This is a genomic window from Marinobacter sp. DUT-3, assembly GCF_050379435.1.
GTDB lineage: Bacteria > Pseudomonadota > Gammaproteobacteria > Pseudomonadales > Oleiphilaceae > Marinobacter.
This window is the reverse complement of record NZ_JBNRMG010000006.1, coordinates 1-113,191: the sequence shown is the minus strand read 5'-3', so window position 1 is coordinate 113,191 and position 113,191 is coordinate 1. Positions and strand designations below refer to the sequence as shown.

The window sequence follows — 113,191 nt, the reverse complement described above, 5'->3', positions numbered from 1 at the left end:
GCCTATTACACCAGTGGCCGCGATGTTGTAGGGCTTCTTTCGGGACTAGTAAAAGTATGGGAAAGTCTAGTGCCAACTGTCATTGCCAGCTCTAAAAATATCTCCCACGTCACTCAACTGGTCTCGAACCTACCAGAAACCTCGCTCAAAACGCTCGCAAGGAATTTTGATGAGTTACCGGAATTTGTTTCAACGAACCTTCAAGAGATTCTGGTGAATTCACCCGAACTAGAGCCGGAGCGACTCGCATGCCTGGACTTTGAGGTCAAAGACCTTGCTGCAATCAAAGAGCACCCTGAAATTGTACGCACCATGTTCGAGGAGGGGCTTTTCGAACTCACGATCCCGAACCTGGAGTACGTCTACCAAGCGATCTTGGGAGAGAACGATGTTAAGCCACTTCGTGAGAAGAATTTCACGACTATACGTTCAACGAATAATGCACCCTTGATTAATCGAGTCGAACGCGATTTAAATCGATACCTTCATGAGATTCTTTTAGGGCTTCAGGAAAACTCAAACGAGGATGCCCCCGCCATTCTTGACTTGATTCGCCACGATGATATTGATCACGATGATCTTCGAGAGTTTCTTGAGCGGCAGACGACTCAGCTGTCATCTCTGGAGGACGTACCTGAAAGATTGCACGCGATGCTGTTCAACCAAAGCGTGATCCAGCCAACTTGGGAGAATTGTTTAGCCTTCATGGAAAATGAAGGATTCGAGGCGGATAGCCTGATTGGTTATCTTGACCAAGAGATGGTCCGTACGGCTATCTTGGAACACCCGATACCAAACGATACGGATTCACAGCAACTTCGTTTATTCCTATTTAAAGCGGGCTCTCTATCTGACGCCGCCTATCAAGACTACGTTCGCGCCTTGCCGAGGCCAATCAAGACACTACCGGAAGCACTCGAGCCGGCAAAAATTCGAACCCTCATAGATGAAAGAAAAGTCTCACTTACTCAGGAAAACTTTGAATGGCTCGCCGATATGGGGCCCTTACAAACGCGATTCGTAGCGACCAACGTGGATGAATATCTGGCCAATCCAGAAAAGCTTGTGATCGATGATGACCTTCGAGAGGAGTTGCTTCGATCTGAAATTGATAATGCAGCCAAGCTAAGGATAATCGGGTTGATGGACCTGGAAGCGCTAGTGGACCTTCCCGAGCGTTCAGCACTTATCGGCTCGATTCTTGACAATACCGACGCCAACATATCCAACCTAAATAGGGGGGTTGCGCAATCCCTGATAACGTATTCCACGCCAATAGCAACGCAAATTTCACTCTTTAACAAATATCACTCTCTCATGACAGACGACGAAGTGCGTCATGTCTTGGCCAATCTCCCGAAACCATTTTCTGAAATAAAAACTGGTCGCAATACGCCGAAACTGAAAAATACTCGCGAGAATAATGATTTGGTAAGATGGCTTGATTCAAGAAACATTATTTCGTCTTGGAGTGAGGGTGGTGTCTTCACTGACTATATAAGAGTGAATCTCTACAGGCGCGGATAAGCAGCTTGCAAAATTTCTTACCGCTCGGCGTCAGCGGTACTATCCTCCGCCCGGAGCCTCATGCATCGAACGACAGCTTTGGGCTAATTCCTGCAATGCTGACCGCAATTCCTCAATTGAAGGAGCGCCTAGCCGCTCGACAGACATACTTTGTAAATGCCTTGGAGAAACTCGGCTACTAGCGCTGACCCATAGGCTTGGGAGAAACCGGAGCAGATATATTCTTCACTACCGTTTTGAACGAGACCTTAGGATGAGCCTCAGACCAATTCAAGGGCTCTAAAATACTCCACGCAACCCGCGTCTGTTTTGAGGTTGATTTCTTTAAAAAGGCTCCGGAACTCGGTAATCCAGCTGTTGAAGTGGTGTTTTGCCGTATCCCATTCTTTCTGGACCCTTTTCCGATCTTGTTCACTAATCTCGCTAGAGTCCACAATAGACTGAACATCCCGTTCTGCCCGTTCTGCAGCTTTGGTCAGTTCACTTATTGCTAGGGAAAGTGAGTCTATAATCGATATCGGTTTGACTTTCCTTTCTTCAATCTTGGCTTTTAAACTAAATACCCAGGCTCTCATGGCTTGCAAATGCAGTGGGTCCAATGATGGTTCGGAAATCGGTTGCTGGTTAGCGCGTAGAGCGACGTAAAAGGGGCTATATACACACAAGTCACTCAATATATTTGAGGATTCGTTTAACAAAGACTCGAGTTTCAATGCTTGATTATTGGTAAGCTTCGGGGGGTGAATTCGTGCTCGAAACCAAATTTTTAGGTGGGCGACCTCGGCAAACAGTATAGATAATCCCGCGATTATCGTTATCGCCACAGCAATGATAGGCGACCAAGCAGGCATGCCAGGCGCAAACGCCGTAATTGCAGCAAGGCCAATAGCGCTTAGATGAGTAATATGGTTCTGGAAAGTTTTTTTTGATGTGCTCACGCCGTCAATGACCCATTGATTAATGAAAGGTACGGTTAACCGGAACGTCCCTTAATGTCGTGATTTACCGAAATTTTAAGGATGAAAGCCTAGCTCGCTATCTTATTCTTTCCATTAAGCTTTGTCAGGGAAAACGAGGACAGATTTATTTTCGCAGGAATTCTCCTGCGTGACGATGGACACTTGCACCCGCTTACGGGTCCATAAAAGATCCTCGCCGTCTGAACAGCACGCCGCTGGGCAGCTTTCCAGCTCCGGTGGGGCCACTCGATCCTGTTTGCGAGCTCTCACCCTATTAGCGCGGTTGCCAACATACCAGTCCTTCGACACCTATCGGAATAACCGGGACGCCCACTAGCCAGCCGGAGTCAATAGGCCACACTAAACCCTGGCAGTTATCTGCCTTTCAATCTCAGCGACTTACTGTGCGCACCCATTGCTTTCGGTTGGTGGATACGGACTGATCCGCTCCAGACACCCCTCAGGATCAAGGTAGGGCGAGTACCACGTTTGCTCCTCCCCCTGGCATTACAGTTTCAGAAAATCGTTGGTTCTCGGCCGTGTCCATGCGTTACAGAATCAGTAGTTCACCTATTGGTGCCAGTATCGTGTGGTTCGCGGCCAGGGTGCGTCAGTAACATCGTTGATGATGGGGAAGTGTAGGCGCCATTCAGATTTCTGATTTTCACCATCCCGTTTGAGGGCTGCACCACGCATTTAAACCGTTAACCAAACATACGCTCTGTTCTTTATATTTGGTTACAGAGCAATAGCCTCGCAGTTATCTGGGAGTTTTCCGCGCTCAAGGTGTTGAAAGCGTTGTTGCCACATTTCGTCATTTTGTAGAGGGCGGTTCTGCACTTTTAGGTAATAGCATGTGAATTGACGGGAGTCCTGAAGCGGATGAGGGGATTTATCATGTGCAATGCTTGGAATCATGGTGTTGGCTGTGACTGTGGTTGGGGTGGCGACGGCTGGCCCGGAGGTAGTAAGGCAAGACGCTACATAACAGCTCGGGAAATAAGGCCCTATAGAGGGAGCCACCAATCTCACTCAAGCTATGTGAATCCGAATGCCTCATGCCCTGTGTGTGGTGCTCGAGTGTTTTTCTATCAATCGCCGTATGGAGGACGCGTTTTTTTCGAAGAGCTGGGGCCGCCCTGGCATAAGCACCCATGTACGGATAAAGGCGGATCTCGCAATGCCGGCTTTACTGGAACCATCTCCAACGCACGCTATACGCCATCATGGAAGGCAGAAGGTTGGCGCCCTATTTTTCTGACCAACATAATTGAGATTGATCGTTATTTCCTGAAGCTCAAAGGCCTTTGGAAGGGGGAGCGATTACAGCTTTTCCTTTTCAAGGAGAACTGTCGCAACATCGCTGGAGTACAGGTTGTCGGACCTCATGACCTTGCGTTCTTACGGAGTATCCGTCCCGGCGAATACGAGCTTTCGTGCCTGGATAAAGGCTGCAGGGCGATTCAAGTAAAGTGCTTTAGTTCGCAGATTGATGCTCGATTAGCTGCGCCCATGCGGCATTAGGAGATAAATAGCGGCCTGAAGGGGACAGAGAGCGCAAAAGGTGTCAGAGCGCATGTTTATTGACCAACTCGGACGCCATAGCCTCAGTGCGTTAGAATCCGCGAGGCCAAAGGTTTTCGGTCCTCTGGGATCTGGACCTGGACATCCCCCAGGGTAAGTGCACCTGCGTAATGGGTCGCGACGGCGCGGGCAAAACCACCCTGCTGAAATGCATCACGAGTGAGGAAACCACCAACAGCGGCACCATTCACTTTGCTGGGGACTTGGAACTGACCAAAAAGAAGATCGAAGACCGCTCAAGACTGGGCATTGGCTATGTGCTCCAGAGGCGGCAGATCTTCCCGCTGCTGACCGTGGAAGAAAACCTGCGCACCGGCCTGGCTGTGCGCAAGGACGGCAGCAAGAAGATTCCCGAGCGAGTGTATGAGCTGTTTCCGGTGCTGAAGGAAATGCGTCACCGCAGAGGCGGCGACCTGTCTGGTGGGCAGCAAAAGCAATTGGCGATTGGCTGGGCGCTGGTGATTGAACCCAGGCTGCTGATTCTGGATGAACCGGGTGGGGGATTCAGCCGAATATTGTGGCGCAGATTGGGGAGGTTATTCGGAGGCTTATTGAGGAGGATGGGCTGACCGTTCTTCTCGTTGAGCAGAAGTTGCCGTTTGCGCGGAAGTATGCGGATCGGTTTGCCATCCTCGACCGTGGACGGCGGGTTGCTGAAGACGAGATTGCGGGTCTGACGGATGAGCTGATCAAGAAACACCTGATTGTGTAATCGGTTACCGCAAGCCAACAACGAACAATCAACACAGAGCCGCCGGGAAACCGCGCGGCTTTTTATGCATTGTATTTACTAAATTTTACGTCGGCGTTATGGGAAGTATGCTGACAATTAGGTTAGTGTGTAGTTTTAAGGAACGGATCTATGCCCTGTTAAGGATGACGGATGGACTACGCTCAGATTTTACACCACCTCATAAACACCCTCTGGTACCTGATCTCGCTGGCGCTTCTCGCGGCTGTCATCAAATCTGCCTGCTCCAAAGAGAAAGCCGGGGGAACCCTCGACAATCTCGCTGCGGGGTTGTTTTTCGGCAAAACTCGATGCTACCTCAACAGTGGCCTCATCCTCAAAATGGAAGGTGGAATCTCACTAACTGAGTGCTCATCTGCTAACGAATATCTCGCCCAGACATCAAGAATGGCGAAGGATCAAAGAGATAGCTTTAAAAGGTGTGAGAAAGTATTAAGTATTGCTTTTAGATATTGGTGTTAAATATTTCTCAATTCTAATTATCAAGATAATTCAGATTTTTGTATGTTAGGTTTTGTGTTGTTGATTTAGATAAGGATTGTTATGGCTAATCAATATAAATTAAATATGCAATTTGAAGAAGAGGTTCGGTTTATTGCAGAAGCCGTATGGGGGCTAGAGTCGGGTGCTTGTCAGCCAACCCACTATCCAGATGATCCCGTTGTAAGGGAGCTTGATGGGATTGCAAGATTGCGTGATGTAACGCATTTGGTAATGGTAACGACAAGTACTAAGCTTGAAAAGCTAAAAAGTGATGTTAGGAAGCTGAATGCAGCTGAAGCTGTCGAAAAGAAATCTGTGGCGGCTGTTTCAAAGTGGCTGATTACAAAGAAACAAGTTGATGCTCAACATATTGAACACGCTCGTCAGAATAACGTCACTGTTTTAACTAGTGAGCAATTCAAGAATAGGTTCTTCGATGGAAGAAGGTATATGTCGTTAAGAGAAGTATCTACCTTCGGATCTGCAAGAAATCCAGCTGATAACTCAGTGACAATCGATGACGATGTGTATGTTCCGCTTCCCATGGCTAAAGTAGAGCGCGTGAAGCAGCGGTCAAGGTTGGGTGCTGCTTATGAAGAGAAGCTTGTCGGAACAAATATAAGAGAAATTTGTGATTTTATTGAGGATGGTAAAATAGTGGTTCTGCTCGCTCCATTCGGTGCGGGAAAGAGCTTAACCACTAGAGAAGTTTTTGCAACTCTTTCAAAGAAATATAGAAGTAGTAATGGCGCGTTGGTTCCAGTCTGTCTCAACTTGAGAGAGCATTGGGGGCAAGAGTACTTCGATGAAATGCTAGAGAGGCATGCCAGATCGATTGGGTTTAAGCCAAAAGAAGATCTTGTTGTTGCTTGGCGTGCTGGTCTGGGATGTATTCTTTTAGACGGATTTGATGAGGTTGCGTCGCAAACTATTGTCCGAAAAGATGATAAGAATTTCATGAGAGAGGCACGAAGAGTTGCCTTGTCAGGTGTGCGAGATTTCCTAACTAAGGTTCCTGTCCATTTAGGTGCTTTTATTTGTGGAAGAGATCACTACTTTGATAACTTTTCAGAAATGAGCCATGCCCTTGGTGTGGGAAGCGAACGGTGTGTACTGGTAAAGCTTGATGAGTTCACAGAAGAAGGAGCCAATCAATTTCTAAAGAAAAATGGCGTTGATAGCTATCTTCCTGATTGGCTACCTAAGAAGCCGCTAATACTATCTTATTTGATTCAAAATAAACTGCTCGACGATATATTGGATATCGACGCATCTGAAGGGTATGGTTACGCTTGGGATGCCTTTATATCTAGAATCACAGAGCGTGAATCAGAGCTAGAAAAAGCAGTTATGGATAGCCATACGTTAAGAAATGTTATGGAAAGGCTTGCCTATTTTGTCCGAAGCCTTTCATCAGGAAGCGGCCCTATAACTGGCAACGATTTGGCGACGAGTTACAATGTTGAAACAGGGCAGTCTGCTGGTGAAGGGGTTCTCGCTCAGCTCCAAAGGCTGCCCGGTTTGACTCAGCGTGAACAAGATAGTGGGTCAAGGTCATTTGTTGATCCTGATATGTTGGCTGCCCTTCAGGGGGGCGCGCTTGCAAGAATTATTTCCGGGCAATATGAACACCTAGGAGAAGCACCTCTAGCAGCAATATCCGAAAGAGCTGCGAGTGTAGCTGCTTTCTTGCTGCGTCGCGACGGCGTCACTAGCTCTACGCCGATATCGATAATAGATAGATTGTCAAAGGAGCCAAGAAGTTCAGTTGATAAGCAATTGGCAGCTGATTCTTTTTTTGTTTCTATGATTATGTCTAATGATGAGGAGCAAGTTTTAGATTTTAGGAATTCGTTAATTGAATCAGCATATTTGGGGGTCGTTGACCTCGAGGATAATAAAATAGAAAACATTAGCTTTAAAGACTGCATTATAGAAAAGGTAATTGTTAGTAAGGATAGTGTAAACTCAGGAATTGTTTTTAGAGGCTGCTTAATTGGGAAGGTTGGCGGTGTTGCTAATGAATCTGGGTTGCCTTATAACGTGATTGATAGTTCATGTGAAGTCGAAGCATTTGATGATATAGGGACTAATAATGCGGTTTTGCAGTCAGATTTGGATTACAGAGTGAAAGCTTTGTTGACTATTTTTAGAAAGCTATATCAGCAGTCCGGTGCAGGTAGAAAAATTTCAGCGCTAACAAGGGGTATTACAAGTAAGGATGTTTCAGATGTCATTCCAGATGTCCTATCAGTCTTAGAAAAACATGAATTTGTCAGGAGATTTAACCAAGTTGTTCATCCGGTTAGAAAGAAGTCTGCTCGAGTTGAAAAAATCCTAAACGCGCCTTCAATTTCCGCCGATGAGATTATCATAGCAGTTAAGAATATATAGGGTTAGTTCTGCTTCCTTATCCGGAAAATCATGCTAGATTTCTATTTTTTGGTTTTAAGGGGACGCAAATGCGTAACTGTAAAGCTAGGGAGACTGGCATCTGAAAAATAGATCTAAACAGAATAGACCTGCCTCGGTTTTCACTATTGGCAATCAGGATCCGAGCCTTCCCAGAGATAGGGACAAGGTTTGAGCCCGAGAGAAGACTTGCAGGAAGTGAATGCCGGGCCAGATCTTTTTTCTAGTCTTAATATGCCCCGGAAAGCTGGAACTGGAAAACCGGGACAGATTTATTTTCGCGGCTTCTTTGAAGACTCAGAGTTAATCTGAGTCACTACCAACCCTCTCCGCACGTCGGTTAATATCGGTTGCCGGCCCACAGAACGGATTCTGTGGTTTAAAAGCAAGGAGGTGCTTTTGCCAAGACATGCCAAGGCGATTGTGCCCGGTTTTCCCCATGATATTGTTCAGCGCGGTCATAATCGCCAACCAGGATCTGAAAAACAGATCTGTCCCAGTTCCGCCGTCCCTCAGTCAGCGTTTTTTAGAGCCTGGCCGTTGCCACTGGCAACACCATGCTCAACCAGATTGTGCCTGAAGCGCTCCACGCGCCGCCGGTTAACTCCCAGATCATAAAATCCGACCAGCGACTGGGATCGGACATCCAGACTGCGTCGGTCCGGGCTCACCAGAACCTCGAAGTAGTCGGGAAAGCGGAGCAGGTCGCTATGAAAGGTCATGTCCAGATAGCCAAAGCGCGAGTCATTGAGCCTGGCGCCCGGCATTTCAGTGGCGACAGCTATAACGGTGTCCCATGTCGGCTTATCCAGGGGCGCAGGCAGCTGAATGGGTTTCACGTGATAGAGGCCCACTGATGAGGTGCTGGAGACACAGTTCAGGAAGGGCGTACAGCCATCAAGAGCGAACTCGGTACCGGAGGAAGGTACATTGCTGGTCGAAGTGCAGCCTGTTAGCAGGAGTACTGTCAGTAGAGCAAAACATCGCATGTTTGATTCCGGATGAGCCATTGTCGGGTGGGAATCCAGTGTAGCTCCCTGCTGATGGTCGGTGTAGCGGAAACCGGGACAGATTTATTTTCCCGGACCGGCGGTAACAAATTCATGGATGAAACTGGAAAAATAGACCTGTCCCGGTTTTGCTAAGATTATGACTCCAGGTTCCTGAGTGAACAGTGCAGTCACGGAGGCAGCATGAAGTATTTTGCTTACGGATCGAATATGTCACTCCTCAGATTAAGAGCGAGGGTTCCAAACGCGGAGCGAATCGGTATGTTCACGCTCGTTGAGCATTCCCTTCGGTTTCATAAGTGGAGCAGGAAAGACAAATCCGCAAAATGCGACGCACTGTTCACCGGAAATCCGGAGGACTTCGTCATTGGCGCACTGTTTTGGATACCGCGTGACGAGAAAGGCCCGCTGGACAAGGCTGAGGGGTTGGGCTTCGGTTACGATGAAAAGCGGGTCACGGTTACGGATGCTCTCGGGAATTCCCTTGACGCTTTTACCTACTGTGCAACGTCAACGGATCCGTCTTTGCTGCCTCACTCCTGGTATTTGAATCACGTCATCGTTGGTGCGAAAGAAACAGGCGTTCCCGCTGACTACCTCGGTGTCATTTCAGCCACGCGAAGCCAGGAAGACCCTGATCGAAAACGAGATGCGAGAGAGCGGGCAATCTACGATTAAAAGCGGCTCGCTATGGTTTAAAAAATGGGATCGCCCGTTGCTTTGACTGCATAGAACAGGCAATCGCTCTTCGCAATCACCGGGTTGGTGGTGATCATGAAGGCCTTGAGGGCCTGGGCAGGGTAGATTCGCCCATCCTTGATTCGAAGCACCTGTTCCATGTTCTCGGCCCGGTTGTGGCTGATTGCCGTGAGAACGTCCAGGCCTTTTTGCCCAACCCATCCAAGAGGCTCATCCGGCGACACAATCCCGAAATTGCGGTGTTCGATGTCGGGCGGAAACGTGAGGTCTGCCTGTCCACTGGGCGTTAATCGGTACTCGATAGTCGCATCGGGTGCCAACTCCACTCGAATCGGATTGCGCAGAACAGCAACGTTCCATTCCGCTTTTTCCTGCGATAGCACGTCTGGCTGTGAGGCATACCGAACAAGCCCTTCGTACGCCAGTTGGTGCGCGTGATCATCCTGAGACCCGCCACACTCGATGGTCACGGTGGGAACCTCCTGCTCGGAATATTCCATCAGTGCACCCAGGCGAAGATCCGTCATGATCAGCCGGTCAGTAAAGAGCGACGCCAGCGCTTGGTGGGCGGCGTCGTTGGTGATGGTCACAGCGAAGGCAGGGCCGGTGCCTGAGGTGTTGTGCACGTCCAGCAGGCACTCGGGGTTGGCTGTCTGAAGCTCGGCCAGCATGGCCTCGGCAATTGCGCCTTCCTCTCCTTCAAACGGTTCTTTGAAGCACCGGTTCAGATCACGTCCGCCTGGCAGTTGGCGCAGCGACAATATCGGCGGGATTTTCGCGGGATGGACGCCGCCCAGAAGGAACAGCAGGTTGACCTCGGGGGTGTGCTGCTCCAGTAGCCATCGGTGAATCGCGAACAGCCCTGAGGGTTCGTTGCCGTGAAGCAGCGTTGCCATGGCCCGGGTCCTGGAGGGATCGCGGCCAGCAACGCGAACCACCGTGGGCCGTTGCAGCCGGTTCAGCCACTCCAGAGGCGAGCGGCCCAGGGTCTGGGGTGACGGGTTGTTGAGATAATCCAGGGTGTTCGAGCGGCTCATGGCGACAAGGTCCATTCGTGTAGCGGTGTGTTGGTCTTCTGATTGGCCATGTAAAGCGACAGCATACTCGTGAACGCCTCGTCGGGAGTCTGGGTCCTGAAAAAAGACTCGGTGATCTGGCGCTGCCATCGGGCGCCCGTCATTCGGGTTTGAATGCGGCCTTCGATGATGCCCAGCAGGCGGTGGATCTCCGCCTCGTCCACTGCGGTTCGTTGCAAGGCTTCCCGGGCGCGCGGCAGCAGGTCACGGGCAACAGTCAACAGCGGGGTATCCTGTAACTGTACCTGGTCTTTGTGGGGCCAGATAATGTCGGCACCGATGCCGTATTTGGCGGCACGATAGAAATTGTGTTCGGTGTAATGAAAGGGAAGTATCGACGTCAGGTGACGGATATCGTCGAGAACCGCCAACGCCGCTCCGATCACGAACAGTCCGTTCGCGCACATATCCACGGCCGTTGGTCCGGCCGGCATGGAACGAATCTCGATGCGCAGATGGCCGCCTTCTTTGTGATCAAAAATGGCCCGGTTCCAGGGCCACGTAGTCCCATGGTGCAGTCGCAGTTCGGTCAGTTCCGGTACGTCTCCCCGATCAATAACAGCCATCGGATCTTCTTCCGACATCATTGGAAGGATGGGGGGATACAAGGAGGCCGAAGCTGCAAACAGCTCCCAGGCGCTGCGTACCCAGCCGTTGCCGTAATAGACCCGTGGCGGGTGTTTCCAGGTTCTGTGGTTGGGCGAGCGGCTGTCGACGCACTGTTTGAACAGGGCGATACGGGTTTCGTCCCAGAGGTGGTGGCCGAACAGGCTGGGCGAATTGCTGGCCAGAGCCAGCGCAATGGGCGTCACCAGCTGCACTGCGTTGAAATAGTCTGCAAAGCGGTGGGCAGGAACGCGCCAGTGCAGTTGGAACGCGGTGTTCGCCCCTTCCATGGTGACGTCGTCCGCTTCCAGGTTGATGACGTCATTGCCACCGATATGGATGCTGAATGGCTCGCCCCGTTGCTGGATCAATGCGTTGGATAGCGCATGGTAGCGGGGTTCGTCTGTCATCACCTTCGCGCCCATATCGGACTGGCGCAACGTGGGTAGAATGCCGATGGGGACCAGTTCGCCATTCAATGGGGCGGCGTGCTGGTTGATTCGCTGCACGGCCTCGAGCAGTTCCTGCTCGGTTCTGGCAAAGGGGGCTCCCTTGAAGGCCTGGGGGCTGAGGTTGTATTCAAGATTGAAGCGGTTGAGCTCAACCGTCAGTTGTGGATCTTGAACGCTGGCGGCTATTTCTGTGTTGATCGGCTGAACACGCAGGTCCGGGTTTACGATGTAGAACTCGACCTCGGCACCAATGGAAGATTCTCCCTCACCAAAGCCGGGCCGGTTTAGCAGGCGGGTGAGGGCGGTAAGGTCCGTTCGCACCTTGGCAGCAAAACGGTCAAACTCTTCCGTCGTAAACTCCGATTGCTTTATCGACAGTCCCATAGCGGCTGTGCCTCTGACACCGACTTATCTTGATAGTAGCGGAAATGAGGTGTACACGTGTGCCGGCACCCAGTAGATTACCTTCAATCCGGAGTTTGAGTGTTACCCATGAGAATCATTATTCGTTATTTTTTCCGCGCCCTGCGCCTTGTCCTGACGCCGTTCATGCTGCTCAGCGAAAAGCTCAGCACGCCCAAGGGCGTTACCCGCAGCGCTGAACAGCAGGCCCGCGTCGACGAGGCCAGCAAGGATCTCGCCCTATACCAGTTCAGGGCCTGCCCATTCTGCATCAAGGTACGCAAGGAGATCGCCCGTCTGGGTCTGAACATTGAAACCCGCGATGCCCAGCATGACCCGCAGCACCGTGCCGCGCTGGAGGCCGGTGGTGGTCAGATCAAGGTGCCTTGCCTGAAGATGCGTCAGGATGATGGCAGTGAGCGGTGGCTGTACGAGTCTGACGACATCAGGGCATGGCTGCGGGAACGATTCGAGTCGGGGATTGGAGACCGGGCATATTAGTAGAAGTAAGCAAAGCTTGGTTAGGAGGGCGTAAGAAAACCGGGACAGACTTATTTTGTGCACACTGTTTTTTTGTCTTGGGCTGGCTTTGTCGAAATTGGTCTTCAGTAATCTGTAGGGCTTCTGTTTTTTGGCGTTTTCAGCCCATTTCGAAAAATATCTATCAAACAAGAGCTATCAAACTCCCATGACGAGAAAGACATTAGGTTTAACCCGGAAACCAATTAAAGACGCCAAGCCAGTGGCTGAGAAAGCCGAAGCTATGGTTGAGGTTGAGACTGACCCACAAAAACGTTTTTTAAACGGTGTGGCTATCAATCCAGCGCCGGGGATTCGTTTGGAGTCAGGTTCAGAAAAGCTCACAGTGCGTGCGATGGATTTGATCACGCCGATTGGAATGGGGCAGCGGGGTTTGATAGTTGCACCGCCGGGGTCTGGAAAATCGACGATTTTAAAAGATATTTGCCAGGCGGTGGGAAAGGCGTATCCCGAGATTAAACTTTACGCGCTATTGATCGATGAGCGACCCGAAGAGGTCACTGATTTCAGGCGCAGCGTCCCGGCTGAGGTCCACGCTTCTTCTTCGGATGAAAGCTATGCTCATCACGTTCGCGTTGCCGATGAGCTTCTTGATATCGCCCGCCAACAAGCAGGCGAGGGTCACAACGTGATGATTGTGATTGATTCTCTCACGAGGCTTTCGCGTGTGCATAATGCTGAGCGAAAGAGCAGCGGTCGCACTATGTCTGGCGGGGTTGATGCTCGAGCGATGGAGATCCCGCGGAGGTTGTTTGGCGCTGCACGAAACCTTGAAAATGGCGGCTCGCTTACCATTTTAGCAACCGTTCTGGTTGATACCGGCAGCCGTATGGACCAGGTTATATTTGAGGAATTTAAGGGCACGGGGAACATGGAGCTGGTTTTATCAAGAGACGTTGCGAATCAGCGAATCTTCCCCGCGCTGGACATTTCGAAAAGCAGTACCCGTCGTGAAGAGCTGCTGTTAGATCCGAAATATTTAGACAAAATTAGAGCGTTGCGCCGGGCACTTAGCGGTCTCAAACCGCTAGAGGGCACAAGAAAGCTGGTTGAGCTGCTTGAGAAGTACCCCACAAATGCTGAGCTTCTGAACAGCATCCCCGGGACGTCCATCGATTGAATCCGCGTTACGGGGTCTGCCCCGGGGAAACCGGGACAGACTTATTTTTGCTTGGGCTGAGGGACGAGCCCCACGAAGCTTATTGAGGGAGGACGGAAAACGCCCCCTCGGCCAAAAGCTCTCCTTTCTCTGTCACCACCTCAACTCGCCAGTCTCCCAACATGTGCCGGTCGATATACTTGGCTGAGGATGCTCGCATGGGGTCAACCGACGGCCTGATTTCTACCCGTGCAATCCGTTCGTCCTCCAGGTACCAGTCGTGGAAGTGCAGCTGGCCTTCCATGCCCTGGATTTCGGTAAACAGGTAAATTCGAATCAGTCCGTCACTGTCCATCCTTAAAACGTTCGGGATTTCGTCGATTGGCTCTTTTTCCTCCAGGCCCGTACTCAATTGCGCCCGGATCAAGTGATCAGAAAGTAGCTTGATGGACGTAGCATCTTCCGGGGACGGTTCGGATTCTCCTGCAGGCGGCTCGGCAACTTCCGGTTTTTCTCGTGCTGCGGTGTTCGGTAACTGGATAGATGCAGGCTCGGACGCGGGCTGGTCGATATATACCGACGGGAGAGAGGGCGCCTCAACGCTCTGATGCTCTACCAGCGCTTCCTTTTGTTCCCCGGTGCCAAAGATCTCAAAGGCTCCCCATATTATGCCCCCCACCACCAGAAACAATACGAAGAGAGCAGCAAAGATGCGCCCCCAGTGATACACAACAATCTCTTGGGGTTCTGCGGGCTCGGGTAGGCGGGAGGACTGAGCTGAAAAAGGTCGCTCTTTCGGTATCGCTGTTTTCACTGGTCGTTCTTCCTTGAAACGGGCAAAGGATGATTGGCATGTGCACAACAGCTTCACACTGCGAAGGTGTTAGACGAAAAAAAGGGGCAACTTGCAACTACGGCAGACAAAATTATTAAAAATTCACTATAGCAAACTGGTGGAAGTACGAGGTTACGGTGCCGTTAATTCATTCTCGACATCAAAACCGTGGTAAACCGGGACAGATCTATTTTTGATGAATTGAACGGCATAGAATTGGCGAACGGTATCAACTGGATGTTCATGTGGCACCCAGATATAAAGCGCAGCGAAAGGCCTTATTATGCATTTGGATAAAGCAAAAAAGCGTATTGCAAAGCAGGTTAAGAAGGGCTTTCATGGCTATCCGTTGGTTTCGCTGGAGTACTTTGGTAAAGCGAACGTTGGTAAAGCGCCGGATTCAGCCACCGAGGTCGTTGTGTCATTTACTGAGGAAGAGGGCGCCGAGCCCCAGAAGCAAACGTTTGTAAGTGGCGGTGATGCCCGGGACGATGAAGCGATTCAATCCACCCTCGTGAAAATTATTGAGCGGGCGGATGCGAAAACGGTGACCGAGATCGACGGTATTTCCACGATATGAACTCCGCTTCAGCAGCCTATCCAATCGGTACGCCCGGCACTCCCTGGGGCGACGCGGAACGTGCTGAGTGGCTGTCACGGCAGACCCGTCAACGCAGTTACGAGTCCGACGTGTTGAGCGTGGTCGAGCGGCTGCGTTCGCGCTTTAACGTGCAAGAGTATGGCCGTCTGGAATATGGCCCGGACGTTTATCCGCTGATGGCAATCCGCAGCCGCGACTGGCGTGCCGATCGGCCGGTGGTGCTGATTACCGGCGGAGTGCATGGCTATGAAACCAGTGGTGTCCATGGGGCGCTGCAGTTCGTTGAACAGTGCGCAGCGGATTATGCCGGTCGTGTAAACCTGCTGGTCGCGCCTTGCGTCAGCCCCTGGGCTTACGAACGCATCCATCGATGGAACGCGAACGCGATTGATCCAAACCGCTCGTTTCGTGATGACGGCCAGGCCGGGGAGTCAGCGGCGCTCATGCAGCTGGTCGCTTCGACAGAAGAGCCAATACTGCTGCACATCGACCTGCACGAGACCACCGATACCGACGAAACCGAGTTCCGCCCGGCGCTTGCGGCCCGTGATGGCAAACCTTTTGAGCCGGGTGAGATTCCGGACGGCTTCTACCTGGTGGATGACACCGAGAGCCCGCACCCGGAATTCCAGCAGGCGTTGATCAAGGCAGTGGAAAGGATCACCCATATCGCGCCGGCGGATGACAACGGCGAGATCCTCGGCTCACCGGCGGCCGGTCGGGGCGTTATTCAGTATCCGCTGGCGCAGCTTGGCCTATGCACCAGCATGACTAACGCCCGCTACAGGACCACCACCGAGGTCTACCCGGACAGCGACCGGGTGACCCCCGAGCAATGCAACGCCGCGCAGGTTGCCGCGGTGTGTGCGGCGATCGACTATGCGCTGTCAGGATAAGTGAGGAAACCGGGACAGATTTATTTTCGGAGTGTCTCGGGTCCCACAAACCTTACGAACTGGCCATCACGCTGGGGCTTTTGCAGTCTTACTGAATGATTTAGTTGCTTACAGTCAGCTTCATGGATTGCGCTATGGCTTTGGCATCGGCCTGACTGCCATCACGATGTGTCACGCCCTCCAGCCACGCTTCCACTGCATCCGGGTTTTGATTCATCCAATGGCGAGCCGCCCGGTCTTGAGGAACAAACTGGTTCATAATCATGTCCATAACCTCACCTTCCATCGCCAATGAGAATTCCAGGTTTTCCAGAAGTTGGGCCACATTCGCACATTCTTCGGAGAACCCGGCGCGGGTATTGGTGTAAACCGTTGCATCACCCTTGTTAGGACCAAAGTAATCATCGCCACCCTCCAGATACGCGATATCAAATCGCTCGTTCATTGGGTGAGGTGCCCAAGCCAGGAACACGATCCACTTTTGATCACGAATTTTGCCATTTACTTGAGCCAACATGATGCGTTCCGATGTCTCAACCAAATTGAACTGGCCTAAACCAAAGGCGTTGGTATCGATCATGTCGAGAACTAGCTGATTACCATCATTGCCTTTCTCCAGACCGTACACGCTGTTGTCAAACTTATCTTTGAACTTGGCGATATCCGAAAAGCTTTTGATCCCGGCGTCATAGACATATTGCGGTACAGCCAGGGTGTATTTTGCGCCTTTGAGGTTGGGGCGTAGCCGCTCTACCTTCTGGTCATTTATCAGCGGATCTGCCACGGGTTCCATACTCGGCATCCAGTTGCCCAGAAAGACGTCGATTTCGCCATTCGCCATAGCGTCGTACGTATCCACTACGGATTGGTTGGAAATACCCACTTCGTAGCCAAGCGCCTGCAACAGCTCAGAAGCCACGGCGGTGGTCGCCTTAACATCCGTCCAATCCACAATACCGAATCGTACCTGGTCACACTGCTCGGCTGCATGGGCCGTATGTCCAACCACAACTGACGCAAAAATCGCCAAGAGGAATATCGTTCGCATGTCGCACCTTTTAATTGAACGTTCAATTAATAAAAATTAGCGCGGGATAGTACCTAAAACTGAATCAAATTGATATTAGGATGCCTATTCAGGTCCGATTCATAAGGAATTCGCATCTCTTAAACTTTGTTAACCTGTTGAAATGTAAATAAAATTTAACAGGTGGCTTCACGTGTATTTCTGATATTCTCGAATGGTTCAAAAAACTGACACGTGCCTGATGGGACGATGGAGATAATGGTTTCCTTCCCGTCATAGTGGGTAGGTCAGACCACCTGAACAATGGGAATTACATCAATGAAAATGAAATCACTGCTCGTATTTTTATCTCTGAGTGCCACCTCATTGGGTGCCGTTGCGGATGACACAGCCGACGCCGCGCTGGGTGGCGGTATTGGTGGAGCAATTGGGGCTGCCATCGGCAACGAGGTAGGTGGCAGAGATGGTGCTATTCTCGGTGGTGCCGTCGGTGCGGCAACCGGAACAGCCATTACCACCAAAGATCATAGAGATTACGATCGCGACCATGATCGCCGTCGTCATGACTACGATGATCGCCGGTCTTACCGGAAGTCTGGTGGCCATTTCTGCCCACCGGGCCAGGCGAAAAAGGGCAACTGCTGAAACGCGACAAGCCTGCAATTTGATCCGTGCGCTTCAAAAAGCCTTTCTCCAGCGGAAAGGTTTTTTTATTTTCGACCCTGAACCACCTACTGAAATAGTTTTTTTTGGAAAATAGATCTGTCCCGGTTTTCCTATAACGCTCTCGCCAAGGCCGGAGCCCTGGCGATTCACACCCACGGCAATAAAAGTTGCGCCTTAAATGTGCCGCGTTCCAGTTGCCTCCGACGGTTGATCTCTACCTCTAACCAAGGAGCGGCTCAGATGAATGTCCAGGCCAATACCCTCGTAATCTTGTTTCCCTGCTTCATCTCTATTTCCCGACTATCAACTGCACCGAGCTTACGAATTAACTTCTTTGCAGGCTTAACATTGTCGGCTTTTGAAACCAGGCTGGTAAACCAGCGGCATTGAGTTGAATAGGTCTGGCTTTCTCTGATCATCTTTTTCAGAAACAGCTGTTCACCTCCCTTACACCAAAGCTCTGCGCCCAGCCCGCCAAAATTCAGAGTGGGGGAGTCGGTTTCTGCTTTTTGTTCACCGCGCTGTTTACCGCGACTACGAGCAAGGTTATTGCGTTTAAGCTGGTTACCTTTAAGTGCTTCATCGAGTGAGGCATGGAAGGGTGGGTTGCACACGCTGACGTCAAAGAACTCTCCGGCTTGAATGATTCCTTCAAAGATATGGTTTTTATCGTGCTGCGTGCGCAGCGTGAAGCGGTCTTTGAGTGTGGGGTTGTTGGCGATAATCGTGGCGACGTTCTCGAGCGACTGGGTGTTAATGTCGCTGCCGACACACTGCCAGCCATAAATCTGGCAGGCCAGTAGCGGGTAGATTCCGTTCGCTCCAGTGCCTATATCGAGCAGCTTGATACCGGGCTGCTCAAGCCCAGCTCCACCAAGCCCAAGCAGGTCTGCCATGTAATGGATATAGTCGGCTCTGCCGGGGATCGGAGGGCAAAGCGCGCCCTCCGGGATATCCCAATCGACAATGTTGTAGTATCGCTTTAATAACGCGGCGTTGAGCGTTTTTACCGCCAATGGGTCTGCGAAATCGATGGAAAGGTCGCCATGAGCGTTCGGTTTCACATGAGGGGCGAGTGCCGGGTGGCTCTTTACGAGAGCAGGGAAGTCATAGCCCTGGTTGTGTAGGTTCCTCGGGTGTAGACCTTTGCGAACAGGCTTGGCTTGGCTTTTTTGACGTCGATGGAGGGTGCTCACAGAAATAGGCCCGAGGCTTGGAGTTTGAAAGTAGAGTGGGTCTGGCTTGGTGCGTGATTATAATCTTAATGTATGTGATGCATGAAAACATGATGCGCTGTTGTTTTACCCGGAGCCCGAGATGTTTAAGCCAAGTTGTTATAGCTGTCGGAAAAAGTTTGAGCCATCGGCGCTCAGGGTTCATTACTCAAAAAACTATTGTGAGGACTGCGGCGTTGGGCTGTTTGGTGAGGATTACTTCCGTTTCGCCAGAAAGCCCGCTCCAACTACCCGGAAGAACCTGGCTATCCATTTTGCAGTGCTTCTTTTTGGGGTTGCTGGCTTGTTGTTATGGTTTTCGATTGGCAGGTCGTGATGGCTCAGAAAACCGGAACAGATCTATTTTCTCTCGCTCACGATGGCCGAGTGCTCCACTGGCGAGGAGTTACAAAAATCCTAAGGCGTCGAATCAAAGACTGATTTATGTTTCACCTCTGATTGATTGAAGGAAGCAAAACAAGGATGTCTGACAAATGGATTTGAGCCTGGCCCATTCCTCGTCAACCGGAAAGCGAACCAAAATAGATTCGAAGACAGTGGAGCCCGAGCCTTTCTCAGGCACCGATGTTCAGCGTGTCCATCAACCTCCCTCGGAGTTGTTTCTAGAACGGCAGGAATGTAATTCCCTGATCGCTGCCGCTATTGGCAATCAGGATCCGCGCTTTCTCAGAGACAGGGACAAGGCGTGTGCTCGGTATAAGGTTCTGCAAGGGGAAGTACATTGAATCAAAAAGGCTCACTCACCTCATGGAACGACGCCAAGGGCTTCGGCTTTATCACCCCGGAAAACGGGGGTGACCGTCTATTTGCCCATATCAGCGCCTATCAGGGGCGGGGCAGGCCTTCAGCCAGCCGCAAGGTGGTTTACGCGCAAACAAAAGACGAGAAGGGCCGGTTAAGGGCAGCTAGTTTCCAGTACGCTGGCGTTGCACGACACCGCGCAGCGGTAGCGACGGGTGTCTGGGTCGCTCTGTTGATTGCAGCCGCAGTGGGAGGTGCGGTCTCTGTGTTGTATCTTCAGGGGTATGTGCCGCTGCTTTTGCCGGTCGCCTATGGGGGGATGAGCCTGATTACTTTCTTGATGTACGCGGTCGACAAAGGGGCCGCCGAGCGCGGCAACCGGCGGGTACCTGAGGGGCGGTTGCACCTGTTCGAACTTCTGTGTGGCTGGCCGGGGGCGCTGGTGGGCCAGCAATTCTTTCGCCACAAAACCCGCAAGACCTCGTTTCAGGTGGCCTTCTGGTTCTATGTGATTCTCAATCTTGCGGTTCTCGGCTGGTTGTTGGTGTGGCCGGATGCGGAGTTTGCCCGGCAGGCGCTGGAGATTAAACCGGTCATGCTTATCAGGATCTAGCTGTGCAAAAAATCTGCTCACAGGCCCGTGGTAGATAGATCTGTCCCGGTTTCCCGTTAACACCAGCCCCTGGCGATGACAGCTTCTTCAATTCGCTTGAGTGCGTTAATCCAGGCCCCCAGGCGAACCGATTTGAGCTGGTGACGTTCGGCGCACTCGGTGGCCTGTTGGTAACTGTGAACCAGCCGCTGTCGACGTTGCTCGCTGATGGTTTCCGCCCCCCAATAGTCGTCGGCAAGGCCTTGTGTCCGTTCCATCTGGCAAAGGTGAACGCTGCCAGCGTTCGCCAGGACGTCCGGTACGATGGTGACACCGCGATCCAGCAACAGTTCGTCCGCTTCCAGTGTAGTGGGGGCGTTGGCGGCTTCAACGAGGATTCTTGCCTTCACGTTTTCTGCGACTTCTTTGGTGATCACTCCCTGCAGGGCTGCCGGTACCAGCACATCACAGTCACAGGAAAACAGCTCTTCGTTGGTGATCGGCTGGGTGTTCGGGAAGTTTTTCAGGCTGCCTTCCTTCTCGCGGTGTTTCAGAAGCTCGTCAATGTCCAGGCCTTCTTCAGCGTAGACGCCACTGTCGATTTCGCGGATGGCAATGACCTTGCAGCCTGCGTTGTGAAACGCCTGGGCAGCGACTGAGCCCACCTGTCCGAAGCCTTGAATCGCCACGCGCGCGCCCTCGAGTTTGAAATCGATCTGCTCTGCTGCCGCCTGAAAGACTTCGAAAACCCCGAGACCTGTGGCCTCGTAACCGCCCAGAACACCACCCAGAATCGGCGGCTTGTCGTTCACCGCCACTGGTGAGTGGCGGCCGGTAATCTGCTCGTACTCATCGAGCATCCAGGCCATGCTTTGCATGTCGGTGCCTACGTCAGCGCCGGGGACATCACAGTCCGGGCCGGAGGGCCTGAGATAGCGGATATAGGCTCTGCACAGCCGTTCGAGTTCGTGCTTGCTGAGCTTGCCGGGGTCAGCGGCAATGCCACCCTTACCACCACCAGCGGGAATTCGCCCTGCGGCATGCTTGATCGACATAACCAGCGCTAGCGCCTTGCACTCGTCGAGGTTGAGGTCCGGGGAGATGCGGGTGCCATCCCGGGTAGGGCCGAGAGCGTCTGTATGACAGACCCGGTAGGCGTCGAATACACGACTGCTGCCGTCGTCCATTTTTAGTGGGATGCGAAAGCTGGTGGCCCGACCGGGGGCGGACAGCAGTTCCACAACATCGGGATTGATCTTGCCGATCTCTGCGGCCTGGTGCATCAGGCGGGTGCTTTGCTCAAGGAAGTCTTCCATGGTGGTTCCTCCCCTGTGGCTGCGCTGATTGACTACTTTAAGCTTGGTAGATTATCCCTCCCGCTGCAAATCCTTGGCCGTGGGTTATCAGGCAGCTGGTTTCCCTCCGCTGTAGTCAGAGCCGCCACCGGTTATAATGGCGTCCCTTTAACCGTCGCAGAGAACCCTATGCCAATCGAAAAGAATCAGGTGGTCTTGTTTCACTACAGCGTCAGTGATGAACAGGGCAACGTTGTTGAAAACTCCCGTGGTGGCGAGCCGAACGCCTACCTGCACGGCCACGGCGGCATTATCAAAGGGCTGGAAGAAGCCCTGGAAGGTCGCGAGGCCGGCGATACGTTCAGCGTCACCGTCACTCCGGATAAAGCCTATGGCCCGCGCAAGGCCGACGCCGTGCAGCGCGTGCCGATCAAGCATTTGATGGGTGCCAAGCGCTGGAAGGCCGGCATGATTGCCCAGGTGCAAACCGAGCAGGGCCCACGCCATGTGGTCGTCGCCAAGGTCGGGCACAAGTTTGCCGATGTCGACACCAACCATCCGATGGCCGGTAAAACCCTGACCTTTGATATCGAAATCCTTGAAGTACGCGCTGCCGATGCGGAAGAGTTAGCGCACGGCCATGCGCATGGGCCGGGTGGGCATCATTGATCGATTAAGCCCTGCAACATGAATGCGCCTTTCACGCTGCGGCCTTACCAGCAGGAAGCGGTCGAGGCCACACTGAACCATTTCCGCCAGTCCGATGAGTCTGCCGTCATCGTGCTGCCAACCGGTGCCGGTAAAAGTCTGGTTATTGCAGAGTTGGCGCGTCTTGCCCGCCGCAAGATTCTGGTGCTGACCCACGTCAAAGAGCTGGTGGAGCAGAATCACGCCAAATACCAGAGTTATGGGCTAATGGGCGGCGTTTTCTCCGCCGGGCTGAAACGTAAGGAAAACCGGCATCAGGTGACCTTTGCCAGTGTGCAGTCGGTATCGGCGAACCTGGATCAGTTCAGGGATGAATATTCGTTGGTCATCATCGATGAGTGCCATCGGGTCAGCGGTGAGGAAACCAGTCAGTATCAGAGGATCATTGAGCTGCTGCGGCAACAGAACAACGCCCTCAAAGTGCTTGGGTTAACCGCTACTCCCTATCGTTTGGCCATGGGCTGGATCTATCGCTATCACTACCGGGGCTTTGTCCGAGGCGATCGGGATAAGCCCTTTCAGCACTGCATCTTTGAACTGCCGTTGAGCTACATGATCAATCGGGGGTATCTCACCAGGCCGGAGTTGGTGAACGCGGCTGTGGCGCAATACGATTTCTCCGCGCTTCCTCAGGATCGCTTTGGTGAATACGCAGAGAAGGACGTCAACGAGCTGCTGAGCAAACATAAGCGTGTGACCCGTGCCATCATTGAGCAGGTGATGGAGCTGGCCGCTGAGCGCCAGGGGGTGATGATCTTTGCTGCCACGGTGGATCATGCGCGGGAGATCACCGGCTATCTGCCGGAACACCAGACCGCCCTGGTAACCGGCGCGACCGATCTGAATGAACGGGCGTTGCTGATCCAGCGCTTCAAACAGCGGCAGTTAAAGTATCTGGTGAATGTCTCCGTGCTCACCACGGGCTTTGATGCGCCCCATGTGGACTTTATTGCCATTCTTCGTCCTACCCAGTCGGTCAGCCTGTATCAGCAGATTGTGGGCCGCGGGCTTCGTCTGGACGAAGGCAAACAGGATTGCCTGGTGATTGATTACGCGGGCAACCATGTAAACCTGCATCACCCGGAAGTAGGGGAGCCGAAACCAAACCCAGATAGTGAGCCGGTGCAGGTATTCTGTCCGGACTGTGGTTTTGCCAATATCTTTTGGGGCAAAACCGACGATGACGGCGGTGTTGTCGAGCACTACGGCCGCCGTTGTCAGGGGCTGCTGGAGCCTGCTGAAGGGGATAACCCTGCTGTGCAGAACAGGCGCCTGCAACAGTGCGATTACCGTTTTCGTTTCAAGGAGTGCCCGCACTGCGGCAGCGAGAATGATATTGCCGCCCGCAACTGCCACGAGTGCCAAAAAGCCATCATCGACCCGGATGATCAGCTAAGAGATGCGCTGAAACTCAAGGATGCCATGGTGATCCGTTGTGCCGGGATCACGTTAAGTGGCGGTGAGAGCAAGCTGAGGCTCACCTATCACGGTGAAGATGGGGAGGAACTTAGCGAGTCGTTTGATTTCAGCAAGCCGGCTCAGCGAACCGTTTTTAACAAGCTGTTCGGGCGTCGTTTCGCGAATGGGGAGGCTCCGAAAGCGTTCAGCAGAGTTGGTGAGGTGCTTGAGAGTCAGGCCCTGTTGCCGGCACCGGATTTTGTGATTGCCCGTAAGCAGAAGCACTATTGGCAGGTGCAGGAGCGGATTTTTGATTATCAGGGTAGATATCGTAAGGCGAATGAAGCGTGAGACCTTTGAAGGGGGAGGCCGCTTCGACCGCCTGTGTGGCTGGCGGGAAACGCACAGCCACACGCGATCAGCTCGGAGGCTGAATCCTTATCCGAACGCAGGCTGGTGCGGCTTACTGCCAGCAACCCGTTTCATCCATGCCATGTCCAGCGGAACCAGCACGTTCAGGGCGAACAGCACCCAGCCCAGGGGCTGCAAACTTTCCGCAAACCACACCATCAGGGCAAGAGATAGCAGGCTCCAGGTAACATCGGCAGCAATCATCAGGTTCAGGTACTTCTCCTGCCACCGTTCATTGATGGCCATGGCGGCCATGTCCACACACCACAGCAGCATCACAATGCCGACCACCAGGTAAAAGGTCGCGCCGGGGCCGCCTGCCCACTGGGCGATCGGCCCAGCGGCCAGAATGAGAGCCAATGCCAGGGGTGTGGAGAGGAAGACATCGCTCAGGAGGATTTGCTTCACACTGAATCGACGGACTAGGTTTTTCATGGGATCACCTCAATCGGGTTTCGCAATGTGTTTGACTACGCTACAAAGCTTCTACCCGGGCGGTGATAGACTCAATTACCTGTGAGGTAATGGTGCAGACTACCCTCGAGGACGATAATCGCTGAACACTCGGACATTCACAGGAAATACGATGAGCGCCTTCGGTACGCTATTCAGAGAAATGCGGCAGGGTAAACGGTTGAGCCAAATGGATTTCGCCCTTGAATGCGAGGTGTCGGCAAAGCACATCAGCTTTCTGGAAACAGGCCGAAGCAAGCCCAGCAAAGGCATGGTTCTGCATTTAGCGCAGATGCTGCAAGCGGACCTGGCCGGGACCAACCGGCTGTTGTCGGCGGCGGGTTACAGCCAGGTCTACTCCGATCAGGATTTGAGCGCGCCCGGCATGGCCATGATCAAGGAGGCGCTTGAGCACCTGTTGCAGGGGCACCTGCCGTACCCGGCGGTGGTATTCGACCACGAGTATTATCTGGTGATGGCCAACCAGGCCATGCAGGAGATGATGGTAAGAATGGTGGAGCTCGGTGCTCAGTTTCCGGCCCGGCCAAACTTTCTGCTGTCGCTGCTGGATGACCACGGCATGAAACCCTTCGTGGGCGATTGGGAGAATATCGCCTGCCACATGCTGCAACGTGTCTACCATGAGCATCTTGCCGGTCCCTTTCGGGATCAGCCCAATCGATTGCTGGAACAGGCCCTGACTGTGCCCGGCGTGCCGCAAAACTGGAAAAGCCACGTGGTGGAACACCTGGATTACCCGGCGATTCCTTTTTCCCTGAACCTGGGGGACCAACAGCTCAGAATCTTTTCCACCATCGCAACCATCGGCACGCCTTTGGATGTCACCGCTCAGAATTTGCGGATTGAGCATTTCTTTCCGATGGATGAGAGCAGCAAGGCTTATTGGCGAGGCTGAAGCACGCAAATCGGCGACCACACTTCCCCGTGTTGCATCACCCGGAAGGCCGCTTCACTTATGCCTTGCCTCTCCAACGCCAGCCGTAGTCGCCTCGGTGGCTCGTCCATGGGTTCATCGGTGAGCACGAACGTGCCCCAGTGCATGGCAACAGACTGGCGGGCGCCAATATCCTGGTGAATCCTGACCGCCTCTTCGGGTGCCACGTGCACTGGGGCCATGAACCAGCGCGGGTCGTAGGCGCCTATGGGGAGTAGCGCCAGATCAATGGGCGCAAACAGTTCGCCAATGTCCCGGAAGACCTGACCATAACCGGTATCACCGCCGAAATAGAACCGAAAGCCATCCATTTCCAGAAGCCAGCTACACCACAGCGAGGTGTTGGTGTCGGTGGCGGTTCGTCCGCTGAAATGCTGGGTTGGCAGGCAGAACACTTCGTTTTTGTCGGCCAGGGGCGTTGATTGCCACCAGTCGAGCTCCACCAGGTTGTGGATGCCGCGCTTCTCGAACCAGCGTCGCAGCCCCATGGGAATGCAGAAGCACAGGTTATCCCCGAAACGTCGGTGCAGCTGGCGCACCGTTGCTTCGTCGAGATGGTCGTAGTGATTGTGGGAAATCAGTACCAGGTGAATCGGCGGCATGTCCGCCACCGTCAGGGCGGGTGGCGTGAACCGCTTCGGCCCGATTAACCGGAAGGGACTGGCGCGGTCCGACAACACCGGGTCGGTCAGTACGTTCAGGCCCCGATACTGGAACAGGAAGGACGCATGCCCCAGCCAGGTCAGCTGCGGTGCTGTCGGCGGATTCATCAGCAAGTGGGCATCCGGACGCAGCAGCGTGTAGCGCTTACCCGGTGGGAAACGGCGGCCGGGGGCCAGTTGCCAGCGCAGGAAATCCCCCAGGCCATGCTGCTCTACGCGCTCCAGATTGCGATACCTGCCCCGATGGAAATGGGGTTTTGCGGCAAGGGCTGCAAGGCGTTCACGGTCGATGGTCATGACTCGAACTAGCCCCTTTCTAGCGCCCCGAGGCCCAACTTTCTTTCGCCAACTGCATGGCCCGGTTCACTTCATCGGCTGGGACATCGCCCGGCTCGCCCTTTTCGAGCGGGTCGTAGTGAAAGACATACAGGCGGGAGACGAACTCGGCCACCGGTAACGAGGCTTCACCATAACGCTCGTTGTGGCCGTGGGTTGAGGTGACGATGCCCTGGCCCCAGTTCTGCCCACTGTCGTTGTTGGGGTTAAAAAAGTAGACGCGCATGGTCTTGTCCGCATCCAGCGCAAGCCGCTGGATGGTGATGGCGTGCCAGCCAAGAAAGCGCGTGGCGCTGTCGGTCACCGCAATACCGGCCGGTTGTGGATTGATGACCGGGATGTCGCCGTTGTAGAAAGGGTGATAGGCGGCATAAAAATCGCGAACAAACCCGTCGAAGTCTTTAAGGCTACCCGTGAAAACGTCGACGGCAATGCGAAATCCGTGGCCGACCTGGTCGCCATGGAATTCTGCGTTGACCCATTTGTGTGGATCTTCTCCGCGCCCGACACTGCGTCGACCCATTTCAAAATAGATGCGATCCAGGTGCGGCACGGTCAGCAGGGATACTGCATCCACATCCACCGGCGGCTCGGTCGCCAGCCCGGCGCCGAGTTCCCGCGAGGATATGCTGTTACCTTCAAAGCGCATCACGATTTCATCGTCGCGCGCTGCCCAGGCAAGGATCCGAAGCAGCTCTGCCGGCATGTTGTAGGCCCACATGGAGAGGGCGCGCGTAGACTGACAGGTGGGATAATTCCCCTGTCCGATGCCGAGTGGGCGCCCAAGCACATTGAGCACGTCGGCGAGTAAAAAACATTCGGGGGAACGGCTGTTCCCGAAGACCGCCTCAATCTTCTCGGCCGCCGCGTCGCAGAGCGGCAGGCGTATCTGGCGCCACAGAGACGGCGCCACGGGAGGTGCGTAGAGAATGCCGCGCTCGAGCATCATGGCCAGGCCATAGGCACACTGGCTGGTCTCTGGATACAGGGCTTCGTCAATCAGGCGATGAATCAGCGCGGGGTAGCAGTGAAACGCGTCGGCACCTGTGTTGCTCAGCCCCAGGGCCGTGGGAATCAGTTCGTTCCAGCGGTTTCGCAGGTAGCGTATGAATACCGGCATGTAGGCTGACACCAGGCCGGTTGAGTGCATGGCCTGGGCGAAGGCGATGGCCTCCTGTAGCAGGGTGGCGTCGTCCATTTCCGCCAGTCGTTCAGCGTAGACATCAAAGCCGGGATCTTCCCGGCATCCCTCGGTGGGGCTGAATACGGCGTTGATCAGTTGCACCGCGTCGTCGCTGACTTCGCCATCCAGCGCGTCCGGTTTTTCCAGGCAGACCGCTATCTGGGTCACCATGTGTTTAACGCCCGCGACCTGGACAGGGCGTTGCGCCAGAATCCGCCAGACTTCGGCCACCAGATGTTCCAGGAGGTTTTCGTAGCCCAGATGCTGCAGCAGGTAGTGGTACAGGGTCTGAACGGCGTGGCCGAGCTGATCGGGCCTCAGCCGGTCGCTCTCATTAAGATCGCCCACCACCAGGTCGAGGTTCATCGCCAGTACCTGGGCTAGAAAGTGATGGGCGTGTTCCGCCGAGATAGAAGCGTGGGTGTAATCGCTTTTGACCACCGCCAGAAGGCGAATCTGGCTCAGGCTTTCAACCAGTGTTGCCGCCGGCTCCCCGTGGCGGACCGTGCGTGCGGCCAGGGAGGGTACCAGTGTCTGGGGATAGTCCCAGTCGCTGCCCCTAAAGAATCCGGCCGACTCAATATCCGGTACGCGTTCGTAAAGCGCTTCCAGACCTTCCGGGCTGAACATCAGGGGTTTTGCCGCATCGATCACCTCGAATACCGGCGAGACGCCCTCAGTGGCATTGGTTTCGGCAAGGCGGCTGATGGCCTCGTCAAGTGCCTTCAGGAGCTCGTCTGACACGCCATTATTCCGGTTTTTGGATCCGTCGTTGGCTCTGGTCATACCTCCCTATCCTTCAGTGAACCTCAGGACATGTCAACTGTGCTTGCTGGGTATTTCGCCCCTGTTTCGAGTGCCGGAAATGATGACGGTAGCGGGCGAGGGCAGTCTGCCGATGGACGTACTGATTCGCAGTCGGGCCCAGAACCTGCAATCCGCCCCTAGCCGATGCCATGTTCGGTAACGCTCTTCATACTCAGTAACTGCCCTTCCTTCACGGTTTCCATCACGATGTAGCTGCGGGAGTCGTTCACCCCCGGTAACGCCAGAATGGTTTCCCCCAGAAGCGAGCGATAGTGGGCGACATCCGCCACCCGGGCCTTGATCAGGTAGTCAAAGTTGCCAGACACCAGATGGCACTCCTGCACCTCCGGAACGTCGATGGCCGCTTCCTTGAATTGGGCGAACACATCCGGACCGGTACGGGTCAGGCTGATCTCGACAAAAACCGTGAGTCCGATGCCCAGCTTGCGGGCGTTGAGAATGGCCCGGAAGTTCCGGATATATCCATCCCGTTCCAGCTTGCGGACCCTTTCGAGGCAGGGGGTTGGGCTCAGGTTCACCCGGCTCGACAAATCGTGGTTGGTGATCCGGGCATTGTTCTGCAGTTCGTCCAGGATGGACAGGTCTATTCGATCGAGTTTTCGCACGCGTTTTGCTCCTTTTACCAGTGAAATTGTTGAAAGTAGTTGAGAATACTGTATGTGAGAAAATTAAAGATTGAAACAGCTAATAAATAGCAAAATTCAGCATTTTCTTCTGTCCGGCCTATTTAGACTTTGATGCGTCACCGTGACCGTTGTGTCGCGTTAACTCATTACCTGACAGGAGCAAAACCCTATGATTGTGGGTGTACCCAAAGAGATTAAGAACAATGAATTCCGGGTTGGACTGACCCCAGAGGCGGTCCACGAGCTGGTTGCACATGGCCATCAGGTGGTTGTGCAGGCTGGTGCCGGAGCGGGTATCGAGCTTACTGATGATCAGTTCCAGGCTGCAGGCGCCAAACTCGCCGCCACTGCGGAATCGGTTTTCGAACAGGCGGAAATGATCGTCAAGGTCAAGGAACCGCAGGCCGTCGAGCGAGCCCTGCTACGACCTCATCACACCCTGTTTACCTACCTTCACCTGGCCCCGGATGTGCCCCAAACCAACGAGCTGCTGGCCAGCGGCGCGACCTGTATCGCCTATGAGACCGTCACCGACAGCAACGGAGCGCTGCCGCTGTTGGCGCCCATGTCGGAAGTGGCAGGTCGTATGAGTATTCAGGCCGGTGCCCACTGCCTGGAGAAATCCCAAGGGGGGCGGGGCCAGCTGCTGGGCGGGGTGCCCGGCGTAGACGCCGTCACCGTGGTGGTGATTGGTGGTGGCGTGGTGGGCTTCAATGCCACCCAGATGGCGGTGGGTATGGGAGCCCGCGTCATCGTGCTGGACAAGTCCATTGCCGTCCTGCGCCGTTTCGATGCGGTGTTCGGCAACCGGGTCCAGACCCTGTTCTCGTCGTCAAAGGCGGTCGAGGAAGTGCTTTTACAGGCGGACCTGGTGATCGGTGGCGTGCTGATCCCCGGGGCTGCGGCACCCAAACTGGTCAACCGTGACTTGATTTCCCGGATGAAGCCGGGGGCGGCGGTGGTTGATGTGGCGATCGATCAGGGCGGCTGTTTCGAGACGTCGACGCCGACCACCCATGCCGAGCCCACTTACATGGTTGACGGTGTGGTTCACTACTGCGTGGCAAACATGCCCGGCGCGGTTGCCCGGACCTCCAGTTATGCCCTGAACAACGCCACCTTGCCCTATGTTCTGCAGATCGCAAACAAAGGCCCGCGTCAGGCGCTGGAGGACAGCTCGGGGCTGCTGCAGGGCCTGAATGTGTTCAACGGAGTGCTGACCTGTCCGTCCGTGGGCGTCGCCCAGGGCATCGAATCCATCACCCCCGAACAGGGGTTGGCGCTGATGAACTGACCGTGCCACTTCTGCGGGCGGATGCTGCCCGCAGAACGGTTCTACCCGAGTTCGTTATCGGCAAGGTCGATAACGCTCCCTGCATTACACGACAACAACAAGAGGTATTGATCCCATGGATTTACTGAGTTCTGTATTGGGAACCATCAACGGAATCGTCTGGGGTTGGCCCATGCTCATTCTTATATTGGGCGTGGGCCTGTTTATGAGTCTTGGCCTGAAGCTGATGCCCATCCTCCGGATTGGCGCTGGCTTTAAGCTGCTGTTCAGTCGCGAACCGGTCCGCCATGGTGACGAACAGGCTGGCGAAGTATCGCCTTTCCAGGCGCTGATGACGGCGATGGCAGCAACGGTTGGCACCGGCAATATTGCGGGTGTGGCCACTGCGGTGTTCCTGGGCGGCCCCGGCGCCCTGTTCTGGATGTGGGTGACTGCCCTGGTGGGCATGGCCACTAAATACTCCGAGGCGGTGCTGGCGGTCCGATTCCGTGAGGTGGATGACGAGGGCAACCACGTTGGGGGCCCGATGTACTACCTGAAGAATGGCCTGGGTCGGAAATGGGCCTGGTTGGGCACCGCCTTCGCCATCTTTGGCGCGGTGGCGGGGTTCGGCATTGGCAATACCGTTCAGTCCAACTCCATCGCCCAGGTAATTGACGCCAATTTTGGTGTACCGGTGATAGTAACCGGACTTGTGGCGATGGTGCTGGTGGGGGCTGTGTTGATGGGAGGAATACGGCGTATCGGAGCGGTAGCCGGAAAGCTGGTGCCCTTTATGGCGGTTGCCTACATGCTGGCCGGGCTGGTGGTGCTGGCGATCAATGCTGACCAGATTGGCCCGGCTCTGGCCCTTATTCTCGATAGTGCCTTCTCCGGCCATGCCGCGCAAGGGGGCTTTGCGGGAGCGGCCGTTTGGGCCGCCATTCGTTTCGGGGTGGCCCGTGGCGTCTTCTCCAATGAGGCCGGGTTGGGCTCCGCTCCCATTGCGCATGCTGCTGCCAAGACCAACGACCCAGTTCGCCAGGGCTTGATCGCCATGCTGGGCACCTTGATCGATACCCTGATCGTCTGTTCCATCACCGGCCTGGTGATCATTACCTCTGGCGCCTGGGATTCCGGAGAGTCTGGGGCTGCATTGACCTCGACAGCCTTTGGCCTGGCTTTGCCAGGGGTGGGCAATTACCTGGTCGCGATTTCACTGGCGCTGTTTGCCTTCAGCACCATTCTGGGCTGGTCATTCTATGGCGAAAAATGCGTGGAATACCTGTTTGGCACCAGGGCTATCAAGCCGTTCCGGGTGCTGTGGGTGCTCGCTGTCCCCCTGGGGGCCGTTCTCAACCTGGATTTCGTCTGGTTGGTGGCCGACACACTCAATGCGTTGATGGCTCTTCCCAACCTCATCGCCATTGTCGCGCTCAGCCCGGTGGTGTTCCGGCTGACCCGGGACTACTTTGATCGCCAGAGGCTGGCGCTGGCGGCTGAATCCTCGGGCACTGGTTCCTGAGGTCAGTGGCTTTCCCCTGGCCTGGAGCTCCTGGATACTGGGGCTCCAGGCCTATCTGGCCGACCTTCAGGAGTGGAAACTGGTTGCACCTCACGGGTGAGAGGTCAGTGTGGTTTCCTGACAGTGAGTACGAATCTCAGCCAACTGGCGAGGCCATGTTCCATGAGGCCTGTGACAGCATGGGCTTGGCGCCGGCGTATCCGACGATATCGCCGCCGTGGTGTCACACTGGCTCTGAGGAGAGATGAGGCTTATGCTCTTCACACACATTTTTCATTCGGGAATCGCTTTATGAGTCTGGCTGTTGCACTGCATGTTCTTTCTGCCGTGATCTGGGTTGGCGGTATGTTTTTCGCCTACATGGCCATGCGGCCGGCGGTGGTTGAGGTGATTGATGCGTCGCAGCGGGGCGTGCTCTGGTGTCACACCCTGTCCCGGTTTTTCCGGTGGGTATGGGTGGCCGTGATCCTGTTGCTGGTGACCGGTTACTGGATGATCTTCAGCGTGTTCGGTGGCATGGCGGGTGCCGGCTGGCATATCCACGTCATGCAGGGGCTGGGGATTGTGATGATCCTGATTTATTTTCACGTTTATTTCGCCCCTTTTCGGCGGCTGAAGCAGGCCGTTGCCAACCAGGATCCCCAGGAAGGTGGGCGCCAGGTGGGGCAGATCCGTAAGCTGGTGGGCATCAACCTGATTTTTGGGCTGATCGTGGTGGCGGTCGGTGCCGGCGGCCGGTATCTGTAAGTCCATCGGAATCCCGGGATGTTGAATGACAGGTAAAGAGGCAGCTTAGATGGCGACAGAAAAACCGGACGGCCAGGGAATCAAAACGCGCCTGTTTCAAATCATTTTCGAATCAGACACCCGCTTGGCCAAAGGCTTTGATGTTTGTTTGGCTTTGCTGATATTTCTCAGCGTCGGGATTATTCTTCTGGACAGTGTTCCGGAATATCATGCCCGCTTCGGTGAGCTCTTTTATGTGCTGGAATGGGGTGTAACGCTGCTGTTCACGCTTGAACTCGGCCTGCGTATTTATTGCCTGGAGAAACCGAAGCTCTATCTGAAAAGCTTTTACGGAGTTATTGATGTTCTGGCGGTCATGCCGACCTGGCTGGCACTGTTGTTCCCGGGTACGCAGACTCTCGTCGTATTGCGCTTGCTGCGTACCTTGCGCCTGTTCCGGGTGCTGGAAATGATGACGGTAGTGGGCGAGGGCCGGCTGCTGCTGGACGCACTGCTTCGCAGTCGGGCCCAGATCCTGCTTTTTCTGTTCACAGTGCTGATGCTCGTGACCATCTTCTCTTCGCTTCTCTATCTCATTGAGCCGGCCGAAGCAGGCTTTACCAGTATTCCTATATCCATTTACTGGGGAATCGTGACACTGACGACGGTGGGCTATGGCGATATAACGCCGGTTACGCCCTGGGGGCAGTTTATTTCCATGATGATCATGTTGACGGGCTACTCGATTATCGCGCTTCCCGTCGGCGTTTTTTCCGCGGAAGTTATTCGCACCCTGCGTGCGGAACGTTACTCCGATGAAGCCTGTCCGGGGTGCGGTAAACATCGACATGAAACCGACGCCAACTACTGTAAATACTGCGGTACCTGGCTTGATGAGGAGAAGTCCGAGCCGGGCGGCTCCGGGTGAAGCGCAATGTTTAAAAAGTTACGAAAAGCCGTACATCCGGTCCTTGTGTTTTCGCTCTTTATGATCGCTGCAAACATGGGTTATGCAAAGATTTATAAATGGGTTGATGAAGACGGGAAGGTTCATTTCAGTGACCGGGAAGATCGCAGCGTTGAGCAAGAAGTGGTCAACGTAAAGCCTGGCGCGTCGAAATGGTCGCGTTTTGATATCCGGATTAATGCAGTCGATGTGGAGCTGAGCGACGAGGAAAACCAGCAGATTGTTGACGGCGTGAACAATGTCTATGAGTTTTTTAATCGTGTGATGTCCTTTGACATGTACCGGACGGTGCCCGTCAATATATTGATTTTGAAGGATAGAACGGAATACCAGAACTACCTTGTTCGCAAGGAAAAAGGCATGGCGGTTGCGTCGTACGGCGTGTACATATCGTCAGAACATCAGATCGTCGTTTATGTACAGGAAAACAGGAGCCGTACCTTCAAAACAATCAAGCACGAGGTGAGTCACGCGGTGGTCGATACCATTGTTCCCTATGCGCCTGCCTGGTTGAATGAAGGGCTTGCCGAGCAGATGGAGGTGCTGGAGCATGATCAAGCGGGTTTGTATTTTGAGCGTCACGAGGACAACCGGCGGGTTGTCGCTCAGGCCCGTGAACAGGGCCGTTTGGCGGGCATCGAACAGTTTTTGAAACTACCCAGTAATAAGTGGCGACATTCAGATATGTCGGGAGCTAGCAGCCTGCGGGCCCAGGCCGGCCAGTTCGTTGGTTTCCTGCTTTCCAAACCGACCCGCCGTAACTTTGTGGTGCGGCTGATGCACAACTTTAACCGGGGTGATCGTACCCTTGCGTATTACCTGGTGGATGATAATTACATTGGCGGGGTCAGTATGCTGGATTTGGACTGGAGACGTTGGTTGCTCCAGCAGGGTAAAGGGATCAACAGGCTTTAGCCTACTGTCTTTGTTCTTGATCGGGTATCGTTTCCTAAGAGGACTGGAATTTTCAATTTTTATTCAGAAGAGGTATCAGATAGTGCGATTCCCATTGCGATTACAGGCCAGTGCCCTGCTGCTGGCCATGGTGATGCCACTGGCACAGGCCGCGGAGGATGACAGCGAGGCGACCGTAGAATCATTGCGGCAGGAGGTTCAGAGCCTCAATCAGGAGCTGTCGAATTTCACCGCCGAGCGGCGTGAACGGTTAATGACGGACATCGAGGACGTGCTTGGCGCCATGGATGACCGTATCGCAACCCTGGAGAATCGCCTGAAAGGGGGGCGGAAGGAGGCCGACAAGATAGCCGGGGCCCAGGCGCAGACTGCGCTGGCGTCTCTGCACCGGGAGCGGGCGCGGGTGACGGAATGGCACCTGCGTATGCAGGACAGCGCTGATTTTACCTGGGAGTCCATGAAGGAAGGCTTCACCGACGCCTTCGAAAAATTCTCTGAGGCCTGGCAGAACGCAGAGCAGAGTGTCGGTCAGGCCCTCGAGGAGAACTGATCAACAATTTTTTCCTGTTTCGGATATGATGGTTGTTTGATGTTGGCGAAAAAGCCAAATTTAACCTGGGGAATATGATGAGCAAGAAACCCGTAAAAGCTACATTAACGACTGCCACGATTGAGGAACAGACGGCTGCTTTTTTAAAGTCCGGCGGGGTCGTTGAGTATGTGGGCAAAGGGAAAAGTGGACAATTCGCCTCTACAGGTTCAAAGCAGATCAACCTGAAAAGTGGCTAATGAGTGGTCCGGTTTTCGGTATTCAATAAAAAAGGCAGCCTGAGGCTGCCTTTTTTCATCACGTATTGGCTGTTATTTACAGGCCAATAACGTTCTCTGCCTGTGGACCTTTCTGGCCCTGGGTCACGCTGAATTCAACTTCCTGGCCTTCGGCCAGAGTTTTGAAACCGCTACCCTGAATAGAGCTGTAGTGAACAAAAACGTCCGCGTCGCCTTCACGAGTAATAAAGCCAAAACCTTTTGCTTCATTGAAAAACTTAACGTTGCCTTTAACTGTAGACATAATAAATATCCTGAGATTAATCAATAATGTGCCGTCAAGAGATCGTTGTGATCCTTGATCAGCGGTATGCGGGAAACAAAAAAACGTGCGGAATCAAAAACAGGACAAAAGGTGTGACAACACAGAAGGTCTTATTCGTGAAATGCTTTGCTAAATCTTTCCAACAAGAGAGACGGTACGCTAATTAAGAGGCATTGCATAGCCTAGTTTTCAATTATTCACTCAGCCCCATCCAGCCTGGGGTAACCGGTATTGGTCGAGCGCCGTGAGCTAGAGTAAACCCGATCTGATCATGTCGAACGTGTCCAGAATCCGCGCTACAAACTGGTCTTTCGGGCGAAAGCTGCTTTGAGTGCTGAGTGTCACGTCCCTCTGCAGGTGATCCAGTAGCTTGTGCAGGCGCCGGCGATGCAAACCGACCGCCGCCTGTACGGGATCGAAGATAACACCGGACAAGGCCGCAAACGCCGCCAATGCGGCCATCACAGCGACCATAACGATGGCCGTCGTCGCCAGCGAAGGCTCCGGTGGGAATACGCTGTAGTACCACCCGCCGATGGTTTCACCCAGGATAAAGTCCCTGGCGGCCAGGGTCTTTGCGACCATGGACGCAAGCACCACTCCGAGCCCGATACCACCCGGGGTAAACTTCTGGAACGCAAACGCGCCCAACACCGTGCATGAAATACTGTTGGTGATATCGGCAGACGCCGTGCGGGTTACCCGGTACTGGCTGAGCGCGTCCGCGACCAGCGGCTCGATCAGCCTGCTGAACCGCTGGTGATTGACCGGCTCACAGGTATGGCGCTCATAAACCGCCTCCAGCGCCTCTATCAGATAGCTCTCCAGCAGCGGGTCTTCCTGACCATTGTTCAACAGGTCCACCAGGATCAGGTGCGAGATGTGTTGTTGTACCCGGGTGGTGAAGCCGGCGGGTACACGATCTACCAGACCGTGCAGCCACATCAGGCCTGTTCGTTTGGGAGTCAGAATTTTTACCAGGCAGGCCAGGGCGTACACCGGCGCCCACAGTAGATTGATGGGCGCCCGCAACATGTCCCATCCCAGCGCCCTCCGGTTGGTCGCGATGGCGCCGGGGTAATGGAAATGACGATCAATAAACGCCGGTACCCGCGCCCGGCAGTCGTCAAAGTAGCGCTCAATGCCTGTGCGGATTGCCAGGTCTATCTCAGCTTCGGAGACGTTTTGTTCGGGCGATGTGACCGTGTGCATAGTGGCAGGCGTGTCTGCAGGCGAGTGAGTGTCTGGCGCATTAAACCGCAATTGAGCAAGCTGGGCCACTCTTGGAAGTATTTATGGGACTGATCCAGCGTACCCAGGGGGGCATCGGGCTCTCCCGCCCTTCTTCGGTTACACAGCTTGTCATCTTTCCGCCGCATTTGAGTCCGTTTTTAGCCTTTTTGGGCATTAAAAACAATTGCAGCATAAGGCAATAAAAGGAGCTGAAAATGCAAATGAATTATTCGTGGATTGACTCTCCCTTGGTAATTGATGTCATTGGTGATGACCTTTGGAGCCTGTTAAGAAGCACTGCTCAAGATGAGGCTATTCTGGGTTTTAGCGATGAAGCAGATAGCGCTGCCAAATCGGTTTATCTAAATAATCTAAAGCACATCTTAAAAGGCCGTGGGCACTTACTCGTTGGCAGCATCGAAGGTCAGATTATTGTGACCTGCTTGCTTATCCAACAATCGCTGCAAACGACGAACCATATCGCGGAGTTACAGAAAGGCGTGATTGCAAACGCTTATCGAGGAAAGGGGTATTTAGAGGAGGCTCTCCAACGCATTGTAATTAAGTCAAAGGAAATTGGCGTCAGTCGACTAACGCTTGATGTTCGAGAGGGAACGGTCGCACACAAGCTCTGGTCGTATTGGGGGTTCGAATCTTTTGGCGTACTGGATGACTACGCTCGCCACAATGGCAAATCGTATCGTGGCCATTTCATGCACCAATCTGTTGATGATCTTGAGAGAAAGCTGAGCTGTCCAAAATACTCGAAAGAGAAAACATTCAGCAATGTGAAATCAAGCTAATACTGTGAGGAATCTAATATGCTGAAAACCCGAGATGAATTTCGAAATGAACTTGAAGAAAAGCTACATCAAAAGCTCACCCTTAGCCATCCTTTATTTTCTCTATTGTTGGATGAGAATAGCGCAGATAAAGAGCTCCTGAAAAGGGTTTCTCTCCAGGGCTATCAGCTTACAAAACACTTCTTGACCTACATTGAACATCTTTTCTTCTATTGTCCGATGGAAAAACACAAGCGGCGCCTTCTTTTTAACATGTTCGAAGAGGAGACGGGCAGGTTGTCGAGGACAAAAAACCACGTTGAGCTAATGCAGGATTTCATTAAAGCATTAGGTATCAGTAATCAGGAACGGGACGCTGTGGTTGCCCTTCCCGCTACTCAAGAGCTAATAGATTTCAGAATGGAAGCTTGTACCAATACTGACCGGTACCACATTGGCGCAGCAGCGGTGTTGATCGCCAGTGAAGGCCAGAATCTTGAGACCCTGGGCGAGGAAGCGAGACACACAATCCTCGGTCGAGTGTTTGGGCTGAAAGAGTCGGACATGCTGTTTTTCTCTGTCCACCAGAAGGAGGATGTTGGGCATGTGCAGCAAGGGCTCGATCTCGTGGCGGATCTATGTACAACCGAAAAAATGCAGCAAGAAGCTCTGGAGTCCGTGAACCACACCTGCAACCTTTTCTACGGCATGTATCAAGGCATCTACGACACGATCGAGACAGAGGAACCCTCGTATGCCTGAATCAAGCAAGGTGAACACTGCTGGCGTAATGTGGGGTGTCGCACTGATTGGCTTCATCGTTATGTTTCTAAGCTCCTCTATTAAAGGAACTTACCAAATATACTTTCGCGATTTGGCCGATTTTTTTGGCGTTGGCAGAGGTGCTTTTGCCTTGTCCGGGGCTCTGTTTGGGCTGAGCCTTGGACTTTTTTCTCCAGTTGCAGGTGCGGTGTGTGACCGATATGGCCCGTACTTGTGTTTGCTCTCAGGGGGGGCGGTAGCCTCACTAGCGTTTTTCCTTCTCGGCAATGCCAGCGAGTACGGAGTATTCCTCTTTGCATACGGCGTTCTTGCCGCATATGCATTAGCGGCATTAAGTTTTGTCCCTGTGGGGATACTGATTGATAGGGTTTTCACCCGGCGTCACAAGGGATTGATCTTTGCAGCCGTTAGCAATGGTGTGGCAATAGGATTCATTGTCCTTTCTCCATTATGGGTATGGTTGAATAACTGGATGACTTGGAACAGTCTTTCAAACTACCTCGCCATCGCTTTCGCATTGCTCATAACCATACCTGTTCTTCTCGTAAGCCGAGTCTTCCCGGTCCCCGGTGACACAAGCGCAATTGAGCAGAATAAAAATTCCGACAAGGTCCGCGCACACCTGAGGAAACCTTTGTTTTTGCTACTCGCCATGAGTTTCGCTGGATGTGGTTCTTCAATGGCGTTCATTGATATCCATCTGGTGCCACTCGTCCAGGAACGAACGCTTTCGCTGGGTGGGGGAGGAACATCCACGGTTGCGCTGATGCTCAGTGTTTTGGGTCTATTCGAGCTGGTAGGTGCGGTAGTCGTCGGTTATATCGCCGGCAAACTCAATGTTTCCCGGTTGCTCGCGATTCTCTACGGTGCGCGCGCCTTATCCCTGGGAATGCTCTCTGTTACACATTCCCCGGCTCTCTTCATCCTCTTTGCCGTACTGTTCGGGCTGACGTACATGGGAACAGTCATCCTGACCTCCATGATTTGCTTGAATTGTTATGGTCCAAAGATAAAAGGAAAAATGTTTGGATTGCTATTCAGTGTTCACCAAGTAGCCGTCTTCCTAACCGCTTGGCTTGGAGGTTTTGCTCGAGATGTAACGGGTGATTACACACTGACGACGCTAGCTGTAACGACTGTGTGCCTCCTGTCAGTGTTTGCAGCACTGTCTCTCAAGGGTATCAAGACAAGCCAGAGCAATCTTGCTGTAGAGCCGGAACCTAACCGCATTGCTGAACGGGCCGTAACTGAAAATCAGTGATGATATTTCATCCGAAAAATGGACAGGATTTACTATGACCCATTCCCATGAGACTACAGAAGCTTTACACCGGTCGCTCGCCTACGGGCAAGATGCTCACTCTGAACCACTCTATATAACATCTGCGTACGACTTCGAGTCTGCCGAGGAGGCGAGTGATCGCTTTAACAATCGCGCTCCGGGCAACGTATATTCACGGTTTACCAACCCATCGGTGACGAATTTCGAACGTCGGCTGGCCATAATGGAAAAAGCAGAGGAAGCCGTAGCAACCAGTTCGGGCATGGGAGCGTACCTTGCGCTTGCAATGGCTTACCTGAAACAAGGTGACCACGTCTTAATGGGAAATGGGATTTTTGGTTCAACCGCCCACTTGTTTAGGCACTACTTCTCGCAGTTCGGCATCACCTGCCAACCGCTCCCATTAACGGCAACCGCCGCATGGCGCGAGGCTATCCGTCCTTCCACACGGATGATGATATTAGAGACTCCGGGCAATCCGACCATGGAAGTCGCGGACATCATGGCGTTGTCCGAGATTGCGACGAGTGCCGGCATATTATTGGTTATCGACAACACGATACTCTCGCCGATTTATCAAAAGCCTTTAACGCTGGGCGCTGATCTCGTTATTCAGTCGGCAGGGAAATTCATTGATGGTCAAGGCCGTTGCGTTGGTGGTGCAGTCGCTGGAAGCAGCAAATTAATTGCGCCGATAAAAACTGCGCTTCGCAGTGGCGGTATGAGTTTGGGTGCGTTTGATGGATGGCTACTTTCAAAAAGTCTTGAGACGTTACATGCTCGAATGCTGATGCATGAAACCAACGCATTGCATGTAGCGCGATATTTGCAGGAGCATCCTGAAGTCAATCAAGTCCATTACACAGGTTTGCCCGATCGCGTCGATAAGGCGCTCGTGAATCGGCAACAGACCGGTCATGGGGGGGTGCTCAGCGCAGAAGTAAAAGGAGGGCAAAGAGCTGCATGGCAATTTATCAATCACCTTTCGAAGGTTTCACGCTGTACTAATATTGGCGATGCGAAAACAATGATTACGCATCCGTGGTCTACAACTCATTGCCGGTATAGCCATGCTGAGAAGCTAGAGGCAGGTATTACGCCAGGCTTAATACGCCTATCGATCGGCCTGGAGTTTCCAGACGACATTATCACTGACCTGGACAGTGCATTTTCGAAAACCTACCTGCAAGAGAGGGATTCAGCATGAAGCGTCTTGTGAGGTCACGGGGCCACCTCGTCTTGATTGTCATTACGACTGGACGTGCGTCGTCGACTGGGGGGGTAGTCAAACTTTCTGCCCCATGCGTCTCTAAAAGTCTTGGTGCTTTGAAAACCAGCGAGCTCTGCCACCCATTCGATCGAGTGATTTGTGGATTTTAGTAGCTGATCGGCCTTCTGAATTCGCTGCTCGTTCACGTACTGCTTGAATGTCACGCCCGTTGCCTGACGAAACAACCGCTGGAAGTGGCGGGCTGAAATATTGAGTTGGCGCGCGACCGACTCTGCAGTTAACGGCCGATTAAGTTTGCTGGCAATAATATCCTGGGCCTCGTGAATCGTCGGGTGGACGTGATCGCGATAAAGAAATTGCGGTGCAATCTGAGGATCATCCCCCATTCGTCGGCTACACACGACCATTTCTCTGGCAACAGCAACGCCAGCATCAGGGCCGACGATTTCGGTGATGAGGTGCAGGGTTAGATCGATGCCGGCACTGACACCTGCCGAGGTATATAAACCCTGATCCTCGACAAACATACGCTCCTGAAGGACCTCAGCATTCGGGAATTCTTCGGCCAGCCGCCTTAGCTGCCGATGATGCGTTGTGCATTTTCGGCCATCTAATAGCCCGGCTGCACCGAGTATGAAAGATCCGGTACAAACGCCAATCAGCCGTGCGTTCTGCCTATCCATTTCTTGAAGCCAATCAAGAACTTCTTGATTCAGCCCTGGATCTATTTTTCCAGCGCTAAGTTTCATGCCCGGAATAAAAATTAGACTTCCCGGTTGGACTACCTCCGGAAGTGCCGACATTGTGGAAAGGGCCAAACCTTGCCAGCTAGAGACCGTTTGTTGGTGGCTGATGTAGTGGCAGCGAAATTGTTCTCCCTGTAGCTCGTTGCAGTCTGCCAGTGCTTGGGCCGGGCCTGATAAATCCATCAGATGAATGTTGGGCAAAATCAGGAAGTAAACGTCCATTTACGTCGCTCGCGTCAGAAAAGTAGTGCAGTACAGCCCTTCGGAACTTGTTTAGCCGCTTCGTCGTTGGCTTGCTGGGTAGTCAAACTTTCTGCCCTATAGACAGGCCTGTACGTTGTCACCAAGTACCACCTCACCTCCTTCAACCACCCGCGTAGTAATCCCCCCATGCCCGCGCATGGCGTTGTAACCGCCCGGCCCGAGTGCGGTCTCCATTTTACTGCAGGGGTGGCAAAGGCCCGTGTATTCCAGCACCACACCCCCGATGCGGAAGGTTTTGCCTTTCAGGGCCAGCAGGTTCAGGCCAGAAACCACGATGTTGCGTCGGAACATCTCGGGGCCAATGGCTTCCCGATGCAAGCAGGAGGCAATGGCATGCAGGTGCTCTTTCTGGATGAGGGTGACCTGTCGTTTGCTGGTCTCGCGGCCCTTGAAGCGATCGCCTTCCAGGCCCTTACCCGGGGTGACCGTCACGCTGTCGAGCGCTTTCATGGCCTCACCACGGGCAGGGCGGATACCAATCCATTCCACCCGGCCGCATTGGGGGAGGGTGTCGAGTAGGGTTTGAAGTGGGGTTGGTTCAGGCATAGACGGCTCAGTCGCTCAGGTTCAATCCCATGTCCCAGAAGTCGATTTCCAGACGGGTTGCGTCCCGGAAGATTCGGGTCAGTTGCTCGAACCGGGCGGGGGACACGTCGGCCAGTCGTTCATCCAGCCAGCGAATCTCCGCCTGCATGGCGTCCTGAAACTCGTCGCTTTCATACATGGCGATCCATGCATCATACGGGTTGGCTTCGCCCCGAATGGTTTCCGCGCGGTGGTTCAGCCAGTTCGCAATCTCGCCATAGCCCACCATGCAGGGGGACAGGGCCACGTGCAGGTCCAGCAGGTCGCCGCGGTTGCCGGTGTCGAGCACATAGCGGGTGTAGGCGAGGGTGGCGCGTGCTTCCGGCAGGTTGGCCAGTTCGTCCTCTGAAATTCCCCACTCGTTGCAGTATTGGATGTGCAGGTCCAGCTCGGTATCCAGGATGGCCTGCAACCCGTCTTTGGCTTGCCGAAGGTCCGACAGGGTCGGGCTTTTGTAGGCGGCCAGGGCAAAGGCGCGGGCAAACTGGATCAGGAACAGGTAGTCCTGCTTGAGGTAATGCTGGAACGCCTCCGGGGTCAGTGAGGCATCGCCCAGCTGCCGAACAAAGCTGTGCTCAATGTAGTCGCGCCATTCGGTTGGGCAGTTTTTTTTGAGGTCTTCAAACTGATAGGGCATGGAGTTGCTCTTCTGATGCATTTAACCGCATTATTCCAAAACTCAATCGGTTGCTGGTGTTGCCAGGATCTCAGTTTGCCCGGCGGGGTTTGAGTATGGAAGCGTTGTTCAATTGACGGAAACAAGGAATAAGGTAGGTATTGTGCATGGTTTCGATGCTGGAAACGAACGGCCTGCTGCAGATTGTTCTGCTGACGCTCATGGCGGGGCTGGCGATGCCCCTGGGGGCTGCGATTGCCTCTGTTGAGAGGATTCACCCGCGCTGGCTGGAAACGGAGGTTCGTCACAGTGTGATCGCTTTCGGCGGAGGCGCGTTGCTGGCAGCCGTCGCCTTGGTTCTGGTGCCCGAGGGCACCAGCAATCTGCCTTTGCCCGCGATTGTTGCATGTTTTGCCGCTGGCGGAATCACGTTCATGGGTCTGGATATGTGGTTGTCGGCAAACGATACCCCGGCAAGCCAACTGGTGGCGATGCTCTCTGATTTTGTGCCGGAGGCCATGGCGTTGGGCGCAACGTTTTCGGTCTCCAGTGAGGGCGGCGTTCTGCTCGCAGGCATCATTGCCCTCCAGAACCTTCCGGAGGGTTTCAATTCCTATCGCGAGTTGGCGCGAGCGACCCATTACCGCAGCCTGCAAATCGTTGGTGGGTTTGCCCTTATGGCGCTGTTAGGGCCGGCGGCGGGTGCTGTCGGGTACTTTCTGCTGTCGGATGCCCCACAGGTTGTGTCCGGTATTATGCTGTTTGCGGCGGGGGGCATTCTGTACATCATCTTTCAGGATATTGCGCCACAGGCAAAGCTCAAGAGGCATTGGGCGCCGTCACTGGGTGCGCTGGCGGGTTTTCTGCTCGGCGTTGTGGGAAAAGTTGCGGTATAGGGTGCTGAAAGGTGGTGCTGTTGTGCTGGTGTTTTTCGCTGTTCTGGCAAACCTGGGTTGGCTGCTTGTTGCCCCAGAGGCAATGAGTTTGCGGCAGCAATTGGGATTTGATTTGTCGAAATCTTTGCAGCCTCTTATCTGGTAATGGCGAATACACCGCGCCCAAGTCCAGGCCCCGGCTATGATGATAAGAGGCCACATCGGCCTGGACCGGGAGGCTTATTATGCGTATCACGAGTGTGGAGGTGTATACCGCAGACCTGGAATACGCCGGCAAGGCGTATGCCTTTGCGGGTGGGCGATCGCATAAAAGGTTTACCAGTACCGTGGTCGTGCTGACCACGGATAGGGGCGTTGCTGGCTATGGCGAGGTTTGTCCCTGCGGTCCCAACTACATGGCCGCTTTCGCCGAGGGGCTTCCCTCGTGCTTGTCATTGCTGGCGCCCGTTGTCATCGGAGAAGATCCACGCCAGACTTCTTTCATCCATGAGCGCATGGATCAGGCGCTGACCGGGCACGCTGTTGCCAAGGCTGCCATTGATATCGCCTGCTGGGACATACTGGGAAAAACGGCCGGACTGCCCGTCTACACTTTACTGGGCGGGCTCCAGGTGCCTTCCATGCCTTTGCACAGGATTATTCCTCTGGGGGAGCTGGAAGAGATGGAAGCGTCTTTGCAACGCTATCGTTCTGAAGGGTTCCGGCACATTCAGATCAAACTGGGGCATCGGGTTGAGGAGGACATCGATCTCATCCGGGTTCTGAGCAAGCTCAAGCAGTCCGATGAGCTCTGGGTTGGAGACATTAATGGAGCCTGGCGGCGGGATGAGGCCGTACGCTTTTCACAGGCGATCGGCGGGGTGGACCTTTATCTGGAGCAGCCCTGCCGGGGCTATGAGGAATGCCTGTTGGTCCGGCGTCGGATAAGGCATTCAGTCAAGCTGGATGAGAGCCTCAACTCCCTGGCAGATGTACAACGGGCGCTCCGCGACGACGCCATGGATGCGATGGCCCTGAAGGTCAGCAAGTTCGGTGGTCTGACACCCTCCCGAATCATAAGGGATGTGTGCGTGGATGCCGGAATACCCATGACAATCGAAGATGCGTGGGGCAGCGGCATAGCCACGGCAGCCTATGCCCATCTGGCAGCGAGTACACCGGCCAGGGCTTTGCTGAATACAACGGATCTTCACAATTACAACACCGATCAGCTTGCCACCGGTGCCCCCGAAGTGTCCGGTGGTCGAATGACGCTGAGTGATCGCCCCGGGCTGGGCGTGGTTCCGGATTTCAGCATGCTGACTCTGCGCGACGTCTACGAGGCATAAACAGAATCAGGAGCGGGCATCCTGGTTATTGGTCGATCATGTCCAGCGCCAGCAGCTCCTGCAACATGCTATAACTCAGCCCCCAGATGCAGTAATCCTGATATCGGCAACAGGGGAATTTCAAGGTGCCGATGGGCGTGCGCCAGGGCAGTCTGCTCTGGTTTTCCTTGGCTGCGAGGTAGTCGAGGGGAACCCACACCACTCGCTCGACTTCATGGTTCAGCGTGACACTCTGTTTTCCCTGCCATTCGTAAACGTAGGGCGTGACGACCATCGGTCGCCAGCGGCTGTGATGGCGGGTAATCAGGTCAGAGAGCCGGGCCTGGAAGCGGCCATGGCGTATCAGGTCGACACCGGTTTCCTCGAGGGTTTCCCGTTCGGCGGCCGCTCGGGGAGTGGCATCCTCCGGTTGCATGCGGCCGCCGGGAAAGGCCATATCCCCGGACCAGGGATCGCCTTCCCGGCGGGCCCGCTGGATAAACAGCAACTCCACTCCGCCATCCTTCGTGCGCCGATAGATTAAAGCGACGGATGCCCGGGTCAGGCGACGCCGGAAAGGCAGCTTTTGAGGGCGCAGGGAAAACGAAAACTCAGGCAAAGTCGTATTCTCCCCCCTTTTCGAGCGCCTTCTGGTAGGCCGGTCTGGCGTGTACTCGTTTCACCCAGGCGTTGATATGGGGGCGGTTCTTGCCGACGATACCCCGTGCCACGGAGGCTTCCAACGGAAAGCTCATCTGAATATCCGCCGCGCTGAGGTTATCCCCGAGAAACCAGGTGTTTTTCGCCAGGTGTGATTCGATAAAATCCAGGTGCGTTTTGATCATCGGCCCGATGAACGTTTCATTGGTCTTGTCGACAATGCCTTTTGCCACGGGCTTGACAAAAAACGGCATCGGTCTGGTTTTTACCTTTTGAAATACCAGGCGCATAACCAGCGGCGGCATCAAAGAGCCCTCGGCGTAATGCAACCAGTAGGTGTAATCCAGCCATGCCTGGCCGCCGGCCTCCGGCAGCATGCTGTCTTTGCCATAGGTGTGGGCAAGGTATTCGATAATGGCGCCGGACTCCGCCACCACCAGATCGCCGTCGGTGATCACCGGTGATTTTCCCAGAGGGTGTATTTTCTTGAGGCTTGCCGGCGCCAGCATGGTTTGGGGATCTCGCTCGTAACGCTGGATCTCGTAGGGCACGCCCAGCTCTTCCAGCATCCAGAGAACGCGTTGTGAGCGGGAATTGTTGAGGTGGTGAACTGTAATCATGCAGAAACTCCGTTCGCATCAAAAGAATGAGAAGATTAGCAGAGTACTTTGCTAATGGCTTTTTGGTTCACCGCCATCGTGCTTTGAGTCGCTTTTTTGGGAAAAGTCGTGACTTTGCTCCACATCTCGCCGGTGCGCATTGTGGTGCGTTACGACTCGGATGGGGTGTCCCGCAATGATGGTCAGCGAGGTGGTTGTGCAGTGATCTCTATTGTCAAGCCAATGATTAAATTGCAATTTTTTGTAAATCGGGTGAGACTTTTAGTGCTTGTATGGCCTGGGTTTCGGTACCCTATACAGCTTGGAAGTGAGTGATCGTGCTCGCGTTGTTAAAAACATGGAGGATACATGACAGAGAAGCGATTTACGGAATACAAGATGGTTCATATTGCGGAAGGCGGGTGTGGCACGCTACTTCTTGGATCTTCCGGGCTGCCCCTTAAGAAAATCGAAGCGGAGTTAAACCGTTACGCTTCTGAAGGCTGGCAGGTTGTTTTCCAGGTACTTGAAATGAAACGCTTCTGGTTATTCTGGCAGCGTGAAGCCGTCATCGTTACTTTGGGGCGGTAATTTGTGCTGAAGGCGATCGCACTCAAAGGGATCCGTTTTTACCGAAAGACCGGGGGCGGAACCCGATGGTTCGGAATCGACTGCAATTTTGAGCCGAGTTGTTCAGCCTATTCCGAAGAGGCCATTGTACGCTTTGGCCTCTTCCCTGGACTGAAACTGACGTGGAGCCGTCTTCGCAGATGCAACAGGCCTGATGCCATTTGCAAATGTCTGGAGCCCGTTCCACGGGATATTGAGTATGTTGAGACAAGCAGACGTTGATTCCGAAGAGGAATCTCTTCGCCGGGCCATCCGCGAACTGTCGGACGAACAAAAGAGTGAGTTCTATCAGCGTGCCAGGACAGCGATCAAAGATCCGGACACTTACGCTGTATTAAACTGGTTTTTTGTCGTTGGGTTGCACCACTTCTATTTACGTCGCTGGGGAAGAGGGATGATCAATCTCTGTTCCCTGCTGATCGCCGTGGGGCTCTTCATGTCCGGTTGGGTTTTGATTGGGGTATGCCTGCTCTCCATCGTCTATGCCTGGGAACTGTGGGAGCTTTTCAGATCTCAGATCATTGTTCAGGACTGGAATAATCGTCTGTACCGGGATTTGTTACGCCGATATTGAGGAGCGGGGACAGATCTTTTCCACAACAATCAAAAGAGTTTGATGCTGGCAATAACAACTCCTATTCTGGAATGACGGGTTTTCAGCGCGCTACCGTTGGAGAACGTATTGTGAAGTCCGTCTCGAGTACAGGGTTTGCTCTTTTCGGCGCATTGCTGATTGCGATCAGTTACGGGCTTGCGCGTTTTGCTTTTGGTCTGTTTGTACCGCCCATCCGCGCAGAGCTTGGCCTGACACCCTATCTGGTCGGTATCATCGGTGCACTGCCGCTCATCAGTTTCCTGCTGGCTACGTCGGTTGCACCGGTGGCTGCTGTGCGCCTTGGTGCCCGCAACACGGCGGTGCTGTCCGGTGTATTCGGAGCGGTGGGTCTGGCATTGATCAGCCAGTCCTCTGGTGCCCTGTCGCTCGGGGTGGGGGTGTTTGCTTGCGGCATCTGTACCGGCCTGATGATGCCGGCGCTTACGTCTGCCATGCAGGTGTTGGTCGATCGTTCCGTACATGGCCGCGTCAGCTCTGTAATGAATGCCGGTACGAGTATCGGTGTCATGGTCGCGGTACCTGCCGTTCTGTTTATGGCCGGTATCTGGCGCTACGCGTACATGTCTTTTGCCGTTCTCGCGGTTATCGGGGTGTTCGCCGCCTGGTATGTTATTCCCTCGGTGTCCCGGGTCACTCCGTCGAACGCGGCGCCGCCGCCTCCCATCAGCGCGCTGCAGTGGTGGCGTCTGTTCAGGCTCTCGCTGTTTGCCTTTGTGATGGGTTTCGTTTCTTCTGCGTACTGGATCTTTGCGCCCGATCTTGTGGTCACTCTCGGCGAGCTGCCTCCCGCGGCAACCGGGTGGCTTTGGCTGGCGGTGGGTGCCGCCGGGCTCGGGGGGGCTGTGGTGGCGGACCTGGCCGATCGAAACAACCCGCCCATCACTCAGGCACTGATGCTGATGATGCTGGCCGCGAGCCTGGCATTGTTGGCGGCCAGTCCCGGGCAATTGGTGCTTGCGGCGTTTTCCGGACTGGTCTTTGGCCTGGCCTACATGAGTCTGACGGGGCTCTATTTGATGACAGGTATCCGGCTGTTGCCGGGCCGGCTTTCTATGGGGCCGGTACTGCCATTCATGGCGGTCTCGCTCGGTCAGGCAGCCGGTTCACCCGTCGTCGGCATGTTGGTGGACAGCTTTGGCTACAGTAATGCGTTTTCCATGTTCTCCGCGATCGGCATCGTGGTGGCACTCCTGTCGCCACTGTACCCGCGCAACATTGAACAAGGGTCCGACGAAGAGGCAGGGAAAGACTCCGGCCTCCAGGCCGCGTACGATCATCAGCTTCAGGATGAGGCGGGCGAGCCGTTTACTTATGACACGGAAGAAAACGCTTCGACAAAAGGTATTAACTCTAATTAGCTAACCAGGAGAGCCGCCATGCATGTGTTCATTGCAGGAGCCAACGGGCAGATCGGGCAACACTTGTTGCGGGAAATGGCAGACAGCGATCACGAGGCGCGGGCCCTGATTCGGCACCCGGGTCAGGGGCCGGAGTTGCAGCAGCTGGGCGCTACGGAAACCGTGCTGGGCGATCTGGAACAGGACTGCAGCGAGGCCATGAGAGGCTGCGACGCGGTCATTTTTACCGCTGGCTCAGGCCCTCATACCGGGCCGGATAAAACCATCGATGTGGATCAGGACGGTGCTATCCGGCTGGTGGATACCGCCAGGGCCATGGGTATAAAGCGCTTTATCATGGTGAGCAGTATGCGGGCTGAAGAGCCGGAAAAGGGGCCGGAAAAACTCCGCCATTATCTTCGTGCCAAACGCAACGCCGATGAGCACCTGAAGAACAGCGGCCTGAATTACACCATTGTTCGTCCGGGTCAGCTGACCGATGATGACGGTACGGGCGAGGTTGCGGTGAGTGCGAGGCTTGAGGATTTCGGTAAGATTCCACGGCAGGATGTTGCCCGCGTACTGCTGGCGGTGCTGGATTCGGATACAACCACTAACCGCGTCTTTGATGTGGTGTCCGGCGATACGCCGGTGCCTGAAGCACTGGCAAAGCTGTAAGGTCTACCAGCCGAGCCTTACACTCCCAAAAAGGGAATCGCCCAGACGTAGATCCAGGGTGCCTGCGTCCTGATCCCTGTATCGGACACGGGTGTCCACGCTCGCGCCAATGCCCAGAACGAGCGCTGGCCATAACCTGTCACCCGAGCCGATCCTGTACGTCAGCTCCGTTCGCCACTCGCGCAGATAGAGCGCGCTTTTGACCTCCCGAGCCGGATCAAGCGTGGCCCAGCGATCTCCCTCGCGTTCCAGTCGGAGTTCCCAGCGTTCATCGGGGCTTTGCCATCGCAGCATGACCGGCAGGTCCATCAGCCAGTGGCCGTTATCCCCCGCGTGCTCCCAACGCACCCTGGGAAGCCAGCGGAAAGAACCGAAGCGATGATCGCCGCCGACCCCAAGGCTCAGGGGCGAGTCCTCACTTACTGCCCGGAACATCGCCACACGGCCATTCACCACATCACTATGAAATGCTTGATGCTTGAACATATTGGATGTACCGGCAAGGCCAGCCCGCGCTTCCACGCGGTAAAGCGGATGCTGCCAGTGACCCCCGAAGGTCAGCCGGTGCAAGTGGCCGTTGTGCGCGGGTTCACCGGTGCGTATGCGCAGAGGCTGATAGTCGTAATCAACGCCGAACGCGCCTGCAGCACCCTGGCGACGCCAGCCCAGTCCACGCTGGGAACGGCTCACCTCGGTGGCCGACGGCACATCGTCCGGCCAGTCGTAGGGCTGCCACTGGCGGTACAGCAGGTAGACATCACTTGAGGCCTGAACGGTGCGCGGCAGGGCCTGGGCGGCTACCAGAAGAACCACCAGAGGGAATAACCACGATGTCGCACGACCTATGGTTTTGACACAACGGCCCTTGAACACCATGCTGCTCCCAGTCATCAGAGGTATTCAGACTTGCTTACCCACAATATCGTTGGCAACGCCATGCACACGACTAGCGTCCGTCCCGGGTGTCGGGGATCACTTCCAGTATAGCTTCGCATTTTTTCGGGCTTCCGCTTTTGACTGCGTTGTGTACAGGTCGCACTGCTATAATCGATTAACGATCCCGCCGGCAAGGTTGAGATAGCGCTATGGTAGGAGAACGCAGCGGCCCGAAGAGCGATTCAAACCGGAGAACAAGTCCGGCGGCTTTCTTCCGTGGATTCTTGCGGGAACCGCGTCAGGTGGGATCGGTGATCCCCAGTTCGCGATTCCTGGAGCAGCGAATCGTCGAGGCGTCGAACCTGTCTGCCGCCAGGCGGGTCGTGGAACTGGGGCCCGGTACCGGCGGTACCACGCGAACGTTTCTGCGGCACCTTGCTCAGGATGCGCAGCTGCTCTCAATCGAATTAAGTCCTTACTTTCATGAGCTGCTTGGTGAGATCGCAGACCCGCGCTTTACCAACCACCTGGGCAGGGCTGAGGATATGGCAGAGATTCTGGCGTTGCACAGTATGGGGAAGCCGGATGTGGTGATCTCTGGCATTCCCTTCTCGAAAATGCCGGAATCCGTTGCTACCCGGGTGGCGCAGGCGGTGAAGGACAATTTGGCCGAAGACGGGCGGTTCATTGCCTATCAGTTCCGCCGGGATGTGGCCTGGATTACCGATCCGATCATGGGGGCGCCTGCCAGCTGTACGTTGGAACTGCTGAATATCCCTCCGATGTGGGTTTATAGTTGGTTTAAGGCTGCGAATGGTTGAGCCAGCCCAGGTGGTTTTAAGAAGCTTATGTCTGATAAAGAGTTACGCACCAAATCCGATAAACAGTCTATCGACCAGTTTATCCACCAGGTCCGCACGCTGCCAAAGCAGGGGGGCGGGCAGGGCCGGTTGATTTTCGCCCTGGACGCTACCGCAAGCCGGGAGGCAACCTGGGATCAAGCATGCCACTTGCAGAGTGAACTGTTCATGGCAACCCGGGATTTGGGCGGCCTGGCCATTCAGCTTTGCTACTACCGTGGCTTTGGCGAATTCAAGGCCACAGGATTTGTTACCGAGACCGGTCAGTTGCTGAACCTGATGAACGGCGTTTCCTGCCTGGGTGGCCACACCCAGATCAGCCGGGTGCTGGCCCACGCCGTGAAAGAAACCCGCGCAGAGGCCGTCAAAGCCGTGGTGTTTATCGGGGATTGTTGCGAGGAGCCGGTGGACGAACTCTGCCATACCGCCGGCGAATTGGGCATGCTGCGAACGCCGGTGTTCATGTTCCATGAGGGCGCCGATGCCCATGCCCGGGCGGTGTTCCAGCAGGTGAGTAAGCTGTCCGGAGGCGCCTACGCCCCGTTTGATCGTAACAGCCCGCAGGTTCTCAAGGATCTTATGGCCGCTGTTGCGGTCTATGCTTCCGGGGGAGCCAAGGCTTTGCAGGACTTTTCCAGCCACAGCTCCCCGGAAGTGAAGCGCCTGACCCGGCAGATCCGATAGCGCTTGTTTCAATTATCTTCAATCCATCAATGGGCCGGTGAGCCCGGAGTATCTGAGTGCCACTAGTAACACTGCTGGTTATCGTATTGTCGGTTGTCGCGTGGGTCTGGCTGCGCAACCAGCCGCCCAGCCAACGCAAACCGGCCATTATCAAGCTGGCGTTGATTGCCGGTATCGGGATGGTGGTTGTGCTGGCCCTGACCGGCCGATTGCACTTTCTGTTTGTGTTGTTGGCGTTTCTTTTCCCGCTGCTGCGCCGGGTGCTGCCATCGCTATTGATGGGACGCATGGCGGGGGCAGGAAGGGGCGACGCAAAAGCCAAGCCGGGCAACCAATCCCATGTTTCCAGCGATATCCTTGATATGAGCCTGGACCATGACTCCGGAACCATGAGCGGCAAGATTCTGAAAGGCCCCATGGCCGGGCGAGAGCTGGCGGACCTGGGCGAGAGCGAGTTTATCGAGCTGTTACGATACTGCCGGGAACATGACGAGGACTCTGCCCGACTGCTGGAAACCTACCTCGACCGCCGATTTGGGGACTCCTGGCGTGCTGACGACGAGGCCAGCGCTGGCGGCGGGGAATCCGGTGATAGTGGAAACGCCGGCGGTCCTCTGACCGAGAGCGAAGCCCTGGATATCCTCGGGCTGGAGGCCGGTGCCAGCCGGGAAGAGATCATCCAGGCCCACCGCCGGATGATGCAGAAAATGCACCCGGACCATGGCGGAAGTAACTATCTGGCAGCTCGTATCAATGAAGCCAAAGAGTGCCTGCTGAGTTGATTTCCTGGTGTTGAACGCACTTCCACCTCCGGTGCTGGTAGAGACAAGAGCGGCCATCCCTGACCGCTCTTCCGTGGTGGGCTGGGTTATTTCACCAGGCGTGATCCACGGTATTCCATGTCGTTCCTGACCTTGCCAAGTCCCTTACCTTTGTCGGTTCCATTGACAGCCGAGGTGGTCATGGCAAAGGTCAAAACGGAGTGGGCAACCGCATCGGACATCTCGTCGAGCGCTTGCAGGCTTATGTTGTCAAAGGTGTCACAAGCCAGGTGGTAGCAAGGGTCGTACTGTTCACCTGCCGTGCCACCGTAAAGGGCGGCTTCGTCCGGAGTTTTGATTCCCTCCGCACCGGTGAATAGTCCACCCGCCGGGATGCCGACATCAATAAACGGCCCATAATCGGAACGGCCATCGAAGGCGGTAGGCTCGACCGGTAAAGACACTTCCTCAAAGTATTCAAGGAAGACACTTTCGATGGTTTTGGAGCCATTCGGGCCGGCTACAGGCGTATCTGAGCCATCGCCGTCGTAGACGAAGCGGACGAAGTTCGGTGAGCCGATCATGTCGAAGTTGAGGTTTAGCGCAATGTCCTTGATCTCGCGTGCGCTCAACTGATCAACATAGTGTTGTGCTCCCAACAAGCCGGCTTCCTCCGCTCCCCACCAGGCAAAGCGAACCTGGTTTCTGGGGCTGATTTGCTGGTTTGCCATCTGGATAGCCGTTTCCAGAATGGCGGCGGAGCCGCTGCCGTTATCCTGAATGCCCGGGCCTTCCGCTACGGAATCCAGGTGAGCACCCACTAACACGACACGATCATCCCGGCCCGCTGGTGAGTTGGCGATGACGTTGGATGTGGTGCGGATTTCCGAGCTGGCATCCACGATCATGTTGACTTCAACGCCACCGGCAGCGAGTTCAGCACCGACATCGAATGCTGCTCCGACCACCGGCACCGTAAACCCGGGACCCCCGAGTGTTCCCAGGAAGTTGTCTGTGCGCCCGGGCTGGCCTTCGTTGAATATGATGACTCCGCTGGCCCCGGCATCCACGGCGTTTTGTGCTTTGATGGAAAACGAACAGGACCCCCTCTGGACCACAGCGATGTTTCCGGGGGTAAAGCCGGTGAAATCAGAGGCCTCACAGCCACTGGTTGAGGTATCGGCGTCTGGTGCGGGAGGCAGAACCAAATCTACGCCTTCAGCTAACGCTGTTACATTGCCGCTGCCGGAGTAAGTCATAGTGGCAAAGCCAGTCAGGCCAAAGTATTCATAGACGGTGGGGGTGGGCGCTATCTGCTCCAGAGTCGCGGGACTGTTTTCTTCGAAGAATGGATAGTCGAAGTCCTGGATGGTGACTTCATAACCCGCGGCTGTCATCTGCCCAACCACGTAGTCGACGGACGCCTGGTAGCCGGGTGACGATGCCTCGCGGGTTCCGCCATGGGCATCAGCGGCCGCCTGAAAGGCGGCCTGGTGGCTCCGGACACCTTCTACGGTAACGGCTTCCCGTAGTGTGTAGGTCTCGACGCTGGTTGCTGCGTGGATGGGTAAGCTGGTCGCGGCTGCGACTACTGCAATAGTGAGAGGTGCACGTCTAAGCTGTACTTTCAACATGAGTGTTGCTCCTTGCTAGTTTGTTATTTATCTCTCCCTGGATACAACTCGCGTTTTCAAGTTTCAGAACCTTCTACTGCGGCATTAAGCGTATCAGCTTTCAACCAACCCGCCAGTTTGGTAGCACGATTTCTCCTGATCCTGAGGCACAGTTCTCGCCCATGCTGGCCAGTGGCTCAGTAGGCTAACGAATTAGTCAGATGGGGCACTGGCGTCTTTCGCTTTTTGCCGCTTGAGAAAGTCCACTTTCCATTGCTCCATGCCGAAGTATTCGGATCCAATGTTGGCTTCTACCTGATACTTGTCCTTAAGCGCGGCGATCGCCTCTTGGCGCTCCGTGAGAAAACTGTCGAAACGCTGTAGCAACTCGGCATGCCTTATCGTTGAAAGCCGATAGGCACTCCGGGTATGCGGGAGAGTTGGATCGAATACGAGGACGCCCGGTCTGGCCCGAATATTATTGATATAATGCAGGGCGACCACCACGTTGTAGTAAACCCCATCGCTATTCTTCAGCAGTGCCTGGCGAATCATCTCGGGTAGGCTGTCGCTGGGCACCACGAGTATCTGTGAGGCTTCAATCTTTTCCTGGTACCCCCTGGCCGTCCAGCCATCGACGAGGCCAAGCCGTTTCAGATGATCTGGATCCCGGCCAACGCGCCGCGGGGTCACCAGAACGCCGTCCACATACTCTACAATGGGTTGGCTATAGCTCATCCGATCAGCGGTTTGAGCCGAATGGGCCCAGTCGGGATGGTCCGGATATTTGAAATCCACCTTACCTTCGGCCAGGGCCGGCACTAATTGATCGACAGGTAATGGTTTATAGGTGAATGTTACTCCGGCATGTTGGGCGAACAAGTCCAGTAACTCACGGGCGAAGCCGCTATATTGGCCTTGCTCATCAACCCCGTAATGAGGCATGAAGCTTCCTTTCTCCACTCCAACCACGTACGTCTGCGCAGCCACATGGGCCGATAAGGCAAACAGTAAGCAGGCGAGTATGTGTTTCATGATGGCTCCTTATAATTGTTGGATGAGCTGCATTCCGACCGACTCTTTCCCTCATTAGCGCTGGCGGTCGAGCCGGAAAGCTTTCATTTGTGTTTCAAGCTTTTCTGCCATTGCACGTAACTCGTCAATCTCACGGCTGGCTGCAACCATGTCTTCGCTTGAACCGGCGCTGAGATGAGAGATGTTTTGAACGTTGGAGCTAATGTCCTCAGTGACGGAGCTTTGCTCCTCGGTTGCCGCAGCCACTTGATGACTCATCTCGACAATCCGGTCTACGTTCTCGCCTATGCTGTCCAGAGCTTCGCCCATGCTTGCAGAGGTGCTGACGGTCTCTTCGGTCGCTTTCTCGCTGGCGGCCATTGCCTTGACCGCTTGCTCGGAGCCCTCCTGCAAACGTTCGATGATGGTTCGAATTTCCTGGGTCGATGATTGCGTCTTCTGTGCCAGGCTGCGAACCTCGTCAGCGACTACGGAGAACCCACGACCATGCTCGCCGGCCCGGGCTGCTTCGATAGCGGCATTTAAAGCCAGCAAATTGGTCTGTTCGGATATGGCATTGATCACTTCAATCACCTGCCCGATATCCTGCGCTTCCACAGCCAGCTGTTGGATCGCCGAGGCTGACTCGCGAATATTATCCGCCATTCCCCCGACCTGAGCGATAGAACGAGACATACCTTCACGAATATCATTTGCGCTTTTGCCGACCTGCTCCAGCTGGTTTGCAGTATCCGTAGCGCTTCTGGCAATTTCCTGAACCGTGGCTTCCATTTCGCATACCGCCGTGGCAACGGAGTCGGTCAGGCTACTTTGCTCCTTGGCTCGACCGGTGTTGGCGGACATGACGGTGGAGGTTTGCTCGACAAATGACTTGAGCCGGACCGCCGTCTCTAAAAGACCTCGAACCATCTCTCGTTGAGCCCCTACAAAGCGGTTAAACCCATCCGCCAGTTGGCCCAGCTCGTCTTTGCTTTCGACCGTCAGTTCCTGGGTGAGATCACCGCCACCTTTGGCAATTTCGGTCAATGCCCGAGTGATTTTTGTGAGTGGCTTCGTCATGCGGGTGGCGACCAGGGCTATGATGCCCAGGAAAACGAGGGCAACGAGGACGCCAACGAGTAACGAGATCTGGTTGGCACGGTTAGCCTCGCCATAGATCTCGGCAGACGGAACCTCTACTACGATGCGCCAGTCCGTTATCGACAGAGGCAAGCTGGCGGCGATGTAGCGACTGCCCTCACGATCAAACTCCGTCAGTTGGAATGTCGAGCCTTCCAGCAGCTCTTCGGCGGAAGTCGGAGAAATAACCTTCGATAGGGGCTGGTCTGTTTGCTGCAGGTCTGGATGTATGTTGACCTGGCCCTTTGCAGACACCAGGTACACGATGCCGGTTTCGGCAAAGCGGAACGCTCTGATCCGTTCAGCCATCTGATCAAGCCCGATCCCGATCCCGGTTACCCCTACCGCTTCGCCGCGATCCTCCATGCGCGCATTGATAAACAGGGTGGGCCTGCCCGTCGCTTTGTCCACGTCCAGCGAAAGCTCCATCCTCTCGCCGCTGTTCAGAAAATCGTAGAACCAGGAGTCCTCCTGGCGGGTCACTACTCTGTCGATGCCTTTGTGGGTGTAGTACTTACCCGTTTCCACTGACACGAAATGGGCAGAAGCGGCTTCCTGGCTGTGCCGTACGCCTTCCAGGTAACGGGTTGCAGGCGCGAGACCTTGCTCTGGCTCGCGGTCGTTGATCCACTCTTTGAGGTAGCTGTTCTCAGCAACCAAGCGCGAGGCCGTGATAGGGGCCTGGAGGTCTCGCTCAACGGAGTTTGCTACGGCCTCCAGGTTGGCCGGAAGTGCTGAATTGAGAAGGTACCGATCCAGAAGCTCCCGCATCTGGAAGATATTGAGGGCAACCAACACTAAAGTGCTGGCAAACAGTGCTGCCCCCATTCCTGTTATTAGCTTTAGACGAATGCTCATTGATACTCCAGGGCGGTTGCGTCGATACCCAGCATGAAAGCCGGTTTTTCAGGGCGCTTCGAGGATCAGGTGATCGCGCCAATGCCGGCCTTGGCTATCTGCACATCCTGGTCGGGCTTAACGCCGGAGACGCCCACGCTCCCGGCTACCTGACCGTCCAGGATCACCGGCACGCCGCCGGCGAGAAGCCCCTGAAGCGGTGCGGAAAGAAACGCATTTCGCCCGTTGTTGATCATGTCTTCAAAGACCTGGGTTTCTTTCCGGCCGATGGCGGCGCTACGGGCTTTTTCCGTAGCGACAGCCGCGGTGAATGGTGCCGTTGCATTCAGCCGGCGCAGGCCCAGCAAATAGCCGCCGTCGTCAGCCACCGCTATGGTCACCGGCCAGCTGTTGGCTTCGGCTTCTTTTTGAGCCGCATCAAGAATCAGATTGACGTCTGTCAGGTCCAGTACCGGTTTTGTCTTCATTGTGTTCTCCTTGATTCAGGGCATTTCGGAAGGATCAGGTTCAGCGCGATGGCGGTAATGGCCCCGGGGATCAAACCGGATTCGATCATGGCTTGCAGGTTCTCAGACAGGTTGGCGTAGAGTCCCTCTTGCGCCGGCAAACCCACCGCGATTGTGAGAGAGGTGCCGATGATCAGCATGTTGCGCTTGTCGAACGGGACGCCGCTGAGCATTTTGATGCCTGCACTGGCGATCATGCCGAACATGATGAGCACCGCGCCGCCGAGTACGGCGTTCGGAATACTGGAAACGAGGCCGCCGAGTTTGGGCAGGAGACCGGCCAACATCAGGAATCCGCCGCCGATCGCGACGACATAGCGGCTAACGACGCCTGTCAGCGCGACCATGCCGACGTTTTGGCTGAAGCTGACCTGGGGGAAAGCATTAAAAATGGCGGCAAACACGCTGGCGATACCGTCGGCCATTACGCCGCCGGAGAGCTCCTTTTTGGTGGGCTCACGATTCAGTCCGCCCGCAGTGGTGCCCACTATGTCGCCAATGGATTCGGCAACGGTCACCAGTGACAGCAGCACCACGGGGATGATGGCCGCCATATGGAACTCAAGCCCAATGCTAAGCGGGGAGGGGAGCGTCACCCAGTCTGCACTGCCCACTTTGGAGAAATCCACATAGCCGAAAGCCGTGGCAACGGCGAAGCCAGCCAGCAAGCCGGCCAATGGGGCAATTTCACTCCAGATACCTCGGCCGAACTGATGAAGACCGACTGTTACGATAAGAACAAGAAATGCCAGCCCCAGATGGTGAGGAGCGCCGAAATCCGATGCGCCGAAACCGCCGCCAGCGTAGGCAAGGCCAACGGGCATCAACAAAATGCCCAGCATAACGACAAAGGTTCCGGTCACCACTGGCGGGAACAGAAATCGAAACCAGGGAAGAAACAGTCCCACCAGTGCCATCGCGACGCCTCCGCAAAGCGCCGCCCCCAGGGCGGCAGGGAGCCCCATGCCGACTGCGATGGGAATGAGGACTGGTACGAATCCGAAGCTGGTCCCCATGACGATTGGAAGGCGAGCACCGATTCGCCCGACGCCCAGCGATTGCAATAGAGTGGCGACGCCTGCAACAAACATCGCTGCCTGAACCATAAAAGCGGTCTGATCGGGAGGCAGGTCCGCTGCCCTGGCGATTATGATGGGCACTGTCACGTTGCCAACAAACATCGCCAGAACGTGCTGGATGCCCAAGGGTATCGCGCGACTCAATGGTGGCATGGAATTGACGTCGCGGGCGCTGGCGGTGGTGCTGTAATTCTCGCTCGGCCGGGTGTCCAGCCCTTCGGATGTGCTTATGGTCATGGGTCTCTCCTGATGTTGTTTTTGTAGGAATTCCTGACGGTCGGCTACCAATGGTTCTACATAGCCCTCCTAAGCTGGCGGGCAGCCTCGTCATGGCGTGCCATCAGCGCATCAAGATCGATATCGCAGGGTTGACCGCCGGTAACTCTCCAGCGCCCGGCGACCATGACCCGGTCAGCGCGGTGAGCGCCACACAGCAGCAATGCAGCCAATGGATTCTCTGCGCCTGAGAAGCGCAGCTCATCAAGTTTGAACAGTGCCAGGTCAGCCTGTTGGCCCGGCTCCAGTCCGCCGATGTCCGCTCGTCCCAGGCATCGGGCCGAGCCTTCTGTTGCCCAGCGGATTACGGCCTCGTGGGTCACGTCACTCGGGGAATAACGCAAGCGCCCCAGAAGCAGTGCCTGACGCATTTCCGAAGCAAGGTTTGAGTGGTCGTTCGAGGCTGAACCATCGACCGCCAACCCAACCGGTGCGCCTGCGGCTTCAAGTTCCAGGGTGCGGCACAGCCCCGAGCCCAGAACCATGTTTGACGAGGGGCAGTGGGCTATACCAGTGCCTGCACGACCGAGGCGCTGGATCTCCCCGTCGTTGAAATGAATGCCATGAGCCAGCCATGTGCGATTGGTTAGCCAGCCGCAGTCTTCGAGATAATCCAGAGGGCGCATGCCGAACAGCTTCTGGCAGTAAGCGGTCTCGTCTTCGGTCTCGGCAAGGTGTGTGTGTAGGCGAACGTCGTTTCCCTCTGCGAGCTGCGCACTCTCACGCATCAAGTCCCGGCTTACTGAGAACGGTGAGCAAGGGGCAAGGGCAATGGTGGTCATGGCTCCGTCAGCACGTTGGTGGTAACGGTCGATCAGGCGCTGGCTGTCATCGACAATGGTTTGCTCGTCCTGCACCACTGTCTGCGGCGGCAGGCCGCCATCGTCGCGCCCTACGCTCATCGACCCGCGAGTCAGGGCCGCACGGACGCCGAGACGCTGCGCGGTTTCGACCTGGCAGTCGATAGCGTTTACCAGCGCTCCGGAGAAGACATAGTGATGGTCGGCTACGGTGGTGCATCCCGACATCAGCAATTCGACCATGGCTAATTCACTGGCCAGGGCCATTTGGCTATCATCGAGATTGGCCCAGACATCATAAAGCGTTGTCAGCCAGGGAAATAACTCTTTATTAAGCGCCGGGGAATAGGCACGGGTCAGTGTCTGGTAGAAGTGATGGTGGGTATTTACCAAGCCGGGTAACAGGACATGCTCTGATGCGTCAAAGGTCTCATCTACGGGCTGGCGAGGTTGTTGCCCCCCGGCCACCTTTTCCACAATTCTTGCCCCTGCGACGACAATGCCCCCGGCAGCGCTTGGGTCAGTGCAGGCAAGCGGATTACGAATCCACAATCTGTGGCCTATGTCAGTCATACTGTCAGCTCTATTTTTGTATACATTATTTCATGACAATGTCGTACAGTTGTGTATTAATTGTCAAGAAAAATTGTGATCAAAATAGGGGCGGAAACAGCAGAGCGTTTGTCGGGCCAGCGCTCTGGCGAGCGCCGGCCCGGGACCGGCACCAGTTTCAGGTGAGCCTCAGAGTCACGGTTGATGTCCCGTTACTTCAGCCGCGCCGGGGTTAGCTTCCTTCGTCAGGGCTTTGAGCGCGCCCCAGGAAAGCCCCCGTCGCGCTGGCTTCGCCGCGGCATCGGCGGCGACCAGGCTCAGGAGTTCGGCGGAAATGGACACTGCAACTTCCATTGGCCGCTTACCCGGGATGTCACTACGCCCCACGGGGCACCGAATACGGTCGATATCTGTTTGAGCATACCCGCGGTGACCAAGGCGCTGGCGGAAGCGCTCTGCCTTGGTCTGCGAACCGATCAGGCCAATGGTAAGCACCTCATCCTGTTCTAGTAGCGCCCGGCAGAGGTCATAGTCCAGCGCGTGGTTGTGGGTAAGAATCAGCACATGGGCGTTGCTGCACAGGTCCGGGACATCCCCAACCGGATCGTCGGTACAATGGACGGTGGTGTTGGCGGGGACCTCAGTCGGAAAACTGTCAGCTCGGGAGTCGACCCAGGTGATCTGCCAGGGCAGCTCACCCACGATGCTCATCAGGGCTTGGCCGACATGACCCGCACCAAAGACCACAAGGCGGGCATCGCCTCCCGTCTGGGCTTCCAGCAGCACGGCCACACTGCCACCACAGCACTGCCCGAGACTGGCGCCCAGGGGGAAATGCGCCAGCTCGTAGCTGTATTCGTGGTTTGCCAGGCGCTCGCGGGCACGGGCGATCACCCGGTATTCCAGGTGACCGCCGCCGATGGTGTCGTAACTGTGTTCCCGGGTGACGACCATTTTACTGGCCGGCTCCCGCGGAACAGAACCTGTTACCCCTAGCACCGTAACCAATACATAGGGTTGGCCACGACGCTCGCAGTCAGCAACGGCTTGGATCCAGGTCAGGCGTTCTTGCATGTCGCTTCCCCTTGCGCTGCTTTTCCTTGGGCTGGCGTGGGTTGTGTTGCGACCCAACGCTCAGTTGCAGTGATAGCCTGGAGAACCCGCTCTGGCGTCGCAGGCGTATCCAGGGGCGGGCTGTAGCGGTAGTCCCCCAGGCTCGAGACGGCGTCGCGCAGCGCAGACCATACCGCCATGCCCAGCATGAGGGGCGGTTCGCCCACCGCCTTTGAGCGGAAGACAGTGGCTTCCCGATTTGGACTGTGGGGCAGCAGTGCTACCCGGAAATCCGGTGGGGCGTCAGAGACGGCCGGGATTTTGTAGGTCGCCGGGCCGTTGGACAAGAGCCGACCTTCGGCGCTATAAACCAGCTCCTCGGTGGTCAACCAGCCCATGCCCTGCACGAAGCCCCCTTCAATCTGGCCGATGTCCACGGCCGGATTGAGCGACTGGCCCACATCGTGGAGGATATCCACCCGCATGACCTTGTACTCTCCGGTGAGGGTATCAACGACCACTTCCGCGCAGGCTGCGCCATTGGCGAAATAAAGAAAGGGCCGACCCTGACCGGTGGCACGATCATAATGAATCTTGGGTGTGCTGTAGAATCCGTTGGATGACAGCGATACCCGTGCCATGTAAGCCTGCTGCACGAATTCCGCCCAGCCAAATTGCTGCTCGCCGACATGAACCTGGTTGTTTTCGAACCATACCGAATCAGCGCTGACACCGTAGGTTTCGGCGGCGTAGTCGACCAGACGCTGCTTTATCTTTTCGCAGGCATCCAGAGCGGCCATGCCGTTCAGGTCGGTGCCTGAGGATGCGGCCGTCGGTGATGTGTTGGGTACTTTGTCAGTACGTGTCGCGGACACTTTCACCCGATCCAGGTCTACCTGGAATGCCGCGGCCACGACTTGAGCCACCTTGATGTACAGCCCCTGGCCCATTTCGGTGCCGCCGTGATTGAGATGAATGCTACCGTCGGTATAGACGTGCACCAATGCGCCGGCCTGGTTGAGGTGCTTTGCCGTGAAGGAAATGCCAAATTTCACAGGCGTCAGCGCCAAACCACGTTTTAGTACCGAATTCTCCTTGTTGAACCTGGAAATTTCAGTACGACGCTGACGGTAGTCCGAGCTGGTCTCGAGTGTGTCAATCAGCTCTGGTAAAACGTGCTGCTCGATGGTCTGGCCGTAGTGGGTCACGTCACGGCCAGGGCCGTACAGGTTGCGCTTGCGGACGTCCAGCGGATCCACGCCGAGATGGCGGGCGATGTCGTCCATCGCCCGCTCAATGATCATCATGCCCTGAGGACCACCGAAGCCGCGGAAGGCCGTATTGGAAACGGTATGGGTTTTACAGCGGTGACCAACGACTCGTGCCTGACCCAGGCTATAGGCGTTGTCAGCATGAAACATGGCGCGGTCGACGATGGCATCGGAGAGGTCGGGTGAGAAGCCGCAGCGGCCGGCGACCATGATGTCCGCACCCTGCAGCACGCCCTCGTCATCGAAGCCGATGTCATAGGTATTGAAGAAATCGTGTCGCTTGCCCGTTTGTACCATGTCGTCGAAGCGCGCCATCCGGTATTTGACTGGCCGCCCCGTGCGCCGGGCAAGCAGGGCTGCGATGCAGGCTAAAGGCGCGGCCTGGGTTTCCTTACCGCCGAAACCACCACCCATTCGCCTAACTTCTACCTGGATTTCATGAATCGGGAGATCAAGGACCTCCGCCACCAGCTTTTGCACCTCGGAAGGGTGCTGGCTGGAGGTATGAACAAACACGCCCGCGTCTTCGGTCGGCTCTACCAGACACGCCTGTCCTTCAAGATAGAAATGCTCCTGTCCGCCGACGTGCATCTGAGCCTGCAAGCGATTCGGCGCTTCGGTAAGCGCTTTGTCCGGGTCACCACACTGCTGGGTGTGTCCGGGACGGACGAACAGCTGCTCTTCAAGCGCGGCCTCAGCCGTCAACACTGCGGGAAGGGGCTCATAACTGACTTTCGCAAGCCGAGCCGCCTGCCGGGCCGCACGGTGACTCGTTGCCGCAACGGCAAACAACGGTTGACCCACGTGTTCAACCAAATCGCCAGCCAGGACAGGATCGCCGGGAAAGACCGGTCCGATATCGGTATGGCCTGGCACGTCCTTGACAGTCATGACTGAGACTACGCCGGGGTAGGCCCGAACCTCGCTGAGGTCCATTGCCGTGATACGGGCATGGGCATGCGTGCTCTGGCCAACGGCTGCATGCAGAAGCCCTGCGGGCTCCGGGAGGTCGTCTATATAGCGTGCCTGGCCTCGAACGTGTTTCCAGGCGCTGTCGTGAAAAGCCTGGGTGCCGGTCAGCCCTTCCGCCGTTGTGGTGGGCTTCGAAGTATGGGGGAGTTTACGCATAATCAGTCACCATGAGCGGCTGGTGTGTATGGGTGGTGTCTTGGGTGCTTTCCAGAAACGCGCGGCGCAGTAGATTGCCTGCCACCTGCAGGCGGTAGGCAGCGGACCCCCGCACGTCGGTCATGGGCTCGAATTCGAGTTCCAGCGCCGCAATCGCGGCAGCGACCGTGGCATCGTTCCAGGGCTGCCCGCGAAGCGCCGCTTCCGCGCCATTCGCCCGCTTTGGCGTCGCCGCCATTCCGCCGAAGGCCAGCCGACAGTCTTTGATCAGCTCCCCGTCACGCTTGAGCCAAAATGCGCCAAGTACGGCGGAAATGTCGTCGTCGATGCGCTTGGAGACTTTGTAGATGAATAACTTCTCGTCGGGCGCCGGGTTCGGAATCCAGACGCCGCGAATGAATTCGTGGGGCTGGAGATCGGTCTGCTTATAACCGTGAAAGAAGTCCTCCAGGAGAAGCCGCCGGGTGCCATCGACGCTGTCCAGATCCAGCTCCGCCCCCAGTGCAATCAGCGCGGGAGGCATATCGCCGATAGGTGATGCGTTTCCAATATTGCCCCCGACAGTCCCGCGATTTCGGATCTGGCGTGATCCCAGGCGCTCCAGCATCGGCCCGAAATGGGGCCAGCGCCCCTCGAGCTTATGGAACATGGCGCGGTAGGTGGCTCCGGCTCCCAGGTAAATCCCGTCCTCGTCCTCATGGATTTCCTGGAGTTCTTCGACGCCACCCAGACCGATCAGGTGCTTGAGGTCTTTCAGTTGTTGGGTGATTTCGAGAGCCAGATCGGTGCCGCCCGCAATCATCCTTGCCTCGGGAAATTGCTGACGCAACCCGCGCAGGGCGTCCAGGGATGCTGGTGCGTCGTATCGATAGCCCTGATCGTCAGCGAGTTCGCCGGCACTTCCCTGCAGGCTTAGCAGATCGGCGATTATTTCGGGATTCTGCAGCCAGGCTGGACCACCAGGACCGGGTCCGGGAACGCCCGAGTCCGCGTTAACGGGACCGCTGAGCGCACTGCCGCGGTTCAGGACGGCGTTGCCCGTGCCGGGTTCCCATGTTTGAACACAGGCCCGGCGCCCGGCCTCGATGATTGGTCGGTACCCCGTGCAGCGGCAGAGATTCCCGGACAGCGCCTCCAATAAGGCTTCGTCGCCGGGCGCGGAGCCGCTTGCCGCACTTTCCGTATGCAGGGCAAACAGCGACATGATGATGCCTGGCGTGCAGAAGCCGCACTGGGCGCCGTGACACTCCACCATCTCCTTCTGTACCGGATGGGCCGGCTCCTGCGTTAGTGCGTCGACGGTGACCAGATGCTTGCCATGCAGGCTCCCGACGAGCGCGATACAACTGTTCACGCTGTCGTAGCGGAGCTGTCCGGACTGCATAGGGTCGGGCGAGCCGATCGCAACGGTGCAAGCCCCGCAGTCACCAGAGGCGCAGCCTTCTTTTGTGCCTGTCAGGCGCATTTTGGTGCGCAGCCAGTCGAGGATGCTTAGATTCGGGTCGACTTGGTTAAGTTTTTGTAGTTGGCCGTTCAAGTAGAATTTGATCACAAATTTTCCCGCTCTTCTGCACTTGCGCCGGTCCCGCTCTGCTTTTCCCTTGCTGAGACCAAGCCTGAGAGAGATCGACGCAAGCCCTTGATTTGTTTTAATAATTTCGCAGGCAGTTCCGCCTAACGGATGCCAAGCGTCACTTGGGACCGTCATTCTTTTTACATTTTCCTGACCAAATAGTCCAGTTTTTTGTGCGGCTGCTGTTTCTTTGATTGCCGTGCACAGATCAGCTATCGTCGGGACCTCGATGCCCTAATCTGAACCTACTCGACACCATGACCAATCAAACTGAATCAGAAGCTCCCCAAACGAAGCGTGCGCCCTCATCCGGTAGCAGAAGCAAGAAAGTACGCCCTGGCCGCATCCGCGAGCGCAATCGTGAGCGTATTCTGGCAGCAGCTGAAAACGAGTTTGCCCTGAACGGTTTCGGCGCCACGACCGTTCAGAATATTGCCGACAGGGCGGGGCTTCCGAAATCCAACGTGCTTTATTACTTCAGCAATAAAAAGCGCATCTACTATGCGTTGATGGATGACATCATGGAGCGTTGGAATGAGATGTTTTCGAAGATAAAGCCAGAAGACGATCCCGCCACGACCCTGGCCAGCTTCATTCACGCCAAAGTCGAGCTATCCAGGACTCATCCACTGGCGTCGCGCTTGTTCGCTCTGGAAATCATTCAGGGGGCGCCGGTCCTTAAAGATCACCTGTCCACAACCATGCGGGAATGGGTGAGGGCGCGAGCAGACGTCATTCAGCAATGGATAGACGCTGGTCGAATGGCGCCGGTGGATCCGGTACAGCTCATCCTATTGATCTGGTCGTCAACACAACACTACGCCGACTTTGAAGTCCAAATCCTCGCTATTGAGGACAAGTGTGAATACACAGAGAGTGACTATCAGCATGCGGCGGATTTTTTGACGTCGGTCATTCTGCGCGGTTGCGGTCTGGAGGTCCCACAAGGACAACCTGCCGAACCGACGGGTTCCGACTAGCACACTCGATCATCCCCGAACGTACCTCTATCACGCTCGGCCTGCCGCTGTTGCATGCCTCCCCAATTTTGACGCACTGAAAATTCCTGACTTATTGGTCAGTTTTTGTTGACCGAAACGCCCATCCTGTTTAAATTCTCCTCAGTACACTCAAACCAGTCGCCAACAAAAAAGAACAATGCGACAGCCAAAAACAATGCAACAACAAAACTGACGAGAGTGACCATGTCCCATCGCAAAGCCTACCGTGCCTCTGTCCTCCACAGCATTGCCGACCCACGTCTGGCGGGCACGGAAGAGTCCTACGAGTATTTTGAAGACGGCCTGCTAGTGGTCGAGGACGGTATTGTCGTCGACATTGGCAGGGCGGAAAGCCTGTTGCCTTCGCTGTCTCCTGACGTCGACGTCGTTCACTATACCGATGCCCTGATAACCCCGGGCTTTATCGACACTCATATACATTACCCGCAGGTGGAAATAATAGGTTCCTATGGCGCCCAGTTGCTGGACTGGCTGGAAACCTACACCTTTCCTTGCGAGGGGCAGTTTGATGATCCCCGGCATGCCCGTGCCCAGGCCGGCCTGTTCCTCAGCGAACTGCTGAGGAACGGAACCACGACTGCCCTGGTTTTCGGAACCGTTCACAAACAATCGGTGGATGCCTTTTTCGAGCAGGCCTCCAAACTGAACCTGCGGATGATTGCGGGCAAGGTGTTAATGGACCGCTGCGCCCCGGACTACCTGGTCGATACAGCGGAATCAGGCTATGCGGATAGCAAGGATCTGATCGAGCGTTGGCACGGAAAAGGACGTTTATCCTATGCGGTGACGCCCCGCTTTGCCCCGACGAGCACCAATGAGCAGCTTGAGCTCGCTGGCAAGCTTTTCAAAGAATTCCCCGGCTTGTATATGCATACCCACATTTCTGAAAACCGGAAGGAGATTGAGTGGGTTAAGGAGCTGTTTCCAGAGCGGGATGGCTATCTTGATGTATACGACCACCATGGCCTGATCGGCGAGCGATCGATGTTTGCCCACGGTGTCCACCTGCATGATGAAGAGTGTAAGCGTCTGGGTGACACTGGCTCGGCGGTTGCTTTTTGCCCGACGTCCAATCTTTTTCTGGGTAGCGGTTTACTCGACCTGGCACGCCTGGAGGAACATGGCGTGCGCGTTGGCCTGGGCACAGACGTGGGAGCGGGTACCAGTTTTTCCCAGCTTCAAAGCCTTAACGAAGCGTACAAGGTGCTGCAACTGCAGGGACAGAAACTGGACCCCTTTAAAGCCCTGTACCTCGCTACCCTGGGTGGAGCCCGGTCCCTCTACCTCGACGACAGGATTGGCAACTTGCGCCCCGGGAAAGAGGCGGACTTTGTGGTGCTGGATTACGATGCCACGCCCCTGATCAGCCGCCGCCTGAGCCGCGCCAGGAGCCTGGAGGAAAAGCTCTTCGCCCTTATGATCCTTGGAGATGACCGTGTGGTGAAGGAGACCTTTAGCGCCGGTGTATCTGTTCATCGGCGATAGGGGGCCTGATGCAATAGAAGTTCGACACCAAGTCGGATCAACGACTGAATACGGAACTGTTCCCGCTGAGTTTGCACGCCTGCCGTACATCTGTCGCTTATTCTTTTCTCTTGTGTACAATCGTTATAAGAATTTTGTTGCAATTATTGTATACAAACGCATAATCGAAGATGTCATTTCCTGACCTGTGGGACAGGAAATCCAGATGGGGATAGATCAGCCATCACCTGCCTCAAGAGTTCTGCTCTGGGTGATAGAAAACAACAATGATGAGGAATACCTTGTGGAAAACATCGATCAGCAGAAACGCTCACTCAGAGCGTCAGCGAGAACGGACTGGCTCGAACGCATCTTCAAGCTCAGCCAGCATGGCAGCTCAGTCAAGATCGAGCTGATGGCAGGCCTGACCACTTTCGTCACCATGGCCTACGTTATCTTCGTCAACCCGAATGTTATGGCCGCGGCCGGCCTTGATCATGGTGCTGCGTTCGTTGCCACCTGTCTCGGGGCGGCTCTCGGCTGTCTGCTCATGGGGTTTTATGCCAACTGGCCGGTGGGACTGGCGCCTGGCATGGGGCTCAACGCGTTCTTCACCTATACCGTGGTCGGCGAGATGGGCCATAGCTGGGAGGTTGCCCTGGGTGCCGTATTCCTTTCCGGCATTCTCTTTATGATTATGAGTCTGTCGCGTATTCGTGAATGGTTGCTCAACAGTATTCCGATGAGCCTGCGTTTTGCCATGGGGGCAGGGGTCGGAATGTTTCTCGGGCTCATTGGCCTGAAGACAGCCGGGATTGTCGTCGACAGTCCCGCAACTCTGGTTACGATGGGGTCTTTTGGTGAACCTCCGGCACTGCTTGCCGCAATCTGCTTTCTATTGATTGCCGTGCTCAGCCATCGCAACGTCTTCGGCGCAATCCTGCTGAGCATGCTGAGCGTGACGGCGATCGGATGGAGCATGGGGCTGGTGGAGTACAACGGTCTTATGTCCGCCCCGCCGAGCCTCGCGCCAACATGGCTGGCGATGGACGTTGCTGGCGCGCTCAACGTGGGCATGATCAGCGTTGTCCTCGCGTTTCTCTTCGTGAACATGTTCGACACAGCGGGAACGCTGATGGGCGTCGCGCACCGAGCGCATCTGGTTGGTGAGAACGGCAAGATAGAGAACCTTTCCAAAGCGCTTAAAGCGGACAGCACATCAAGTGTCGCGGGGGCCTTTATTGGTTGCCCGCCCGTGACCAGCTATGTTGAAAGCGCTTCAGGCGTGGCTGCTGGCGGCCGTACCGGCCTGACGGCTGTGACAGTCGGCGTGCTGTTTCTTCTGGCGACATTCTTTGCCCCCCTGGCAGGAATGATCCCGGCCTATGCCACTGCGGGCGCGCTGATATACGTCGCCATGTTGATGATGAGCGGCATGGCTCACATTGACTGGAAAGACATAACCGACACTATTCCGGCAATCATTACCGTGGTGATGATGCCTCTGACCTTCTCGATCGCCAATGGTATTGCACTGGGCTTTCTTACCTATGCCACGTTGAAGCTACTCACCGGACAGCGGGAAAAAGTCTCCGTTAGCCTCTATGTGTTGTGCGTGGTGTTTATCGCCAAGTTTGCCTTCCTGTGAGCGAAAGGTGCACTGATGACCCGAATCGGCGGCCAGGTGCGGCCGCAAAGTGATGCTTATTCAGTTCTATACGATATCCATACCACCTAAAAACAACAATGAGAGGTAGCAAGATGAAGTTGTTGCAAAAAGTCTTACTGATGACTTGTGTTTTCTTCGCTTTCACCCCGGCTGTCCATGCTGAAAAGTTTTTCGGCAGCTCCAGTGTCTCGCTCCTTTACAGTGACGACTATGAAATTTTTGGCTCCCGGAAAGAGTCTGCGACTGTCTTTACCTTCGAAAACGTAACGGCCCATAACTGGGGGGATACGTTCTTCTTCATTGATCGCTATCAGGTTCAGGGGGATTCAAGTAACGGTGACAACACTTATGGGGAGTTTGCGCCACGCTTGAGCTTGAGCTGGCTTAGCGGCCAGGACCTGGGCTTCGGGCCGGTAACAGACGTTTTCCTGGCAACCCAATATGAGTTTGATGGTGGGGTAGGGGCCAACAATTACATGTACGGGGTAGGGCTGGGCTGGGATATCCCTGGCTTCCAGTACTTCAACACGAACGCTTACTACGTCGAAAACAACACGGATTTCGATACGCCAGATGATTGGCAATTAACCGTGACATGGGGCGCGCCGTTCACATTGGGCAGCGCTGCGTTTCTCTTCGACGGCTTCGTCGACTATTCGTCAGGCGTAAGCGGCGGTCAGAGTGCTGACTTACACATTAATCCTCAGTTCAAACTGGATCTTGGCCATTTCACGGGAAACGCCGGTGTGTTGTATGCCGGGATAGAGTACTCCTATTGGCGCAATAAATTCGGTAGTCCGAACATAGATACAGAGAACGCTATCAGCGCACTGGTCAAATTCCACTTCTGACACTATTACAGGAGAGTTTTATGGGACGCCTTACCACACACGTTCTGGACACCTCACTTGGTCGCCCCGGGCAGGGTATTCGTATTGAGGTCTACCGACTGGAGGGCCAGTCACGCACCTGGCTGAAAGAAGTGACCACCAATGATGATGGCCGCTGCGACGCTCCCATTCTTGAGGGGGAGTCCTTTGCGGCAGGCCAGTTTGAGCTGGTCTTTCACGTCGGTGACTATTTCAGGCACCAGGGCGTTGAAGCCGCCGAGCCGCGTTTCCTTGATGTAATCCCATTGCGTTTCGGCGTGGCTGACGCCTCACAGCACTACCATGTGCCCCTTTTGCTTTCACCCTACAGCTACTCCACCTACCGCGGTAGCTGAGTGTTTTCATAATCAATCAATACAACAGCACAGTAAGAGAACAGGCTTATGGAAGCTTTCATTCTGGACTTCGGGAATTTAATGCTGAGGTGGCTTCATGTGATTGCGGCAATTGCGTGGATTGGTGAGTCAATCTACTTCGTGATGCTGGATAACAGCCTCAAGCCGCCCCAGGACGAAAACTGCAAGAAGAAGGGGGTCTTTGGCGAGATGTGGGCCGTGCACGGAGGCGGCTTTTATCACAACCAAAAGTACGCCACTAGCCCAGGTACCTTGCCGGCAGACCTGCACTGGTCTTTCTGGAAATCGTACACCACCTGGATTTCGGGCTTCGCGCTATTCGTCATCCTCTACATGGTTAATCCAGAATTCTATCTGGTTAACCCGGACAGTAGTTGGAAATGGGCTGCCGAGTTAAGCGGATGGCAGGCCAACGTCGTTGCACTGCTTTTCCTGGTCTTTGGCTGGGTTGTATACAATGAGCTGTGCAAGCGTATCAGTCCCAACATGGAGCGGGACGGCATGCTGAGTATTGCGGTCGGGGTAATGGTCGTGATTGTCGCGTATCTCAGTACCCAGCTTTTTTCCGGTCGTGCCGCTTTCCTTTTGACCGGGGCCGTGATGGCGACAGCCATGTCCGCGAATGTCTTTTTCTGGATCATTCCGGGCCAGCGCCGAATGGTCAATGCCATGAAGGCGGGGGAGGAGCCCAACCCGCTTGATGGCAAGCGCGGCAAACAACGTTCCGTCCACAATACGTACTTCACGCTTCCGGTCGTCCTGTTAATGATCAGCAACCACTATGCCTTTGCGTATACATCGGCTCAGGCATGGCTGGTTATGTCGCTGCTCATCTTTGCCGGAGCTGTCATCCGCCAGTTTTTTGTACTGAAACACACAGGCAGAACCGAGCCCGGTTACCTGGTGACTGGCGGGGTGCTGGTCCTGCTGACCGTCTGGGCAGCGGCGCCTACGGTTGGGGCGCAGAAAGAGGAGTCACAGGTAGCTGAATCGCAGGCAAACACTGGCGCCAGTACGGAGCCTGAAGTGAGCGAACCATTGTTGGCAGAAGACGTGGGCGCAGCTATCGAACAGCACTGCCTGGGCTGTCACTCCAAGCAGCCTGAGCATCCCGGTTTTTCAGCACCGCCGGCAGGATTTGCGTTTGATGCGGTTAGCCAGATTCTCAGCCATCAAGCCAAGATCAAGGAAGTCGTGGCGAATGGTTACATGCCCTTGGGCAACACGACGAACATGACCAAAGAGGAGCGCGAAGTTATCAAAAACTGGGCTGAGTGAATGTTGCGCCAGTTATGGATACAATGTACTATAATAATCGTATACAACATTCGCTGGCAGGGATGCAGACACGAGCAGCCTGCCAGCCAGAGCGCAAGAAGGAAGTTGCTAGATGAATCCGGCTAACCCTGATGACTACCCCCGGGACCTGATTGGATACGGTTCCTCGCCGGTTCAGGCTAATTGGCCTGGCCGGGCCCGTATCGCCGTGCAGTTCGTTCTCAATTATGAAGAAGGCGCAGAAAGCTGCGTTTTGCATGGTGATACCCATTCGGAGCAGTTTCTGTCTGAAATCGCCGGGGCCGAAGCCTATTCCAGTCGGCATCTGAGCATGGAGTCCATTTATGAATACGGCTCGCGGGTCGGGGTGTGGCGAGTGCTGAACGAGTTTCAGCGCCGTGGGATGCCGCTTACGGTATTCGGGGTGGCAATGGCGCTTGAGCGTCACCCCGAACTTGCCCATGCCTTTAAAGAGCTGGGCCACGAAATCGCCTGCCATGGCTGGCGCTGGATTCACTACCAGAACGTGCCGGAAAGCGTAGAGCGCGCGCACATGCGCCGAGCGATCGAAATTTTCCAGAACCTTTACGGTGAGAAGCCGGCCGGATGGTATACCGGTCGCGACAGCCAGAACACCCGGCGCCTGGTGCTGGACGAAGGAAGCTTTCTCTACGACAGCGACTACTACGGGGACGACCTGCCATTCTGGACCTCCCAGCGTGATAGCCAGGGCGAAATGCACACTCACCTGGTTGTGCCCTATGCCCTGGATACTAACGACATGCGCTTCGCTTCTGCCCACGGCTTCAGCACGGGAGAGGACTTTTATAGCTATTTGCGAGACGCCTTCGACGTGCTCTATGCCGAGGGAGGGGATACGCCGAAGATGCTGTCCATCGGCCTCCACTGCCGGCTAATAGGCAGGCCAGGGCGCTTCCGGGGCCTGCAACGATTCCTCGATCACATAGAAGCCCATGATCGTGTCTGGGTTACGAGACGTGTGGATATTGCACGCCACTGGGCTGAACACCACTCCCCGTTTTCATCCAAGGAGCAGTAATGAGCAACCGATCTGTGAACAAACATACCTATTACGCTCCCGCTGGCGGGCATCCACCCCAGACTCAGTTGCTGTCTGACCGCGCCGTTTTTACCGATGCCTACGCGATCATTCCCAGGGGCGTGATGCGGGATATCGTCGCCAGCGCATTGCCACATTGGGATAAAACCCGGCTATGGGTGCTTTCACGGCCGCTGTCCGGATTTGCCGAGACCTTTTCTCAGTACATCATGGAAGTGTCCCCGGGAGGCGGCAGCGCGCGGCCAGAACTGGACCCTGGCGCGGAAGGGGTTCTGTTTGTGGTTGAGGGTGAGATGGCCTTGACGATTGCCGGCCATCAGCACCGGATGCAAGAGGGCGGCTACGCCTTCATCCCGCCGGGGACCTCCTGGCAGGTATACAACGAAAAGGATACTCCGCTGCGCTTTCACTGGGTGCGAAAAGCCTATGAAGAGGTGGATGGCATCGAGGTGCCGGAGGCCTTTGTAACCAATGAAAATGATGTAACGCCCACTGAGATGCCGGGAACCGAGGGGCGCTGGACCACGACACGCTTTGTTGATCCCCAGGACATCCGCCACGACATGCACGTCAATATTGTCAACTTCCAACCCGGTGGGGTCATTCCCTTTGCCGAGACTCATGTGATGGAACATGGCCTCTACGTTCTGGAAGGAAAGGCTGTATACCACCTCAACCAGGATTGGGTCGAAGTCGAAGCGGGTGACTATATGTGGCTTCGCGCCTTCTGCCCGCAAGCGTGCTACGCCGGCGGTCCGGGCCCTTTCCGCTACTTGCTTTACAAGGACGTCAATCGGCACATGAAACTTGGCGGATTCGGTTCCCGCTGAGCTGAGACGAGGACATTTTTATGCTGGAACTCCAGGCACAACCGCTGAGCCCCGAAGCCTTTGCCGATTTCGGAGATGTCATTGACAGGCGCACGGCCAGTTCTTTTCCCATCAATGGAGGGCGCACCCAGCGCCACCATGATTTGGCGAAAGTCGAGGTCTTCGGCGACGAGGCAAGGGTTCTGGTGAGTATCTTCGTCAGCCAGCCGGTGACGTTACCCCTGGAAATCTCTTTCCTTGAGCGCCACCCGCAAGGCAGTCAGGCATTTATGCCCTTACACGGGGAGCGCTTTCTGATTGTTGTGGCGCCGCCAGGCGAAACGATAAGCCCTGATGAGGTTCGCGCCTTTGTTACAGACGGTCTGCAGGGGGTGAATTACCGAGCCGGTACCTGGCACGCAGTTCAGTCAGTGCTGGATCGGGAAGGGGAGTTTTTGGTTGTCGATCGCGGCGGTTCGGGGAACAACTGCGACGAGTATCCGTTGGAGGTGCGAGTACTCCTCAGCCAAACGAACTGATCCAGTGGCTGGGGACGAGGACTGTTTCAACTACAAAAACAACATTATTTCGGAGGAAACACCATGACTATCATGACTGCAGCAGAAGCTGCCGTTCACGTTTTGAAGAAAGAGGGGATAGATATTGCGTTTGGCGTCCCAGGAGCGGCCATCAACCCGTTCTATGCCGCCATGCGCAAGGTTGGAGGGGTTGACCACGTCCTGGCCCGCCACGTGGAAGGGGCTTCCCACATGGCTGAGGGCTATACCCGCACAAAAGCCGGCAACATTGGCGTCTGTATCGGTACTTCCGGACCTGCTGGCACCGATATGATCACCGGATTGTACTCGGCCACCGGCGATTCCATTCCCATTCTTTGCATCACTGGGCAGGCGCCGCGAAGCAAGCTGCATAAGGAAGACTTCCAGGCCGTAAATATCCAGGCCATTGCGGGACCGGTTACCAAATGGGCCATTACCGTTCTTGAGCCGGCTCAGGTGCCTCGCGCTTTTCAGCATGCATTCCAATTGATGCGCAGCTCCCGTCCCGGACCGGTCCTGATTGACCTGCCTATTGATGTGCAGATGAGTGAGATTGAATTCGACCCAGACACCTATGAACCCTTGCCAGCCTACAAGCCGGCCGCCTCGCGGGCGCAGATCGAGAAAGCGCTGACCCTGCTGAACGAGGCTGACAGGCCCCTGCTTGTTGCCGGCGGAGGCGTCATTAATGCGGATGCCAGCGATCTTCTGGTTGAGTTTGCCGAGCTTACCGGCGTCCCAGTCGTTCCGACCTTGATGGGGTGGGGGGCGATTCCCGACGACCATCCGTTAATGGCAGGCATGGTGGGGCTCCAGACCTCCCATCGTTATGGCAACGCAACGATGCTGGCTTCTGACTTCGTGATGGGTATCGGTAACCGCTGGGCGAACCGCCACACAGGTAACGTTGACGCCTATACCAAGGACCGGAAGTTCGTCCATGTCGACATCGAACCGACCCAGATTGGCCGTATCTTCGGGCCAGACTACGGGATTGTCTCTGATGCCAAGGCGGCATTGGAACTCTTCATTACAGTCGCCAAAGAGTGGATCGCTGCCGGCAAGCTGAAGGATCGCAGCGCCTGGGCCGAGGAGTGCCAGAGCCGCAAGCGGACCCTGCTGCGCAAGACTCACTTCGACAACGTGCCAGTGAAGCCGCAGCGCGTCTATGAAGAGATGAACAAGGTGTTCGGCAAGAACGTCCGGTATGTCACCGCCATAGGGTTATCCCAGATTGCCGGGGCGCAGTTCCTGCACGTGTATAAGCCGCGGCACTGGATCAACTGCGGCCAGGCCGGGCCACTGGGCTGGACCATTCCCGCGGCCCTCGGCGTATGCCGGGCCGATCCCGAGGCTGAGGTTGTCGCGCTCTCCGGGGACTATGACTTCCAATTCATGGTCGAGGAGTTGGCTGCCGGGGCACAGTTCAACCTGCCCTACATACATGTCCTGGTGAACAATTCCTATCTGGGGCTGATCCGCCAGGCGCAGCGCGGCTTCGACATGGACTACTGCGTGCAGTTGGCATTCGAGAACGTTAACTGCCCCGAGATAAACGGCTATGGCGTCGACCACGTCTCGGTTGTCGAAGGCCTCGGCTGTAAGGCGTTGCGGGTCACCAAGCCCGATGACATTGGCCCTGCGTTTGAGCAGGCGCGCGAATTGATGCGCGAACACCGCGTGCCGGTGGTGGTCGAGATCATTCTTGAACGGGTCACAAACATCGCTATGGGCACCGATCTTGACGGTGTCAACGAGTTCGAAGCCCTGGTTGAGAACGTAACCGATGCGCCGACCTCAATTGCCAGTCTGACCTAAGCATCGCAATCACCCGCCCCCGGCCTGAGGGAACGCATCAGGGTCAGGGGGCGAAGCATTAAAAATGGACGAGTAGGAGACCCAAAATGCCTAAGTTTGCAGCTAATTTAAGCATGCTGTTCACCGAGGAGGATTTTCTCGATCGCTTCCAGGCCGCCGCGGCGGCAGGCTTTAGCGGAGTAGAGTACCTCTTCCCCTACGATTACGCTGCCGTAGACATCAAAAAGCGGCTGGACGCTCACGGCCTCACACAGGTGCTGCACAATCTTCCGGCAGGGGACTGGGCCGCCGGCGAGCGCGGTATTGCCTGTCATCCGGATCGAGTTGAAGAGTTTCGGGAAGGCGTAGAGAAAGCGATTGATTACGCCACCGTTCTCGGTTGCAAGCAGCTGAACTGCCTCGCGGGTATCAAACCCCAGGGAGTTAGCGAAGAGCAGGCCCGTCAGACTCTGGTCGGCAATTTGCGATATGCCGCCGAAAAGCTGAAAGCGGCAGGCATTCTGTTGCTCGCCGAGCCAATCAATACCCTCGACATCCCCGGCTTCTTCCTCAACCGGACTGAGCAGGCGCTGGCGTTGTTCGAAGAAGTGGGTAGCGACAACTTACAGCTGCAATACGACATCTATCACATGCAGATCATGGAGGGCGACCTGGCCCGAACCATGGAGACGCACCTTGCAAGCATCGGCCATGTGCAGTTGGCCGACAATCCGGGTCGCCACGAGCCCGGTACGGGAGAGATCAATTACCCGTTCCTGTTCGCCCATCTTGACCGCCTGGGCTACCAGGGGTGGATCGGCTGCGAATACAAGCCAGCAGCGACGACGCTCGAGGGGCTCGGCTGGCTGGACAGCGCACGATAGAGCCAAACCACAACAAAAGTGAGTAAGGAGAGGATTATGAGCAAGATTGGATTTATTGGTCTCGGGATTATGGGACGGCCCATGGCCGGACACCTGTTGGACGCAGGCCACGAGCTGGTGACCTACGTTAAGTACGGCACTCTGGACGAAGGTCTGGCCGCCAAGGGCATGAAAGAGGTTGATAGCCCCAGGGCGGTAGCCGAACAGGCGGAGATTATCATCACGATGGTTCCGGACACCCCCGATGTGGAGGAAGTGCTGCTTGGCGAAGCGGGGATCGTGGAAGGCATCAAACCAGGCACGCTGGTCATCGATATGAGCTCTGTCGCGCCGATCCCAACCCAGGCGTTCGCGAAGCGCATCACCGAGGCCGGCGGTGAATACGTCGATGCCCCAGTGTCCGGCGGCGAGGGTGGCGCTGTTAACGCGACGCTGACCATCATGGTCGGCGGCTCCACCGAAGGCTTTAACCGGGCCCTGCCAGTCCTTGAGGTCATGGGCAAGACGATCACCCATATTGGCGAGCACGGCGCCGGTCAGATCTGCAAAGTTGCCAATCAGATTGTTGTAGCTTTGACGATCCAGGCGGTTGCTGAAGGCCTGCTTTTTGCTTCAAAAGCCGGGGCAGACGTGACGAAAGTCCGTGAGGCCCTGCTGGGTGGTCTGGCCCAGTCGAAGATACTTGATGTGCATGGAGAGCGCATGATCAATCGCACCTTTGAGCCGGGCTTTCGGATTCGCTTGCACCAGAAGGATCTCAACCTGGCCCTGGAAAGCGCGCGCACCCTTGACCTGTCTTTGCCTGGCACGGCCAACGCCCAGCAGCTGTTCCAGGCCTGTGCAGCCAACAATGGTGCGGATTGGGATCACGCAGGCATTGTCAGGGCTCTGGAAAAACTGGCTGACCACGAAATCGGCAGCTAATCAGTCACCCCGGCAGCAGCCGGCGCATCCTGATGGTCCATGACAGACGTCGTATCGGCGTCTGTCATGGCTGCGCGCTGCCGGGCCGGCCCGTTTCTTTATTTTCTATCCGTTGCGAGGAGCCGCTAATGAACGCCCCGTCCAGTTCGCTGTCTTTTGACGATCCGACAGAAGTGAATGCCTGGCTCAAACAGCTGGCCGCAACTGCCGTATCCGCCGTACATCCTGACACCCTGTTTTCGCCTGATCAGCTGCCGTCGCGCCCATCCGGACGCACGGTAGTGATCGGAGCCGGCAAAGCTGCCGCTGCCATGGCCGCAGCCTTTGAGCGCACATGGGCTGATAACTACCCCGACGCCGAAATCTCCGGCCTCGTCGTCACTCGTTACGGTCATGGCGCTGATTGTCGGCACATCGAGGTATTGGAAGCCTCCCACCCGATGCCTGACGAGTTGGGCGAGAAGGCGGCCCAGCGTATGCTCGATGCAGTGACCGGGCTTACCGCGAACGATCTTGTCATTGCCTTGATTTCGGGGGGGGGTTCCGCGCTCATGACGCTGGCTGCTCCAGGACTGACGCTGCACCAGAAGCAAGCAATCAACAAAGTGCTGTTGCGTTGTGGGGCGCCGATTCGTGAGATCAACACGGTGCGGCGACATCTCTCGCGCATCAAGGGCGGGCGATTGGCTGCCGCAGCTCATCCGGCGGAGGTGGTTACTTATCTGATCTCCGATGTGCCCGGCGACGATCCTACGCTGATCGCCTCAGGACCGACCCTGCCAGACGAGACAACGCCACTCGATGCGTTGGAAATTCTGGAACGGTATTCGATCGAAATTCCAGATGCTGTTCGTCGTCATCTGGTCAGCGACGATACCGCGCCCAAGCCGCATTCGCCTGAATTTGAGCGCGACCGCGCCGTGGTTCAGGCCCGGGCGTGTGATGCGCTTCGCGCAGCTGGGGCCGCTGCAGAGTTAGCCGGTGTAGACGTTCGTGTGTTGGGTGACGATCTTGAAGGCGAGGCGAGAGAGCTGGGGCGTGATCATGCGGCACTAGCTTTGAAGCTTCAAAAAGAAGTCAAAGAACCGCTCCTGATACTGTCAGGTGGCGAGACCAGTGTCACTGTGCTCGGCGAAGGGCGCGGAGGCCGCAACGTCGAATACCTCCTGGGAGCGATCACGGTCCTTCAGGGTGCGCCGAATATTTACGCTCTGGCCATCGACACGGACGGTATCGACGGCTCCGAGGATAACGCCGGCGCTATTTTCGGGCCTAACGACTGGTCCCGGGTTCAAGCCCTGAAGCTGGACCCTGCGAATTATCTCGCCGGTAATGACGCCTACAGTTTTTTCGAGGCGCTCGATGGCTTGATCGTCACGGGTCCCACTCGTACCAATGTCAATGATTTCCGCGCCTTACTGGTGCTCCCAAGGTCCGTATGAGGAAACACGGAACACGATCTAAAGCTAACCGCGTCTATTGCTTGGAACGGGCCTTTCCCTTGGCAAGGCCTATGTGCGAGAACACCGCATGCAAGTCATCGGTTGCACTGTCGTCATCAAAGTTCAGTTTTGCATCGATATGATCCATGTGATGCATCATCAATGACACCGCTTTGTCAGTATCACGGGCGGATATGGCATCAAGCAACTGATTGTGCTCATCATAGGAGCAATGGGAGCGGGTGCCCTTTTCGTATTGGGCGATGATCAGCGAGGTCTGAGAAACCAGGCTGCGCTGGAAACCGATAAAGGGCGTATTGTTCGCCGCCTCCGCTAATTTCAGATGGAATTCGCCTGACAGGCGGATACCCGCACCCCGATCCCCGCGAGCAAAGCAATTTTGCTCTTCCACCACCATGTCCCGCAGCTCATCGAGCTGCTGTTCAGTCGCGTTCTGGACCGCTAACTCTGTAATAGCACGTTCAACCAGGCGCCGTGCGTACAGAATCTGACGGGCCTCTTCCACGCTCGGGCTGGCTATCATCGCGCCCCGGTTAGGGCGAATGGAGACGACACCTTCATGTGCCAACTGCGACAACTCTCGCCGGATAATCGTGCGGCTGACACCAAATATTTCCCCTAACGCTTCCTCACTCAATTTGGTGCCGGGTGCCAGGCGATGCTCAAGAATAGCGTCGAACATGTGGGCGTATATCGTCTCGCTTGTCGTCCCGGTCCGTTTTTTTCCGGTTCGGTTCGGGCTTTTGGTGGGTTGCGCTTGTTTGTTCATAATATCTCGCGAATGAGGTAGTGGAAGTACAGAATCTGATTATGAATAGTATACGAGAAACGACGCCGTTTAGCCGAACCTGATCGAGCCACGTAATCACCTAAAAAAAACCCGCCTGAAGGCGGGTAAAAACACACTGAGGCAAATCGAGTGTGTAAGTCAGGCGTGTGAAACAGCGGGGCAGGCACGACTGGTACTGAAAAACCTGCCCCTGGCCACGAAGACCTGATGAAAGCATAGCACATACTGTAGTTTTATGGATACAGTTGTCATTCGTTTTGTATTCAGTTTGTTGGATTGGTTATCGCACGCTTAAGTGATGGCCAGGCTTGGGCTCAGTGGCCATGGCCTGTGTTGAGGCCAGGATTTCTCCGGACCCACAAAAGAATTGCCGGCGGTTGAAACATCATATAGTCTATGAATATTGTATACGATGTGCGGGTGCCAGCTTTCGATGCAGGCTGACCGGGCGTTATTCATTCAGATATCAGGAGCAAAGAATGAGCCGTTTTCGAACCCTGACTCCATCCAGCCTCGGGCGAGAGGCCTTCGTTGCAGCTTTTGCTGACATCTATGAGCATTCGCCATGGGTAGCAGAGCAGGCCTATGACATGGGCGTGGATGAAAAAGTTGACGAGATCGAAGTCATGCACGAGCGGATGTCAAACATCCTTCTCAACGCGGATCGGGACACCCAGTTGGCCTTGATCAATGCTCACCCGGATCTGGCAGGCAAAGCTGCTATGCGTGGAGAGCTTACAGCCTCGAGTACTTCCGAGCAGGCGGGTGCAGGTATTCAGGAGTGCACTCCGGAAGAGTTTACGCGCTTCGTCAGGCTTAATGAGGCCTATAAAAACAAGTTTGGCTTCATTTTTATCATGGCGGTAAAAGGTAGTAACAGACACCAGATACTGGCCTCGTTCGAAGAACGCATGCACAACTCCCCCGAGCAGGAATTCCAGCGCGCACTGAGCGAAATCAACAAGATTGCCTTGTTCCGCCTGCAGGCAATGTAGCACCGTGTTCCTCGCACTGGTCAACCAGTCTGCCTTTCAGCTCGTCGTTTGCGCCGTTGCCCAATCGCAGAATTTCTCCAACGGCATCGGCCTGGCAAACAGGTAGCCCTGCAGCCGGTGGCAGCCCAACTGGGTTAGAAGCTCCCTGGTGTTATTGTCCTCCACGCCTTCGGCTACGGCTTCCAGATTGAGGGTGCGTGCGAGTTTCAGGGTGTTCTGGACAATTCTCAAGTCATTCTCGTTGGAAGCCATCTGGCTTATAAAGCAACGATCGATTTTCAGCTCGTGGATGGGTAGGCGGCTCAGATAGGCCAGGGAGGAGTAGCCCGTACCAAAATCATCCAGGGCAATCTTGCAGCCGCTGTTGGCAATCTGAAGCAGGGACCCGATCACTGCGTCCATGTTGTGCATCATGGAGGTTTCCGTCACTTCGAAGATCACGCGATTCATTGGAATGCCGTGTTCCCTGATTCCCGCCAGTGCGAAGGACACAAAGTGGCTGTTGGTGAGATTCTGAACCGACAGGTTGATGCTGCAGGTAATGTTCAGTTGTCGTTCCCGCAGCGTCTGCATGGTCTTCCAGGCCTGATTCACAATGTAGCGCGATAGCAGATCCATCAAACCGGCATTCTCTGCGATTTCGATCACTTCCCCGGCGGGCACTGGTCCAAAATTCGGACTGTGCCAACGCAACAGTATCTCCGCGCCCACCAGCTCCTGGCCGGTACTGTTCATTTGCGGTTGCAGGTAGAGCTCCAGTTCGCCCGCTTCGATGGCCGGCGGCAAGGCCGTCACCAGATTCAGGCGGCGACGCGCGAAATCGGAAATCTCGTTGTTATAGACCTGTACGGGAACCTTGCTTGATTCGCTGCGGTCCTGTGCCGCCGAGGCGTGTTGATACAGAATCTCCGCGCTGTCGCCATGCTCCGGTGCAACAGCCACGCCGCAGTGTAGGTTCATGAACACAGGCAGCCTGACGGAATGGACAGAGATGTCATGATTACCCACCATCTGGTTGATCAAGGGCTCCAGTGGGCCCTCCAACTGCTTGACGTCAATCAGGAATGCCGCTGATCCGAATTCGGGAATCGCAATGTAGGCGAGTTGCCGACTTTCCAGGCAGATCACACCGTCCTGCCCGGCCAGCGTATGGTTGAGCTTATTCATCAACTGACAAAACATTTCTTCCGCCAGCCTGTGGCCCATGCTGGACGCAATGTCCTTGATCTGTGGATAGTGGACCAGTGTGAGTGCGACCTGTTTGTTCTGGCTCATCATTGTCTGTAACTGCTGATTGAGCAGGGAGGCATTGGGCAATCTGGTGGTCGAATCGTGCATGGCCTGTTCAAGGGATTGCATTTCCAGATCCCGGACCTGTCGCTCGGCCAATTGCTGCCTTCGCAGTGCGGCCAATTTGCGTGCCCGCTCGTCCTTGATGCGATGGGCGAGCGCGAACGAAAGCAGCAGCACCTCGGCGGCAGAGCCGACCTGCATGGCATGGTTGGTGACGACGTTCACCGGGATAAAGTTGAAGACGTTCAGTAAATACAGGGCGGTCCCAAGGGCAAAGGTAGTCCAGGCCAGCACGAAATAACGGGCAATGGTGACACCGGCTCTCAGACCCGCCAGGCCCACGGAGATGAGCAGCACAATCACCAGCGTACCCAGCAGGCCCGCGAACAGCGCACCGTGTATGGGGGAAGCCCATGTGTAGACGATCAGCAACCCGGCCAGTACGGCCGCAATCTTCATGCTGCGATCCCAGCGGGAAGATATTTCCTGCCATTTCAGGAAGCTGCGTGCGAACATCAAGGCAAACAGAGACACAAGTGCAGTGCTGATGGGGAGGGCATAACGGGTCAGCAACGGCTGCCCGCCCCAGATCCAGGCGCTGCCGACCCCGGAGATGCAGAGCATCAGCAGGCTGATCGAGCCGATGTACAGCACGTAATAGCCGTAGGCTGAATCCCGGATAGAGAGAAACAGGAACAGGTTGTAGACCACCAGGGCAAACAAAACGCCGAAATAGGCTCCCCAATAGAGGCTCTCCAGTGAAAATCGATTCAGCAGATGGTCCTCACGCCAAAGCTCGAGCGGCACTTGCAGTGACGTGGCCGATCGCGCTCGCAGGAATAATTCCACCTGGCCGTTCAGGTCACGCGGTAGTGGCAGGGCTACCTGGTAACTGTGGGCCCGTTCCCGCTGATTCTCGGTCTCCTGGCGACTGGTGTGGTAGATTGCTGGCTGTTGTTTATCACGCAATATGTAGAGATCCACTTCCTCCAGAAGTGGATATGGAATCACCAGGTACCACTGGCGGGTCAACGGTTCCGGGATGGTCAGGGATGTCCTGAGCCATACTGATTGGCCGGTGAAGCCCAGGTTCAATACGCTGTCATTGTGCTTTTTATGCCACTGTTCCCGTTGCAGGATCTGATCAAGGGGCAGGTCTTTGTCCAGAAAGTACTCGATGTGGTGGTTCAAGCTGAAACGGACAGCGTCATCCTGAATTGTCAGTTCCTTGCCACTGGCGGTAATAGCGAATAAAAGGGATATCACAACGAATCCCGCTGACCATTTGTGGATTTTCGCCATGGTGCCTTCCTATTCGTCCAGGGGACTGATCAGGCGGCCGGTGAAACCGAGAAACTCGGCCTCCTGACAAAAGGCGGAGAAATCGCCTTCCCCCGCATCCGGCTGGCGAAGCAGGACCAGTGCCTCGACCAAACACCCGGGAATATCCCGGTTGTTCCAGGCCGGCATGCGTGGCCACATCAGGAATTCTTCGTGGGACAACACCACCTTTTCCACCGTGATTTGCCGCACCCGTAGGCGTTCCCGGGCTGTCAGGCTGATGCAGGGGTGGGTGTCATCAGCGATCAGGGCTCCCGGGCTTATGTGCTGCTGGAGTTCCAGTATGGCATCGCCATGATGGGTTAAACCGATGAAAAGCTTTTCGTCCTGTAGATGGGCCAAAGAGGAGGTCTGCAATACCGTCCCCCGTTCGGTGGTGATTTCCCTGTCTTCCTCATAGCGCGGATCAAACCCGATCACCTTGTCATACATGCCGGTGAGATCCTGACACACTGCGTTGCCGATGCGCCCGGCGCCTCCCAGCACGACAATGCTGGTCTGCTGGCTGTATTGGGGGCGCTCGCGCATTTGCCGCGCCACGTCCCAGATCATGTACCTCGTTCCCAGGCTCCCATCCACCAGCGGTTCGTTAATTTCGATCCCTGCTTTCATGGCGAAGTTGGGGAGTCGTCCAACCAGGGCAATCCGCTGCACATCGGGGTAGTCCCGTTGCAATTGATCCAGGTAAAGCCGGACTTTTTCGGGATCTTCCTGTAACTCATGCTCCAGAAACTGCGACGCGACCAGCAGGCCTCGCATGTCTGCATTGCGAATAAAGCCAAGCACTATATTGGGCGGCATACGCTTTGCCATGCCGGGCGTAAAATAGGAGCCTACCTGCTGCTTGTTGCCGTACACCGCGAACAGGAAATGCGGTCTGGCCAGGGCGTGAACGAAGGTGCGCAGATAGGTATTGGCCAGAAACACCGCAAACCGGCGGCTGTTTCTCCAGAGTGCACGTTTGCTTCTGGCAGTCAGACGCTGCCAGGTGGGGGCGGTGCCATAGAGCTTGCTCAGCTCGTTTTCGGAAAAACGTCTGCGATTGAACTGCAAACCAATGTGAGATCTGCCGGTGTGCGTCACCGTTGCCGTTACCTTCATACCGGGCTTGCCGGGGAAGTCCACGTCAATGACCTCACAGGGGCGGATATACACCCGATCCGGCCTTTTCAGGCGTAACCCGCCAGCCGATATGTCCAGTGTTTGGGTTTCAATGGTGTGATTGGCATAACTCAGAATCACCGGGATCCTGATCCCGGATCGCAAATGCCGGCGATACTCTCCATGCATCCTTATCATCGCTGGCTCCCGACACCCTGTCGAATCTGATACTTACTTTAAACTTCTAGTCTGGACCAAACTTGGGAATGCCGCCATTTTCCAACGGCCCCACGCACCTTCAGAACGGGCCACATTGAATTTCTGCTCCTGGCTATATAACCAATCCCGTAAGCATGCTAAAACGTTTTCGCCCAGCGGTCGCCATGGAGCGCCTGGGTATTCTTCCGATCATCAGGATCTCAGCATGTCAGACAAATTTTTTTACAAAGGCCGGCAGGACGCGCGCCAGCACCACACCGCTCACGGTGGCTTTCAGACCAAGGCCATTAAAAAGAGTGGCAGCAAGAAGTACCCGCTAACGCTGGTGGTGACCAGTGAGGCTCGCAAGCAGGAGATCGAAGCCCGGGTGGCTGAGGCCAAACTGCATGCGAACATTACGGTTGATAATCGTGAGGGCGCTGTTGAATCCATTGCCGAACTGACCGCGCTCCTGAACAAAGCGGCGACCGTTACCACGGCGAAATTGCCTTCCCGCAATGACCCTTGCAGCTGCGGCAGTGGCCTGAAATTCAAGAAGTGCTGTGGCTGAGGGCGATGGGATTGATGAAGGTGACGAAGGTGAAGAGAGGAACGCTATGATTATTTGCGGAGTGGAGCTGACCGGCAGCGATGCCGTGGTGTGTATGCTGAACCTGGATCGGGGGCAGTTCAGCTTGCCGGAGTGCAAGGTGCGAAAGCTGTCGCTGAACAAACACCACACCCGGGAAGACCTGAAACAGTTCCAGGCGGCGTTTGCTGAGTTGATGGCAGAGCACGGGGTGACCCGTGTCGTGATCAAGGAGCGGATGCCGAAAGGCAAATTTGCCGGTGGCGCCATCAGCTTCAAGCTGGAGGCAGCCATTCAACTGATTGACGGTAGTGAGCTGGAGGTCAGGTTGCTCCCGCCGGCGCAGATCAAGTCCACGCTGGCAGCCAATCCGCTGCCGATTCCTTTCGCCGAGACCGGCTTGAAGATCTTTCAGGAAACCGCCTTTATCGCAGCCTATGTGGGGCACATGGCGAAATAGCGCCTTGGAGTCAGCGGAGCGGCCTCGTTATACGTAGATGTCGAAGGCTGCGATGGCTTTCGACTTTCGGTGGTTTAATTTGATAATGTTATAACATATCATTCGTCGCCTCGTTCCCGTTTAAAGAGGCGCTCGTCAACATGTCCTGGTTCTGCCGCATTCTGCTTATTCCGGGCTTTTTCTGGATTCTGTCCGGTTCTGTAGCCCAAGCCCAGCCAACCCCTGCCAACACTGTGAATATCCAGGCCGCTTTTGAGTTCTCCAGCCTGGATCCCACGCGCAGCGGCTATATCTTTACCCGGATGCAGGTTCTGGAAACTCTGTTCAATGTTGATGAAACTGGCAGGCTGATACCGGGGCTGGCAGCGGAGTGGTCGCAGCGCGAAGGCAATCGGATCTGGGATATCCAGTTGCAGGAGGGCGTTGTCTTCCACGACGGCACCCCCATGACGGCCGGGGTGGTTGCGGAAAACCTCAATCTGGCCCGAACCAGGCCGGGTGCGTTGCAAGGTGTGCCGATAGAGCGGATTGAGGCGGTGGGGGAGCGAGCTCTCCGGATCACCCTGGCCGAACCTTATCGTCCTCTGGGTGGGGTGCTTGCCAACTATTCCACCGCTATTCTCGCTCCCGGGGCCTACGATGAAGAGGGCAGCGTGAAAGCTCTGATCGGCACCGGACCGTACAAGGTATACGAAATTGCGGTACCGCATCGCCTGGTTGTTCAGCGTTTCCAGGACTACTGGGGTAAGGTCGCAGAGGTTGAATACGCCCGTTATCTGACGGGGCATCGCGCGGAGGCCCGGGTATTGCAGGCCCGCAGTGGTCAGGGTGATTTGGTGTTCGGGCTCGATCCGGCCGCCGTGCCGATGCTGGAGCGCCAGCCAAATCTGCAGGTTGTCCGCTCCGAGCTGCCGCGCACCCTGGCCCTGAAACTGAACCTGGCGCACCCTTACTTGTCGGATGGGGACGCGCGTCAGGCACTAAGCCTCGCCATTAACCGCAGCGGCATAGCAACGGCGATACTCCGCACGCCGGGAGCTGGCACGACTCAACTGTTTCCCGCGCATATGGGGGCCTGGCACCTGGACACCGGCGAAGCCGGCTTCAACCTGGCCCGGGCCGAAGCGCTGATGGCCGGCCTGGGTTGGGAGAAAAATGCAGAGGGGTGGCTGGAAAAGAATGGCGACCGGTTCGAGTTGGATCTGATCACTTACGCCGATCGCCCGGAACTGACGACCGTGGCAACTGCTGTTCAGGATCAATGGCGACGGCTGGGAGTCAAGCTGAACGTCAATATAACCAACTCCAGCAGCATTCCCGCCGGCCATCAGGACGGTTCTCTGGAAGTGGCCCTTATCGCCCGCAACTATGGCACCATCGCCGACCCCCTGGCGATCATGATCCGGGATTTCGGGTCTGAGAAGGGCGGTGATTGGGGCAGTATGAACTGGTCGAACCCTACAATCCAGGCCACGCTGAACTCCATGATTCGGGAATCCGACGATGCGGTTTACCGTCAGCAGGCTCAGGCTGTGGCACAGTCTATCTACGACGACAAACCACTGATTCCTGTTGCCAGTTATGTGCAGCAGACATCGGTAAGCCGGCGCCTGACGGGCTTCCGTTTTGATCCCTACGAGCGCAGCTTCTTCCTTAACGAATTGGCCTGGAAGTAATCATGGGCCGATTGCTTGTGAAACGACTTCTGCAGTTACTGGCGGTGTGCTGGGGTGTTGGCACACTGACGTTTGTCATGATGCGGGCCCTGCCCGGCGATGTGGCGTATCGGATTGCGGCCAGCCGGTATGGCATGGATGCGGTGGATGCCCGGGCCGCTGAACTGGTTCGTGAGGAGCTGGGCCTGGATACCGGTGCCTGGGATGCCTATTGGCAGTGGCTGGTGGATCTGGCCTCTCTGGATCTGGGCACGTCATTGGTCAGTGGCCTGCCCGTGGCCGGGGAAATCTGGCACATGCTTGGTCACTCGCTGGTGCTGGCGGCGGCCGGTGTCGTCTTGTCTGCACTGATTGCGATTCCCGTCGGTACGGCCAGCGCCTTCCGGGGTGGCTGGCTGGATCAGCTGACCCTGGCGCTCTCAACCGGTATTCGGGCAGTACCGGTATTTGTGATCGGGCTGATTGCCGTGATGATTTTTGCGTTGAATCTGAACTGGCTGCCGGTCGCAGGCTTTGGTGAACCGAAGCACCTGATTCTTCCCGCGATGACGTTGGCGGTGAGCCTCGCTGCCATCTCCAGTCGTGTAATCCGCAATGAAACCATCAGAGTGATCAACGCTCCCTACTATGAGTTCGCCCAGACCAAGGGGCTGTCAGCTCGTCGTACGTTTCTTCGCCATGGCGTGCGTAACCTGTCGGCTCCGGTTGTGGCATTTTTCGGGGTGCAGATGATCACGGTGGTGGAAAGCATGGTGATGATTGAATCGCTCTTTTCCTGGCCGGGGATTGGTCACGGCCTTGCCCATGCGGTCTTTGGCCGCGATATTCCGGTGATTCAGGGGGCGGCTCTGGCCATGGGCGCTCTGTTTGTGATCATCAATACGCTGGTGGACATTGCCTGCCATTTCCTTGATCCACGCGGGAGGGCAATCAGTTGAGGCTTCGTGAGTTAAAGCCGTCCGTAAGCCAGGCCCTGGGTATTGGCCTGTTGTCATCACTGGTGCTCTATGCCGTCATGGCCCCGGCCCTGAGTGGCGTGGACGCCAGTGCGCAGAACCTGTCCCATATCCTGGCGGCACCGATGGCCGAGCACTGGCTTGGTACGGATCACTTTGGTCGGGATATGTGGGTTCGGTTGGCCGATGCCCTGCAGCGCTCAATGACCATGGCCTTGCTGTGCGTCGCGACAGCCGCGTTTCTGGGCGTGAGCCTCGGGGTTGCGGCCGCCATCGGTCCGAAGTGGCTGGACCGGCTGCTTGATGGGCTGACAACGCTGATTCTGGCCCTGCCCGGACTGGTGTTGGTGCTGTTGTTCGCGGCGATTTCGCCAGGCTCTTTCTGGATGCTCTACCTGGCCATCTCACTGATTCAGTGGATCGAGTATTTCCGGGTAACCCGGGTGATCACTCAACGATTGGCCCACTCGCCGGAGGTTGAGGCGTCCAGGTTGCTTGGTTTTGGCCAATGGTATCGTTTCAAGCGTCATTTCTGGCCGGCCATCGCACCACAGTTAATGACACTCGCCGCGTTCGGCGCTGCCAACGCCATTCTCATGATGGCTGCGCTCGGGTTTGTCTACGTTGGTATCCAGCCGCCCACTGCCGAGCTTGGTCTGATGATTGTGGAGCATTTTCCCTACTACAGTGATGCCCCTTGGCTGTTGGTCCAGCCGTTGATTGCCCTGGCGCTGTTGATTCTCAGCTTTCACCTGATCGGAGGGAGGGGCGAATCATGACCATTATTCGTGTTGAGAACCTGTCGGTTCATGTCGGCTCCCGTACTCTGGTTGCTCCGGTGAGCTTTGCATTGGGGGAGGGCGAGCGGCTTACGATTCTGGGGCAGACAGGATCAGGTAAGAGCCTGCTGGCACAGGCCATCATGGGGAATCTTCCCGATTCCCTCGTAAGCCGGGGGCATGTCTGGCTGTTCGGTTCGGAAACGCCGGCCAGGTCCCGTCGGCAGTGGTGGGGGCGGCAGCTCAGCATGCTCCCCCAGGAACCCTGGAATGCCCTGGATCCACTGATGACGAGTGTGAACCAACTGGCGGAAACCTATCGGTTTGTGTGCGGTCGCGGGGCACTTGAAGCCCGGCAACAGGCGCAGCAAACGCTGGCGGAGCTCGGCCTTAAAGCCAGTGCTGAAAAGCGGGTGGATCAGCTCTCGGGAGGTATGGCTCAGCGGGTGGCGATTGCCTGTGCCATGGCCGGCGGTGCCCCGTTGTTGCTGGCGGATGAGCCTACCAAAGGCCTGGATGTGTCCCGTCGTGACCAGGTGGTGCGACAGCTACTTGTGCAATCGGCGAAGGGGGCGTTGTTGACCATCACTCATGATGTGGAAGTGGCGAAACAGATTGGCGGCCAACTGATGGTCGTGAAAGAGGGTCAGATTGTGGAGCAGGGGCGGTGCGAGACGGTCCTGTCTTCGCCTCAGCATACTTTCACCCGTGAATTGATGGCAGCCGACCCGAGCCAGTGGCCGGATCGCCCCGCACAACAGATCGACCAGTCACCGGTGATTGAAGCCAGAGGTCTCTCGGTAGGGCACGGAAAACGGGCCCTGCTGCGGGATCTGTCACTGACAGTGCACGCCGGAGAGGTAATTGGCGTGGTGGGCGACAGTGGCTGCGGCAAAAGCACGCTGGGCGACACCTTGCTGGGGGTGCGCGCGCCCCTGGCAGGCCAGGTGACGCGGCTGAAGCAAACCCCCGCCCATCGTTGGCAGAAACTCTATCAGGATCCGACGGCGGCGGTCTCACAGGCGGTTACGTTGCGAGTGCTGTTGCAGGATGTGGTCGCAAAATATGGCGTGAGTTCAGGCGTCGTTAAAAGCTGGATGACGCGGCTTGCGCTTACGGACGAACTGCTGGATCGAAGGGCTGACGGCGTGTCCGGAGGCGAGTTGCAACGCTTCTGCATACTACGCGCGATGATTCTGGACCCGGTGTTCCTGTTCGCCGATGAGCCGACCTCCAGGCTGGACCCCATGACGGCACGGGATGTCACCCATTGGCTGGTCAATATAGCCCGGGAAACCCGGTGTGCGGTAATGCTTGTGAGCCATCATCCGGAGCTCATCGAGAAAAGCTGTGACCGGGTCATCTCGCTTGATCGCCGCCTATGTGGGGCCCATGGCAAAATAGCAGCGGATCAACTGGTTATGAGTTAGTGGTGTTGGTGGACAGGCAGCTCAGCGACAAGTCCTTTTCCAGCCGATAGCTGTCGAAATCCCGGGCCAGAAACAGTTGGCCCTGATAGTGCTTCATGGCTTCGGCCGCCAGTTGGTTGATATGGGGGGCGCCGCCGGCTCCGGACTGGTAGCGGGAACTGAAGTGGGTCAGCACCAGGTTGGGTAGCTGGACCTGTTGCGCAAACCTGGCCACCTGTTCGGCGGAACTGTGTTGTGGCCAGGGGCCGACCCGGTCGGCCACGTCCTGAGTGTAGGTGGCCTCGTGGATCAGCACATGGCTGCCATTGCAGGCATCGCTCAGCAGCTCCGGGGTGTCGTTGTCGCCGGCGACGATCAGGCGGCGGGCCGTGCGGGGAATGTGCGTGTACTCTTCACTCCTGAGCAGGCGGCCATCCTCCAGCGTTATGTCATGTCCTTTCTGCAATTCACCCCAGCCGGGCCCGGGTTCCACGCCATCCGCCCGGAGCTTGTCCTGCAGCAGCTGTCGCTCCAGGTTCCGCTCAGTGAACACATAGGCGCGGCAGGGCACCCGATGCGACAACGCCACGTTGGTAACCCCGACGTGTTCATCCTGCCAGTGAAAGTCCGGTGCTTCGGAATCGATGAAGTTCAGGGGATAGCTGAGGCTGGAGTCGCTGTTTTCAATCACCGCGTTGATGAAACGCTGTACCTGGACCGGTGCGATGACATCCAGCGGTTCCGTGCGGCCAAGCATGGAGGCACTGGTCAGCAGTCCCGGAAGGCCGAAGGTGTGGTCACCGTGGATATGGGTGATGAATATGGCCCGCAACTGCATGACCGAGTAGCGGGTGCGTAGCAACTGGTGCTGGGTGCCTTCACCGCAGTCCACCAGATACCAGGATTTGGGGCTGGCGTGGCACAGGGCCAGGCCGGTCACGTTGCGTGCCCGTGTTGGTGTTGCGGCGGATGTGCCCAGGAAGGTGAATTCCATTGTTCTTCATTTCGCTCTCAGGTGTGTCATTGGCCCTGCAACCCATGGCGGGGATTATCTCCATGTGGACAATAGCGCCTTCATTCAGGCGGAGTCCAGACAGACATGGCACGAGTTACAACGCACGATGGCGCCAGGCTGAAGGTAAGGGAAGTAGGGCGCGGCCCGGTCGTCATCCTGCTTCACGGCTTTGGAATGGACAGCCGCCACTGGTTGCCAATTGTGTTGCCTTTGGCGCACCGCTTCCGTTTCGTTCTTCCCGATTTGCGAGGGTTTGGTGGATCTTCCCACCTGACCTGTAGCGAACCCTGTGTGCTGACCAGCCACGCCCGGGATCTCGACGCTGTGATTCGCGAATATAGCGTTGGCGAGCCGGTTGGGTTAGGGGGCATTTCCATGGGCGCGAGCACGTCACTGCGCTACATGGAGCTGTTTGGCTCACGTGCTGTTCGTCACTACGTTCATATCGATCAGTCGCCTCGCATCGCCCATGGCCCGGGCTGGCCCTGGGGCATTTTTGGCGAGCACGGGCCCCAGAGAATCCGCGGTTGGTGGCCACTGCTGGAGAAACTTGAAAGGATTGATCCGCAGACGCCGTTTGCGGAGTTGCCCAGGCCCCTGCGCCTGCAGTTTCGTGAGGATCTGGCCGACTTCATGGAAGTTGCCCTCAGCCGTCGCTGGATGAAATGGGCAGCGGGGCGGTTGATGCGCATCCCCGGCGTTGCCCATCAGCTGGTGCCGGTCGACAACTGGTACACCCTGTACCAGCACATGCGGGCTTACGCTGAACGGGAGTACGACTTCCGCTCTTTTCTGCCGGAACTGACGGTGCCCACCACGGTGATGGCAGGCCGTCGCTCGGAAATGTACCCCTGGCCCGGTCAGGCAGCCATGGTGGATCTGATGCCCAACGTGAGGTTGGTGACGCTTGAGAACAGCGGTCATGTGCCTTTAATTGACCAGCCTCTGGCTTGTATCAGAACGCTGGGTCAGGGGTTCCAGCCAGTTTGATCAGAGCAAACAACTTGACGGAAAAGGGGCGTGCTGGGATCTTTGTGCCTACTGTGTATCCAAACACTCACTTTAATGCCAGCCGCGCAGGAGAATGGACCCGTGACCGAACTTGTTAGTTATGAACTGAACGACGGAATTGCCACGATTACGCTGACCAACGGTAAAGCTAATGCTTTGAGTCATGACGTATTCGAGGGCTTGAACAGCGCACTGGATCAGGCGGAACAGGACAAGGCGGTGGTTATCCTGACCGGTCAGCCGGGAGTATTCTCCGCTGGCTATGATCTGAAACAGATGCAAAAGGGCCCTCAGGAAGCCGCCGAACTGGTCAAGGTCGGTTCCACATTGACGCGTCGCCTGGCAGCCTTCCCCCTGCCGGTGATTGGTGCCTGCAGTGGTCATGCGATCGCTAAAGGCGCGTTTATCCTGTTGTCCGTGGACCACCGAATCGGGGTCGAGGGGCCATTCAAGCTGGGTCTGAACGAAGTGGCAATAGGCATGACCATGCACCATGCAGGCATCGAGATTGCACGTCATCGACTGGCGCCGGCGCACTTCTACCGCTCGGTGGTGAATGCGGAAATCTACAACCCGGAAGGTGCCGTCGAAGCCGGTTTTCTGGACGAAGTGGTCCCCCAGGACGCATTGCTTGAACGGGCCGGGGCGCTGGCCACTCAGTTCAAGCAGCTCAACATGCGCGCGCACCGCGAAACCAAGGTGAAAGCCAAGGCGGACTACCTGGCGTTGCTGGACCGGTGTATCCAGCAGGACGCCGAGAGTCTGGGGTTGAACGGCTGAGAGCCTTGCCAGATTGCCGGGTGAGTTGTTGCCCGGCTGTTAATTATCCCTTCTGAAAGGTGTCGTTCAGCGCCTGCAGGCATTGCATCAGAAAATGAAGGCAGGCGGCACCATCGCGGCCGCTGGCGGCCTTAATGGGGGCTGCCAGTTGCTGGTAGTAGTGTTTGTGTTGACTCCGATCAACGTTGCGATCTCCAGATCAGTGCTACTCTGATAACACATGCACAGGAAAGAGGTCTCGTCATGGACAAAGGTACCCAAAGCATTGTTGTTGCCTGTGATGGTTCGGATCAATCGCTAAGCGCGGCAAAAATGGCCGCTGACCTGGCTGATGCCACGGGTCATCCACTGAAACTGTTAGCGGTGTCGCCTTATTCACAGACCGAGACACTGGTGATTGCCGGCTACGAGCAAACCAAGGTTGATGCTGCCAAGGAACAATATGGCCGCAAAGTGTTCGATACCACCAAGGAGGCTCTGGGTGGTCGGGCTGACTCCGCGGAAGAGATTCTACTCAGCGGAGATCCGGCGCATGAAATCATCGAGTATATACACAGCAACCCCGGCACCCACCTGGTACTGGGTCGACGCGGTTACTCGGCGGTACGCAGCCTAACGCTTGGCAGCGTAAGCGAAAAGATAGTCAGGCACGCCACCGGCCCCGTTACCGTGGTAGGGCCATAAACCTGTCCCGGGCTTTCGCTCGCCATGGGAGTATAGCGGCAAGGGGGAATGCATATGCGGCGCTTTATACGTCACCCCACGGATTTCCCGATTCTTGTTTTCTCAAATGATAGCTCCCGCGGCGACGAAGCCAGCTTGTGTGACATTAGTCAGGGTGGCCTGGCCTGCAGTCTTAAAAGAAAGCTCCGGCCTGGTGAAACGGTCGCGCTGGGGATTCCCTCACTACAACAGGACTACCGGATTTCGGGCCAGATTGTGAGATGCAGACGCTGTGGCAAGGGGTACAGGGTCGGGATCCAGTTCAGCGATGAAACCGAGGCTTTTAAAAGCAAAATGGTCGAGCAGGTCTGTCAGATAGAGCACTTCCGCAGGGAACTCTGCCGGGATGGCTGTGAAATAGATATTGAAGCTGCGGCGCGTGAATGGATTGAGCGCTATGGCAGTCAGTTTGCGGATATCTTTTCAGGTTAGATATCAGTGGGCTCAAGGAGGCTTGTTATTGGAAGTATTTGAGCTCGGTTTCAATGTATGGTTATGGCCCGGTTTATCGGCCATTCTTGCCGTGGTTGTTACGTTTGTAATCTACCGGCTGGCTCTGGCACTGGTTCGTCATTTTTCCGAGTCGAGAGCGGTGCCGAGATTGTTTCTCGATGCTGCAGCCAGGGCTCTTGGTGTGGTGGTCTGCCTGCTGGCACTGACAGGGGCGTTAAATGCGGCGCCAGACGATTTGCCATGGATGGCCGGAATTCAGCAATTCACGACGTTATTGCTCATTCTTGCTTTAACCTGGGCGGCGGTCCGGCTGACTTCCTCCATTGGTGACGTCATAGTCGTGCTGAACCCGGCGCTTGAGGGGCAGTGGAAGCGGGCGCGCAAGGTTGAAACCCAGACCCGATTCCTGGTCCGGGCCCTGAACATTCTCATTGTGATTATTGGTTTGGGCGCGGCCCTGATGACCTTTGAGTCGGTTCAGCATATGGGGGCGAGCCTGCTTGCCTCCGCCGGTGTTGGCGGCCTTATTCTCGGGTTCGCAGCCCGCCCGGTGCTGAGCAACCTGCTGGCCGGGATGCAGATTGCACTCACTCAGCCATTCCGTATCGACGATGTGCTGTATGTGCAGGGCGAGTGGTGCTGGGTGGAGGAGGTGACTGCCACTTATGTCGTGTTACGGGTCTGGGACCTGCGCCGGCTGGTCGTCCCGTTACAATGGTTCATTGAGAACCCGTTCCAGAACTGGTCCAGAAACAGTTCCGACTTGCTCGGTACGGTGTTTGTGTGGGTGGATTACACCATGCCGGTTGAGCCGCTTCGACAGGAGTTCAACCGTTTGTTGGGTAAATCGGATCTTTGGGACGGTAAATTAGCGACGGTGCAGGTCACGGACACCAGTGACCAGGCCATGCAGGTACGGTTTCTTATGAGCGCCTCAAGTTCCAGCAATAACTGGGACCTGAGGTGTGCTGTTCGTGAGGGGCTGGTTACGTTTATCCAGGAACACTACCCAGCCCAGTTGCCTCGTTTGAGGGCTCGACTGGTTGATGAGAATTGATCGTGATTTCAGGCTAACGTAGCAAGCAGATTGTTGATCGCCCGGGCAAAGGGCACCGGTGAATCTTCCTGCAGGAAGTGACCGCCTTTGAGGGTGACGTGGGGCTGATCTTGTGCGCCTGGAATCCGCTTTTGCATGTACGCGTCGCCACCGCGGGTAATCGGGTCGCCGTTGCTGAAGGTGGTCAGGAAGGGTTTCTCCCAGCGCTCCAGAACGCTCCACGCTTTACGATTGGCTTCACTGGCCGGGTCGTTCGGATGCATCGGCACCAGGCGTGGGAAGGCCCGCGCTCCTGCTTTGTATTTCTTGCTCGGAAAGGGCGCATCGTAGGCTCGCAGTTCATCCGGGCCCAGTTTTCGGAACGAGCCCGCATTGATGATCCGGCCAACCGGGAACCATGGGCTGTGTAGCGCGAAGTTTTTCCAGATCTTAAACGCCGCTGGTGCTTTCTGGTCACCGGTGGGCAGCATCCCGTTGCCGACCACAATGGCGCGGAAGCGGTCAGGGTTTTCTGCCGCAAGCCGCAAGCCGAGCAGGGAGCCCCAGTCCTGGCATACCAGTGTAATGTTGTTCAGCTCGAGCTTATCAATGAACAGCTGCATCCACTCCATATGCCGTAGATAGCTGTAGTCATCGATGGACGTGGGTTTGTCGGACTTGCCGAAGCCGATGAGGTCCGGAGCAATCACCCGATGGCCGGCCGCTGCACACACGGGAATCATGTGGCGATAGAGGTAGGACCAGGAAGGTTCCCCGTGCATCATGAGAATCGGATTGGCTTCGTCTGGCCCCTCATCCACGTAGTGCATCCGCAGGCCGTCCAGCTCCACATAATGTGGGTCAAAGGGGTAATCGAGCAGTCGATCAAAGCGTGCATCCGGGGTTCTTACGAATTCCATAACCTTTGCCTTGTTGTTCATTATTGTGTGGGAACTTCCTCGAACAGTCTGCCCAGTCCGGACTGGGGTGTCAGTTTCCCACATAAACGCAGGGCCTCCCAGAAACTGACCTGATTCGCTGTCAGCACGGGTTTGCCCGTAGCGCTTTCCAGATCGGTCAGCCAAGCGGCGGAGTGGAGAGCGGTGTCAGGAATAAGCAGTACGTCAGCGTCCTGACGGGTGTTCTCCAGTGCGAAGTTGACCACTTCTTCTTTGCCCAGGGTACCAACTTCGGCTGCGGTCACAATGCCACGGCTCGCATGGTGAACCACGTTGATATCGAAGTGATTGAGGAACCGGCAGAATCGTTGCGCGACGTCTTCCGGATAGGTGGCGGCAATGGCCACCGTTTTTGCGCCAATGGCTTTGACCGCCCGGGCAAACGCCATTGCTGTTGTGGAAGCGGGTACACAGAGCATTTTTTCCAGGGCGTCGATCTGTTTGCTGATGCCATCCAGGCCGAGCACGAAACTGGCACTGGTGGAGGTCCACATAACCGACTCAATCTGCGAGCCGGCAAGGGCTTCCGCGCCTTTTGACAGGCGTTCGATACTGCCCATTTCACTGAGTGCTTCAACGGTGTGGGCGTCTTCGAGAAATCCGGTGTGGATCAGGGTGACCTGGGCAGGTGGCTCTACCATGGCGCCCATCAGAGGATAGTCATCTTCCGCCGCATGGCCTGGATACAGGAACCCGAGTCTGGCTGGGGGTAATGTATGGCTCATGTGTCGCTCCTTGTTTTAAGCGCGAAACACTGGACCGATTTATCTTCCTCTCGACCCTGGTTGATCCGAAGAAGAGTCGTCAATGGTGGTTTTCTGGTGCTTCGGAATGGTCGCGTGAAGGCAGTATGACACCAGCGCTGATATCACCACTGAACAATTTACTGGGAGGCAGTCCCCACATAGAAGCGAAGGTTCGGGTGAAGTGAGAGGCATCAAAGAAGCCTGCATGTTGGGCGACGTCTGTAAGCTTTTCTCCCTGGCCAACGGAGAGCACGGATTCATACATGCGATGCCACATACGAAACCTGCGCAGGGTTATTCCCGTTGTTTCCTTGAATATGTCGACCAGATGGGGCACGGAAACACCCGCGACATTTGCCAGATTTTCTATGGAAAGATTCTCCTGAAAATTTTCCTTAACGTAAGCAACCAGCCGTGCAATGCGTACATCCGTTAATGTGTTCACCGGCGGGGGGCCGAGTTTTATCCGCAGCAGGTTGTCCACCTTCTCATAGGCATCGGTGGAATCCGGGGAGGTTCTGTAAAGGCTGCTGAAAACATCTCGGTAATCGTCTTCCTCGTGCAGTGCAAACTCGGATTCTTTTGACAGTTGTTGATACTCGCGCACAAATCCGGCGAAATCCTGGCCCAGTACATCCAGGTGACAAATAGCGACAGGGTTATTCTTCGCATCAATGTAGAATGTCTTCCCTGGAGGCAACAAAAAAGCCATTGCGTGATGGTGGGTAGAGCCATCAGACAGATGCAATTTGTCGCCCAGGCTGACAATGAGCGTTGCCGCTCCATAGGCAACCGTCACAGGCGAAAGCAGTGGGCCAATAAAGAGAGTTCGTTTCGCCCACGGGTACATGTAGGCCGATTTCAGATTTCTGCAATAGGTATGCATTTATTGTTGTCCCATTGTCTGATGCCACCTGAAACGAAGGTTCGGGAGGCTACCTTTTTCATCCTACCTCTTTCTCTCGGCGGGACAACCTCAGAATGTACAATCTCTGGATATATGCATAGCCATAGAATCACCAGTGAAGAGACTACACAACAACACTGGTAAATGAGGTTACCTCTATGGCCTTCTGTCAGATAAGCCAGGAAACCCGGCCGCGCCGCGTTCCGCGGCAGAATCGCGCGATCATGACGGTAGACTCCATTCTGGAGGCTGCGGCCATCCTGTTTGCCCGGGATGGATTCGAGAAAACCAGTACCACCCGCATTGCGGAACTTGCGGGGGTGAGCGTGGGCTCACTGTACGAGTACTTTCCCAATAAGGACTCCCTTGTTGCCAGCCTGGTGAAAAGCCATTGCGACCAAATGCTCCGTCATATTGCGCAGCATCTCGCTAACGTGAGGGGGCAGGGGGCGTACCGGGTCATGGAAGTGTTTATTGAAGCGACCCATCACTCCTATGCATCCCATATACAGCTGCAACGTGTATTGCTGGAACATATCGGACGTGTCAGCAAACCTCGCCATTACAAGCGGGTGTCCCATTCCATCATTAATCTGTTGGAAGCCGCTCTTGATAGCAGCGGTGAGAGTCTGCCACGGGAACGAACACGTCAGATGCTTTATGTCATCGAGTGTGTTGTGGAGTCTCTCGTTCATCGCTCCATTGTTCTTGATCAGGACTTCTTTGACCATAACCTCAAGGACGAACTCCTGGTTTTGGCTAAAGCCTATTTTCAACAGGGAAGATAATTAAGTTGGTTTGAAAGGGGGTGATTGTCATAGAAAGGCCGGGAGCTATGTCCCGGCCTTTTCTTTTGAGAGCGTAGCTTAGTGCTCAATAGGGTTGGTAGCAGGCAATCATCCAGGTGGCCAGCATGCCACTGAGGAAGGCGCCGGTGTAGATATTTCCGGTTTTACGGAAGCAGAGCGTGGATACAATGCTCGTCACTGCCAGTAGTGGAATGAAACCGTTGCCGAGAATAACCATTAACGTGTCATACCCAACCTCGCCAAAATAGGGCTTACCGTACGTGTACAGCGAGAACATCTGGATACCAATGATGATGGCTATACCGGAAGCATTCACGAAAAATAACGCGCTGCTCCAGATAACACTGGTCTGGATGCCACCACCAAAATCCCGCAGCCGAAGCCATCCAAACGCAAGGAGTCCGTTAACCAGGAAAATAGCGGTGAACGGGATCAGGTAGATGAGGGCAGAGAGGAAGCGATGGGGCTCCATCGGTCGGATCAACAGCATCCACCAGCGCATATCGACATTCAGGGCCTGGTATACCGTAGCAACCAGAAGGTAACCAGCAGCAACGACAAGGAATGACAGACCGAAGGCCCTGCCGATATAGCGCCAGTCAAATTCTGCAGTTGCGGAGTTAGTTGAAAGGCCGTGAGTTACCCAAAAGTTCGAAGACTCTGAGCGTCGGATCACGCGATAGGCCACGAACAGGGCCAGGAATATGAGCTGAACGGTGCCAAAAAATAGGATTGAGGTATTGGCGAATAGCATTGGAAACAGACTATTGGCGCCGAACACGTGCATGGCCGTCATTTGCAGGGGAACCATCAGCAAAGCTACCGCAGCGATGATCAGCCCGGCAAATCCAAGGTACAACGTCGGATGCATCGGCTGGGTAGTCGGCATTGGCTGCACCAGCTTCTGGAACATCGACGTTCTGAAAAGCTGGGCAACAAGGCCGAACATGAAGAGCAGCAACCCCAGGTAGGCGATGGAGGTTGCCACCTCCTTGTAGGGCCAGATCTGGTTTGATTCATCGCGATCCACGGGAGCGGGGGACGACAGGTTCATCATCTTCAGAACGTTTGCAATTGCGACGGAGGATTGGTGAACACCTGCGTGGGTCTCCGGCGATTGCGTTGCCATGCGACCGGTACCGCTGGCAAAATCGCCGTAGGCTCGGTCCAGAATGACGGGTTCGCTGGCTCCGAAAGGGGCCATCAGCCAATGGCTCTCCACGAAATCAACGGCGCGTTCCTGATCAAAGTAGTTTATTGCCACGAACTCATCGTATTTGCCGAATTCCACCCCGAAATTGAAGCTCGCATCATCCGAGACGGTGGGTGCGCCTAACATAAACTCGACTTCGTGACCGCCCTGGGCGGAGCCCGCTACAATAAGCGTTCTCACCAGTTCTGGGTGATTAACCGCAGCGGTCACTGACGACCATCCTCCCATGGAATGGCCAACCAGCCCGATATGGTTGGAGTCTACGAATGGCAGGGTGTGAGCGTACTTGAGTACATCGCTCACACCTCTGGAACCGTCGTTTTCAATAACGCCGGTTCCACCGTGACCAGACATGTCCATTGCGATCACCACATAGCCCCGGCGGGCGAACTCAATGCTGAAGTTGGACATGACCTCCTTCTGATTGACGTAACCGTGGACGTTTATGACCGCCGGTGCTGGCGTTTTTTCCGTGGCATTGGGTGGCAGGTACATGAGTGCGCTTATGGTTTCGCCGTTGTGTGCGGCGATAGTGATGTCTGTTACCTCCACATCACCCAGGTCTGACTGAATCAGCGAAGCCGATATGCTACCAAGGACTGCCAGAAGCAGCCCCAGGATCAGGGCGTGCCTGGACGTGAGCAAATGGTTGGAGAAAATATCACTCATAAAACACCCCCTGCGGTGCGTTCATTGTCAGCTGGTGCCAGTGAATAGTGGGAGAACTGTTGGCGGAGCTCGGTTTTAAGCAGTTTTCCAGTGGCGCCATGGGGTAAGCTATCCACCAGCTCGATGGCGTCTGGCAGCCACCATTTCGGCAGGCGCTCTGCCAGGAAATCGCGTAGTTCCCGGGGTGAAAGTGAACTGTTGGGGCGTGGTACGCAGATGAGTAGCGGCCTTTCCATCCATTTGGGGTGGGGCAGGCCAATGACCGCCGCTTCGAAAACACCAGGGTGCTCGCAAGCGGTGCTTTCCAGGGCAATCGAACTGATCCATTCTCCGCCCGATTTGATCACATCTTTACTTCGATCAACGATATGTATGAATCCCTGAGTATCCACTGTGGCAATGTCGCCAGTGTCGAACCAGCCGTCTGATCTGGCGCCAACGACGCCACCAGTATATTGCTGCACGACCCAAGGGCCGCGAACCAGTAAATGGCCGGGCGAGCTGCCATCCCAGGGCAGAGTTGTGCCATCTGCCTTTTCGATACGAATGTCGATACCCGGGATGGCCCTGCCCTGTTTCTTTTTCAAGCTGAGGGAGAGTTCTTCATCCGTCTGCCGCAAGGCTCGGGTCGGAGTATTCACTGCACCGGTCGGGCTGATCTCGGTCATTCCCCAGGCATGTACGACACTGACTTTGTGGGTGCTTTCAATCGTCCGAATCATCGATTCCGGCGCTGCAGAACCGCCGATCACCGTGCGTTTGAGTGAGGAGAAAGTTCGGCTCTTCTGGTTCAGGTGTTCAAGGATACCGAGCCAGACGGTAGGCACACCGGCCGCCATGGTGACTTGCTCTGCCTCCATCAGTTGAAACAGGCTTTCACCATCCAGAGCTCTGCCAGGTAAAACGATCTTGGCACCGACCAACGGGAGGCTGTATGGAAGCCCCCAGGCATTGACATGAAACATTGGCACAATCGGCATGACGGCATCTTGTGCCGACAGTGCAAAGCTGTCCGGAAGTGAGCTGGCGTAGGCGTGCAGCGTAGTGGAGCGATGGGTGTAAGTGACACCCTTTGGCATGCCCGTGGTGCCTGAAGTGTAGCAAAGACCGCAGGGCTGGTGTTCATCCACGGTGGCCCAGTCCGGACTGGATGAAGATTCAGTGGCCAGTAATGCCTCGTAGTCCAAGGCATCGGGAATTCTGTCGGCGGCCGGGGCCAGTTGGCTATCTATTACGATGACCTGCCTGATTGTTTCAAGCCTGGGAAGCAGATCTTTGACCAAGGGCAGGAAGTCGATATCGACAATCAGCACCTGGTCTTCTGCGTGGTTGATAATCCATTCCAGGTCGACAGCTGAAAACCTGGGGTTCAGTGTGTGGCAAACCAGCCCCAGGCCGGCCGTGGCGTAATAGACCTCCAGATGTGCGTGGCTGTTCCAGGCCAGAGTGCCGACACGGTCTCCGGGCTCCAGCCCGAGTGCTCGAAGAGCCTTGCCAAGTTGACAGACTCGCTGATACGCCTCGGCATAGGTATAACGGTGCGCTTCCTCACCGTGTGACCGCGCACTGACAATTTCTGTGCTTCCGTGATGGCGGCTCGCTCTTTCGATGATTTGTATGACGTTCATCGGTACGTCCATCATGCTGCCTAACATTGTTGACCTCGTTGTAGAGATGCTCCGGGATAATCTGGACTCTCTGTGTCGGATGAGAATCCAGACCTCACTTCCAGGCGATTGAATGTCTGTTTCTATTTCACGCTGATAACGTTAAAAGCCGAAAGTGAACTGGGCACTGAAGGTGTTGGTCTTCGAGCCGTTCTCCACACTGATGTCTTTTTTGTACTGAAGGCTCAGGAATTGATTTGCAGCCATTGCGAGACGTGTGGTCAGCTGCAATGCATGAGTCTCAAGCTCATTTTCGACGATGGTGTTGCTTGCTTCGGACTCGCCGCCTTTCAGGTAAAAGTGATCGAGAGAAACCAGCACGGAGGGAGTCAGGTCATAACTGACGTGGGTTTCTACCGCGTATAGAGGGTCGCGTTTCAAGGTAATGCTTGCGGAGGAAAAATCGGTATTGTTGCTGAAGACCTCTACTGACGGGATTACTTCTACAATGAGTTTTCCGAAGCCCTTGGCCAGTCCGGTCTGCGCTTTGAACGACCACTGGTTACGGCCCAGGTTGAGAGGCTGGTCGTTGTCGTAATCACCCAGGGGTGCAGTCAGCCAGCCGGCTACTGCCCACCAGGTTTGAGATTCATCGTCGCTGACCGGCCAGATTCCAGCCAGGAAAGTGGGGTCAGCCAGTCCTGAGGTGGATAAGGCATTGTTGCCAACATCCGCCCCATCAATGCTTACACGGCCAAAAGGAATGACCGCCTCGAAGATCGTGGGCATGGACATGAAGGTGGAATAGTGGACGGGCAGGAACACCCCGATATCCTGTTCCAGGTTCAGGTTGTCGCCCGCCTTCTCACCATCCACATAAAATGAGTTGGCTGATGTGCTGGTGTACAGAAACTGCATGGCAGATACGCCATCCGGTCGCGGGAGGTAGTCCCTTGGCTGCAAAGCGTTTGCCTGGGAAGAATAGAGTGCTGCCAGAAGGCAGGCGGTCACAGTACTGCGTAACATGGTTCGACTCCTTGTTATTATTGGGGGCAGGTAAACCTGCAAGGTTGTGTTGTTGTGGTTCCGGGGGCATTGGTTACCCCCTACAGGAATGCTATGGAAGCAACTGATTCCTCTCTATTCGGGTAAACGAATGCACTTGGCAGGCGTGGTAGTGCGCATTCTGAAGCTGGGATAGAACTCTATTCAGGTTTTTGGAGGGACCCTGGTCCCGAAAGGCTCGGGAGGCCAAAAAAATGGGACCAGAGTAAGTCAGTGGATTAGCTTTCTTGAGGCAATGCTCCGACATCGCGGTCCCAGCCAACCAGTAACATGGTGGCAGCGATACCGAATAGCAGACCGACCCAGGGTTCGAAGAATGCCAGTGCCGTACCAACCAGCAGTACGGTTCCTCTGGAAGCGTTGGTTTTGGGAATAGACATGGCGATGTAGGCGCAGGCAAACCCTGTCAGGATCAGAGTGAGCGACAGCGCAACACCCAGCAACGGCTTGAGTCCGGTTAGCAATGGCAGAAAAATAAACAGCAGGGGTATGCCCATCAGATAGTAGGAGATCAGGCCGTCGTGCAAGCTTCCCATGGAACGATGCCCCTGCTTCCAACGCTGCATGATGATGACATGTACTCCGGTCCATAAGGCCCCCTGGGTAGGGAAGAAGGGAGCCGAGAGTGCCATGACGCCGTTCCGAAGCGCAATCGACAAATGCGACCTGGTCGGATTAATGTCGATATGCTCGTCATTGCGATCCCGCAACCCCTCCTTGATGACTTCATTGCCAGTGACAAGGTCGCCGAAGAGAATGACGTAAGTAATCAGTGCCAGCGGCATACCTTCAATGAACATGGCCAGGGAAGGCCAGCCAATTGCGAACGGTGATACTTTGTTCCAGGCCTCCGAAACCGGCGGGATCATCACTCCCCACTCAATGTTGTAGATCACTTCACCAACCAGCGGCCCTACGGTAGCGGCTATGATGAATCCTGGCAGCAACCCCAGGGAGCCGATCAGAGCGATGAGGCGGGATCGTTCTTTCAGGCGTTGCATTGGAAGGGAAAACGCAAAAACCAGGCATACGGCACACGCCAGGGTAGTGGCTACAGGCTGTTGGAGCAGGAAACGGTCTGCGTCATCGATAAAGACCCGCTTCAGGGCTGCAATAGCGGCGCCCAGAACGATGCCCGCCTTCAGGGTATCTGGCAGCCAGAGCACAAAGCGTTTCCCCAACCCGCTGATGCCAAGAGCGAACAAGAGTAGGGCAAAATTGAGTGATATTGCCGTCATGGCCTGCCAACGCTGGCTTGGTTCATCGTAGCTATCAAGGACGAATGCCAGAACCAGGGGCAGGGCGGGTGTGATCCAGCCGGGTGCGTAAGGCTCACCAAAGACGATCAGTGCGGATGTCAGAAGCATCATATGGATCATCGAAATGGCGATGGCCTCTTCGAAGCTAAGTCCGAAGAAGGCAGTCATCAGGGGGACCAGTGCCATGCCGGTTGCGGCTGCAACGAATAAGCCCTGGAATGCCTCCGGCCAGTAAAATCGGGTGTGAAGAAACGGCAGGCGAAACGTGAATATCCCCCACCTCCATCCAGGTTTCTCGGGTTGGGTCATAGCATGCTCCGTATGATTTCGTCAGGTTTTCGGTAGATGTCGTGGTGACCGATCACACTAGCAATCCCCTTGTGGGGGCTCTATTCGGGTTGTCGCGCTGTCGCTTTCGCGAATATTGGCGTTTGTTGAGAAGGCGGGGCGGTCTCTATTCGGGTTTGGCCTTTGAGCAAGTTATGTTCGGGTACTGAGCCAGAGAGACTGGATGGTCAATGTCTCACAAGAGGTGAGGGCGATGTAGGGCACTGACCGGCGGCATGTTTTGTTACGGTCCCGGGTTTCGTATCGACCACCTGGGTGGTCACAATTCATGGAAAGCAAAATCAAGGACGTCCAATGTCGAATGCGCAGTCTGAATCTTATTCCTCCCAACCGCCTTCCGCCGCCCCCCGCAAGGTAAAGGCTGGCCCGCCCCTTAACTGGATTTCGGGATCCATCCGTTTGCTCCGCGAGAATTGGGCCGTGATTCTGTCGGCGTACTTTCTCGTGCTGGTGGTAACGACCTTGATCCAGTTCGGTGCTATGGAGCTGGTTTCCCGGGGTGGTTTTGTGGCAATTGCGCTGGCTGTGGTTGTCGGCATTTTGGTGAGTCTTGTTCTGAACGCCGGGATTATGGTCGTGTTTCATGGCGCGGCTGAGAAGCGCCCTCGGTTTTTAGACGTTTTTTCAGGGTTCAATGGCCACACCATTCTTTCACTCTTTCTGATGATGATCGCGATGGCGCTGGCCACCCTGGTACTGGGGTTTGTTGTTTACATGATCATGGAAGTCACCGGGTTTTCAGGCTCGATGTTTGGTTCAGCCCGTATGGGCGGCTTTACGAATGGTGGATTTAACCCACAGGGTGCGGTGATCATGATGATCTTTACAGCTGTTGGCGGGTTTGCCGTGCTGGCAGTGTATGCGGCACTTTTCTGTTATGTGATTCCGCTTGTGGTTGTTTCACGACAGGGGGTGCTGGAAGCGATGGGTAACAGCTTTCGGGCGAGCTTCAAGAACCTCTTTGTGTTGTTCTTTTTTGCGGTGAATGCCGTTGTGTTCATGAATCTGGTGCTAGTCCCGGTGTTTGCTATCGGGGTTTCCAGCGTTTCCACGATTGTTATGGGTGTATTGGCGCTATTGACCTCGCTGGTCTGGGGCTCGGTACTTGGTGGCGCCTACTATTTCTCATTTCGTGATGTTCTGCTGACAAAGACCCCACCGCAAAGTGACGAGTCAGCGGAAAGTACGGTTCCTGCCTAAAGCCTCCACCGCTTGCCTGTCATAGAAAATACGCCCCGGTATGTCACAAACGCCGGGGCTGATTCGTCTACCTCTGTGAAACTATCCGTGGATATCATTCCACCCACCACAGAGGAGTAAGACAATGGAAATTCGCCTGAACGCTTATAAGGCCGGCCCGGACGCCATCGCGGCAATGACCGGACTGGAGGCGTACGTTCGCGATTGTGGGCTGGAGCACAGCCTGATCCACCTGGTAAAAACACGGGCATCCCAGATCAATGGCTGCGCCTATTGCCTGCACATGCACACCAGCGATGCCCGCGCGGCGGGTGAGAGCGAAGCACGGCTCTACCTGTTGTCTGCATGGCGTGAGTCCAGGCTCTATACGCCACGTGAACGGGCTGCGTTGGCCTGGACCGAGGCGTTGACCAACTTGCCAGACACCGGAGCCCCGACCCAGGATTACGAACAGGGCCTTGCGCATTTTACCGAGAAGGAGTTCGTCGACCTGACGCTGCTGATCGGCGCGATTAATGTCTGGAACCGGATCAGTGTGGGGTTTCGTGCGGTCCATCCGAACGACTGTGATTCATGACTAACCTTGCCAGGAGCCTAAGGCCATGACGGAACAGCCAGCGCGCCAGTTTAACCACTGGCGCCGGTACCTGACCGGTGTTGCGTACCGCATGCTGGGTTCGGTGACCGAGGCGGAGGATGTCGTGCAGGATGCGTACCTGCGCTGGCACGATGCTGACCACCTGTCAGTCGCTGACGTGCGGGCTTACCTGACGACTGTCACCAGTCGGTTGTGCCTTGATCGCCTCCGGGTCGCGCACCGGCAACGGGAAGTCTATGTTGGCCCCTGGTTACCGGAGCCTCTTCTGGAGGCTCCGGATACTTCGGCGGACGCTGAAGCCCTGGCCAGTGATGTGTCCTTTGCCCTGATGCTGGCGCTGGAGCGCCTGTCGCCATTGGAACGTGCTGCGTTCCTGCTGCACGATGTATTCGGGCTGGATTTCGGTCAGGTCGCCGTCAGTCTGGAACGCACTGAAGCAAGCTGCCGTCAGCTTGCCAGTCGGGCGCGGAAAAGGGTGCAGGCCGCGCGGCCTCGCTATCAGGTGACGCCTGGCGAGCACGGCCAACTGACTGACCGATTCTTTGACGCAGCCCGCAGTGGCGACGTTACCACGTTGAAGGCGTTGCTGAGCGAGAACGCCACTCTGCATACCGATGGCGGTGGTAAGAGAGTTGCAGCACGGCGTGTGATCTTCGGCGCCGATAAGATCAGCCGGTTCTTTGAAGGGCTTGCCCGCAAGTCGACATCGCCAAACCCGCGTTGGGCTAACCCCGTAATCGTGAATGGACTACCGGGGTGGTTAACCATCGAAAAGGACGGGCTGCCCCAGGTCATGACTCTGGATGTGGCGAATGGTCGAATCCAGGCGGTGTATGTCGTGCGTAATCCGGACAAATTGCGGCACCTGTCTGATTGTCTGCCGGAGCAACCTGTCTAGGAATACGGAGTCTGCCAGTGGGCTCTTCCTTAAAACTGCCATTATCCGCCCGATACGCGATTGCTCATCTTCAGCCCAACGATCACTATCAACGCGCCAAGCCAGATGCTCAACGAGTACTGTTCGTTAAACCACACCACGCCGATGATTAATCCGAACACGGCTGCAACGGCGCCAAGCTGGCTGTAGAAAACCGGGTTAGAGCGTTTCTGGAGTTCGAAGGCGCAGAAGTAGGTCAACGCGGTTAACAGCCCCTGCAAGATGATGACCCCCAGGAACTGATGGCCGAAGTCGTTCGAGACCAGCGGTGTTCCGATTGCCTGAGCGAACAGGCCAAGTGAGGCTGCGGAGGCGAGCAGAGTGCCGGCAGCCAGTGTCATCGGTTTTGTGTCGCCGGGCCAGGCTACGGAGCGATAGACATTGCCGATCGACAGCATGGCCGGGATGAGCAGGCCCAGGGCGAACCACAGGACATTCGCCTGGGGCATCTCCGAATGGCGCTGCAGAACAATCCAGGCGCAGGCGAGAACTGCGACCGACAGGCCGATGAGCTTCGCCCAGCTGCGTTTTTCCAGGCCCATGGTTGTCGCAATCAGGAAAGTGAATATCGGCGGCAGGGCATACATGATGCCGGTGAAGCCGGAACCCAGCTTGGTGACCAGGTAGAAGGCGGTGGCGTTGGGGATTGCAATTCCGGTCAGGCCACTGATGAGGAAGTAGGTCGTCAGCCGTCTTTCGAACATCGCTCTGGGCTTCGCGGAACACAACAGAAGAACCGAACCGGCAATGAGCGTTTGCCAGAAGGCATAGGTGATGGCCGGTACGCCTTGCGCGGTTGCCGTTTTCGCCAGGGCCAGCATCAGTGCAATGAGAAAGCCATTGGCCACTAACAGGCCCCAGACCACAGTGAGGGGAGGGAACGTCAGGTGTTGCTTCAAGGCCATCATCATCGATCTGCTCCTGCGTGTGAGTGTGTAATGCCTGAGCATTAGTTTGCTGGAATGGATTCGATTGATAATCGGAGAGATCTGAATAACACTCATTCCAAATCGGAAAAAATACAGGAGTTGAGGTGGCCACCGACAAGCTAGTTGCCATGAGGATTTTTCGACGCGTCGCGGAACTGGGCAGTTTCACCAGGGCGGCGGATGATCTGGACATTACCGCTGCGACGGTCAGCAAGCACATTGCCTTCCTGGAGCAGGACATCGACACCCGGTTGATTAACCGGACCACGCGCCGGATGAATCTCACCGATGCCGGCCTGGTCTTCCTGAAACGAACCCAGGCCCTGCTGGACGAATTGGAAGATGCCGAGCTGGAGGCCAGGGGGATTCAGGCGGAGCCCCGGGGAACGATCCGGATCAATGTGCCCATGTCGTTTGGTCTGACCCACATCACCGAAGCCATCGACAGCTTCCTGAGCCGCTACCCGGACATTGACATTGATCTGCAGCTCAGTGATCGCATGGTCGATCTGGTAGAGCAGGGCGTTGATATTGCGATTCGGGTGCGCAGTGCGCTCTCGGATTCGAGCCTGCTGGCCAGGCCGCTCAGGAAATCCAGGAACATCGTGTGTGCCTCGCCGCAGTATCTGGAACGGGCGCCAGAGATCCGGTCGCCCGCCGATCTCGCCCGACATAACTGCCTGATGTTTACCCTTCACGACCGCCCCAGAATCTGGGAGCTGGGTGGCGAGGAAGTCACCGTGAACGGTAATCTACGAATCGACAGTAGCCTGGCGATCCGCCAAAGCCTGCTGCGGGGGATCGGAGTGGGGTTGCTGCCGCGCTTCCTGGTGCAGCAGGATATAGAGAGTGGGTCGCTGGTTCCCCTGCTCCAGGATTTTCCACCGAACGGGTACACCGTATTCGCGCTTTTCCCGCCAGGGCGCAAACAGCCGGTGAAAGTCAGAATGTTGCTGGATCATCTCGATCAACATCTCGGTGACAAACCCTATTGGGAGTAGGGTTGCACCAATTATTTCCTTTAAGGAAATTATGTAGTTCTATTTTGTCCGTTTAACAGACCTATGCAATTTCATAGAGTGGCCACTCCAACGGATCTCTGTACCCCTTCAACAAACTGAGGAGATGGCTAATGGATATACATGCAGCTCTGGATTGGCGCTATGCCGTCCGTGAATTTTCGTCCGATAAGCTGAGCAATCAGGTTGTTGGAACACTGGTCGATGCGGCACGGAAAAGTGCTTCCTCCTATGGTTTACAGCCCTACAAAATGATCGTGATTGAATCTCAAGCCGTGCGGAAGGATCTGTTGCCGTTTTCGTTTGGGCAACAAAAGGTGTTGGACTGCTCCCATCTGATCGTATTTGCCGCTGATACGGTCATCGGCGACCAAACCGTGGATCGTTACGTGAAGCAGTTGATGGAGGTCAGGGACGTTCCCTACGACGATGTCTCCGGCTATGCCGAGCACATGAAGCAGGCCCTGGCCTCCAAGTCGCCGGCACAGAAAAGGGAATGGGCGCATCAGCAAGCCTATATCGCGCTGGGGACATTGCTGACCGCAGCGGCAGTGCTGAAGATCGATAGCTGCCCCATGACAGGCTTCGATCACGGGGCCTATGACCAGGTTTTGGGGTTAACAGAGCAGGGCCTTGAAGCCTCAGCGATTGTGGCCTTGGGACATCGGAGCCCCAACGATAAAAGCGCCGGGCTGGCGAAGGTGCGGTTTGACTATGATGATGTGGTGATCCGGATGTGACCGATGATCCGCCAGATCAGACCGGAGCGTCTTATGTGCTATCGAACTCAGCCACCCTGGAAATCTGGGGTGGCGAGGGGAAGATCTGCGTTATCTTGCACGCCGTCCAGCATCGGCATCATGTCTCTGGGGTGGATTTCTTCGCCGCACTCCGTACAGCGTAACTCCGGGCTGGTTTTATGGCCGCAGGGTTTGTGGACATACTCCAGCTGCGGATGGCTGCCGTCTTCGTTCATCCAGGTGTTCCCCCACTTGGTAAGCGCCAGCATGACCGGGTAAAGCGCCAGCCCCGCTTCGGTCAGTTTGTACTCATAACGTTTTGGGGCTTCCTGGTACAGAACCTTCTTAAAGACCTTTTTCTCCACCAGCCGATTGAGACGATCCGAAAGCAGATGGCGGGTGATGCCGAGCTGTTTCTGAAAGTCTTCGAATCGGCAGGTGCGCAGGAATGCATTACGGATAATCAGTAGCGTCCAGCGATCACCCAGAATAGACAGGCTGCGCGCGACCGGGCAGTTTTTTTCTCCAAGTTCATGCCATTTCATGCTGATTTCCCCCTCGCTGTCTCAGGACAGTCTCGTCAGTGATGGCGTCGTTCAGATTGGGACAACTGCTATGCACGTTCTAAAAAGGTATGGACTGGAATAGTACCACAGGATAGGTTTGTGACGGTGAGTTCCATTTTAGAACGCAATGAGGACATCCGTTATGCCTACAGCCAACAACCAAGCTTCTACTTCGTTCCCGGTGCGACGCATGGATTATGAGTTCGACGACATGCCAAAGTACTGGTGTGATAACGAGCCATCCCTTACACACTATTTCACCGGGCTATCCACGCTCTTCCCAGAAGGCGAGTCTTACTTTGTACGTTCAGTGCGTGCACTGCGGCCCCTGGCGAAAGCCAACAAGCAACTGGATCGGGATATTGGCGCTTTTATCGGCCAGGAGGCGATGCATTCCAAGGAACATCATGCGTTTCATGTCAGTGCTCAGCAGTATGACCTGGATCCGGAGTCTCTGGAGCGCGTCACCGGTATTATCCTGAAGGGGATAGAATCCCTGTTTCCTGAAAAATGGAACTTGCTGATAACGGTGGGTCTGGAGCATTACACCGCCGTGCTGGTGACCACCATGATGAGAAGCACCCACACCCTGATGAACGACCAGACCATTCGTAATCTGTGGTTGTGGCACAGCATTGAGGAGACTGAACACAAGGCGGTCGCCTACGATCTGTACCAGTACCTTTACGGTGAAGGGCTCGCTGCCTACCTGCCGCGGGTTGCCATTTTCACGCTGAGCCTTGCACTGATCACGACCATGTCGACGGTGTATCACATTGTGCTGATGAAGCGTGATGGCCAGCTGTTCAATCTTAAATCCTGGCGCAGGTTCGCTGCTTTTGCCCAGCAGCACTACAAAATATTCATCCCTCAGTTTCTGGATTACTACCGGACGGATTTTCACCCGAACGATGTGGATGAATCCGATCTGGTTGCGCGAACCAGGGAAATGATTGGTCTGGGCGGCGAGGCCGCTAAAGCG

Annotated in this window: 108 protein-coding genes and 1 pseudogene (1 of these 109 cut by a window edge); 66 read left to right on the top strand and 43 right to left on the bottom strand. The window is 55.6% G+C overall.

All coding sequences use genetic code 11. The features are described from left to right. Positions 1–1,527 carry the 3' end of an ATP-binding protein gene (locus ACQUWM_RS12270; RefSeq protein WP_428922341.1) on the top strand. It extends 2,088 nt beyond the left edge of the window, so only the last 1,527 of its 3,615 coding nucleotides appear in the window; its start codon lies off the left edge, out of view; it ends in the stop codon at positions 1,525–1,527. 260 nt (positions 1,528–1,787) lie between these two features. On the opposite strand, the gene ACQUWM_RS12265 is transcribed toward ACQUWM_RS12270, so the two are convergent. Beyond that, the gene (locus tag ACQUWM_RS12265; RefSeq protein WP_428922340.1) at positions 1,788–2,465 is read right to left on the bottom strand and encodes a hypothetical protein; all 678 of its coding nucleotides are present in this window, start codon (positions 2,463–2,465) and stop codon (positions 1,788–1,790) included. A gap of 1,676 nt (positions 2,466–4,141) precedes the next feature. On the opposite strand from ACQUWM_RS12265, the pseudogene ACQUWM_RS12260 reads away from it, so the two are divergent. From ACQUWM_RS12260 to ACQUWM_RS12250, 3 genes and pseudogenes are all read left to right on the top strand, one after another. Continuing rightward, positions 4,142–4,782, top strand: a pseudogene (locus ACQUWM_RS12260) (ATP-binding cassette domain-containing protein). A 171-nt stretch (positions 4,783–4,953) separates the two neighbouring features. Beyond that, a complete protein-coding gene (locus ACQUWM_RS12255) occupies positions 4,954–5,283 on the top strand; it encodes a hypothetical protein (RefSeq protein WP_428922339.1) in 330 nt (109 codons plus the stop codon). An 81-nt stretch (positions 5,284–5,364) separates the two neighbouring features. Beyond that, positions 5,365–7,698: an NACHT domain-containing protein gene (locus tag ACQUWM_RS12250; protein ID WP_428922338.1), complete on the top strand. Its 2,334-nt coding sequence runs from the start codon at positions 5,365–5,367 to the stop codon at positions 7,696–7,698. A gap of 530 nt (positions 7,699–8,228) precedes the next feature. On the opposite strand, the gene ACQUWM_RS12245 is transcribed toward ACQUWM_RS12250, so the two are convergent. Next, positions 8,229–8,705, bottom strand: a complete 477-nt coding sequence (locus ACQUWM_RS12245) for a DUF1499 domain-containing protein (RefSeq protein ID WP_428922337.1) — start codon at positions 8,703–8,705, stop codon at positions 8,229–8,231. 204 nt (positions 8,706–8,909) lie between these two features. On the opposite strand from ACQUWM_RS12245, the gene ACQUWM_RS12240 reads away from it, so the two are divergent. After that, on the top strand, positions 8,910–9,404 hold the full coding sequence (locus tag ACQUWM_RS12240) for a gamma-glutamylcyclotransferase family protein (protein ID WP_428922336.1): 495 nt from the start codon (positions 8,910–8,912) through the stop codon (positions 9,402–9,404). 17 nt (positions 9,405–9,421) lie between these two features. On the opposite strand, the gene ACQUWM_RS12235 is transcribed toward ACQUWM_RS12240, so the two are convergent. Next, positions 9,422–10,462 (bottom strand): succinylglutamate desuccinylase, encoded by a 1,041-nt coding sequence (locus tag ACQUWM_RS12235; protein WP_428922335.1) that lies wholly within the window; start codon positions 10,460–10,462, stop codon positions 9,422–9,424. Further along, complete coding sequence (locus tag ACQUWM_RS12230; protein ID WP_428922334.1) at positions 10,459–11,943, bottom strand: hypothetical protein; 1,485 nt, start codon at positions 11,941–11,943, stop codon at positions 10,459–10,461. The genes ACQUWM_RS12235 and ACQUWM_RS12230 overlap by 4 nt, the downstream gene beginning before the upstream one ends. A gap of 108 nt (positions 11,944–12,051) precedes the next feature. Between ACQUWM_RS12230 and ACQUWM_RS12225 the strand changes: the two genes are divergently transcribed. After that, on the top strand, positions 12,052–12,462 hold the full coding sequence (locus ACQUWM_RS12225; protein ID WP_407002438.1) for a glutaredoxin family protein: 411 nt from the start codon (positions 12,052–12,054) through the stop codon (positions 12,460–12,462). Positions 12,463–12,592: 130 nt separating this feature from the next. Beyond that, positions 12,593–13,621: a transcription termination factor Rho gene (rho, locus tag ACQUWM_RS12220; RefSeq protein WP_428922333.1), complete on the top strand. Its 1,029-nt coding sequence runs from the start codon at positions 12,593–12,595 to the stop codon at positions 13,619–13,621. 79 nt (positions 13,622–13,700) lie between these two features. On the opposite strand, the gene ACQUWM_RS12215 is transcribed toward rho, so the two are convergent. Next, positions 13,701–14,414 carry a DUF2914 domain-containing protein gene (locus ACQUWM_RS12215; RefSeq protein WP_428922332.1) on the bottom strand — a complete coding sequence of 238 codons (714 nt, stop codon included), beginning with the start codon at positions 14,412–14,414 and terminating at the stop codon, positions 13,701–13,703. Positions 14,415–14,718: 304 nt separating this feature from the next. On the opposite strand from ACQUWM_RS12215, the gene ACQUWM_RS12210 reads away from it, so the two are divergent. Both ACQUWM_RS12210 and ACQUWM_RS12205 read left to right on the top strand, forming a co-directional pair. Then, positions 14,719–15,015 (top strand): hypothetical protein, encoded by a 297-nt coding sequence (locus ACQUWM_RS12210; RefSeq protein WP_407002435.1) that lies wholly within the window; start codon positions 14,719–14,721, stop codon positions 15,013–15,015. Continuing rightward, positions 15,012–15,932, top strand: a complete 921-nt coding sequence (locus tag ACQUWM_RS12205) for a M14 family metallopeptidase (protein ID WP_428922331.1) — start codon at positions 15,012–15,014, stop codon at positions 15,930–15,932. Before ACQUWM_RS12210 ends, ACQUWM_RS12205 begins: the two co-directional genes overlap by 4 nt. A gap of 100 nt (positions 15,933–16,032) precedes the next feature. On the opposite strand, the gene choX is transcribed toward ACQUWM_RS12205, so the two are convergent. The 3 genes from choX to rlmF form a co-directional block, all read right to left on the bottom strand. Beyond that, positions 16,033–16,980, bottom strand: coding sequence for a choline ABC transporter substrate-binding protein (gene choX / locus ACQUWM_RS12200; RefSeq protein ID WP_428922330.1), 948 nt, complete (start codon positions 16,978–16,980; stop codon positions 16,033–16,035). A 342-nt stretch (positions 16,981–17,322) separates the two neighbouring features. Beyond that, on the bottom strand, positions 17,323–17,565 hold the full coding sequence (locus ACQUWM_RS12195; protein WP_428922329.1) for a hypothetical protein: 243 nt from the start codon (positions 17,563–17,565) through the stop codon (positions 17,323–17,325). A gap of 296 nt (positions 17,566–17,861) precedes the next feature. Beyond that, complete coding sequence (gene rlmF, locus ACQUWM_RS12190; protein ID WP_428922328.1) at positions 17,862–18,821, bottom strand: 23S rRNA (adenine(1618)-N(6))-methyltransferase RlmF; 960 nt, start codon at positions 18,819–18,821, stop codon at positions 17,862–17,864. 760 nt (positions 18,822–19,581) lie between these two features. Here rlmF and ACQUWM_RS12185 point away from each other — a divergent pair. Further along, positions 19,582–20,214, top strand: coding sequence for a DUF1294 domain-containing protein (locus tag ACQUWM_RS12185; RefSeq protein ID WP_428922327.1), 633 nt, complete (start codon positions 19,582–19,584; stop codon positions 20,212–20,214). A 56-nt stretch (positions 20,215–20,270) separates the two neighbouring features. Here ACQUWM_RS12185 and ACQUWM_RS12180 read toward each other — a convergent pair whose 3' ends face one another. Next, positions 20,271–21,509 carry a Glu/Leu/Phe/Val family dehydrogenase gene (locus ACQUWM_RS12180; RefSeq protein WP_428922326.1) on the bottom strand — a complete coding sequence of 413 codons (1,239 nt, stop codon included), beginning with the start codon at positions 21,507–21,509 and terminating at the stop codon, positions 20,271–20,273. Between the two features lie 168 nt (positions 21,510–21,677). Between ACQUWM_RS12180 and ACQUWM_RS12175 the strand changes: the two genes are divergently transcribed. Both ACQUWM_RS12175 and ACQUWM_RS12170 read left to right on the top strand, forming a co-directional pair. Beyond that, positions 21,678–22,157, top strand: coding sequence for an FKBP-type peptidyl-prolyl cis-trans isomerase (locus ACQUWM_RS12175; RefSeq protein ID WP_407002426.1), 480 nt, complete (start codon positions 21,678–21,680; stop codon positions 22,155–22,157). A gap of 18 nt (positions 22,158–22,175) precedes the next feature. After that, entirely contained in the window at positions 22,176–23,945 is a 1,770-nt protein-coding gene (locus ACQUWM_RS12170; RefSeq protein ID WP_428922325.1) for a DEAD/DEAH box helicase family protein, read from the top strand. Positions 23,946–24,032: 87 nt separating this feature from the next. Here the strand turns inward: ACQUWM_RS12170 and ACQUWM_RS12165 are convergent, their stop codons facing one another. After that, entirely contained in the window at positions 24,033–24,440 is a 408-nt protein-coding gene (locus ACQUWM_RS12165) for a hypothetical protein (RefSeq protein WP_428922324.1), read from the bottom strand. Between the two features lie 151 nt (positions 24,441–24,591). Between ACQUWM_RS12165 and ACQUWM_RS12160 the strand changes: the two genes are divergently transcribed. After that, positions 24,592–25,374 (top strand): helix-turn-helix domain-containing protein, encoded by a 783-nt coding sequence (locus ACQUWM_RS12160; protein WP_428922323.1) that lies wholly within the window; start codon positions 24,592–24,594, stop codon positions 25,372–25,374. On the opposite strand, the gene ACQUWM_RS12155 is transcribed toward ACQUWM_RS12160, so the two are convergent. The 3 genes from ACQUWM_RS12155 to ACQUWM_RS12145 form a co-directional block, all read right to left on the bottom strand. Continuing rightward, positions 25,359–26,372: an MBL fold metallo-hydrolase gene (locus tag ACQUWM_RS12155; RefSeq protein ID WP_428922322.1), complete on the bottom strand. Its 1,014-nt coding sequence runs from the start codon at positions 26,370–26,372 to the stop codon at positions 25,359–25,361. The two genes, ACQUWM_RS12160 and ACQUWM_RS12155, sit on opposite strands and share 16 nt — an antisense overlap. Before the next feature lie 19 nt (positions 26,373–26,391). Next, positions 26,392–28,380, bottom strand: a complete 1,989-nt coding sequence (locus ACQUWM_RS12150; protein ID WP_428922321.1) for a hypothetical protein — start codon at positions 28,378–28,380, stop codon at positions 26,392–26,394. A gap of 158 nt (positions 28,381–28,538) precedes the next feature. Beyond that, a complete protein-coding gene (locus ACQUWM_RS12145; protein ID WP_428922320.1) occupies positions 28,539–29,027 on the bottom strand; it encodes an Lrp/AsnC ligand binding domain-containing protein in 489 nt (162 codons plus the stop codon). Between the two features lie 190 nt (positions 29,028–29,217). Between ACQUWM_RS12145 and ald the strand changes: the two genes are divergently transcribed. From ald to ACQUWM_RS12110, 7 genes are all read left to right on the top strand, one after another. Beyond that, complete coding sequence (gene ald, locus ACQUWM_RS12140) at positions 29,218–30,342, top strand: alanine dehydrogenase (RefSeq protein WP_428922319.1); 1,125 nt, start codon at positions 29,218–29,220, stop codon at positions 30,340–30,342. Positions 30,343–30,457: 115 nt separating this feature from the next. After that, positions 30,458–31,846 carry an alanine/glycine:cation symporter family protein gene (locus ACQUWM_RS12135; RefSeq protein ID WP_428922318.1) on the top strand — a complete coding sequence of 463 codons (1,389 nt, stop codon included), beginning with the start codon at positions 30,458–30,460 and terminating at the stop codon, positions 31,844–31,846. A 291-nt stretch (positions 31,847–32,137) separates the two neighbouring features. Then, complete coding sequence (locus ACQUWM_RS12130) at positions 32,138–32,593, top strand: CopD family protein (RefSeq protein WP_406999668.1); 456 nt, start codon at positions 32,138–32,140, stop codon at positions 32,591–32,593. Between the two features lie 49 nt (positions 32,594–32,642). Then, the gene (locus tag ACQUWM_RS12125) at positions 32,643–33,500 is read left to right on the top strand and encodes an ion transporter (protein ID WP_406999666.1); all 858 of its coding nucleotides are present in this window, start codon (positions 32,643–32,645) and stop codon (positions 33,498–33,500) included. A 6-nt stretch (positions 33,501–33,506) separates the two neighbouring features. Then, entirely contained in the window at positions 33,507–34,454 is a 948-nt protein-coding gene (locus ACQUWM_RS12120; RefSeq protein ID WP_428922317.1) for a DUF4124 domain-containing protein, read from the top strand. 82 nt (positions 34,455–34,536) lie between these two features. Next, positions 34,537–35,004 carry a hypothetical protein gene (locus tag ACQUWM_RS12115; protein ID WP_428922316.1) on the top strand — a complete coding sequence of 156 codons (468 nt, stop codon included), beginning with the start codon at positions 34,537–34,539 and terminating at the stop codon, positions 35,002–35,004. 32 nt (positions 35,005–35,036) lie between these two features. After that, on the top strand, positions 35,037–35,243 hold the full coding sequence (locus ACQUWM_RS12110; RefSeq protein WP_406999657.1) for a hypothetical protein: 207 nt from the start codon (positions 35,037–35,039) through the stop codon (positions 35,241–35,243). Positions 35,244–35,319: 76 nt separating this feature from the next. Here ACQUWM_RS12110 and ACQUWM_RS12105 read toward each other — a convergent pair whose 3' ends face one another. Beyond that, on the bottom strand, positions 35,320–35,526 hold the full coding sequence (locus ACQUWM_RS12105; protein ID WP_406987203.1) for a cold shock domain-containing protein: 207 nt from the start codon (positions 35,524–35,526) through the stop codon (positions 35,320–35,322). Between the two features lie 270 nt (positions 35,527–35,796). Further along, positions 35,797–36,759 (bottom strand): DUF6635 family protein, encoded by a 963-nt coding sequence (locus tag ACQUWM_RS12100; protein ID WP_428922315.1) that lies wholly within the window; start codon positions 36,757–36,759, stop codon positions 35,797–35,799. Between the two features lie 236 nt (positions 36,760–36,995). Between ACQUWM_RS12100 and ACQUWM_RS12095 the strand changes: the two genes are divergently transcribed. The 4 genes from ACQUWM_RS12095 to ACQUWM_RS12080 are packed head-to-tail and all read left to right on the top strand — an operon-like array spanning position 36,996 to position 40,834. After that, positions 36,996–37,583: a GNAT family N-acetyltransferase gene (locus tag ACQUWM_RS12095; protein WP_428922314.1), complete on the top strand. Its 588-nt coding sequence runs from the start codon at positions 36,996–36,998 to the stop codon at positions 37,581–37,583. A gap of 18 nt (positions 37,584–37,601) precedes the next feature. Continuing rightward, complete coding sequence (locus tag ACQUWM_RS12090; protein ID WP_428922313.1) at positions 37,602–38,324, top strand: TenA family transcriptional regulator; 723 nt, start codon at positions 37,602–37,604, stop codon at positions 38,322–38,324. After that, on the top strand, positions 38,317–39,606 hold the full coding sequence (locus tag ACQUWM_RS12085; protein ID WP_428922312.1) for an MFS transporter: 1,290 nt from the start codon (positions 38,317–38,319) through the stop codon (positions 39,604–39,606). The genes ACQUWM_RS12090 and ACQUWM_RS12085 overlap by 8 nt, the downstream gene beginning before the upstream one ends. Before the next feature lie 34 nt (positions 39,607–39,640). Further along, positions 39,641–40,834, top strand: a complete 1,194-nt coding sequence (locus ACQUWM_RS12080) for an aminotransferase class I/II-fold pyridoxal phosphate-dependent enzyme (RefSeq protein WP_428922311.1) — start codon at positions 39,641–39,643, stop codon at positions 40,832–40,834. A 14-nt stretch (positions 40,835–40,848) separates the two neighbouring features. Here ACQUWM_RS12080 and ACQUWM_RS12075 read toward each other — a convergent pair whose 3' ends face one another. From ACQUWM_RS12075 to tenA, 3 genes are all read right to left on the bottom strand, one after another. After that, entirely contained in the window at positions 40,849–41,826 is a 978-nt protein-coding gene (locus ACQUWM_RS12075; protein WP_428922310.1) for a GlxA family transcriptional regulator, read from the bottom strand. A gap of 96 nt (positions 41,827–41,922) precedes the next feature. Next, entirely contained in the window at positions 41,923–42,414 is a 492-nt protein-coding gene (locus ACQUWM_RS12070; protein ID WP_428922309.1) for an MOSC domain-containing protein, read from the bottom strand. A gap of 7 nt (positions 42,415–42,421) precedes the next feature. Continuing rightward, the gene (gene tenA / locus ACQUWM_RS12065; RefSeq protein ID WP_428922355.1) at positions 42,422–43,090 is read right to left on the bottom strand and encodes a thiaminase II; all 669 of its coding nucleotides are present in this window, start codon (positions 43,088–43,090) and stop codon (positions 42,422–42,424) included. A 146-nt stretch (positions 43,091–43,236) separates the two neighbouring features. Here tenA and ACQUWM_RS12060 point away from each other — a divergent pair, with 146 nt between their 5' ends. Together ACQUWM_RS12060 and ACQUWM_RS12055 are read left to right on the top strand one after the other, a co-directional pair. Further along, positions 43,237–43,965 carry a ZIP family metal transporter gene (locus ACQUWM_RS12060; protein ID WP_428922308.1) on the top strand — a complete coding sequence of 243 codons (729 nt, stop codon included), beginning with the start codon at positions 43,237–43,239 and terminating at the stop codon, positions 43,963–43,965. Positions 43,966–44,189: 224 nt separating this feature from the next. Next, positions 44,190–45,293 (top strand): mandelate racemase/muconate lactonizing enzyme family protein, encoded by a 1,104-nt coding sequence (locus ACQUWM_RS12055; RefSeq protein WP_428922307.1) that lies wholly within the window; start codon positions 44,190–44,192, stop codon positions 45,291–45,293. Positions 45,294–45,318: 25 nt separating this feature from the next. On the opposite strand, the gene ACQUWM_RS12050 is transcribed toward ACQUWM_RS12055, so the two are convergent. Both ACQUWM_RS12050 and ACQUWM_RS12045 read right to left on the bottom strand, forming a co-directional pair. After that, a complete protein-coding gene (locus ACQUWM_RS12050) occupies positions 45,319–45,891 on the bottom strand; it encodes an NUDIX hydrolase (RefSeq protein WP_428922306.1) in 573 nt (190 codons plus the stop codon). Then, positions 45,884–46,552 (bottom strand): glutathione S-transferase family protein, encoded by a 669-nt coding sequence (locus ACQUWM_RS12045; protein WP_428922305.1) that lies wholly within the window; start codon positions 46,550–46,552, stop codon positions 45,884–45,886. The genes ACQUWM_RS12050 and ACQUWM_RS12045 overlap by 8 nt, the downstream gene beginning before the upstream one ends. A 348-nt stretch (positions 46,553–46,900) precedes the next feature. Between ACQUWM_RS12045 and ACQUWM_RS12040 the strand changes: the two genes are divergently transcribed. The 5 genes from ACQUWM_RS12040 to ACQUWM_RS12020 all read left to right on the top strand — a co-directional run bounded on the left by ACQUWM_RS12040 (position 46,901) and on the right by ACQUWM_RS12020 (position 49,792). After that, positions 46,901–47,122 (top strand): DUF4177 domain-containing protein, encoded by a 222-nt coding sequence (locus ACQUWM_RS12040; protein WP_406999640.1) that lies wholly within the window; start codon positions 46,901–46,903, stop codon positions 47,120–47,122. Positions 47,123–47,125: 3 nt separating this feature from the next. Further along, positions 47,126–47,383: a membrane protein insertion efficiency factor YidD gene (gene yidD, locus ACQUWM_RS12035; RefSeq protein WP_428922304.1), complete on the top strand. Its 258-nt coding sequence runs from the start codon at positions 47,126–47,128 to the stop codon at positions 47,381–47,383. Next, positions 47,361–47,735: a TM2 domain-containing protein gene (locus ACQUWM_RS12030; protein WP_406999637.1), complete on the top strand. Its 375-nt coding sequence runs from the start codon at positions 47,361–47,363 to the stop codon at positions 47,733–47,735. The genes yidD and ACQUWM_RS12030 overlap by 23 nt, the downstream gene beginning before the upstream one ends. A gap of 110 nt (positions 47,736–47,845) precedes the next feature. Next, the gene (locus tag ACQUWM_RS12025; RefSeq protein WP_428922303.1) at positions 47,846–49,135 is read left to right on the top strand and encodes an MFS transporter; all 1,290 of its coding nucleotides are present in this window, start codon (positions 47,846–47,848) and stop codon (positions 49,133–49,135) included. Between the two features lie 18 nt (positions 49,136–49,153). Further along, positions 49,154–49,792, top strand: coding sequence for an SDR family oxidoreductase (locus ACQUWM_RS12020; protein ID WP_428922302.1), 639 nt, complete (start codon positions 49,154–49,156; stop codon positions 49,790–49,792). Positions 49,793–49,795: 3 nt separating this feature from the next. Here the strand turns inward: ACQUWM_RS12020 and ACQUWM_RS12015 are convergent, their stop codons facing one another. Then, complete coding sequence (locus tag ACQUWM_RS12015; protein WP_428922301.1) at positions 49,796–50,683, bottom strand: hypothetical protein; 888 nt, start codon at positions 50,681–50,683, stop codon at positions 49,796–49,798. 296 nt (positions 50,684–50,979) lie between these two features. On the opposite strand from ACQUWM_RS12015, the gene ACQUWM_RS12010 reads away from it, so the two are divergent. From ACQUWM_RS12010 to ACQUWM_RS12000, 3 genes are read left to right on the top strand one after another with little or no spacing between them, the layout of a single operon-like run. Then, a complete protein-coding gene (locus ACQUWM_RS12010; RefSeq protein WP_428922300.1) occupies positions 50,980–51,489 on the top strand; it encodes a class I SAM-dependent methyltransferase in 510 nt (169 codons plus the stop codon). 27 nt (positions 51,490–51,516) lie between these two features. Beyond that, on the top strand, positions 51,517–52,212 hold the full coding sequence (locus tag ACQUWM_RS12005) for a VWA domain-containing protein (protein WP_406999621.1): 696 nt from the start codon (positions 51,517–51,519) through the stop codon (positions 52,210–52,212). 56 nt (positions 52,213–52,268) lie between these two features. Next, positions 52,269–52,994: a molecular chaperone DnaJ gene (locus ACQUWM_RS12000; RefSeq protein WP_428922299.1), complete on the top strand. Its 726-nt coding sequence runs from the start codon at positions 52,269–52,271 to the stop codon at positions 52,992–52,994. An 86-nt stretch (positions 52,995–53,080) separates the two neighbouring features. Here ACQUWM_RS12000 and ACQUWM_RS11995 read toward each other — a convergent pair whose 3' ends face one another. From ACQUWM_RS11995 to xdhA, 9 genes are all read right to left on the bottom strand, one after another. Beyond that, the gene (locus ACQUWM_RS11995) at positions 53,081–54,607 is read right to left on the bottom strand and encodes a M28 family metallopeptidase (RefSeq protein ID WP_428922298.1); all 1,527 of its coding nucleotides are present in this window, start codon (positions 54,605–54,607) and stop codon (positions 53,081–53,083) included. A gap of 192 nt (positions 54,608–54,799) precedes the next feature. Further along, on the bottom strand, positions 54,800–55,621 hold the full coding sequence (locus ACQUWM_RS11990) for a transporter substrate-binding domain-containing protein (RefSeq protein ID WP_428922297.1): 822 nt from the start codon (positions 55,619–55,621) through the stop codon (positions 54,800–54,802). 54 nt (positions 55,622–55,675) lie between these two features. Further along, complete coding sequence (locus tag ACQUWM_RS11985; protein WP_428922296.1) at positions 55,676–57,598, bottom strand: methyl-accepting chemotaxis protein; 1,923 nt, start codon at positions 57,596–57,598, stop codon at positions 55,676–55,678. Positions 57,599–57,663: 65 nt separating this feature from the next. After that, complete coding sequence (locus ACQUWM_RS11980) at positions 57,664–58,065, bottom strand: heme-binding protein (RefSeq protein WP_406999613.1); 402 nt, start codon at positions 58,063–58,065, stop codon at positions 57,664–57,666. After that, positions 58,062–59,420, bottom strand: coding sequence for a uracil-xanthine permease family protein (locus tag ACQUWM_RS11975; RefSeq protein WP_428922295.1), 1,359 nt, complete (start codon positions 59,418–59,420; stop codon positions 58,062–58,064). Before ACQUWM_RS11975 ends, ACQUWM_RS11980 begins: the two co-directional genes overlap by 4 nt. Before the next feature lie 56 nt (positions 59,421–59,476). After that, positions 59,477–60,832, bottom strand: a complete 1,356-nt coding sequence (locus ACQUWM_RS11970; RefSeq protein ID WP_428922294.1) for an 8-oxoguanine deaminase — start codon at positions 60,830–60,832, stop codon at positions 59,477–59,479. Between the two features lie 174 nt (positions 60,833–61,006). Further along, the gene (xdhC, locus tag ACQUWM_RS11965) at positions 61,007–61,885 is read right to left on the bottom strand and encodes a xanthine dehydrogenase accessory protein XdhC (RefSeq protein WP_428922293.1); all 879 of its coding nucleotides are present in this window, start codon (positions 61,883–61,885) and stop codon (positions 61,007–61,009) included. Further along, positions 61,870–64,263 carry a xanthine dehydrogenase molybdopterin binding subunit gene (xdhB, locus tag ACQUWM_RS11960; RefSeq protein ID WP_428922292.1) on the bottom strand — a complete coding sequence of 798 codons (2,394 nt, stop codon included), beginning with the start codon at positions 64,261–64,263 and terminating at the stop codon, positions 61,870–61,872. The genes xdhC and xdhB overlap by 16 nt, the downstream gene beginning before the upstream one ends. Further along, positions 64,256–65,815, bottom strand: coding sequence for a xanthine dehydrogenase small subunit (gene xdhA / locus ACQUWM_RS11955; protein ID WP_428922291.1), 1,560 nt, complete (start codon positions 65,813–65,815; stop codon positions 64,256–64,258). Before xdhA ends, xdhB begins: the two co-directional genes overlap by 8 nt. Before the next feature lie 278 nt (positions 65,816–66,093). Here xdhA and ACQUWM_RS11950 point away from each other — a divergent pair, with 278 nt between their 5' ends. From ACQUWM_RS11950 to ACQUWM_RS11890, 13 genes are all read left to right on the top strand, one after another. Then, positions 66,094–66,816 carry a TetR/AcrR family transcriptional regulator gene (locus ACQUWM_RS11950; RefSeq protein ID WP_428922290.1) on the top strand — a complete coding sequence of 241 codons (723 nt, stop codon included), beginning with the start codon at positions 66,094–66,096 and terminating at the stop codon, positions 66,814–66,816. A 225-nt stretch (positions 66,817–67,041) separates the two neighbouring features. After that, on the top strand, positions 67,042–68,343 hold the full coding sequence (gene guaD, locus ACQUWM_RS11945) for a guanine deaminase (protein ID WP_428922289.1): 1,302 nt from the start codon (positions 67,042–67,044) through the stop codon (positions 68,341–68,343). Between the two features lie 394 nt (positions 68,344–68,737). After that, positions 68,738–69,970: an NCS2 family permease gene (locus ACQUWM_RS11940; protein ID WP_406987319.1), complete on the top strand. Its 1,233-nt coding sequence runs from the start codon at positions 68,738–68,740 to the stop codon at positions 69,968–69,970. 113 nt (positions 69,971–70,083) lie between these two features. Then, positions 70,084–70,842, top strand: a complete 759-nt coding sequence (locus ACQUWM_RS11935) for an outer membrane protein OmpK (protein ID WP_406999599.1) — start codon at positions 70,084–70,086, stop codon at positions 70,840–70,842. Positions 70,843–70,862: 20 nt separating this feature from the next. Then, positions 70,863–71,216, top strand: coding sequence for a hydroxyisourate hydrolase (uraH, locus tag ACQUWM_RS11930; RefSeq protein ID WP_428922288.1), 354 nt, complete (start codon positions 70,863–70,865; stop codon positions 71,214–71,216). A 48-nt stretch (positions 71,217–71,264) separates the two neighbouring features. Further along, positions 71,265–72,515, top strand: a complete 1,251-nt coding sequence (locus ACQUWM_RS11925; protein WP_428922287.1) for a urate hydroxylase PuuD — start codon at positions 71,265–71,267, stop codon at positions 72,513–72,515. Between the two features lie 112 nt (positions 72,516–72,627). Next, positions 72,628–73,575: an allantoinase PuuE gene (gene puuE / locus ACQUWM_RS11920; RefSeq protein WP_406999595.1), complete on the top strand. Its 948-nt coding sequence runs from the start codon at positions 72,628–72,630 to the stop codon at positions 73,573–73,575. A 14-nt stretch (positions 73,576–73,589) separates the two neighbouring features. Further along, the gene (locus ACQUWM_RS11915; RefSeq protein WP_406987317.1) at positions 73,590–74,426 is read left to right on the top strand and encodes a bifunctional allantoicase/(S)-ureidoglycine aminohydrolase; all 837 of its coding nucleotides are present in this window, start codon (positions 73,590–73,592) and stop codon (positions 74,424–74,426) included. 20 nt (positions 74,427–74,446) lie between these two features. Beyond that, positions 74,447–74,944 carry an ureidoglycolate lyase gene (locus ACQUWM_RS11910; RefSeq protein WP_406999593.1) on the top strand — a complete coding sequence of 166 codons (498 nt, stop codon included), beginning with the start codon at positions 74,447–74,449 and terminating at the stop codon, positions 74,942–74,944. Positions 74,945–75,007: 63 nt separating this feature from the next. Beyond that, a complete protein-coding gene (gene gcl / locus ACQUWM_RS11905; RefSeq protein ID WP_428922286.1) occupies positions 75,008–76,783 on the top strand; it encodes a glyoxylate carboligase in 1,776 nt (591 codons plus the stop codon). A gap of 86 nt (positions 76,784–76,869) precedes the next feature. Further along, positions 76,870–77,646, top strand: a complete 777-nt coding sequence (gene hyi / locus ACQUWM_RS11900) for a hydroxypyruvate isomerase (RefSeq protein ID WP_406999589.1) — start codon at positions 76,870–76,872, stop codon at positions 77,644–77,646. Between the two features lie 36 nt (positions 77,647–77,682). Then, positions 77,683–78,570, top strand: coding sequence for a 2-hydroxy-3-oxopropionate reductase (locus ACQUWM_RS11895; protein WP_406999587.1), 888 nt, complete (start codon positions 77,683–77,685; stop codon positions 78,568–78,570). A 128-nt stretch (positions 78,571–78,698) separates the two neighbouring features. Continuing rightward, positions 78,699–80,012: a glycerate kinase type-2 family protein gene (locus tag ACQUWM_RS11890; RefSeq protein ID WP_406999585.1), complete on the top strand. Its 1,314-nt coding sequence runs from the start codon at positions 78,699–78,701 to the stop codon at positions 80,010–80,012. Between the two features lie 34 nt (positions 80,013–80,046). Here the strand turns inward: ACQUWM_RS11890 and ACQUWM_RS11885 are convergent, their stop codons facing one another. Then, positions 80,047–80,802 (bottom strand): GntR family transcriptional regulator, encoded by a 756-nt coding sequence (locus ACQUWM_RS11885; RefSeq protein WP_406999583.1) that lies wholly within the window; start codon positions 80,800–80,802, stop codon positions 80,047–80,049. A gap of 500 nt (positions 80,803–81,302) precedes the next feature. Between ACQUWM_RS11885 and uraD the strand changes: the two genes are divergently transcribed. Further along, the gene (gene uraD / locus ACQUWM_RS11880; protein ID WP_428922285.1) at positions 81,303–81,818 is read left to right on the top strand and encodes a 2-oxo-4-hydroxy-4-carboxy-5-ureidoimidazoline decarboxylase; all 516 of its coding nucleotides are present in this window, start codon (positions 81,303–81,305) and stop codon (positions 81,816–81,818) included. 36 nt (positions 81,819–81,854) lie between these two features. Here the strand turns inward: uraD and ACQUWM_RS11875 are convergent, their stop codons facing one another. Together ACQUWM_RS11875 and ACQUWM_RS11870 are read right to left on the bottom strand one after the other, a co-directional pair. Then, positions 81,855–84,413, bottom strand: a complete 2,559-nt coding sequence (locus tag ACQUWM_RS11875; protein ID WP_428922284.1) for an EAL domain-containing protein — start codon at positions 84,411–84,413, stop codon at positions 81,855–81,857. 9 nt (positions 84,414–84,422) lie between these two features. Further along, the gene (locus ACQUWM_RS11870; protein WP_428922283.1) at positions 84,423–85,751 is read right to left on the bottom strand and encodes a PilZ domain-containing protein; all 1,329 of its coding nucleotides are present in this window, start codon (positions 85,749–85,751) and stop codon (positions 84,423–84,425) included. Positions 85,752–85,977: 226 nt separating this feature from the next. Here ACQUWM_RS11870 and ACQUWM_RS11865 point away from each other — a divergent pair, with 226 nt between their 5' ends. The 6 genes from ACQUWM_RS11865 (at position 85,978) to ACQUWM_RS11840 (ending at position 91,641) form a co-directional block, all read left to right on the top strand. Then, the gene (locus ACQUWM_RS11865) at positions 85,978–86,322 is read left to right on the top strand and encodes a PBPRA1643 family SWIM/SEC-C metal-binding motif protein (RefSeq protein ID WP_406999574.1); all 345 of its coding nucleotides are present in this window, start codon (positions 85,978–85,980) and stop codon (positions 86,320–86,322) included. Positions 86,323–86,368: 46 nt separating this feature from the next. Further along, a complete protein-coding gene (locus ACQUWM_RS11860) occupies positions 86,369–86,800 on the top strand; it encodes a DUF3010 family protein (RefSeq protein WP_406999710.1) in 432 nt (143 codons plus the stop codon). Between the two features lie 140 nt (positions 86,801–86,940). Continuing rightward, a complete protein-coding gene (locus ACQUWM_RS11855; RefSeq protein ID WP_428922282.1) occupies positions 86,941–88,476 on the top strand; it encodes an ABC transporter substrate-binding protein in 1,536 nt (511 codons plus the stop codon). 2 nt (positions 88,477–88,478) lie between these two features. Then, the gene (locus ACQUWM_RS11850) at positions 88,479–89,414 is read left to right on the top strand and encodes an ABC transporter permease (RefSeq protein ID WP_406999570.1); all 936 of its coding nucleotides are present in this window, start codon (positions 88,479–88,481) and stop codon (positions 89,412–89,414) included. Then, positions 89,411–90,211: an ABC transporter permease gene (locus ACQUWM_RS11845; protein WP_428922281.1), complete on the top strand. Its 801-nt coding sequence runs from the start codon at positions 89,411–89,413 to the stop codon at positions 90,209–90,211. The genes ACQUWM_RS11850 and ACQUWM_RS11845 overlap by 4 nt, the downstream gene beginning before the upstream one ends. Continuing rightward, positions 90,208–91,641, top strand: a complete 1,434-nt coding sequence (locus ACQUWM_RS11840; protein WP_428922280.1) for an ABC transporter ATP-binding protein — start codon at positions 90,208–90,210, stop codon at positions 91,639–91,641. The genes ACQUWM_RS11845 and ACQUWM_RS11840 overlap by 4 nt, the downstream gene beginning before the upstream one ends. Here ACQUWM_RS11840 and ACQUWM_RS11835 read toward each other — a convergent pair. After that, positions 91,631–92,614: a ribonuclease Z gene (locus ACQUWM_RS11835; protein WP_428922279.1), complete on the bottom strand. Its 984-nt coding sequence runs from the start codon at positions 92,612–92,614 to the stop codon at positions 91,631–91,633. The two genes, ACQUWM_RS11840 and ACQUWM_RS11835, sit on opposite strands and share 11 nt — an antisense overlap. A 105-nt stretch (positions 92,615–92,719) precedes the next feature. On the opposite strand from ACQUWM_RS11835, the gene ACQUWM_RS11830 reads away from it, so the two are divergent. The 5 genes from ACQUWM_RS11830 to ACQUWM_RS11810 all read left to right on the top strand — a co-directional run bounded on the left by ACQUWM_RS11830 (position 92,720) and on the right by ACQUWM_RS11810 (position 96,659). Continuing rightward, positions 92,720–93,625 (top strand): alpha/beta fold hydrolase, encoded by a 906-nt coding sequence (locus ACQUWM_RS11830; RefSeq protein WP_428922278.1) that lies wholly within the window; start codon positions 92,720–92,722, stop codon positions 93,623–93,625. Positions 93,626–93,727: 102 nt separating this feature from the next. Then, entirely contained in the window at positions 93,728–94,426 is a 699-nt protein-coding gene (locus tag ACQUWM_RS11825; RefSeq protein ID WP_406999525.1) for a crotonase/enoyl-CoA hydratase family protein, read from the top strand. Between the two features lie 243 nt (positions 94,427–94,669). Further along, the gene (locus tag ACQUWM_RS11820) at positions 94,670–95,110 is read left to right on the top strand and encodes a universal stress protein (protein ID WP_406999523.1); all 441 of its coding nucleotides are present in this window, start codon (positions 94,670–94,672) and stop codon (positions 95,108–95,110) included. Positions 95,111–95,164: 54 nt separating this feature from the next. Continuing rightward, on the top strand, positions 95,165–95,581 hold the full coding sequence (locus ACQUWM_RS11815; RefSeq protein WP_428922277.1) for a PilZ domain-containing protein: 417 nt from the start codon (positions 95,165–95,167) through the stop codon (positions 95,579–95,581). Next, the gene (locus ACQUWM_RS11810; protein WP_428922276.1) at positions 95,547–96,659 is read left to right on the top strand and encodes a mechanosensitive ion channel family protein; all 1,113 of its coding nucleotides are present in this window, start codon (positions 95,547–95,549) and stop codon (positions 96,657–96,659) included. The genes ACQUWM_RS11815 and ACQUWM_RS11810 overlap by 35 nt, the downstream gene beginning before the upstream one ends. Before the next feature lie 8 nt (positions 96,660–96,667). Here ACQUWM_RS11810 and ACQUWM_RS11805 read toward each other — a convergent pair whose 3' ends face one another. The 3 genes from ACQUWM_RS11805 to ACQUWM_RS11795 form a co-directional block, all read right to left on the bottom strand. Next, a complete protein-coding gene (locus tag ACQUWM_RS11805) occupies positions 96,668–97,558 on the bottom strand; it encodes a haloalkane dehalogenase (protein ID WP_428922354.1) in 891 nt (296 codons plus the stop codon). 20 nt (positions 97,559–97,578) lie between these two features. Continuing rightward, a complete protein-coding gene (locus ACQUWM_RS11800) occupies positions 97,579–98,322 on the bottom strand; it encodes a maleate cis-trans isomerase family protein (protein WP_428922275.1) in 744 nt (247 codons plus the stop codon). Positions 98,323–98,401: 79 nt separating this feature from the next. Next, positions 98,402–99,229 (bottom strand): helix-turn-helix transcriptional regulator, encoded by an 828-nt coding sequence (locus ACQUWM_RS11795; protein WP_428922274.1) that lies wholly within the window; start codon positions 99,227–99,229, stop codon positions 98,402–98,404. A gap of 245 nt (positions 99,230–99,474) precedes the next feature. Between ACQUWM_RS11795 and ACQUWM_RS11790 the strand changes: the two genes are divergently transcribed. After that, on the top strand, positions 99,475–100,038 hold the full coding sequence (locus ACQUWM_RS11790; RefSeq protein ID WP_406999513.1) for a TetR/AcrR family transcriptional regulator: 564 nt from the start codon (positions 99,475–99,477) through the stop codon (positions 100,036–100,038). A gap of 85 nt (positions 100,039–100,123) precedes the next feature. Here the strand turns inward: ACQUWM_RS11790 and ACQUWM_RS11785 are convergent, their stop codons facing one another. From ACQUWM_RS11785 to ACQUWM_RS11770, 4 genes are all read right to left on the bottom strand, one after another. Then, a complete protein-coding gene (locus ACQUWM_RS11785; RefSeq protein ID WP_428922273.1) occupies positions 100,124–101,941 on the bottom strand; it encodes an alpha/beta hydrolase family protein in 1,818 nt (605 codons plus the stop codon). Continuing rightward, entirely contained in the window at positions 101,938–103,650 is a 1,713-nt protein-coding gene (locus tag ACQUWM_RS11780; protein WP_428922353.1) for a long-chain fatty acid--CoA ligase, read from the bottom strand. The genes ACQUWM_RS11785 and ACQUWM_RS11780 overlap by 4 nt, the downstream gene beginning before the upstream one ends. A gap of 60 nt (positions 103,651–103,710) precedes the next feature. Then, positions 103,711–104,574: a transporter gene (locus ACQUWM_RS11775; RefSeq protein ID WP_428922272.1), complete on the bottom strand. Its 864-nt coding sequence runs from the start codon at positions 104,572–104,574 to the stop codon at positions 103,711–103,713. 257 nt (positions 104,575–104,831) lie between these two features. Further along, on the bottom strand, positions 104,832–106,181 hold the full coding sequence (locus tag ACQUWM_RS11770; RefSeq protein ID WP_428922271.1) for a hypothetical protein: 1,350 nt from the start codon (positions 106,179–106,181) through the stop codon (positions 104,832–104,834). Positions 106,182–106,514: 333 nt separating this feature from the next. Between ACQUWM_RS11770 and ACQUWM_RS11765 the strand changes: the two genes are divergently transcribed. From ACQUWM_RS11765 to ACQUWM_RS11755, 3 genes are all read left to right on the top strand, one after another. Next, positions 106,515–107,420 carry a hypothetical protein gene (locus tag ACQUWM_RS11765; protein ID WP_428922270.1) on the top strand — a complete coding sequence of 302 codons (906 nt, stop codon included), beginning with the start codon at positions 106,515–106,517 and terminating at the stop codon, positions 107,418–107,420. 124 nt (positions 107,421–107,544) lie between these two features. Continuing rightward, the gene (locus ACQUWM_RS11760; protein ID WP_406999504.1) at positions 107,545–107,997 is read left to right on the top strand and encodes a carboxymuconolactone decarboxylase family protein; all 453 of its coding nucleotides are present in this window, start codon (positions 107,545–107,547) and stop codon (positions 107,995–107,997) included. A gap of 25 nt (positions 107,998–108,022) precedes the next feature. Next, positions 108,023–108,916 (top strand): sigma-70 family RNA polymerase sigma factor, encoded by an 894-nt coding sequence (locus ACQUWM_RS11755; RefSeq protein WP_428922269.1) that lies wholly within the window; start codon positions 108,023–108,025, stop codon positions 108,914–108,916. Positions 108,917–108,957: 41 nt separating this feature from the next. Here the strand turns inward: ACQUWM_RS11755 and ACQUWM_RS11750 are convergent, their stop codons facing one another. Beyond that, complete coding sequence (locus ACQUWM_RS11750) at positions 108,958–109,866, bottom strand: DMT family transporter (RefSeq protein WP_428922268.1); 909 nt, start codon at positions 109,864–109,866, stop codon at positions 108,958–108,960. A 122-nt stretch (positions 109,867–109,988) separates the two neighbouring features. Between ACQUWM_RS11750 and ACQUWM_RS11745 the strand changes: the two genes are divergently transcribed. Then, entirely contained in the window at positions 109,989–110,885 is an 897-nt protein-coding gene (locus tag ACQUWM_RS11745) for a LysR family transcriptional regulator (protein ID WP_428922267.1), read from the top strand. 131 nt (positions 110,886–111,016) lie between these two features. Then, positions 111,017–111,643, top strand: coding sequence for an NAD(P)H-dependent oxidoreductase (locus ACQUWM_RS11740; RefSeq protein ID WP_406999497.1), 627 nt, complete (start codon positions 111,017–111,019; stop codon positions 111,641–111,643). 47 nt (positions 111,644–111,690) lie between these two features. Here the strand turns inward: ACQUWM_RS11740 and ACQUWM_RS11735 are convergent, their stop codons facing one another. Beyond that, positions 111,691–112,188 (bottom strand): winged helix-turn-helix transcriptional regulator, encoded by a 498-nt coding sequence (locus tag ACQUWM_RS11735; protein WP_428922266.1) that lies wholly within the window; start codon positions 112,186–112,188, stop codon positions 111,691–111,693. Between the two features lie 163 nt (positions 112,189–112,351). Between ACQUWM_RS11735 and ACQUWM_RS11730 the strand changes: the two genes are divergently transcribed. Beyond that, positions 112,352–113,191 (top strand): metal-dependent hydrolase (locus ACQUWM_RS11730; RefSeq protein ID WP_428922265.1); only part of this gene is annotated, 840 nt, incomplete at its 3' end.

What these genes read in the sequence shown, in the direction of transcription:
- ACQUWM_RS11805 (WP_428922354.1), bottom strand. Translation starts at nt 97,558, where the DNA reads ATGGAATTCGTAAGAACCCCGGATGCACGCTTTGATCGACTGCTCGAT.
- ACQUWM_RS12095 (WP_428922314.1), top strand. Translation starts at nt 36,996, where the DNA reads ATGCAAATGAATTATTCGTGGATTGACTCTCCCTTGGTAATTGATGTC.
- ACQUWM_RS11750 (WP_428922268.1), bottom strand. Translation starts at nt 109,866, where the DNA reads ATGATGATGGCCTTGAAGCAACACCTGACGTTCCCTCCCCTCACTGTG.
- ACQUWM_RS12165 (WP_428922324.1), bottom strand. Translation starts at nt 24,440, where the DNA reads ATGAAAAACCTAGTCCGTCGATTCAGTGTGAAGCAAATCCTCCTGAGC.
- ACQUWM_RS12015 (WP_428922301.1), bottom strand. Translation starts at nt 50,683, where the DNA reads ATGACTGGGAGCAGCATGGTGTTCAAGGGCCGTTGTGTCAAAACCATA.
- ACQUWM_RS12005 (WP_406999621.1), top strand. Translation starts at nt 51,517, where the DNA reads ATGTCTGATAAAGAGTTACGCACCAAATCCGATAAACAGTCTATCGAC.
- ACQUWM_RS12030 (WP_406999637.1), top strand. Translation starts at nt 47,361, where the DNA reads ATGTTGAGACAAGCAGACGTTGATTCCGAAGAGGAATCTCTTCGCCGG.
- ACQUWM_RS12255 (WP_428922339.1), top strand. Translation starts at nt 4,954, where the DNA reads ATGGACTACGCTCAGATTTTACACCACCTCATAAACACCCTCTGGTAC.
- ACQUWM_RS12075 (WP_428922310.1), bottom strand. Translation starts at nt 41,826, where the DNA reads ATGGACGTTTACTTCCTGATTTTGCCCAACATTCATCTGATGGATTTA.
- ACQUWM_RS12150 (WP_428922321.1), bottom strand. Translation starts at nt 28,380, where the DNA reads ATGACCAGAGCCAACGACGGATCCAAAAACCGGAATAATGGCGTGTCA.
- ACQUWM_RS11870 (WP_428922283.1), bottom strand. Translation starts at nt 85,751, where the DNA reads ATGATAAGGATGCATGGAGAGTATCGCCGGCATTTGCGATCCGGGATC.
- ACQUWM_RS12250 (WP_428922338.1), top strand. Translation starts at nt 5,365, where the DNA reads ATGGCTAATCAATATAAATTAAATATGCAATTTGAAGAAGAGGTTCGG.
- ACQUWM_RS11995 (WP_428922298.1), bottom strand. Translation starts at nt 54,607, where the DNA reads ATGTTGAAAGTACAGCTTAGACGTGCACCTCTCACTATTGCAGTAGTC.
- ACQUWM_RS11850 (WP_406999570.1), top strand. Translation starts at nt 88,479, where the DNA reads ATGGGCCGATTGCTTGTGAAACGACTTCTGCAGTTACTGGCGGTGTGC.
- ACQUWM_RS12135 (WP_428922318.1), top strand. Translation starts at nt 30,458, where the DNA reads ATGGATTTACTGAGTTCTGTATTGGGAACCATCAACGGAATCGTCTGG.
- ACQUWM_RS12235 (WP_428922335.1), bottom strand. Translation starts at nt 10,462, where the DNA reads ATGAGCCGCTCGAACACCCTGGATTATCTCAACAACCCGTCACCCCAG.
- ACQUWM_RS11860 (WP_406999710.1), top strand. Translation starts at nt 86,369, where the DNA reads ATGATTATTTGCGGAGTGGAGCTGACCGGCAGCGATGCCGTGGTGTGT.
- ACQUWM_RS12230 (WP_428922334.1), bottom strand. Translation starts at nt 11,943, where the DNA reads ATGGGACTGTCGATAAAGCAATCGGAGTTTACGACGGAAGAGTTTGAC.
- ACQUWM_RS11770 (WP_428922271.1), bottom strand. Translation starts at nt 106,181, where the DNA reads ATGACCCAACCCGAGAAACCTGGATGGAGGTGGGGGATATTCACGTTT.
- ACQUWM_RS11910 (WP_406999593.1), top strand. Translation starts at nt 74,447, where the DNA reads ATGCTGGAACTCCAGGCACAACCGCTGAGCCCCGAAGCCTTTGCCGAT.
- ACQUWM_RS12080 (WP_428922311.1), top strand. Translation starts at nt 39,641, where the DNA reads ATGACCCATTCCCATGAGACTACAGAAGCTTTACACCGGTCGCTCGCC.
- ACQUWM_RS11810 (WP_428922276.1), top strand. Translation starts at nt 95,547, where the DNA reads ATGGCAGTCAGTTTGCGGATATCTTTTCAGGTTAGATATCAGTGGGCT.
- choX (WP_428922330.1), bottom strand. Translation starts at nt 16,980, where the DNA reads ATGCGAACGATATTCCTCTTGGCGATTTTTGCGTCAGTTGTGGTTGGA.
- ACQUWM_RS12045 (WP_428922305.1), bottom strand. Translation starts at nt 46,552, where the DNA reads ATGATTACAGTTCACCACCTCAACAATTCCCGCTCACAACGCGTTCTC.
- ACQUWM_RS11775 (WP_428922272.1), bottom strand. Translation starts at nt 104,574, where the DNA reads ATGTTACGCAGTACTGTGACCGCCTGCCTTCTGGCAGCACTCTATTCT.
- ACQUWM_RS11890 (WP_406999585.1), top strand. Translation starts at nt 78,699, where the DNA reads ATGAACGCCCCGTCCAGTTCGCTGTCTTTTGACGATCCGACAGAAGTG.
- hyi (WP_406999589.1), top strand. Translation starts at nt 76,870, where the DNA reads ATGCCTAAGTTTGCAGCTAATTTAAGCATGCTGTTCACCGAGGAGGAT.
- ACQUWM_RS12130 (WP_406999668.1), top strand. Translation starts at nt 32,138, where the DNA reads ATGAGTCTGGCTGTTGCACTGCATGTTCTTTCTGCCGTGATCTGGGTT.
- tenA (WP_428922355.1), bottom strand. Translation starts at nt 43,090, where the DNA reads ATGCCCTATCAGTTTGAAGACCTCAAAAAAAACTGCCCAACCGAATGG.
- ACQUWM_RS11985 (WP_428922296.1), bottom strand. Translation starts at nt 57,598, where the DNA reads ATGAGCATTCGTCTAAAGCTAATAACAGGAATGGGGGCAGCACTGTTT.
- ACQUWM_RS12225 (WP_407002438.1), top strand. Translation starts at nt 12,052, where the DNA reads ATGAGAATCATTATTCGTTATTTTTTCCGCGCCCTGCGCCTTGTCCTG.
- ACQUWM_RS11765 (WP_428922270.1), top strand. Translation starts at nt 106,515, where the DNA reads ATGTCGAATGCGCAGTCTGAATCTTATTCCTCCCAACCGCCTTCCGCC.
- ACQUWM_RS11925 (WP_428922287.1), top strand. Translation starts at nt 71,265, where the DNA reads ATGGAAGCTTTCATTCTGGACTTCGGGAATTTAATGCTGAGGTGGCTT.
- ACQUWM_RS12245 (WP_428922337.1), bottom strand. Translation starts at nt 8,705, where the DNA reads ATGCGATGTTTTGCTCTACTGACAGTACTCCTGCTAACAGGCTGCACT.
- ACQUWM_RS12020 (WP_428922302.1), top strand. Translation starts at nt 49,154, where the DNA reads ATGCATGTGTTCATTGCAGGAGCCAACGGGCAGATCGGGCAACACTTG.
- ACQUWM_RS12210 (WP_407002435.1), top strand. Translation starts at nt 14,719, where the DNA reads ATGCATTTGGATAAAGCAAAAAAGCGTATTGCAAAGCAGGTTAAGAAG.
- ACQUWM_RS11800 (WP_428922275.1), bottom strand. Translation starts at nt 98,322, where the DNA reads ATGAGCCATACATTACCCCCAGCCAGACTCGGGTTCCTGTATCCAGGC.
- ACQUWM_RS11820 (WP_406999523.1), top strand. Translation starts at nt 94,670, where the DNA reads ATGGACAAAGGTACCCAAAGCATTGTTGTTGCCTGTGATGGTTCGGAT.
- ACQUWM_RS12085 (WP_428922312.1), top strand. Translation starts at nt 38,317, where the DNA reads ATGCCTGAATCAAGCAAGGTGAACACTGCTGGCGTAATGTGGGGTGTC.
- ACQUWM_RS12240 (WP_428922336.1), top strand. Translation starts at nt 8,910, where the DNA reads ATGAAGTATTTTGCTTACGGATCGAATATGTCACTCCTCAGATTAAGA.
- ACQUWM_RS11875 (WP_428922284.1), bottom strand. Translation starts at nt 84,413, where the DNA reads ATGGCGAAAATCCACAAATGGTCAGCGGGATTCGTTGTGATATCCCTT.
- uraH (WP_428922288.1), top strand. Translation starts at nt 70,863, where the DNA reads ATGGGACGCCTTACCACACACGTTCTGGACACCTCACTTGGTCGCCCC.
- ACQUWM_RS11840 (WP_428922280.1), top strand. Translation starts at nt 90,208, where the DNA reads ATGACCATTATTCGTGTTGAGAACCTGTCGGTTCATGTCGGCTCCCGT.
- ACQUWM_RS11950 (WP_428922290.1), top strand. Translation starts at nt 66,094, where the DNA reads ATGACCAATCAAACTGAATCAGAAGCTCCCCAAACGAAGCGTGCGCCC.
- uraD (WP_428922285.1), top strand. Translation starts at nt 81,303, where the DNA reads ATGAGCCGTTTTCGAACCCTGACTCCATCCAGCCTCGGGCGAGAGGCC.
- ACQUWM_RS12180 (WP_428922326.1), bottom strand. Translation starts at nt 21,509, where the DNA reads ATGGAAGACTTCCTTGAGCAAAGCACCCGCCTGATGCACCAGGCCGCA.
- ACQUWM_RS12040 (WP_406999640.1), top strand. Translation starts at nt 46,901, where the DNA reads ATGACAGAGAAGCGATTTACGGAATACAAGATGGTTCATATTGCGGAA.
- ACQUWM_RS12105 (WP_406987203.1), bottom strand. Translation starts at nt 35,526, where the DNA reads ATGTCTACAGTTAAAGGCAACGTTAAGTTTTTCAATGAAGCAAAAGGT.
- ACQUWM_RS11865 (WP_406999574.1), top strand. Translation starts at nt 85,978, where the DNA reads ATGTCAGACAAATTTTTTTACAAAGGCCGGCAGGACGCGCGCCAGCAC.
- ACQUWM_RS11980 (WP_406999613.1), bottom strand. Translation starts at nt 58,065, where the DNA reads ATGAAGACAAAACCGGTACTGGACCTGACAGACGTCAATCTGATTCTT.
- guaD (WP_428922289.1), top strand. Translation starts at nt 67,042, where the DNA reads ATGTCCCATCGCAAAGCCTACCGTGCCTCTGTCCTCCACAGCATTGCC.
- ACQUWM_RS11790 (WP_406999513.1), top strand. Translation starts at nt 99,475, where the DNA reads ATGACGGTAGACTCCATTCTGGAGGCTGCGGCCATCCTGTTTGCCCGG.
- ACQUWM_RS12100 (WP_428922315.1), bottom strand. Translation starts at nt 36,759, where the DNA reads ATGCACACGGTCACATCGCCCGAACAAAACGTCTCCGAAGCTGAGATA.
- ACQUWM_RS11760 (WP_406999504.1), top strand. Translation starts at nt 107,545, where the DNA reads ATGGAAATTCGCCTGAACGCTTATAAGGCCGGCCCGGACGCCATCGCG.
- gcl (WP_428922286.1), top strand. Translation starts at nt 75,008, where the DNA reads ATGACTATCATGACTGCAGCAGAAGCTGCCGTTCACGTTTTGAAGAAA.
- ACQUWM_RS11835 (WP_428922279.1), bottom strand. Translation starts at nt 92,614, where the DNA reads ATGGAATTCACCTTCCTGGGCACATCCGCCGCAACACCAACACGGGCA.
- ACQUWM_RS11815 (WP_428922277.1), top strand. Translation starts at nt 95,165, where the DNA reads ATGCGGCGCTTTATACGTCACCCCACGGATTTCCCGATTCTTGTTTTC.
- ACQUWM_RS12160 (WP_428922323.1), top strand. Translation starts at nt 24,592, where the DNA reads ATGAGCGCCTTCGGTACGCTATTCAGAGAAATGCGGCAGGGTAAACGG.
- ACQUWM_RS11885 (WP_406999583.1), bottom strand. Translation starts at nt 80,802, where the DNA reads ATGAACAAACAAGCGCAACCCACCAAAAGCCCGAACCGAACCGGAAAA.
- xdhB (WP_428922292.1), bottom strand. Translation starts at nt 64,263, where the DNA reads ATGCGTAAACTCCCCCATACTTCGAAGCCCACCACAACGGCGGAAGGG.
- ACQUWM_RS11895 (WP_406999587.1), top strand. Translation starts at nt 77,683, where the DNA reads ATGAGCAAGATTGGATTTATTGGTCTCGGGATTATGGGACGGCCCATG.
- ACQUWM_RS11740 (WP_406999497.1), top strand. Translation starts at nt 111,017, where the DNA reads ATGGATATACATGCAGCTCTGGATTGGCGCTATGCCGTCCGTGAATTT.
- ACQUWM_RS11830 (WP_428922278.1), top strand. Translation starts at nt 92,720, where the DNA reads ATGGCACGAGTTACAACGCACGATGGCGCCAGGCTGAAGGTAAGGGAA.
- ACQUWM_RS11940 (WP_406987319.1), top strand. Translation starts at nt 68,738, where the DNA reads ATGGCAGGCCTGACCACTTTCGTCACCATGGCCTACGTTATCTTCGTC.
- ACQUWM_RS11935 (WP_406999599.1), top strand. Translation starts at nt 70,084, where the DNA reads ATGAAGTTGTTGCAAAAAGTCTTACTGATGACTTGTGTTTTCTTCGCT.
- ACQUWM_RS12205 (WP_428922331.1), top strand. Translation starts at nt 15,012, where the DNA reads ATGAACTCCGCTTCAGCAGCCTATCCAATCGGTACGCCCGGCACTCCC.
- xdhC (WP_428922293.1), bottom strand. Translation starts at nt 61,885, where the DNA reads ATGCAAGAACGCCTGACCTGGATCCAAGCCGTTGCTGACTGCGAGCGT.
- ACQUWM_RS11975 (WP_428922295.1), bottom strand. Translation starts at nt 59,420, where the DNA reads ATGACCATAAGCACATCCGAAGGGCTGGACACCCGGCCGAGCGAGAAT.
- ACQUWM_RS12070 (WP_428922309.1), bottom strand. Translation starts at nt 42,414, where the DNA reads ATGCCTGAACCAACCCCACTTCAAACCCTACTCGACACCCTCCCCCAA.
- ACQUWM_RS11785 (WP_428922273.1), bottom strand. Translation starts at nt 101,941, where the DNA reads ATGAGTGATATTTTCTCCAACCATTTGCTCACGTCCAGGCACGCCCTG.
- ACQUWM_RS11755 (WP_428922269.1), top strand. Translation starts at nt 108,023, where the DNA reads ATGACGGAACAGCCAGCGCGCCAGTTTAACCACTGGCGCCGGTACCTG.
- ACQUWM_RS12170 (WP_428922325.1), top strand. Translation starts at nt 22,176, where the DNA reads ATGAATGCGCCTTTCACGCTGCGGCCTTACCAGCAGGAAGCGGTCGAG.
- ACQUWM_RS12195 (WP_428922329.1), bottom strand. Translation starts at nt 17,565, where the DNA reads ATGGCCACCAGACTTCCGGTAAGACCGGCGATCATCGTAGTCATGACG.
- ACQUWM_RS12090 (WP_428922313.1), top strand. Translation starts at nt 37,602, where the DNA reads ATGCTGAAAACCCGAGATGAATTTCGAAATGAACTTGAAGAAAAGCTA.
- ald (WP_428922319.1), top strand. Translation starts at nt 29,218, where the DNA reads ATGATTGTGGGTGTACCCAAAGAGATTAAGAACAATGAATTCCGGGTT.
- ACQUWM_RS11970 (WP_428922294.1), bottom strand. Translation starts at nt 60,832, where the DNA reads ATGACTGACATAGGCCACAGATTGTGGATTCGTAATCCGCTTGCCTGC.
- puuE (WP_406999595.1), top strand. Translation starts at nt 72,628, where the DNA reads ATGAATCCGGCTAACCCTGATGACTACCCCCGGGACCTGATTGGATAC.
- ACQUWM_RS12120 (WP_428922317.1), top strand. Translation starts at nt 33,507, where the DNA reads ATGTTTAAAAAGTTACGAAAAGCCGTACATCCGGTCCTTGTGTTTTCG.
- ACQUWM_RS12055 (WP_428922307.1), top strand. Translation starts at nt 44,190, where the DNA reads ATGCGTATCACGAGTGTGGAGGTGTATACCGCAGACCTGGAATACGCC.
- ACQUWM_RS11795 (WP_428922274.1), bottom strand. Translation starts at nt 99,229, where the DNA reads ATGCATACCTATTGCAGAAATCTGAAATCGGCCTACATGTACCCGTGG.
- ACQUWM_RS12155 (WP_428922322.1), bottom strand. Translation starts at nt 26,372, where the DNA reads ATGACCATCGACCGTGAACGCCTTGCAGCCCTTGCCGCAAAACCCCAT.
- ACQUWM_RS12125 (WP_406999666.1), top strand. Translation starts at nt 32,643, where the DNA reads ATGGCGACAGAAAAACCGGACGGCCAGGGAATCAAAACGCGCCTGTTT.
- ACQUWM_RS12060 (WP_428922308.1), top strand. Translation starts at nt 43,237, where the DNA reads ATGGTTTCGATGCTGGAAACGAACGGCCTGCTGCAGATTGTTCTGCTG.
- ACQUWM_RS11990 (WP_428922297.1), bottom strand. Translation starts at nt 55,621, where the DNA reads ATGAAACACATACTCGCCTGCTTACTGTTTGCCTTATCGGCCCATGTG.
- ACQUWM_RS12175 (WP_407002426.1), top strand. Translation starts at nt 21,678, where the DNA reads ATGCCAATCGAAAAGAATCAGGTGGTCTTGTTTCACTACAGCGTCAGT.
- ACQUWM_RS11855 (WP_428922282.1), top strand. Translation starts at nt 86,941, where the DNA reads ATGTCCTGGTTCTGCCGCATTCTGCTTATTCCGGGCTTTTTCTGGATT.
- ACQUWM_RS11735 (WP_428922266.1), bottom strand. Translation starts at nt 112,188, where the DNA reads ATGAAATGGCATGAACTTGGAGAAAAAAACTGCCCGGTCGCGCGCAGC.